The 113,103-nt window shown below is 63.9% G+C and carries 104 protein-coding genes and 4 pseudogenes (1 of these 108 only partly in view); 65 read left to right on the forward strand and 43 right to left on the reverse strand.

All coding sequences use genetic code 11. From position 1 onward, the window contains the following. From G6N73_RS06325 to G6N73_RS38515, 3 genes and pseudogenes are all read right to left on the reverse strand, one after another. Positions 1-224 (reverse strand): 3-isopropylmalate dehydratase small subunit (locus G6N73_RS06325; protein WP_206078696.1); only part of this gene is annotated, 224 nt, incomplete at its 3' end. An 11-nt stretch (positions 225-235) separates the two neighbouring features. Further along, on the reverse strand, positions 236-610 hold the full coding sequence (locus G6N73_RS06330) for an aconitase family protein (RefSeq protein ID WP_206078697.1): 375 nt from the start codon (positions 608-610) through the stop codon (positions 236-238). 34 nt (positions 611-644) lie between these two features. Next, positions 645-821, reverse strand: a pseudogene (locus G6N73_RS38515) (3-isopropylmalate dehydratase); the annotation flags it as partial. A gap of 42 nt (positions 822-863) precedes the next feature. On the opposite strand from G6N73_RS38515, the gene G6N73_RS37885 reads away from it, so the two are divergent. After that, positions 864-995: a hypothetical protein gene (locus G6N73_RS37885; protein ID WP_281352843.1), complete on the forward strand. Its 132-nt coding sequence runs from the start codon at positions 864-866 to the stop codon at positions 993-995. A gap of 292 nt (positions 996-1,287) precedes the next feature. Here G6N73_RS37885 and G6N73_RS36290 read toward each other — a convergent pair whose 3' ends face one another. From G6N73_RS36290 to G6N73_RS06370, 9 genes are all read right to left on the reverse strand, one after another. Next, positions 1,288-1,446 (reverse strand): hypothetical protein, encoded by a 159-nt coding sequence (locus G6N73_RS36290; RefSeq protein ID WP_206078698.1) that lies wholly within the window; start codon positions 1,444-1,446, stop codon positions 1,288-1,290. A 62-nt stretch (positions 1,447-1,508) separates the two neighbouring features. Continuing rightward, positions 1,509-2,813, reverse strand: coding sequence for a TRAP transporter large permease subunit (locus G6N73_RS06335; protein WP_165024901.1), 1,305 nt, complete (start codon positions 2,811-2,813; stop codon positions 1,509-1,511). Further along, a complete protein-coding gene (locus G6N73_RS06340) occupies positions 2,810-3,292 on the reverse strand; it encodes a TRAP transporter small permease (RefSeq protein WP_165024904.1) in 483 nt (160 codons plus the stop codon). The genes G6N73_RS06335 and G6N73_RS06340 overlap by 4 nt, the downstream gene beginning before the upstream one ends. A gap of 94 nt (positions 3,293-3,386) precedes the next feature. After that, the gene (locus G6N73_RS06345; RefSeq protein WP_165024907.1) at positions 3,387-4,394 is read right to left on the reverse strand and encodes a TRAP transporter substrate-binding protein; all 1,008 of its coding nucleotides are present in this window, start codon (positions 4,392-4,394) and stop codon (positions 3,387-3,389) included. A gap of 368 nt (positions 4,395-4,762) precedes the next feature. After that, positions 4,763-5,722: an NAD(P)-dependent oxidoreductase gene (locus G6N73_RS06350; protein WP_281352844.1), complete on the reverse strand. Its 960-nt coding sequence runs from the start codon at positions 5,720-5,722 to the stop codon at positions 4,763-4,765. A gap of 399 nt (positions 5,723-6,121) precedes the next feature. Next, positions 6,122-7,552 carry an ABC transporter ATP-binding protein gene (locus G6N73_RS06355; protein WP_165024910.1) on the reverse strand — a complete coding sequence of 477 codons (1,431 nt, stop codon included), beginning with the start codon at positions 7,550-7,552 and terminating at the stop codon, positions 6,122-6,124. Then, positions 7,549-8,373: an ABC transporter permease gene (locus tag G6N73_RS06360; RefSeq protein ID WP_165024913.1), complete on the reverse strand. Its 825-nt coding sequence runs from the start codon at positions 8,371-8,373 to the stop codon at positions 7,549-7,551. The genes G6N73_RS06355 and G6N73_RS06360 overlap by 4 nt, the downstream gene beginning before the upstream one ends. Beyond that, a complete protein-coding gene (locus G6N73_RS06365) occupies positions 8,370-9,308 on the reverse strand; it encodes an ABC transporter permease (protein ID WP_165024916.1) in 939 nt (312 codons plus the stop codon). Before G6N73_RS06365 ends, G6N73_RS06360 begins: the two co-directional genes overlap by 4 nt. A 13-nt stretch (positions 9,309-9,321) precedes the next feature. Continuing rightward, the gene (locus tag G6N73_RS06370; RefSeq protein WP_165024919.1) at positions 9,322-10,839 is read right to left on the reverse strand and encodes an ABC transporter substrate-binding protein; all 1,518 of its coding nucleotides are present in this window, start codon (positions 10,837-10,839) and stop codon (positions 9,322-9,324) included. Between the two features lie 515 nt (positions 10,840-11,354). Between G6N73_RS06370 and G6N73_RS06375 the strand changes: the two genes are divergently transcribed. Further along, positions 11,355-12,827: an aldehyde dehydrogenase family protein gene (locus G6N73_RS06375; protein ID WP_165024922.1), complete on the forward strand. Its 1,473-nt coding sequence runs from the start codon at positions 11,355-11,357 to the stop codon at positions 12,825-12,827. 346 nt (positions 12,828-13,173) lie between these two features. Here G6N73_RS06375 and G6N73_RS06380 read toward each other — a convergent pair whose 3' ends face one another. Next, positions 13,174-14,496 (reverse strand): NAD(P)/FAD-dependent oxidoreductase, encoded by a 1,323-nt coding sequence (locus G6N73_RS06380; protein ID WP_165024925.1) that lies wholly within the window; start codon positions 14,494-14,496, stop codon positions 13,174-13,176. A gap of 243 nt (positions 14,497-14,739) precedes the next feature. On the opposite strand from G6N73_RS06380, the gene G6N73_RS06385 reads away from it, so the two are divergent. After that, a complete protein-coding gene (locus G6N73_RS06385) occupies positions 14,740-15,216 on the forward strand; it encodes an Lrp/AsnC family transcriptional regulator (protein ID WP_165024929.1) in 477 nt (158 codons plus the stop codon). Positions 15,217-15,236: 20 nt separating this feature from the next. Here G6N73_RS06385 and G6N73_RS06390 read toward each other — a convergent pair whose 3' ends face one another. From G6N73_RS06390 to G6N73_RS06400, 3 genes are read right to left on the reverse strand one after another with little or no spacing between them, the layout of a single operon-like run. Further along, a complete protein-coding gene (locus G6N73_RS06390; RefSeq protein WP_165024932.1) occupies positions 15,237-15,953 on the reverse strand; it encodes an HAD-IA family hydrolase in 717 nt (238 codons plus the stop codon). Between the two features lie 53 nt (positions 15,954-16,006). Continuing rightward, the gene (locus G6N73_RS06395) at positions 16,007-17,380 is read right to left on the reverse strand and encodes an aspartate aminotransferase family protein (RefSeq protein WP_165024935.1); all 1,374 of its coding nucleotides are present in this window, start codon (positions 17,378-17,380) and stop codon (positions 16,007-16,009) included. A gap of 14 nt (positions 17,381-17,394) precedes the next feature. Next, the gene (locus G6N73_RS06400) at positions 17,395-18,234 is read right to left on the reverse strand and encodes a GNAT family N-acetyltransferase (RefSeq protein ID WP_165024938.1); all 840 of its coding nucleotides are present in this window, start codon (positions 18,232-18,234) and stop codon (positions 17,395-17,397) included. A gap of 324 nt (positions 18,235-18,558) precedes the next feature. Here G6N73_RS06400 and G6N73_RS06405 point away from each other — a divergent pair, with 324 nt between their 5' ends. Further along, on the forward strand, positions 18,559-19,227 hold the full coding sequence (locus G6N73_RS06405; RefSeq protein WP_165024941.1) for a haloacid dehalogenase type II: 669 nt from the start codon (positions 18,559-18,561) through the stop codon (positions 19,225-19,227). A 13-nt stretch (positions 19,228-19,240) separates the two neighbouring features. After that, complete coding sequence (locus tag G6N73_RS06410) at positions 19,241-20,518, forward strand: NAD(P)/FAD-dependent oxidoreductase (protein ID WP_165024943.1); 1,278 nt, start codon at positions 19,241-19,243, stop codon at positions 20,516-20,518. Positions 20,519-20,569: 51 nt separating this feature from the next. Here the strand turns inward: G6N73_RS06410 and G6N73_RS06415 are convergent, their stop codons facing one another. The 5 genes from G6N73_RS06415 to argE all read right to left on the reverse strand — a co-directional run bounded on the left by G6N73_RS06415 (position 20,570) and on the right by argE (position 25,704). Next, entirely contained in the window at positions 20,570-22,027 is a 1,458-nt protein-coding gene (locus G6N73_RS06415) for an NAD-dependent succinate-semialdehyde dehydrogenase (protein WP_165024946.1), read from the reverse strand. Between the two features lie 11 nt (positions 22,028-22,038). Beyond that, positions 22,039-23,082, reverse strand: coding sequence for a tartrate dehydrogenase (locus G6N73_RS06420; RefSeq protein ID WP_165024948.1), 1,044 nt, complete (start codon positions 23,080-23,082; stop codon positions 22,039-22,041). 70 nt (positions 23,083-23,152) lie between these two features. Beyond that, on the reverse strand, positions 23,153-23,506 hold the full coding sequence (locus tag G6N73_RS06425; RefSeq protein ID WP_165024950.1) for a cupin domain-containing protein: 354 nt from the start codon (positions 23,504-23,506) through the stop codon (positions 23,153-23,155). A gap of 27 nt (positions 23,507-23,533) precedes the next feature. Continuing rightward, a complete protein-coding gene (locus G6N73_RS06430) occupies positions 23,534-24,457 on the reverse strand; it encodes a 2-hydroxyacid dehydrogenase (RefSeq protein ID WP_165024952.1) in 924 nt (307 codons plus the stop codon). A gap of 122 nt (positions 24,458-24,579) precedes the next feature. Further along, positions 24,580-25,704, reverse strand: a complete 1,125-nt coding sequence (argE, locus tag G6N73_RS06435) for an acetylornithine deacetylase (protein ID WP_165024954.1) — start codon at positions 25,702-25,704, stop codon at positions 24,580-24,582. A 304-nt stretch (positions 25,705-26,008) separates the two neighbouring features. Here argE and G6N73_RS06440 point away from each other — a divergent pair, with 304 nt between their 5' ends. Continuing rightward, positions 26,009-26,908: a GNAT family N-acetyltransferase gene (locus G6N73_RS06440; protein WP_165024956.1), complete on the forward strand. Its 900-nt coding sequence runs from the start codon at positions 26,009-26,011 to the stop codon at positions 26,906-26,908. A gap of 52 nt (positions 26,909-26,960) precedes the next feature. Here G6N73_RS06440 and G6N73_RS06445 read toward each other — a convergent pair whose 3' ends face one another. Beyond that, a complete protein-coding gene (locus G6N73_RS06445; protein WP_165024959.1) occupies positions 26,961-27,893 on the reverse strand; it encodes a LysR substrate-binding domain-containing protein in 933 nt (310 codons plus the stop codon). Between the two features lie 101 nt (positions 27,894-27,994). Between G6N73_RS06445 and G6N73_RS06450 the strand changes: the two genes are divergently transcribed. From G6N73_RS06450 to G6N73_RS06490, 9 genes are all read left to right on the forward strand, one after another. Further along, positions 27,995-28,315 carry a (2Fe-2S)-binding protein gene (locus G6N73_RS06450; protein WP_165024962.1) on the forward strand — a complete coding sequence of 107 codons (321 nt, stop codon included), beginning with the start codon at positions 27,995-27,997 and terminating at the stop codon, positions 28,313-28,315. Beyond that, positions 28,297-29,682 (forward strand): FAD/NAD(P)-dependent oxidoreductase, encoded by a 1,386-nt coding sequence (locus G6N73_RS06455; RefSeq protein ID WP_165024965.1) that lies wholly within the window; start codon positions 28,297-28,299, stop codon positions 29,680-29,682. The genes G6N73_RS06450 and G6N73_RS06455 overlap by 19 nt, the downstream gene beginning before the upstream one ends. Then, on the forward strand, positions 29,679-30,830 hold the full coding sequence (locus tag G6N73_RS06460) for an NAD(P)/FAD-dependent oxidoreductase (protein ID WP_165024967.1): 1,152 nt from the start codon (positions 29,679-29,681) through the stop codon (positions 30,828-30,830). The genes G6N73_RS06455 and G6N73_RS06460 overlap by 4 nt, the downstream gene beginning before the upstream one ends. Positions 30,831-30,848: 18 nt before the next feature. Beyond that, complete coding sequence (locus G6N73_RS06465) at positions 30,849-31,889, forward strand: membrane dipeptidase (protein ID WP_165024968.1); 1,041 nt, start codon at positions 30,849-30,851, stop codon at positions 31,887-31,889. Positions 31,890-32,432: 543 nt separating this feature from the next. Then, entirely contained in the window at positions 32,433-34,046 is a 1,614-nt protein-coding gene (locus G6N73_RS06470) for an ABC transporter substrate-binding protein (protein ID WP_165024970.1), read from the forward strand. A 66-nt stretch (positions 34,047-34,112) separates the two neighbouring features. Beyond that, entirely contained in the window at positions 34,113-35,069 is a 957-nt protein-coding gene (locus G6N73_RS06475) for an ABC transporter permease (protein ID WP_165024972.1), read from the forward strand. A 5-nt stretch (positions 35,070-35,074) separates the two neighbouring features. After that, a complete protein-coding gene (locus tag G6N73_RS06480; RefSeq protein WP_425484056.1) occupies positions 35,075-35,932 on the forward strand; it encodes an ABC transporter permease in 858 nt (285 codons plus the stop codon). After that, positions 35,929-37,809 carry an ABC transporter ATP-binding protein gene (locus G6N73_RS06485; RefSeq protein WP_165024974.1) on the forward strand — a complete coding sequence of 627 codons (1,881 nt, stop codon included), beginning with the start codon at positions 35,929-35,931 and terminating at the stop codon, positions 37,807-37,809. The genes G6N73_RS06480 and G6N73_RS06485 overlap by 4 nt, the downstream gene beginning before the upstream one ends. Continuing rightward, positions 37,806-39,869, forward strand: a complete 2,064-nt coding sequence (locus G6N73_RS06490) for an NADH:flavin oxidoreductase (RefSeq protein WP_165024976.1) — start codon at positions 37,806-37,808, stop codon at positions 39,867-39,869. The genes G6N73_RS06485 and G6N73_RS06490 overlap by 4 nt, the downstream gene beginning before the upstream one ends. A gap of 189 nt (positions 39,870-40,058) precedes the next feature. Here G6N73_RS06490 and G6N73_RS06495 read toward each other — a convergent pair whose 3' ends face one another. After that, entirely contained in the window at positions 40,059-40,847 is a 789-nt protein-coding gene (locus tag G6N73_RS06495) for a class I SAM-dependent methyltransferase (RefSeq protein WP_165024978.1), read from the reverse strand. A 162-nt stretch (positions 40,848-41,009) separates the two neighbouring features. Between G6N73_RS06495 and G6N73_RS06500 the strand changes: the two genes are divergently transcribed. From G6N73_RS06500 to G6N73_RS06510, 3 genes are read left to right on the forward strand one after another with little or no spacing between them, the layout of a single operon-like run. Then, entirely contained in the window at positions 41,010-42,092 is a 1,083-nt protein-coding gene (locus tag G6N73_RS06500; RefSeq protein ID WP_246251724.1) for an ABC transporter substrate-binding protein, read from the forward strand. Beyond that, positions 42,082-43,149 carry a FecCD family ABC transporter permease gene (locus G6N73_RS06505; protein ID WP_165024983.1) on the forward strand — a complete coding sequence of 356 codons (1,068 nt, stop codon included), beginning with the start codon at positions 42,082-42,084 and terminating at the stop codon, positions 43,147-43,149. Before G6N73_RS06500 ends, G6N73_RS06505 begins: the two co-directional genes overlap by 11 nt. Beyond that, a complete protein-coding gene (locus G6N73_RS06510) occupies positions 43,143-43,928 on the forward strand; it encodes an ABC transporter ATP-binding protein (RefSeq protein WP_165024986.1) in 786 nt (261 codons plus the stop codon). The genes G6N73_RS06505 and G6N73_RS06510 overlap by 7 nt, the downstream gene beginning before the upstream one ends. Positions 43,929-44,013: 85 nt before the next feature. On the opposite strand, the gene recQ is transcribed toward G6N73_RS06510, so the two are convergent. Beyond that, on the reverse strand, positions 44,014-46,077 hold the full coding sequence (recQ, locus tag G6N73_RS06515; protein WP_165024989.1) for a DNA helicase RecQ: 2,064 nt from the start codon (positions 46,075-46,077) through the stop codon (positions 44,014-44,016). A 297-nt stretch (positions 46,078-46,374) separates the two neighbouring features. On the opposite strand from recQ, the gene G6N73_RS06520 reads away from it, so the two are divergent. The 8 genes and pseudogenes from G6N73_RS06520 (at position 46,375) to G6N73_RS06555 (ending at position 54,493) form a co-directional block, all read left to right on the forward strand. Beyond that, positions 46,375-46,704, forward strand: coding sequence for an ArsR/SmtB family transcription factor (locus G6N73_RS06520; protein WP_165024992.1), 330 nt, complete (start codon positions 46,375-46,377; stop codon positions 46,702-46,704). After that, positions 46,701-47,165, forward strand: coding sequence for an SRPBCC family protein (locus G6N73_RS06525; RefSeq protein ID WP_165024995.1), 465 nt, complete (start codon positions 46,701-46,703; stop codon positions 47,163-47,165). Before G6N73_RS06520 ends, G6N73_RS06525 begins: the two co-directional genes overlap by 4 nt. Positions 47,166-47,210: 45 nt before the next feature. Next, positions 47,211-47,622, forward strand: a pseudogene (locus G6N73_RS06530) (GFA family protein). 172 nt (positions 47,623-47,794) lie between these two features. Beyond that, positions 47,795-48,952, forward strand: a complete 1,158-nt coding sequence (locus G6N73_RS06535; RefSeq protein ID WP_165024998.1) for a fumarylacetoacetate hydrolase family protein — start codon at positions 47,795-47,797, stop codon at positions 48,950-48,952. A 200-nt stretch (positions 48,953-49,152) separates the two neighbouring features. Beyond that, positions 49,153-50,163 carry an ATP-binding cassette domain-containing protein gene (locus G6N73_RS06540; RefSeq protein WP_165025001.1) on the forward strand — a complete coding sequence of 337 codons (1,011 nt, stop codon included), beginning with the start codon at positions 49,153-49,155 and terminating at the stop codon, positions 50,161-50,163. Continuing rightward, positions 50,160-50,966, forward strand: coding sequence for an ABC transporter permease (locus G6N73_RS06545; protein ID WP_165025004.1), 807 nt, complete (start codon positions 50,160-50,162; stop codon positions 50,964-50,966). The genes G6N73_RS06540 and G6N73_RS06545 overlap by 4 nt, the downstream gene beginning before the upstream one ends. A gap of 168 nt (positions 50,967-51,134) precedes the next feature. Further along, positions 51,135-53,144, forward strand: a complete 2,010-nt coding sequence (locus G6N73_RS06550; RefSeq protein ID WP_246251716.1) for an OmpA family protein — start codon at positions 51,135-51,137, stop codon at positions 53,142-53,144. Between the two features lie 740 nt (positions 53,145-53,884). After that, entirely contained in the window at positions 53,885-54,493 is a 609-nt protein-coding gene (locus G6N73_RS06555) for a 2'-5' RNA ligase family protein (protein WP_206078700.1), read from the forward strand. 189 nt (positions 54,494-54,682) lie between these two features. Here G6N73_RS06555 and G6N73_RS06560 read toward each other — a convergent pair whose 3' ends face one another. Next, positions 54,683-55,597: a LysR family transcriptional regulator gene (locus G6N73_RS06560; RefSeq protein WP_165025007.1), complete on the reverse strand. Its 915-nt coding sequence runs from the start codon at positions 55,595-55,597 to the stop codon at positions 54,683-54,685. A 99-nt stretch (positions 55,598-55,696) separates the two neighbouring features. Between G6N73_RS06560 and G6N73_RS06565 the strand changes: the two genes are divergently transcribed. Together G6N73_RS06565 and G6N73_RS06570 are read left to right on the forward strand one after the other, a co-directional pair. After that, on the forward strand, positions 55,697-56,872 hold the full coding sequence (locus tag G6N73_RS06565) for an MFS transporter (RefSeq protein ID WP_165025009.1): 1,176 nt from the start codon (positions 55,697-55,699) through the stop codon (positions 56,870-56,872). Positions 56,873-56,910: 38 nt separating this feature from the next. Further along, positions 56,911-57,945, forward strand: a complete 1,035-nt coding sequence (locus G6N73_RS06570) for an aldo/keto reductase (RefSeq protein WP_165025012.1) — start codon at positions 56,911-56,913, stop codon at positions 57,943-57,945. Here the strand turns inward: G6N73_RS06570 and G6N73_RS06575 are convergent. The 4 genes from G6N73_RS06575 to G6N73_RS06590 form a co-directional block, all read right to left on the reverse strand. Beyond that, a complete protein-coding gene (locus tag G6N73_RS06575) occupies positions 57,942-58,109 on the reverse strand; it encodes a hypothetical protein (RefSeq protein ID WP_165025015.1) in 168 nt (55 codons plus the stop codon). The genes G6N73_RS06570 and G6N73_RS06575 overlap by 4 nt on opposite strands. 31 nt (positions 58,110-58,140) lie before the next feature. Then, on the reverse strand, positions 58,141-59,559 hold the full coding sequence (locus G6N73_RS06580) for a TRAP transporter large permease subunit (protein WP_165025018.1): 1,419 nt from the start codon (positions 59,557-59,559) through the stop codon (positions 58,141-58,143). Then, a complete protein-coding gene (locus G6N73_RS06585) occupies positions 59,556-60,200 on the reverse strand; it encodes a TRAP transporter small permease subunit (protein WP_165025021.1) in 645 nt (214 codons plus the stop codon). The genes G6N73_RS06580 and G6N73_RS06585 overlap by 4 nt, the downstream gene beginning before the upstream one ends. Before the next feature lie 88 nt (positions 60,201-60,288). Then, positions 60,289-61,404, reverse strand: a complete 1,116-nt coding sequence (locus G6N73_RS06590) for a TRAP transporter substrate-binding protein (RefSeq protein ID WP_165025024.1) — start codon at positions 61,402-61,404, stop codon at positions 60,289-60,291. A 181-nt stretch (positions 61,405-61,585) separates the two neighbouring features. Here G6N73_RS06590 and G6N73_RS06595 point away from each other — a divergent pair, with 181 nt between their 5' ends. From G6N73_RS06595 to G6N73_RS06655, 13 genes are all read left to right on the forward strand, one after another. Then, positions 61,586-62,188: an ANTAR domain-containing response regulator gene (locus tag G6N73_RS06595; protein ID WP_165025027.1), complete on the forward strand. Its 603-nt coding sequence runs from the start codon at positions 61,586-61,588 to the stop codon at positions 62,186-62,188. Continuing rightward, positions 62,185-63,426 carry a CmpA/NrtA family ABC transporter substrate-binding protein gene (locus G6N73_RS06600; protein WP_165025030.1) on the forward strand — a complete coding sequence of 414 codons (1,242 nt, stop codon included), beginning with the start codon at positions 62,185-62,187 and terminating at the stop codon, positions 63,424-63,426. The genes G6N73_RS06595 and G6N73_RS06600 overlap by 4 nt, the downstream gene beginning before the upstream one ends. A gap of 354 nt (positions 63,427-63,780) precedes the next feature. Next, the gene (locus tag G6N73_RS06605; RefSeq protein ID WP_165025033.1) at positions 63,781-65,184 is read left to right on the forward strand and encodes a CmpA/NrtA family ABC transporter substrate-binding protein; all 1,404 of its coding nucleotides are present in this window, start codon (positions 63,781-63,783) and stop codon (positions 65,182-65,184) included. Positions 65,185-65,261: 77 nt separating this feature from the next. Beyond that, positions 65,262-66,350, forward strand: coding sequence for an ABC transporter permease (locus G6N73_RS06610; protein WP_165025036.1), 1,089 nt, complete (start codon positions 65,262-65,264; stop codon positions 66,348-66,350). A gap of 10 nt (positions 66,351-66,360) precedes the next feature. Next, positions 66,361-68,112 (forward strand): nitrate ABC transporter ATP-binding protein, encoded by a 1,752-nt coding sequence (locus G6N73_RS06615; protein ID WP_165025039.1) that lies wholly within the window; start codon positions 66,361-66,363, stop codon positions 68,110-68,112. 5 nt (positions 68,113-68,117) lie between these two features. After that, positions 68,118-70,568, forward strand: coding sequence for a nitrite reductase large subunit NirB (gene nirB / locus G6N73_RS06620; RefSeq protein ID WP_165025042.1), 2,451 nt, complete (start codon positions 68,118-68,120; stop codon positions 70,566-70,568). Positions 70,569-70,573: 5 nt separating this feature from the next. After that, complete coding sequence (nirD, locus tag G6N73_RS06625) at positions 70,574-70,903, forward strand: nitrite reductase small subunit NirD (RefSeq protein WP_165025045.1); 330 nt, start codon at positions 70,574-70,576, stop codon at positions 70,901-70,903. A 220-nt stretch (positions 70,904-71,123) separates the two neighbouring features. Continuing rightward, positions 71,124-74,024 (forward strand): nitrate reductase, encoded by a 2,901-nt coding sequence (locus G6N73_RS06630; protein WP_165025048.1) that lies wholly within the window; start codon positions 71,124-71,126, stop codon positions 74,022-74,024. Between the two features lie 87 nt (positions 74,025-74,111). Then, the gene (locus tag G6N73_RS06635) at positions 74,112-75,122 is read left to right on the forward strand and encodes a GlxA family transcriptional regulator (RefSeq protein ID WP_206078701.1); all 1,011 of its coding nucleotides are present in this window, start codon (positions 74,112-74,114) and stop codon (positions 75,120-75,122) included. Positions 75,123-75,226: 104 nt separating this feature from the next. Next, positions 75,227-76,531, forward strand: a complete 1,305-nt coding sequence (locus G6N73_RS06640; RefSeq protein WP_165025051.1) for a M24 family metallopeptidase — start codon at positions 75,227-75,229, stop codon at positions 76,529-76,531. Next, positions 76,531-77,211, forward strand: coding sequence for an isochorismatase family protein (locus G6N73_RS06645; protein ID WP_165025054.1), 681 nt, complete (start codon positions 76,531-76,533; stop codon positions 77,209-77,211). Before G6N73_RS06640 ends, G6N73_RS06645 begins: the two co-directional genes overlap by 1 nt. 365 nt (positions 77,212-77,576) lie before the next feature. After that, positions 77,577-79,214: an ABC transporter substrate-binding protein gene (locus G6N73_RS06650; RefSeq protein WP_165025342.1), complete on the forward strand. Its 1,638-nt coding sequence runs from the start codon at positions 77,577-77,579 to the stop codon at positions 79,212-79,214. Positions 79,215-79,236: 22 nt separating this feature from the next. Next, positions 79,237-80,181, forward strand: coding sequence for an alpha/beta hydrolase (locus G6N73_RS06655; RefSeq protein ID WP_165025057.1), 945 nt, complete (start codon positions 79,237-79,239; stop codon positions 80,179-80,181). A 43-nt stretch (positions 80,182-80,224) separates the two neighbouring features. On the opposite strand, the pseudogene G6N73_RS06660 reads toward G6N73_RS06655, so the two are convergent. Next, positions 80,225-80,569: pseudogene (locus tag G6N73_RS06660) on the reverse strand (DUF1349 domain-containing protein); the annotation flags it as partial. Between the two features lie 50 nt (positions 80,570-80,619). Between G6N73_RS06660 and G6N73_RS06665 the strand changes: the two are divergent. The 4 genes from G6N73_RS06665 to G6N73_RS06680 are packed head-to-tail and all read left to right on the forward strand — an operon-like array spanning position 80,620 to position 85,510. Next, positions 80,620-81,948 carry an NAD(P)H-dependent oxidoreductase gene (locus G6N73_RS06665; RefSeq protein ID WP_165025060.1) on the forward strand — a complete coding sequence of 443 codons (1,329 nt, stop codon included), beginning with the start codon at positions 80,620-80,622 and terminating at the stop codon, positions 81,946-81,948. Between the two features lie 2 nt (positions 81,949-81,950). Continuing rightward, positions 81,951-82,985, forward strand: a complete 1,035-nt coding sequence (locus G6N73_RS06670; RefSeq protein WP_165025062.1) for a thiamine pyrophosphate-dependent dehydrogenase E1 component subunit alpha — start codon at positions 81,951-81,953, stop codon at positions 82,983-82,985. Continuing rightward, positions 82,986-83,984, forward strand: coding sequence for an alpha-ketoacid dehydrogenase subunit beta (locus G6N73_RS06675; RefSeq protein ID WP_165025064.1), 999 nt, complete (start codon positions 82,986-82,988; stop codon positions 83,982-83,984). Positions 83,985-83,986: 2 nt separating this feature from the next. Beyond that, complete coding sequence (locus G6N73_RS06680) at positions 83,987-85,510, forward strand: 2-oxo acid dehydrogenase subunit E2 (RefSeq protein WP_165025066.1); 1,524 nt, start codon at positions 83,987-83,989, stop codon at positions 85,508-85,510. A 214-nt stretch (positions 85,511-85,724) separates the two neighbouring features. On the opposite strand, the gene G6N73_RS06685 is transcribed toward G6N73_RS06680, so the two are convergent. After that, the gene (locus G6N73_RS06685; RefSeq protein ID WP_165025068.1) at positions 85,725-86,420 is read right to left on the reverse strand and encodes an HAD-IA family hydrolase; all 696 of its coding nucleotides are present in this window, start codon (positions 86,418-86,420) and stop codon (positions 85,725-85,727) included. A 96-nt stretch (positions 86,421-86,516) separates the two neighbouring features. Continuing rightward, positions 86,517-87,158: a hypothetical protein gene (locus G6N73_RS06690; RefSeq protein WP_165025070.1), complete on the reverse strand. Its 642-nt coding sequence runs from the start codon at positions 87,156-87,158 to the stop codon at positions 86,517-86,519. Positions 87,159-87,350: 192 nt separating this feature from the next. On the opposite strand from G6N73_RS06690, the gene G6N73_RS06695 reads away from it, so the two are divergent. The 5 genes from G6N73_RS06695 (at position 87,351) to ptsP (ending at position 92,163) form a co-directional block, all read left to right on the forward strand. Further along, positions 87,351-87,788, forward strand: coding sequence for a transcriptional regulator GutM (locus tag G6N73_RS06695; RefSeq protein ID WP_165025072.1), 438 nt, complete (start codon positions 87,351-87,353; stop codon positions 87,786-87,788). A 56-nt stretch (positions 87,789-87,844) separates the two neighbouring features. Then, on the forward strand, positions 87,845-88,603 hold the full coding sequence (gene srlA, locus G6N73_RS06700) for a PTS glucitol/sorbitol transporter subunit IIC (RefSeq protein WP_206078703.1): 759 nt from the start codon (positions 87,845-87,847) through the stop codon (positions 88,601-88,603). 26 nt (positions 88,604-88,629) lie between these two features. Next, positions 88,630-89,643, forward strand: a complete 1,014-nt coding sequence (srlE, locus tag G6N73_RS06705; RefSeq protein WP_165025073.1) for a PTS glucitol/sorbitol transporter subunit IIB — start codon at positions 88,630-88,632, stop codon at positions 89,641-89,643. Between the two features lie 76 nt (positions 89,644-89,719). Then, on the forward strand, positions 89,720-90,100 hold the full coding sequence (locus G6N73_RS06710) for a PTS glucitol/sorbitol transporter subunit IIA (RefSeq protein WP_165025075.1): 381 nt from the start codon (positions 89,720-89,722) through the stop codon (positions 90,098-90,100). Between the two features lie 56 nt (positions 90,101-90,156). Then, positions 90,157-92,163: a phosphoenolpyruvate--protein phosphotransferase gene (gene ptsP / locus G6N73_RS06715; RefSeq protein ID WP_165025077.1), complete on the forward strand. Its 2,007-nt coding sequence runs from the start codon at positions 90,157-90,159 to the stop codon at positions 92,161-92,163. On the opposite strand, the gene G6N73_RS06720 is transcribed toward ptsP, so the two are convergent. After that, on the reverse strand, positions 92,160-92,954 hold the full coding sequence (locus G6N73_RS06720; protein ID WP_165025079.1) for a hypothetical protein: 795 nt from the start codon (positions 92,952-92,954) through the stop codon (positions 92,160-92,162). The two genes, ptsP and G6N73_RS06720, sit on opposite strands and share 4 nt — an antisense overlap. 143 nt (positions 92,955-93,097) lie before the next feature. Between G6N73_RS06720 and G6N73_RS06725 the strand changes: the two genes are divergently transcribed. Further along, positions 93,098-94,129: a sugar-binding transcriptional regulator gene (locus G6N73_RS06725; protein ID WP_246251718.1), complete on the forward strand. Its 1,032-nt coding sequence runs from the start codon at positions 93,098-93,100 to the stop codon at positions 94,127-94,129. A gap of 6 nt (positions 94,130-94,135) precedes the next feature. Here G6N73_RS06725 and G6N73_RS06730 read toward each other — a convergent pair whose 3' ends face one another. Further along, the gene (locus tag G6N73_RS06730) at positions 94,136-95,047 is read right to left on the reverse strand and encodes a LysR substrate-binding domain-containing protein (protein WP_165025082.1); all 912 of its coding nucleotides are present in this window, start codon (positions 95,045-95,047) and stop codon (positions 94,136-94,138) included. 99 nt (positions 95,048-95,146) lie between these two features. Between G6N73_RS06730 and G6N73_RS06735 the strand changes: the two genes are divergently transcribed. From G6N73_RS06735 to sbmA, 3 genes and pseudogenes are all read left to right on the forward strand, one after another. Further along, positions 95,147-95,353 (forward strand): hypothetical protein, encoded by a 207-nt coding sequence (locus G6N73_RS06735; RefSeq protein ID WP_165025085.1) that lies wholly within the window; start codon positions 95,147-95,149, stop codon positions 95,351-95,353. Between the two features lie 120 nt (positions 95,354-95,473). Further along, positions 95,474-96,644: pseudogene (locus G6N73_RS06740) on the forward strand (YbfB/YjiJ family MFS transporter). A 118-nt stretch (positions 96,645-96,762) separates the two neighbouring features. Further along, complete coding sequence (gene sbmA, locus G6N73_RS06745) at positions 96,763-98,037, forward strand: peptide antibiotic transporter SbmA (protein ID WP_165025087.1); 1,275 nt, start codon at positions 96,763-96,765, stop codon at positions 98,035-98,037. A gap of 19 nt (positions 98,038-98,056) precedes the next feature. Here sbmA and G6N73_RS06750 read toward each other — a convergent pair whose 3' ends face one another. Next, positions 98,057-99,058, reverse strand: a complete 1,002-nt coding sequence (locus G6N73_RS06750; protein ID WP_165025090.1) for a polysaccharide deacetylase family protein — start codon at positions 99,056-99,058, stop codon at positions 98,057-98,059. A gap of 143 nt (positions 99,059-99,201) precedes the next feature. Here G6N73_RS06750 and G6N73_RS06755 point away from each other — a divergent pair, with 143 nt between their 5' ends. The 9 genes from G6N73_RS06755 to G6N73_RS06795 all read left to right on the forward strand — a co-directional run bounded on the left by G6N73_RS06755 (position 99,202) and on the right by G6N73_RS06795 (position 106,156). Next, the gene (locus G6N73_RS06755; RefSeq protein ID WP_165025093.1) at positions 99,202-99,771 is read left to right on the forward strand and encodes an NnrU family protein; all 570 of its coding nucleotides are present in this window, start codon (positions 99,202-99,204) and stop codon (positions 99,769-99,771) included. 117 nt (positions 99,772-99,888) lie between these two features. Then, positions 99,889-100,554 (forward strand): tetratricopeptide repeat protein, encoded by a 666-nt coding sequence (locus G6N73_RS06760; protein WP_165025095.1) that lies wholly within the window; start codon positions 99,889-99,891, stop codon positions 100,552-100,554. Positions 100,555-100,560: 6 nt separating this feature from the next. After that, a complete protein-coding gene (der, locus tag G6N73_RS06765; RefSeq protein ID WP_165025098.1) occupies positions 100,561-101,994 on the forward strand; it encodes a ribosome biogenesis GTPase Der in 1,434 nt (477 codons plus the stop codon). A 121-nt stretch (positions 101,995-102,115) separates the two neighbouring features. Beyond that, entirely contained in the window at positions 102,116-103,297 is a 1,182-nt protein-coding gene (locus G6N73_RS06770) for a cell wall hydrolase (protein WP_165025101.1), read from the forward strand. A gap of 231 nt (positions 103,298-103,528) precedes the next feature. Next, positions 103,529-103,942 (forward strand): AtpZ/AtpI family protein, encoded by a 414-nt coding sequence (locus tag G6N73_RS06775; protein WP_165025104.1) that lies wholly within the window; start codon positions 103,529-103,531, stop codon positions 103,940-103,942. Positions 103,943-103,976: 34 nt separating this feature from the next. Further along, positions 103,977-104,726: a F0F1 ATP synthase subunit A gene (locus G6N73_RS06780; RefSeq protein WP_165025107.1), complete on the forward strand. Its 750-nt coding sequence runs from the start codon at positions 103,977-103,979 to the stop codon at positions 104,724-104,726. A gap of 73 nt (positions 104,727-104,799) precedes the next feature. After that, positions 104,800-105,024, forward strand: coding sequence for a F0F1 ATP synthase subunit C (locus G6N73_RS06785; protein WP_165025109.1), 225 nt, complete (start codon positions 104,800-104,802; stop codon positions 105,022-105,024). A gap of 67 nt (positions 105,025-105,091) precedes the next feature. Continuing rightward, positions 105,092-105,667, forward strand: coding sequence for a F0F1 ATP synthase subunit B (locus tag G6N73_RS06790; protein ID WP_165025112.1), 576 nt, complete (start codon positions 105,092-105,094; stop codon positions 105,665-105,667). A gap of 9 nt (positions 105,668-105,676) precedes the next feature. Next, positions 105,677-106,156 (forward strand): F0F1 ATP synthase subunit B, encoded by a 480-nt coding sequence (locus G6N73_RS06795; RefSeq protein WP_165025115.1) that lies wholly within the window; start codon positions 105,677-105,679, stop codon positions 106,154-106,156. 52 nt (positions 106,157-106,208) lie between these two features. On the opposite strand, the gene G6N73_RS06800 is transcribed toward G6N73_RS06795, so the two are convergent. Together G6N73_RS06800 and G6N73_RS06805 are read right to left on the reverse strand one after the other, a co-directional pair. After that, positions 106,209-106,907: a ribonuclease HII gene (locus G6N73_RS06800; protein ID WP_165025118.1), complete on the reverse strand. Its 699-nt coding sequence runs from the start codon at positions 106,905-106,907 to the stop codon at positions 106,209-106,211. Positions 106,908-107,044: 137 nt separating this feature from the next. Further along, complete coding sequence (locus G6N73_RS06805) at positions 107,045-108,199, reverse strand: PA0069 family radical SAM protein (RefSeq protein ID WP_165025352.1); 1,155 nt, start codon at positions 108,197-108,199, stop codon at positions 107,045-107,047. Positions 108,200-108,346: 147 nt separating this feature from the next. Between G6N73_RS06805 and G6N73_RS06810 the strand changes: the two genes are divergently transcribed. Together G6N73_RS06810 and G6N73_RS06815 are read left to right on the forward strand one after the other, a co-directional pair. Further along, positions 108,347-108,784, forward strand: a complete 438-nt coding sequence (locus tag G6N73_RS06810; protein WP_165025121.1) for a VOC family protein — start codon at positions 108,347-108,349, stop codon at positions 108,782-108,784. A 54-nt stretch (positions 108,785-108,838) separates the two neighbouring features. Further along, positions 108,839-109,345, forward strand: coding sequence for a glycosyltransferase (locus G6N73_RS06815; RefSeq protein ID WP_165025124.1), 507 nt, complete (start codon positions 108,839-108,841; stop codon positions 109,343-109,345). Between the two features lie 6 nt (positions 109,346-109,351). On the opposite strand, the gene moaB is transcribed toward G6N73_RS06815, so the two are convergent. The 6 genes from moaB to G6N73_RS06850 all read right to left on the reverse strand — a co-directional run. Then, positions 109,352-109,900, reverse strand: a complete 549-nt coding sequence (gene moaB, locus G6N73_RS06820; protein ID WP_165025126.1) for a molybdenum cofactor biosynthesis protein B — start codon at positions 109,898-109,900, stop codon at positions 109,352-109,354. Further along, complete coding sequence (locus tag G6N73_RS36755) at positions 109,887-110,981, reverse strand: 4-(cytidine 5'-diphospho)-2-C-methyl-D-erythritol kinase (protein WP_343044562.1); 1,095 nt, start codon at positions 110,979-110,981, stop codon at positions 109,887-109,889. Before G6N73_RS36755 ends, moaB begins: the two co-directional genes overlap by 14 nt. Position 110,982: 1 nt before the next feature. After that, positions 110,983-111,168 carry an NfeD family protein gene (locus tag G6N73_RS06835; RefSeq protein WP_165025128.1) on the reverse strand — a complete coding sequence of 62 codons (186 nt, stop codon included), beginning with the start codon at positions 111,166-111,168 and terminating at the stop codon, positions 110,983-110,985. A 75-nt stretch (positions 111,169-111,243) separates the two neighbouring features. After that, positions 111,244-112,080 (reverse strand): S49 family peptidase, encoded by an 837-nt coding sequence (locus G6N73_RS06840; protein ID WP_246251730.1) that lies wholly within the window; start codon positions 112,078-112,080, stop codon positions 111,244-111,246. Between the two features lie 109 nt (positions 112,081-112,189). Continuing rightward, positions 112,190-112,957, reverse strand: coding sequence for a methyltransferase (locus G6N73_RS06845; RefSeq protein ID WP_165025134.1), 768 nt, complete (start codon positions 112,955-112,957; stop codon positions 112,190-112,192). A 5-nt stretch (positions 112,958-112,962) separates the two neighbouring features. After that, positions 112,963-113,103 carry the 3' portion of a putative signal transducing protein gene (locus tag G6N73_RS06850; RefSeq protein WP_165025136.1) on the reverse strand. 84 nt of this gene lie beyond the right edge of the window, so only the last 141 of its 225 coding nucleotides appear in the window; its start codon lies off the right edge, out of view — the gene reads right to left on this strand; it ends in the stop codon at positions 112,963-112,965.

The raw sequence follows: 113,103 nt of genomic DNA on the forward strand, positions 1-113,103 counted from the left end.
GGCATCATGAAGTCGTCGGTGATGCCAAGATGACGACGGCGCTGCTCGATCGGTACTGCCCTCGTCTCTCGGGCGATTCGGCGCGAACTTTCGAAGACATGCGCTTCCATGCCATGAAAGGTCGTCATCTTCAGATGGCGTGACTCGATGATCTGGTCGGTGTCGATATTGTCGTCGGGCAGTGAGAGACCACGCCCTGAAACTGTCTCGATAGGACCTGTCATATTGACCATCCTCATCTATTTTTTTGCGCCGGGCGGGCATCAGTGATTTCGCCTGCAAGCGCAGCGGCAGCTACCATAACGGGGGACATGAGATAGGTGCGGCCAAATGGCGAGCCCTGCCGGCCTCGGAAATTGCGATTGGAGGACGAAGCGCAGACCTGCGAACCCACAAGCTTGTCGGCATTCATGCCGCAACATAGCGAGCAGCCCGTGTCACGCAGTTCAAACCACCGCTCGCCAAAGAACTTGTCGAGACCCTGTGCAATCGCCGCCTCTCGCACTGCACGAGAGCCGGGCACGATCAATGCTTTTACAGTTGGCGCGACACGCCCGCCAGTCTTGCGCAGGAAAGCTGCAACGGCTTCGAGATTCGGACAGTCGGCCATTGGTGCAGGAGCCGACAAAAGCCACGTCGATCGGCGTTCCCAACACCGGCCGTCCCGGTTGGATGCCCATGAAGTCCATCGCGGTCTGCCAACTCTCGGCCTCCTCGCCTGCAGTTGCGGGATTGGGGACACACTCATCGACCGCAACCGACTGATCCGGCGAAGTCCCCCATGTAACCATGGGGCGAATTTCATCTGCGCATAGCACCACCTCGTCGTCCCACTCTGCGTTGATATCAGAAGACAGTATGAATTGGCGGCGCAGTGGCTGGAGAAGGCCGCACTCGCCTATGACGCCGCCGGCCGGTTCGAGGACTGGATCACAAGGATCGACGGACTGATTGAAAAGCACCGCCGCAAGCACAAGCTCCGGCCCCTTGCTTGAAGCGCTGCGGCCGGGCGTATAGGCGCTCCGATATAGCTGCGTTGTTCGCGACGACGGGCCAACTCCGGGCAGCTACAGGGTCAATCGGTCGCAACCGCCTCATTTCTGTTCCAGATGGTATCCAAGCGCCCAATAGCCGGCCCGCCGCTTAGCGGCCATGGGTGCCAGCACCGGCACGGCGGCATCGATGTAGTGACGTAGTCGTAAACGAGAACTTGCGCCTTGCCCCGGTGTTCACGATGGAGCCGTCCGACATGGTGGGCGAGTGTTCCCTTCCATGCGATCGGCGTCGTCAGGAACAGCGTATCGAGGCGCGGATCGTCGAAGCCCTCGCCGAGGTAGCGCCCTGTCGCCAGAATGAGGCGTTCCTGACCGTCTGGCGCCCGAAGGGGCCGCTTCCGCCGCCTTGCGCCCGGTCGCCGATGGCGGTGAGCGTTGCTTGGAGCATCATGCCTTCGCCGCGGAGAGGTGCCGGCCCGTCTTCGAGCCTGCATCTACGCAGACGCGACCTTATCAGTTCACGAATTGCGGCATCAGCAGGCGGGGTAGCCACAGCGAAATGGATGGAAAGAAGACGATCAGGGTGAGAATAGCGAGCATGGGCAGGAGAAGAATGGCAACGTCGCGCATGGCCTGCCGGATCGAGATCTGCCCGATGGCGCAGGCGATGAGGAGGCAGAGGCCGTAGGGCGGAGTGACGAGGCCGAAGGCGAGGCTGACGATGCCGATGATAGCGAAATGGATCGGATGCATTCCGACAGACTGCGCGACCGGGAAGAGCACAGTGCCAAGAATGACGATCGCGGGGATGGCGTCGATAAAACAGCCGATGACCAGGAACGAGATTGCGACTGCCAGACCCATCTCGATGACGCCGAGGTCCATCGCCTGGACAAGGGTGACGAGCGCGGCGGGCACCTTGAAATAGGCGAGGATAAATCCAAAGGCGCTGGCCGTCCCGATGCAGAACAGCGCAATGGCGGCGAAGCGGCCAGTATCGTAGAAGATTTGCCCTACCTTCTTCAGGTCCAGTGTGCGGTAGACCAGCAGACCGAGCGCCAGCGCATAGATTGCGGCAACGACCGACGCCTCAGTCGGCGTGAAAAAGCCACCAACAATGCCGCCGACGATGATGACGGGCGTGAGCAGCGCCAGGAAGGCGCTGGCGATGGCTGTGGCGAGTTCGCGAAGGGTGGCGCGGTCGTGCATGCCCATGCCGTGCCTCCGCGCATAGACATAAACCGTCGTCATCTGCGCAAGCCCGATCAGGATGCCGGGGATGACGCCGGCGAGGAAGAGCCCCCCGATCGAAACAGACATGAGGCCGCCCCAGACGATCATCAGAATCGACGGCGGAATGATCACGCCCATGACGGAGGAGCAGGCCGTCACCGCGACCGAAAAAGATGCGGTGAAGCCCTCCTTCTTCATCTGCGGAATGATCAGGGATCCAATGCCGGCGGCGTCGGCTGTAGAACTCCCCGAAATTCCAGCGAAGAGCATGGAAACCACTACGTTCACGTGCCCGAGCCCGCCCGGCAGGTGCCCGACGAGAGCACGCGACAGGCGGATCAGCCTGTCGGTGATCCCCGCCGCGTTCATCAGGTTGGCAGCGAGCAGAAAGAACGGCACCGCCAGCAGCACGAAGGCGTTGTAGGACTTAAACATCGCCTGGAGCAGCAGGATCGGCGTCAGCCGCGGCTCCAGGAAAAAGATCGGTAGGCACGCCAGCGCCAGTGCAAAGGCAACGGGGACGCGCAACACGATGAATAGAAGGAACAGTCCGAAAAGGATCGAGGAGACGACGAGCGGGGTCACTGTGCGGGGGCCATCAGGATTCTCAAGTCGCGAACGAGCTTTTCAAGAATGAACACTGTAAAGAGCACTCCTGCGAAGGGCCAGGCGCCATAGATCCAGTTCATCGGCAGCGCCGCTATCTCGGAAGTCTGAAACCAGCCGAACGCGATCAGCTCCCATCCGTACCAGACGAAGACCAGAGCGACGATCAACATGAGCAGCTCGACGAGGATGCGCTTTGCTGCCTCGTTTTTGGGGTTGTCGCTTCTCGGCATCAGGTCGAGGTCGAAATGCGTGCCGTCGCGGACGGCGACAATGGCGCCTACCATGATCATCCAGACAAAGCAGAAGCGCGCGATCTCTTCCGTCCAGATGTAGCGGGGGATAAGCCCGGTAAAGCGCGACAGAACCTGCATTGAAACGGGTACCAGCAACCCGCACACCAGCGCGCCGAGCACGATCTTGAGAGCGCCATGGATCGCATCGAGAACCCTTGTCATGGGCGCCGCAACCGTACTTTCCGGTGTATCGGATTTACAACGGGAAAGGGCAGGGCCGACCGCGGCCGGTCCTGCGGAGTTTGAACCTGTGACGCTACTGAATCGCCTGAATCGCCTTCAGCACGTCGCCGGCGCCCAGTTCCTCGGCATAGGCCTCCAGCACGGGCGTGGCCGCATCGAGCATCTTGTCGCGCTCGGTGAATTCGTGCGTCTGCAGCCATCCCTTCTCCTCCATCGCCTTTACCTTCGCGGAGTCCTCGCCGCTCTCGATCTCCCGGCCGTGCTTTCCAGCTTCGGCGCCGGCTTCGTCGATGCAGCTCTGCAGTTTCGCCGGCAGCTTCTGATAGGTTTTGTTAGAGATGAGGAGCGGGCGGATGGTGATGGCGTGCTTGGTCAAAGACAAATGCGGCCCGACTTCGTAGAACTTCATCTGTTCAACGCCCGCCGCCTCATTCTCGCCGGCGGCAATCACACCGGTCTGGATTGCGTTGTAGACCTCGTCATAGGCGATTACCGTCGGCGCTGCGCCGAGCGCATCGAAGACCCGCGTCCAGATCGGCGCTCCCTGCATGCGGATCGGGAGGTCAGCCAGTTCCGCCATGTTGGTGACCGGTTTGTTGGCGAAGACATTCCGTGTGCCGCCTCCGGCATAGCCGAGAAGGCGGATGTCGGCCTTCTCCAAAATGTCGTCGGCAACCGGCTTCAGGGCATCGGCTTCCAGCACCTTGCGCCAGTGATCCTCGTCGCGAAACAGGAATGGCATGTCCATGAGCGGAGCCATCTGGGAGAAGGTCGACATATGCGCAGGTGACGCCACGGCGTAGTCGACCGAGATCCCCTGGTTCATGAAGCCGACGTAATCCTTTTCCAAGCCGAGCTCGGAATTGAGGTGCATCTCGAACTCGACCGGCTCGTCGGTATAACACGCTTGAACGAGTTCCTCGAACTTGCGCATGGTTTTGGTGAAAGCGTGATCTTCGTTGAATTGACTGGCGCCGACCAGCTTGATCTGGGCGGCCGCTGGCGAGCCGAGGGCAAATGGAAGTATCCAGCCAAGGCTGCAGGCAAATACCGTCAAAAATGACTTCCGAATATTTGACATCGTTTCCTCCCGAAACGCCTTGTCGGCGCGATCTTGAATCTCCGCTTTTGCACATCCCTGCGCGCGGATGTTGTCAGCGGAACTATAACTGGGCAGGCCGCTGGGTCAATTACTCAACCTGGCGCCTCAAGTGCGAGTTCAAGCCGGCACACGTGCCGAGGAACGCAAGCTGCGCTCGCATCCGTGATCCTTCAAAGAAAGCGTGAAACAAAATCGCCCAGCGCATCTGAGGGGAGGTTGCATGTCGATCAAGGTCGCCGGCGGCCGGGACAAGCGCGGGCGGGTTTGTTCAGGCTTGCCGGTTCCCGATCTGTCGTGCGTGCTGGGCCCGCTCCAACTCCATGAGACCTTTACAGGGATGAGCCTGGTCAGTGTGGTTCCTGCGGTTTTCCGCCGAACAGATCCACGAAATAATCCACCAACTCGGGAACCATCCTTTGGCTGTAGCCGGCGGCTGCGGCAAGCGAAAGCGCCTGCTTGGCGGCGTGAGACATTAGGCTTGGCACGCCTAGACCGTCCGCCATTCTGCCGTAATACCCGACATCCTTGCGCGCGTTGGCTATGGAGAAGGCCAGCATATCCGGCTTGCCGTCCACGGCGTTGGCCTTGATGAAATCCATCATGCCCGACTTCAGCGGTCCGGAGGACATGACGTCGTAAAGCACTTGGCGATCGATGCTTGCCTTGTCGGCCATGGCGAAAGCTTCGGACATGGCGCACGCCGTTGTCATGGCGAAGAAGTTGTTGATCAACTTCAGCGTATGCCCGGCGCCAAGAGGTCCGACGTGAAAAACGTTCTCGCCAAGATCCCTGAAGATCGGTTCGGCGCGGCCGAAGGCTTCATAGCTGCCGGCTGCCATAATGTTGAGCTTGCCCTCCACCGCGTGCGAGGGAGTGCGGCCGAGCGGTGCATCCATATAGCTTGCGCCCACGGCCGCAACGGCCTCACCGATCCGCATGGTCGAATCGGGTAACGAGGTGCCGAAGTCGATAACCAGGCTGCCGGCCCGCAACCCGGCTATAATTCCGGTCTCGCCGAACATGCGCGCCTCGACGGAGGCGGATGTGTCCATGCAGAGCATCACGATATCGCTTTGTCTGGCGAGTTCGCGCGCAGTTTTCGCTTCGGCAGCGCCGCGCGCCACAGCCGCGTCGACGTTCGCCCGGTTACGGTTGGCCATCACAGTCATTGCATAGCCACGGTCCTGGAGGCGTCTTACCATGGCTGAACCCATGAGCCCCAAGCCGACAAATCCGATGGATGGCTTCTGTTGCAATCTGATACCCCTCTTTCGCGCTGGATGCGCGACTCCTTGGTTCGCATACAACGATCAGGCGAGCCGGCAATCTCGCCTGGAACACAAATTCCTACGCCCCTTTCCAGACCCTGCCGATGCGCTCATGCGACGAATTTCGTGCATGGCAGGACGGCTAGAGATACGACTTTGACCCTGAGAAGTCGCGAGACAATAGTATCCTTGGAAGATGAGAGCGCAAAAGAAAATTGCGCCAATTGGGCAAGAAAGCCGGGTCGATCGGTGAACAGCTCGTCACGGTCGTAGCTCATGGTCATGGCTGGGCAGCAACGTGTCGCGCTCGACCCGTAAGAAGTCGAATGGGAATCCCGCCCGCTCGCCCAGCAGATGGCCGATGGCACCGTTCGGTTCGCGGCAGCGACCGTGGCTACACGCGCTGGCTTGCGCTCCAGCATCGCCGTGATGCGTGGATCAACCGGGCCGGGCTTCGTCCGCGCCCGCCAGATCGATCGTTCTTGTCGAGATTCTTTTGGCCAACGCGCGGTCGTGCGTGACGAGAAGAACCCCAAGCCCGGTTTCGCGCACCGTCTGGATCAGAAAATCGATCACCTCCTTCTGGCTGACCGGGTCGAGGCGGGAAGTAGCCTCGTCCGCAAACAGGAAGACCGGATCGAGAAGCAAGGCGCGCACGATCGCGAAGCGCTGCAACTCGCCTCCCGAAATCTGGCTCGGCAAGCGGTCGAGCAGATCGTTCTGGAGACGAAGGCGAGTGAGCAGTTTCTCCACGCCGCTCCACGGGCGCCGGTGCAGTTTCGCAAGATCCCGCAAGCCCGTTCGGATCGTCTGGTGCGGCGGGAAGGCTGCCGGCGGGTCTTGATAGAGCTTTTGAAATCGCAGCGGCGACACTTTCATGCGCCGTTCAATACTTCCGGCGTCCGGTTCAACGAGCCCGAGGAGGATGTTTCCGACCGTCGTCTTGCCGCAGCCGCTGGGACCTACGACGGAGACGATCTCGCCCGCCCGCACCTCGATGTCGATATCCTTGAACAGGACATGAGCGCCGAACGCTTTGGTGAGGCCGCGCCCCGCAAGCACGACGTCTTCCGACGGCGTCGGCGCGCGCCGAGCCCAGCTCTCCGGATCGGCATCAAGCAGCGCCCGGCTGTAGGGATGGCTCGGCGCGGTGAGCACCTGTTCCGCCGGTCCATAGTCCACGAGGCGGCCCTCGAGCATGATCCCGACTGTGCCACCAAGCGTTCGGGCCGCGCCGATGTCATGTGTGATCGTGAGCAGCAGCCGGCCGGCTTCGACTTCCTGTTTCAGCCGGGTAACGACGCTGTCGCGCAGATCCGCGTCGAGCCCCTTGGTCGGCTCGTCCGCAATCAGAAGCCCGCTGCCGCCGGCATGGGCAATGGCGATCGCCGCGCGCTGGCACATGCCGCCTGACATCTGAAAGGAGTAGAGCGCGCCGGCATGGCCAAGGCCGACATCAGCGAGGTTTGCCTGAGCCAGAGCGTTGCTCTGCGATACTGCATTGCCTCTAACGAAGCGATGTACCTCTGCGACCTGCGGCCCGACACGCATTGTAGGGTCGAGCGCGAGCCATGGTTCCTGGGGTAGAAGCGAGATTGCGCGACCCCAGCGGTTGCGCCGCTCTTCGGGAGGGCTGGCGATGAGGTCGGCGCCGTCGAGACGGATCGTCCTCGATGCAGCCAGTTCAGGTGGTAAGGTTCCCATCACCGCCTGGGCAACGAGTGACTTTCCCGAGCCGCTTTCTCCAAGCAGCGTGAGCGGCTGGCCTGGTCGAAGCGAGAGGGAAATATTCCGGACAATGGGCGTTGCGCCGGAATGAATACTCAGCTCCGAAATGAGTAACTCGCGGATATTTGCCGGGGCGTTCATGGGTTGTCTTTCCGCGCAACGAGCTGCAGGCCGAGGACGAGCAGGAAAATCAGAACTGCGGGAAGCAGCACGTGCACCGGCGCTTCAGCGTAGTAGGGGAGAAGCTCGACGATCATGCTGCCGAGTTCGGGCGTCGGCGGCTGTAGCCCGACGCTGATGGCGCTCAGCGTGGAGATCGCGATGATCGCCGTGGCCATGGCGAAGGCCGCGAGCGTCGCAATCAAAGGTGCGATGCTCGGCAAGACATAGTTGCGCAGGATGTAGCCGGACCCGAAGCCGAGGAGTTTTGCTGCCTCGATATGTGGCTGCTTTAGGATCGTCGCGGTTGTGGCGCGCGTGATCCGGTAGAATTCCACCCACAGCGTCAGCGCCAGCCCGAAATAGAGGGGCCCGAAATTTCCAGGTGCAAAGGCGAGGAGCAGAAGAACGAGCATCAGCCCAGGGAGTGCCAGTACGATGTTCGCGAGAAGCTCGAGCATCCGCTCGAGCCAGCCGCCGCGCCAGGCTGCGGCGAGGCCGAGAAGAACGCCCGGGATGGCGGCCGTCAACATGGTGAGGAACGCCATGCCGAACGACAGCCTGGCGCCGTGGGCGAGCCGCGCCAAGAGGCTGCGGCCGTAATGGTCCGCGCCGAGTAGGTATTCGCCGCCGATCGGGGCAAGGCTGGCGCTGAAATCCTGCTGAGCAGGGTCTGCCTGCACCAGCCAGGGGCCGAGAACCGCAAAGGCGGCAAGCGCTAGGAGCAGTGCCGCGCCGATCACGCGGGTGACGGAAAGATGGCGCGGCCGCGATACGGAAAGGGAAACGATTTCGGTGCTCATTGCACTCTCCCCAGTCGCGGGTCGAGCCAAGCCGAAGCGGCATCCACGGCGGCGGTGATGGCGACGAACATCAGGCCCATCGCAAGCGCCGTGCCTTGCACCATGGGAATGTCCCGCTCGACGATCGCATGGACGAGGGCGTGCCCGATTCCGGGATAGGCGAAGATCGATTCCACCACGACCACGCCTTCGACGAGATAGATCGCCTGCAGGCCGAGATAGGAAACGACCGGGATCGCTGCATTGCGAAGTCCGTGCCGCCGCACGACCGCTGCCTCGGGCAATCCCTTGTGCCTGGCGAACACAAAATACGGGGCCTTGGCGACAGCGGCGATCGCGTCACGCGTAACCCGGCTCGACACGGCAGCGAGACCGAGCGCCAACGTCAGGGCGGGCAGGACGAGGTCCCGCCATGTTCCAAAGCCTGCCGGCGGAAGCCAGCCGAGCCATATGGCAAAAACGAGCATCAGGATGAGACCGAGCACGAAAGGCGGCAGGGAGCGCAATATCACCGAGCCCGCGAGCCCAAGCCTGTCGGTCCATCCGTTCGGCCTGAGGCCCGAGAAGACGCCGGTGGTCGGGCCGATCATGAGGGACAGCAGGAGGGCGGCGGCGGCGAGCCAGACCGAAGCCCCGAGCTGGACCTTCAGTTCATCCACGACAGGAGCACCGGTCACGAGGGAATGGCCGAGATCGAACCGGACAAGGCTGCCGAGCCAGTCCAGGAACTGGACGAGCCATGGCCGGTCGAGGCCGAGTTCCAGCCGTACCTTGTCGGCGGCCTCTGCGATCCTGGCATCCGGCCCATAGCGACCCGCGGCGATCCGCATCGCGGCGTCGCCCGGAAGAACGCGCATGAGGGCAAAGCACAATGCGCCGACGACAAAGGCAACGATGCCGGCCTGGGCGAGGCGCGCGAGAAGGAACTGTCTCATTCAAACGCGACCTTCATTCGGCCCAGCGGACCGAAGCGAGGCCGTAGTTCACCTCGAACGGGTCGACTTGAACGCCGGTGATGCGTTTATTGGCGACGATCGCCAGCTCCGACCAGGTGACCGGAATGCTGGGCAGTTCCTCTTGCAGTATCTCGACGGCCCGCCTCTGAAGCGGCGCTCGCTCCTGCGGATCGCTGGTGGCGACGAGCTTCTCGACCAGTGCCTGGAACTCGTCATTGGACCAGCCCATGGCGCCCCAATCGCTGCCGCCTGGACCGTAATCCTGCAGCAATGTCCCGATCGGATCGGGAACGATCAAGTAGAGGCGGGAGATCAGGCCCATTTCCAGCGTGCCGTCCTGATGCCGGCTGGGGATCTCGGAGCTGTTGCCGACCGAGACCTTGACGTCGATGCCGACTTCCCTCAGTTGGGCCTGAAGCGCCGTGGCGATGGGCGGCAGTTCCGGCCAGCTCGCATAGGTGAGGAGCGTGACGCTGAAGCGTTTGCCGTCCTGCTCCAGAATGCCGTCCGGTCCCGGCTTCCAGCCTGCCTCCGCAAGCAGCCGCTTTGCGGCGTCGAGATCGCGCGTCAGGGGCTTGAGGTCAGCGACATGCCAGCCGGCGAGCGCCGGCGGAAAGAGCTGCGTGGCGGCAAGATCGGGATTGCGCAGGATCACCTTGGTGATGCCTGCCCGATCAATGGCGTAGCTGATCGCTTGCCGTTCCTTCACGTCATCGAAGAATGGAGCACCCGCATTCACCTTGATGATGCGCGTCCTCGGGATGGTGGCGATGTGCACATCGAGCTTCGGATTGCGCTTCAGCCGCTCGACGGAAACCGGCAGCATGGAAAACACGAGATCGGCCTCGCCGCTTTCGGCCATGAGTGCCCGGGTCTCGCCCTGGCCTACGGCGAGATAGCTGACCTCACCGATGCCTGGGTCGCCGCCCCACCAGTTATCCGAATCCTCGAGTTCGAGCTTCAGCGGCGGTGTCAGGCTCTTCACCTTATAGGGGCCGGAGCCGATAATTTGCGTGACCTTTCCGGAAGCGTCGTAGGACGCTGGGGCAAGAATGATTGTGCTGAAATTGACGAGATAGGCTGGCACCGCCGCAAACGGCTTTTCCAGGCGGATGACGACGTCCTGGCCATCGCTCGCGATTTCCGAGATGGGCAATTGGGTCAGAACGCCCACGCCCGCATGCGCACGCTTGAGGCTCGCCGCCGCGGCCTCGGCCGTCACGGGCGTTGCGTCGTGGAAGATCGCATCCGAGCGGATTGTGAAACGCCAGGTCAAGCCGTCGTCGCTGACGGACCATTTCTCCGCCAATCCAGGCATCAACTTGCCGGTCGCATCCGCGCTCACCAATGTCTCGGCCACCTGCAGCCGGCTGAAGACATAGCCCGATTGCGCCGGATCGATCCCGGCTATCTCCCACGGGCCGGCAACCTTGAGCATCCGCTCCTGTGCCATGCCGGACAGGGTCGACAAGGCCATTGCCACGCCGGCAACAAAAAGTGCAACACGCATCCCAACCTCTTCCAATATGTTATACCGTTACAACGTCCATTGCCCATTGCGCTAAAAAGGTCAACCTCCCTGCCGCAGTCATCGGGCCGATGGACCGGATATCCACAGCGCTCGCAAATTCACCGACGGGAAGAATGTTCAGCGCGGCTCGATATGGCGACGCAAAGCTCTTGGTCTTTCACATCGCCAAGGCCCCTCGGATTCAGGGGCATGGCCGAAACTAGGCCGAATTTCCGGCTGTCTCTGCGGAAATGACAATCGATAAATCAGCTCACGGCCGCTTCATCCATCGTGAGCACGCTTCCGTCAGCACGACGGACACTATGAACCTCCAGGAAGAACGCAGGCCCGTTCTGCGACGGCCTCGTGCCGCGGCCTCATAACGCCTGAACGACGACGGTTTGCCGCTTAACCGTCATCTTCGGCAGAGTCTGCCGTTTCCATAAGGAAAACGCGAGCAATGGCGCGCGATAGCGGAGTTAGGCTTCTCCAAAACTGCTCGGTGAGGCGCAACAATGCTCGACTTCAACCCGGATGACGTCGCATTTCCGAACGGCCATTATATCGATGGTGTGGTTATTAGCGACGGCTTGGAACATCTGGCGGTCCGGCGTCCTTCCGACAACAAGGTCTACGCGGACTTATCTATCGGCTGCCCTGAAATAGTGGATCGCGCGGTGGCTAGCGCGGAACGTGCGTTTCGCAAGACAAGCTGGGCTACAGGAGCCCCGCGCGAGCGTGCTCGGATCCTGCGGCGCTGGGCAGACCTCATCGAAGGCCACGCAATTGAACTCGGCCGCGTCGAGGCCCTAGGTTCCACGCGGCCGATTACAGATATTATCGCTGTCGATCTCCCTTACGCCGCCGACTGCATTCGTTTTTTCGCGGAATACGCCGACAAACTTGGCGGCGATATCGCTGCAACCCGCACCGACAACCTCGGCATGGTTATATCCGAACCTTACGGCGTGGTGGCGGCGATCTCCCCGTGGAACTTCCCTGTCAACCAGGCGGTCACGAAAATCGGCCCGGCCCTGGCCGCCGGCAATGCCGTCGTTCTCAAGCCGTCCGAAATGACCCCGTTCTCGGCGGTACGGCTTGCCCAGTTGGGCACTGAGGCAGGCATGCCGGCCGGTATTTTCAACGTCGTGCAAGGAACCGGCATGGCCACCGGCGACTCCCTGTGCCGCCATCCTGGCGTTGGGAAAATATCCTTCACCGGCTCTACCCGGACGGGTGCGGCGATTATGGTAGCGAGTGCCGAAAGTGGATTGAAGCCGGTGACGCTGGAACTCGGCGGCAAGAGCCCGCAACTGGTTTTCGCTGATGCGGACCTCGACAAGGTCGCCCGCAATATCGCCAAATCCATTTTCGGCAACGCCGGCCAGGTTTGCGTCGCGGGATCCCGCTTGATTGTCGAGCGTCGTGTAGAAGACGAATTGGTGGATCGTGTCGTGCGCTTATCGCAGGCGATGCAGCCCGGTCCCACCTGGTCCTCGCAGACCAGCTTTTCGCCGATTGTCTCGACAGCCCAGCTCGACCGGATCGATGGCATGGTGCGCCGAACCCTCGACGCAGGCGCGGAAGCGCTGATCGGCGGCCGGCGCCTCGCTGAAATCCAGGACGGCGCCTTTTATGAGCCTACCATTCTGACCCACGTGACCTCCGAAATGGAGGCGGTCCGCGAAGAAGTGTTCGGCCCGGTTCTGACGAGCCAGTCTTTTGACGACGAGGAAGAAGGCCTGAACCTCGCGTCGCATCCCACCTACGGTCTTGCCGCAGGAGTGCACACGGCTGACATCGGCAAGGCCATGCGCGCCGTGCGCAGCATCAAAGCGGGAACTGTCTGGGTGAACCGCTATGGCCGTACCGCAGACTACATTATCCCGACCGGTGGCTACAACGGCTCGGGTATCGGCAAGGATCTCGGTCGCCAAGCGGTGGAAGCCAACATGCGCCTTAAGAGCGCGCTCATCGACTTCGCTTGAACGTTTGTCGACAAAGTCGCGGCAAAGAACCCTCAATGTCCCCCCAGATTGCTTCGTACTGCCAATGACGAACACCTACCCACCAGGGCAGACGTCGCAATCATCGGCGGCGGCATCGTTGGCTCGTCCGCCGGCACCGCGAATCTGCTGTTTGTTATGTGAAAGAGCGGAGCAGCCGAGGGCTAGCGCGTTAGCCTGGATTGCTGTTTTGCCAGCAGGCTTGCGGCCTTCTCGGATGGCCTACGCGCTTTCCCATCGTACTGTAAAGAGCCGGAGGGCTGCCAGTGACGTGCGAAATCGGCGGCAGGCGGCACAACAAGGGTTCAGCAGAGCGGATAAATGTCCTTCAAAACTCCGCTACCTGGCCCCAGGCGGATGTATTGAACCGTTCGGGCCTGTAGGGCAGGGGATCGACTAGCGGAGCGGAATCGGTGATCAGGTCCGCGATCAGATGGCCTGCCCCTGGGCCGATGCCAAATCCATGGCCGCTGAAGCCCGCTGCGAGGATGAAGCCCGGCAGGCTCTGGATCTCGCCGATGGCGGGAACGCCGTCCGGCGTGCTGTCGACATAACCCGCCCAGGCGGCCGAGATTTGCGCCTGCTGCAAGGCCGGCAGCAATCGACAGGCCCGCTGGTGTGTTTTCCGGATCAGCCTCCGATCGGGCCGCGGATCGAGAATGCGGGTCCGCTCCATTGGCGTGGGGGCATCGAGCCGCCAGCGCGCCAGCGTCTCATGCTCCGCCTGCCACGCCTGCAAGCCGCCGGGGACAAGGGAGCGCCAGCGCCTGGCAAACATGGGCAGGAAGTCGCGGGCAAAGCGGAACAGTTGTGGCGTCGGATCAACGCTGGCGCGGCCGCTGATCGCTAGCGTGTGACCGCCGTCGCGGCGGGTGACCGAGATTTCCGAAGTATGCAGCGCATCCGGCAGCCCCTTGGATCCGGGAGCAACCGAAAGGATCGAGGAGCGGACCGACGCTTGCGGGAAGCGGATGCCCAACTGGTGGCAGAACGAGGAGGCCCAGGCCCCGCCGGCCATCACCACAGTTTTCGTGCGGATCGTCCCGGCCTCGGTGATAACAGCGCTGAGGCGGCCGGCTTTGGTCTCGATCCCCCGCGCGGCGCACATCTGATGGACGCTTCCGCCGGCCTTCAGGATACCGCGCGCCACCACCGGCGCGGCGCGCGATGGGTCAGCCGTGCCGTCCGAAGGCGAGAAGACGCCGCCTTTCCAATTCCGGCCGGTCGCGTGCCCGTATGCCGTGGCCTCGCCGGAACTGAGCATATGCGTGGTCACGCCGACGCTGCGGGCGAAATCGCGCCATCGAGCCCAGCCGCCGATCTCGGCCTCGTTGTTGCTGAGATAAAGCAGCCCGCAGCGCCGGAAGCCCGGATCCTCGCCGATTTCGCCGGCGAGAGCCTCCCAAAGCGCCAGACTTGCCGTTGCCATTGGCAGTTCGCGGGCATCGCGGTTCTGTTGCCGACACCAGCCCCAGTTGCGGCTGGACTGTTCGGCGCCGATCCGGCCTTTTTCCAGGAGCGCCACCCGCACGCCGCGCCGGGCGAGGTAATATGCGGCGAACGCGCCAACAATGCCGCCGCCGATCACGACGACATCGGCAGTTTCCGGCAAGGCGGGTGTTGTCTCGATGTGGAGCAGCGGTGCGGCCATTTGAGTCTCCGGTCGTCCGACCATATTATCGCCGTGGGTCGAAGGGCATTCGCCGCAAATCGGTGGCAGGCAGCATTTCCTTCGGTTGCGCGGAACGTTGGCGGGGAATTCTGCTATGTGCGGATTTGCCGCCCTAATGCGTGATGCAGCTCGGCGATTTGTCCTTGCTCCTTAGTCGGTTCAGCATAATCTGCTTTGATGAGCTTGCAGGCACCGACCCGCGCAATTCGCCATGGACCGCGCATGAAACTCGACCGGATCGACATCAAGATACTTTCTGAATTGCAGAAGGACGGCCGGATCACCAATGTGGAACTGGCGGGATTGGTGAATCTCTCGGCCAGCCCCTGCCTGATGCGGGTGAAAAAGCTCCAGGCCGAAGGCTATATTGTCGGCTATTCGGCGCAGATAGACATCGCAAAACTGGGGCAGACGCTTACCGTCTTTACCGAGGTGACGCTGAAAAACCACCGCCAGATCGACTTCGCGCGGTTCCTGGCAGCCATCGAGAAGGTCGATTCGGTTGTCGAATGTCATCTCGTTTCAGGCGGTTACGACTATCTGCTCAAATTCGTCACCGCGGGGATCGCCGAATATCAGGCGATCATGGAGCGCCTGACGGACATGGACATCGGCATCGACAAATATTTCAGCTTCGTCGTGCTGAAATCGCCCATCGTCAAGTCCCACATGCCGCTGAAGAGCCTCTTCCCGGTCTAGCAGCCCTCGCCCGAATTCGCCTAGACGGCTTGGCTCCGCTCCACGGCATCGGCCAGGCCCGCCATGGAAGTGAAGTGGTAGTCCGGCTCGGTGAAGCTTTCCGGCTCGATGGTTCCGCCATAGCCTTTCTGGGCATGGCGCCGCTGGATCCAGCAATTGGTCAGCCCGAGTTTCCGCGAAATGCCGATGTCGTGGTACTGGCTCTGCGCGACGTGCAGGATGTCGTCGCGCGAGTTGCCCTCGGATTCGACGAAGGCGAAAACCTTCTCGAAGAAGGCGGGATCGGGTTTCTCCGTGCTGGTGTCATCGACCGTGAAGCCCTTGTAAAAAGGATCGCCCAGCTCGCGCGAGAAATATTCGAAGGCCCAGCGCTGCGCGTTGGTCATCGCAATCAGTCGGTAGCGCTTCGCCAGCCGGGCCAGCGCTTCGGCGCTGTCGGGAAAGCCTTTCCAGCTTCTCGCGGAATCGCGTAACCGCTCGCCATGCCGACGTTCGGCGGGCAGGCCGAGTTCCGGTGCTATCACCTCATATACCCTGACGAGATCATCCGGGAAGCGGCCGGCATCGGGCGAATATCTGGCCGCGCGATAGAGCCTCAGGGCAGTCTCGCCATCGACGATGGCGCCTGCCTCGGCAGCGATCTCCGCGAGGCAGTTGGTGATGCCGCCTTCGAAGTCGATCAGGGTGCCGACGACGTCGAACGTCAGGTATTTGAAATCACTGAGCTTCTTCGTCAACGTGTTGCTCCTTGCTACGATGGCCGTATCCACGGCCACGATGGTATTTGGGATCAGCTCATGGCGGCGCGCACGTCCGGATCTTCAAGCGTCTGATCGAGCGTCATCCGGGTTCGCTCGACGATGGCGTCGATCTCGTCATGCGTGCAGCAGAGTGGCGGAGCATAGCCGAGCACGCCATTGCCGAAGGCGCGGATAACCAGCCCGTTATCCCAGGCGCGGTCGAAAATCCGCCGGGACGGATCGGCGCTTGCCGGTAGGGGGATCTTGCGCTCCTTGTCCACCACCAGTTCGATCGCGGCCAGCATCCCGCGGCCGCGCACATCGCCCACGAGCGGGTGCTCCGATAGGCTCCGCAGTCCTTCCATCAGCCGCGCTCCGGCCTTCCTCCCGTTCTCCAGCAGGCCGGCTTCGTAAAGTCTCAAGACCTCCAGGCCGATCGCGGCGCTGACCGGATGGGCGGAATAGGTATAGCCGTGGCCGACCGCCGAAGCGCCCGCGCCGTCCGCGATAGTGTCGTAGACATCGTCGGACATGAGAACCGCCCCCATCGGCGCGTACCCGGAGGTCAGGCCCTTGGCGACGGTCATCAGGTCCGGGATGACCCCGTCCTCGGAACACGCAAAGAGCGGACCCGTCCGGCCGAATCCGGTGATGACTTCGTCGGCGACGAAAAGGATATCGAGTTCGCTGCAGAGATGGCGCATCGCCTTCATCCAGCCGGGCGGCGGAACCAGCACGCCCCCCGAGCCTTGTATCGGTTCCGCGTAGAATGCCGCGACGCGGTCGGCTCCAAGTTCGTCCACCTTGCCGCGCAGAGCCGTCAATGAGGCGGCGATGATCGCCTGCGGGTCGCTGCCTGCCGGATTGCGGTAGGCATAATGCGACGGTATTTTGTGCTGCCAGTCCAGCGGCACGCCGAAGCCGGCGTGGAAGGCGGGCAGGGCGGTGAGCCCAGCTCCCACGGTAGAGGAGCCGTGGTAGCCTTGCTCGATCGAGATGAACTGATCCTTCTGCGGCAGGCCTTTGGCATTGTAGTAATAGCGGATGAAGCGGACCGTACTGTCCACGGCGTCGGAGCCGCCGAGCGTGAAATAGACATGGTTCAAATCGCCGGGCGCGCGCTCGGCGAGTTCCGCCGCAAGCCTGATAGCAGGCTCCGAGCCGAGACCGAAATAGCCGGTGGCGTAGGGCAGTTCGCGCAGTTGGCGCGTGGCGGCTTCGACGATGCTGTTCTGGCCATAGCCCGCGTTCACGCACCACAATCCCGCGAAACCGTCGATCAGCCTGCGGCCGCTCGCGTCGGTAATCGTTGCTCCCGAGCCGCTCTTCAGAACCCGTACCCCACGCCTTTCGTGGCCGCGATAGGAGGCGACGGGATGCACCAGATGGGCGCGGTCGAGTTCGACCAGGGAATTGCTCAGCATTTGTCTCTCCGAATTCATCCAAGGGCCTGGCTGGCCAGTGCAAAGGTCTGGACGCCGGCTGCCTGGGCTGGCCGATGACCGTCCCTGCGCATGGCGATCCCGCCGCCGACATGGGCCAATCCTTGCGCCGCCAGCCAGGGCGCGAGGCCGGATGCATAGGGCGTATCCAGGCGCAAGAAGGCGCCTGAACGAGCGGCAAAGAGGAAAGAAATAAGAATGCGGGCTTCGTCGGCCGTCGCCGCCACCACCGGCCCCACGACCTCGCCGCGACCGAAGGCTCGGACGGCGGCAAAACCGCTTGGCCGCCCCTGATGCTGCAGAACGGCGAGACGCCCATGCTCGGACAAAAGTGCGATCAGCGCGCCACGATCCGCGCCGATGGCCGCCTGGTCCAGCTTTGCTATGGCGGCGATGTCTTCGACCGTCGCCCAATCCACATCCGCTGGGGCCACGGCAGCCTGACGGAGGGTTCCCTGATGTTGCAGGATTTCACCGCTCGAGCGAAAGCCGAGTTTCTCGTAGAGCGGCAAACCGTCCTGCGTCGCCGTGAGCCGGCAATCGCGGCCTTCGCTGGCCTGAAGAGCACAATCCATCAGCCTGCGGCCGATACCATGCCCGCGCATTGCGGCGTCGACGATGACCATGTTGATCGTGGCTACTTCCCGGCCGTAGCGCGTGACCAGCGTCGTGCCCACCACCCGGTCGCCTTCGAGTGCGACAATGCCAGCGCTGAGCGCCAGCACCATGGCCCAATCGTCGCGCCTGTGGGGCCACCCTGCCTGGCGCGAAAGGAGCATGGCGCCTTCGAGATGCTCAGGTGCGAAGTCCACAAGCTCGATTGATGTCGTAAGCATGACTTGTTCCAAATCGTTGCGTCTTCTGTGATAGACCCGGTCGCGAAGAAGATCGTCCCGAGGACGCGAAGCGCGCGGTATCTTTCTCCGTCCTGGGCGGCGGCAGCCGCATCTTATGCCGGGTTGTGCGGTACTGGAGTGAAACTACTTCTGATGGTTCGGGCCGGCAAACGGACGGCGGCGCAACTCTCTGCCAAAGGCCGACGGCGATACGGAACAATCTGCTTCCAACGGCTGCAATTGCGGTCATCCGGCCGCTGGGTCCCTGCCTATGATGGCTTAGATCGCAAAGCCCTGTTGGCACCCTGGAAGGATGCTCATGACATGACCCAGTTCCGGCCCAAATACATCACCTTCGACTGCTACGGCACGCTCACCAGATTTCAGATGGCCGAGGCGGCCCAGAAGATCTATGGCGAGCAACTCGACGCGCGGCGTATGGCGCAGTTCATCAAGAGCTTCGCGGCCTACCGGCTGGACGAGATTCTGGGTGATTGGAAGCCCTATAACGAAGTCATTCACAACGCCGTGGAGCGCACGTGCCGCAAGAACGGCCTGACGTTTCGCCAGGAGGACGCCCGCGCCATCTATGATGCCGTGCCGAGCTGGGGACCTCACCCGGATGTGCCGGCGGGGCTTGCCAAAGTCGCCAAGGAGATCCCGCTGGTGATCCTTTCCAACGCGATGAACGAGCAGATCATGTCGAATGTGGAAAAGCTTGGTGCGCCGTTCCACGCCGTCTATACCGCGCAGCAGGCGAATGCCTATAAACCGCGCTTCCAGGCGTTCGAATACATGTTCGATATGCTCGGCTGCGGTCCGGAGGACGTGCTGCATTGCTCGTCGTCCTTCCGCTATGATCTGATGTCCGCTTACGACCTGGGCATCAAGAACAAGGTCTGGGTCAATCGCGGCCACGAGCCCGCCAACCCGTACTATGAATATACCGAGATCAAGGACATCTCAGGCCTGCCCGGCGTCGTCGGGCTCTGACGGAGTTTCGGCCATGCAGTTCAAGTCCTACTGGCACGATACCGCTCCCTCCTTCGCAGGGGCGGCCACCGGGCCGGTCGAGGGCCGCTACGACGTGGCCGTGATCGGCGGCGGCTTCACCGGGCTCGCGGCCGCGCGGCATCTGGCCAAGGCGGGAGCCAAGGTGGTGGTGCTGGAAGCGAATTCCGTGGGCTCCGGCGCTTCGGGCCGCAATGGCGGGCACCTCAACAACGGCCTCGCCCATAGTTTCCTGGCAGCGAAGGCGCAGCTTGGGGCGGAACGCGCTGTCGCGCTCTACCGCGCCTTCGATGATTCCGTCGACACGATCGAGCGCATCGTGGCGGAGGAGGGGATCGATTGCGATTTCCGCCGTTCCGGCAAGCTGAAGCTCGCGTCGAAACCGGCGCACTTCGATCAGATCGCGCGGAACTACGAGGCGGTGCATCGCGAGGTAGATTCGGACACGGAACTCTTGGATGCCACGGACCTGAAGCGCGAGATCGGCTCCGCCGCCTTCCATGGTGCGATGCTGTCGAAGAAGAGCGCGATGATGCATATGGGACGCTTCGTTTCCGGCATTGCGGGCGCGGCTGCAAAGCACGGCGCGACGATTTTCGAAAACGCACCGGTGACGGGGCTGACGTCGTTGGCCGGCGAGCACCAGCTTAAGACGCCACGCGGCAGCGTCACCGCCGGTAATGTGTTGCTGGCAACGGGCGCCTACACGTCCAGTCCGTTCGGCTATTTCCGCCGGCGCATCGTGCCGGTCGGCAGCTTCATCATCGCTACCCGGCCGCTGTCCGAGGCCGAGATCGCCGCGACTGTGCCGGGCAACCGGACCTACGTCACCTCGATGAACATCGGCAATTACTTCCGTCTGTCGCCAGATAAGCGGCTGATCTTTGGCGGACGGGCCAGGTTTTCGGCGACGTCCGATCAGCGCTCCGACGCAAAGAGTGGAGCGATCCTGCGCGCAAGCCTCGCACGGATATTTCCGCACTTGGCAAAAATCGAAATCGACTATTGCTGGGGTGGACTGGTCGACATGACCAAGGACCGCTTCCCGCGCGCGGGCTACGCCGACGGCCTGTGGTACGCCATGGGCTATTCGGGCCATGGCGCGCAGATGTCCACCCATTTGGGGATCGTCATGGCGGACGCGATTCTGGGCAAAGCCGACCGCAACCCGGTCAAGGGCCTTGCCTGGCCTGCGGTTCCGGGGCATTTCGGCAAGCCGTGGTTCCTGCCGATCGTCGGGCTCTACTACAAGGCCCTCGACCGCTTTCAGTAAGGCGACGGCACGGGTGTTGCCCGTGCCGTCTTGCTATCCCGTCGGGGTCGTTCAGGTCAGACCGCCGATATGGAAGCTCTTCATTTCCAGATATTCCTCGATACCGCATTGGGCGCCTTCGCGCCCGAGGCCCGATTGCTTGACGCCGCCGAAGGGAGCGACTTCCGTGGAGATCGCGCCGGTGTTCAATCCCACCATGCCGAACTCGAGCGCCTCCGCCACCCGCCACGACCGCTTCAGGCTCTCGGTGTAGAAATAGGCGGCCAGGCCGAATGGCGTGCCGTTGGCGATAGCGATTGCCTCGGCCTCGGTTTCGAACCGGAAGAGCGGCGCGACGGGACCGAAGGTTTCCTCGCTGGCGAGCAGCATCCCGGTCGTGGCGCCGCCGAGCACGACGGGGGCCGCGTATTGTCCGCCGCCCGGCATGGCGGGGCGCGCCGAAAGCACGCGAGCGCCCTTGGCGAGCGCATCGGACACGTGGCGTTCGATCTTTTCGATCGCCGCGGCATTGATCATCGGGCCGATCTCGACGCCCGGCTCGGTGCCCGGGCCAATCTTCATGGCCGACACCCGGGCAGCAAGCTTCTCGGCGAATGTCTCATAGACGCCCGCCTGCACGAGAATGCGGTTGGCGCAGACGCAGGTCTGGCCGCCGTTCCGGAATTTCGAGGCGATGGCGCCCTCGACTGCAAGATCGATATCTGCGTCGTCAAAGACGATGAACGGCGCATTGCCGCCGAGCTCCAGGCTGAGGCGCTTGATGCTATCGGCTGCGCCTCGCATCAGCAGCGCGCCGACGCGGGTCGAACCGGTGAAGGAGATCTTGCGCACCGTCTCGTTCGCCATGAGTTCCGCGCCGATTTCGGCCGGCATGCCAGTGACGATGTTGATGACGCCGGCCGGGATTCCGGCCCGTTCGGCCAGAACGCCGAGCGCCAGCGCCGAGAACGGCGTGAATTCCGATGGCTTGACGACAACGGTGCAGCCTGCCGCCAGCGCCGGCGCGACCTTGCGGGTGATCATCGCATTGGGGAAGTTCCACGGCGTGATGATCGCCGAGACGCCGACGGGCTCTTTCAGCACCACGATCCTTCGGTCGCGGGTAGGCGAGGGGATGGTCGTGCCGCCGATGCGCCGTGCTTCCTCCGCGAACCATTTGACGAAGGACGCGCCGTAGCGGATCTCGGCGCGGGACTCGGCAAGCGGCTTGCCTCGTTCCAGCGTCAGCATCCGTGCCAGATCCTCAACATGTTCGAGCATCAGGTCGTGCCAGGTCTCGAGCAGCGCGGCGCGCTCGGCATGGGTTCTTTCACGCCATGAAGCAAAAGCCGTCGAGGCGGCTTCGATGGCGCCACGGGTTTCTGCCCCGCTTACATCCGGCACGGAGCCGATCACCGCCTGTGTCGCCGGATCAGTCACCGCGACGCGGGCGCCCGAGGCCGAATCCCACCACTCCCCCGCGATCAGGCATTGTTGCCGGAACAGCCTTTTGTCTTTCAACGCGTCCATTCGTGCGTCCTTCATTCAAGCGCCGCCAATATGGCGGCTGTAATAGTTTCCGTGCGGTCCTTCCCGGGCGCCGCGCCGATGCCTCGCGCTGTCGTGGCCTCGATTGCAGCCATGACTTTCGCCGCCGCGGCGCCTTCACCCAGATGGTCGAGCATCATGGCCGCGGACCAGATGGCGGCGATGGGGTTGGCGATTCCCAGATGGGCGATGTCGGGCGCCGAGCCGTGGACCGGCTCGAACATGGAGGGCGCACTGCGGTCGGGGGTGATGTTGGCCGAGGCGGCGAAGCCCAGGCCGCCCTGGATCGCTGCGCCGAGATCTGTGAGGATGTCGCCGAAGAGGTTCGAGGCGACGACGACGTCCAGGCTTTCAGGCGCCATCACCATTCGCGCGGCCATCGCGTCGATATGGTAGCTGACCACCTCCACATCCTGGTATTCGGCGGCAAGCTGCGCCGTGATCTCGTCCCAGAACACCATCGAGTATTTCTGCGCGTTGGACTTCGTTACGGAGGCGAGCTTTCGCCGCCGCGACCGCGCCTGCTCGAACCCGAAGCGCAGGATCCGCTCGACGCCTTTGCGGGTGAAGATCGAGGTCTCCACAGCGACCTCGTCGCCGGTGCCCTGATGCACGCGGCCGCCGGCACCGGAATATTCGCCCTCGGTGTTCTCGCGGATGCACAGGATGTCGAAGGATTTGGCTTTTAGCGGCCCCTCCACCCCCGGCAGCAGCCGGTGCGGACGGATATTGGCGTATTGCACGAAGGCCTTTCGGATCGGCAGAAGCAGCCCGTGCAGCGAAACCGAATCCGGCACCTCCGCCGGCCAGCCAACCGCGCCAAGCAGGATGGCGTCGAAGCCGCGCAGCGTCTCGATCCCATCGGCTGGCATCATTGCCCCGGTCTGTTTGTAGTAGGCGCAGGACCAGGGAAAACGCTTGCCCTCGAGCGCGAAATCCGAGCCCTTGGCGGCAGCCTCCAGCACCTGCCAGGCCGCGTCGGTGACGGCGTGGCCGATGCCATCGCCGGGGATCAGGGCGATCGAATAGCTCTTCATATCGAGTGTTCCCATCAACTGGCGATCAAAATTTCCCGTTTGCCAAGGGCTTGCAGCGAACAATGCCAGGTCAAGTGACGGTGAGATAAATCTTGCGGACGGTTTCGATCGTCCGCCAGGTTCCGGTGAAGCCGGGCTTCATCACGAAGCTGTCGCCCGCGCGGTAAGTGACGGGCTCGCCGCCGTCCTCAGTCAATTCGATCACGCCGCCGAGGATGTGGCAGAATTCGAACGTTTCGCCCTTGATCGATCGCGTTTCGCCAGGCGTCGCTTCCCACACGCCGGTGTTGATCATTCCGTCGCGCGCCGCGTCCTGCGGCCAGGTCTTGAATGAGGGGTCGCCGGAGATCAGGCGGTCGGGTCCCGGTTTCGACTCGCGTGGCGCATCGAGGGGTTTCGGATAGATCGTCTTGAGCAGAGACATCTGGTTTTCCTTCGAGTGAGGTAGAGGCTAATAGCCCCGGGCGCGGTCGACGAGGCCGATGGGATCGAGCCCCGCTTTGTGGCGGCGAATATTGTCGATCACCGCCTTCGCTGCGGTCTCGGGTTGCGTCACGCTGGCGATATGCGGGGTCAGGATGATCTTGGGATGCCGCCAGATCCGGTGATCGGCGGGCAGGGGTTCGGGATCGGTCACGTCGAGCATCGCGCCGGCGAGCTGTCCGCTGTCTAGCGCGGCGAGCAATGCGTCCTGGTCGAGCTGCGGCCCGCGCCCCACATGCACTATGCCCGCCCCCTTGGGCAGGGCGGCAAACAGATCGGCATTCAGGAAGCCGCGCGTTTCTTCGGTCAGCGGCAGGAGGCAGACCAGGATGTCGCATTCGGCAAGGAATTTTTGCAGCCCAGCCTCGCCACTGTGGCAGGCCACGCCGGCTATGTCGCGCGGCGACCGGCTCCAGCCCGAAAGGGCAAAGCCGAACGACTTTAGACGGTCGAGCACGGCCGAACCCAGCATGCCCAGGCCGAGCACGCCGACCCGCCGCTCCTGCGCCTGCCGGACCGGCCGCGGCCGCCATTCGCCTTGCGCCTGCTGGCCGAGATATCCGGGCAGATCGCGGTGCAGCGCCAGGACGGCCAGCGTGACGTATTCCTGCATCATGCGGATGATGCCTACCTCGACCATCCGCACCAGCTTGACCTTTTCGGGCAAGATGTCCGTCTGGAACTGATCCACCCCGGCGCCGATCGAGAACAGGATCTCCAGGTTCGAGTAGCGGTCGAGATTGTCGGGTGCGGTCCAGGTCAGAAGGTAACGCACCTGCGCCGGGTCGATTCCGTTGGGATCGGCAGTGAAGCAAAGTTCCGGCAATTCACGTGCGAACTCGGCCGCGAAAACCTTGGCCCGTTCGGCATCGGAGTTGAACAGGAAGGCCATTCGAGGCTCCTAGAATGGATGACGGCCTGATGTTGGACGGCCGGCTGCGGCAGGATGCTTCGAAGCTGCCAATCGCAACGGCAGATCGCGCCGAATTTAACCGCCGGCTCAGTCGCGGCAGCTCAATGACGAAGCCGCGCGCCCAGATCCTCGATCATCCGCCGGCAAGCGGCGAGCTCCCCGATCTCGATATATTCGTCCGCCCGATGGGCGCGCGCGATGTCGCCAGGCCCGCAGATGATCGCTTCGACCCCGGCCGCCTGATACAGCCCCGCTTCGGTGCCGTAGCTTACGGCAGCGAGTGGCTCCTCTCCGGTGAGTTCTTCAAGCAGGCGGGCAAGCGGCGCTTCGGCGGCGAGCGAGAGCGCGGGATATTCGCTAAGGAGTTCCGAACTCACCTTGAACCCGCGGTCGGCCAGTTTGGTCGCTGCCATCACCACAGGCTCCAGCAATGCCGCCGGAGAAACGCCGGCGATGGCGCGGGCCTCGATCTCGGCGGAACAATAGTCCGGGATCACATTCAGCGCCTGTCCGCCGGCGACCGTCCCAATCTGGAGCGACGAATAGGGCGGCGCGAAATTCGCGTTGAAGGGGCCAGCCTTCAACTGCTCGATGCTTCGCACGGCCTTGGCGAGAACCTCGGCCATGGCATGGATCGCGTTCAATCCCTGATCGGGGCGTGATGAGTGGCCCGACCGGCCGCGAATTTCGATCCGCGCCGCAGCCTTGCCCTTGTGGGCACGGATCGCGCGCATCCCGCTCGGCTCGCCGACGATGCAGCCTTCCGGTTTGGCGCAGAGCCGGGGGAGGAGATCGATCAAATGGCGCACGCCACGACAGCCCGCCTCCTCGTCGTAGGAGAAGGCCAGGTGGATAGGCCGGGCAAGCGGAGCAACCGCCAGCGCGGGCAGGGCGGCCAGCGCGCAGGCCAGGAAGCCCTTCATGTCACTGGCGCCGCGTCCGTAGAGCCGCTGCCCTTCAGCGCGCAGCGCGAATGGATTGCTTGTCCAGTCCGGCTCGCCGGCCGGCACCACATCCATGTGCCCGGACAGGATGAAGCCCGGCACATGCGCCGGGCCGATCGTTGCGAAAAGGTTCGCCCGGTCGCCTTCCGGTCCCGGCGCCACCGTGACCTTTGCGCCGAAGCTTTCGGCATAGGTGCGGATAAACTCAACAATCTCGCCGTTCGGGCGGCCTACCACCGACGGAAAGGCTACCAGTCGAGCAAGGATTTCTTCCGCGTTCATCAATTTCCTCGCTTTAGGCTCGCGGAGTTCGATGCCGTCGATCATCCGCTGGTTGCGGTAACTGGCCGACGCAGAACCGCTTAATGCCGATGCCGGTAAAGCATAGGCTCAGCTTCCGGTCCGGAATGCGGAAAGCCGGTCAGCTTCGGTGGAAAGTTTTGAATGCGGGCGCATCTCGAGCGGATTCTGTGGCGTGGATTGGTGATACTGGATAGGCATGATCCATGGAGGATGCCGTCCGCGTGGGAAGAGCAAATCGGAATTCCAGTCTGTGCCCGCCATTCAGATGCTCCCTAGGGAAGAGATGTCATTGAAGGCCGAAGAATCCATCGTACTCAGCTCTTTCAAGCTGAAAATTGCCGACATCTCGGACGTCGAGCTTGCGAAGCTGCATGCGCTCTCGATCACCGTCGGCTGGCCGCACCGGGCTGAGGACTGGGAGATGCTGCGCGACCTGGGTCACGGAATAGTTGCCCTGGACGAGATCGGGCGCGCGCTCGGCACAGCGATGTGGTTTCCGTATGGGCCCGATTTCGCGACGATCGGCATGGTTATCACATCCCCGCGTTTGCAGGCCTACGGCGCGGGGCGGTGGATGATGGAGCATGTGCTGGCGCAGGCCGGCCCCCGCGACTTTGGGTTGAACGCCACGCGGGCGGCGCGCCGGCTTTACTTGTCCATGGGATTCACCGCCACGAAAACCGTGTACCAGTGCCAGGGAGAGGCAGTGGCGCCCGAACCCGCGCCGCCTGCCGGAGCGTCGCTGCGCGACGTCGGCCCAGCCGATTTGGCCGAACTTGCCGCCCTGGACCGCAACGCCTACGGCGTGGACCGTTTGGAGCTATTGGCAAGGCTGCTGGAGGTATCGAAAGGGGTGGCGCTTATGCGCCGCGGGCAAATTCGTGCGTTCGCGCTTTGTCGCCGCTTCGGTCGCGGCCATGTGATCGGGCCGGTCGTCGCTGAGACGGACGAGGATGCCATTGCTGTTATTCGACCGCATGTTGCGGGCCACGCCGGACGCTTTCTTCGCCTGGATACGCGGCAGCAGACTGGCGCGTTCCCCGAGTTCTTGGCACGTTCCGGACTGCAGATATTCGATACTGTGACCAGCATGTGGCTCGACCGGCCTTTGACTGTCGGCGAAGGCAAGCCCGGCGGGAAGCATCTGCTCACCTACGCATTGGCCAGCCAGACCCTAGGGTAAGCCTGCCACGTGCGCTCGACAGGCCGTGACCCCTCGTCTTGCAGGGCGTCGCTTATGACCCTGCTATGACAGCCGGAACGCCGGGTTCCGCGGGCTTGTCGCTTCCAAGGTCATGGATTGCAGCCTGGATGTCGCGGGAGAATTCCCGGCCAAACCGTGATTGCGGCAGCGTCGTGCTGGACACGAGCACGATCTCGAGCGCCGAACGCGGCCGGAACGGGCGGACAACCAACTCCCCGAAGCTCGCCCAAGGAATCAGCCCGTCCACAAGCGCCACACCCAGCCCTTGGGCGACCAAGGGAGCGGATGCGATCGAAAGACTGATCTCGATCTGCGGATCGTAGACTTGGCCCTGCTCCTGAAACGCGCGCATTACCATCCGCCCGGCTGTCGTCTGGATTCCGTAGGAGATAAGCGTTTCGCCGACAAGGTCGGCAGGGGTTACGAAGTCCTTGCCGGCCAGTGGAGACGTGCGCGGCATCAAGGCGACGATCTCGGCGCTGCCCACAACATCGTTGCGGATCTGCGGCTCAGGAAGTGTGGTCATCGTCAGTCCGAGATCGACGTCGCCAATAAGGATTCGCTCGGCGATCTCCTCCGCAGGGAGCGTTTGCAGAACTAGCCGTGCGCCGGGATTGCGTCGCCGGAACCGCAGCGCCGCTATCGGCAGCAGGGCAAAGGTGGGCGGCGCGCTGGCGGCTACGCGCAACAGGCTCAACTGCTTGTCGCGAATGCGGTTGGAGAAGACCTTCAGCGCCTCGATCTCGCGAAAAATTCGGTCAGCATCCTGAAACAGCAGATGCGCCTCCGCCGTGGCGATCAGGCGTCCGCTGATGCGCTCGAACAGCCGATAGCCGATCACGCTTTCGAAGTGGCGCAGAACCTTGCTGATAGCCGGCTGCGAGACATGCAGCGCCTCCGCCGCTGCGGTGAGCGAGCCGTGGCGCATGACGGCGCGGAAGACCTCAAGATGCCTGGCGTTCATCCCTTCATCATAACCAAAGGTTTGAGAAGGCAAAACACTTTGTATTGGCCAAGGATATGCCCGCGTGGAATTCTCCTCCTCCACAAGCGGAGATCAGTTCCATGTTGTCTTTTGGCGGCGCCCGCTTCCAGCGCCTTGGCGAGGAAGCACGGGCGAAGCTCCTCATTACCGTCGATGGCTGCACGGCGGCGGCTCACGAAGGCGACACGCTGCTTGTCGCTATCCTGACCAATGGGGGCAGCTTGCGGCAATCGGAATTCGGTGACGGCAATCGCGCAGGCTTCTGCCTCATGGGCGCGTGCCAGGACTGCTGGGTCTGGACAGAAACCGGCGAGCGCCTGCGCGCCTGCACGACCGTCGTCACTGAAGGTTTGCGTGTCCTCACCAAAGCTCCGGAGGCACGATGGCCAGCCCTCGCATAGTCATCGTCGGAGCCGGTCCGGCGGGCGTTCGCGCTGCCGAGACACTCCTGGCTGCCGGGCTGCGGCCGATCCTCGTCGACGAGGGCAGACGCGACGGCGGGCAGATCTATCGCCGCCAGCCGGACAATTTTCGTCGGTCGTACGCCGCGCTTTACGGAACAGAGGCGAGCAGTGCGGAGAACCTGCACCGCGCTTTCGACGCCCTACGTAATGCGGTCGATTATCGGCCCGAAACGCTCGCTTGGGCGATTTCCGACAAGCGGTTGCATGTGGTTACCGGCGCGTGGTCCGACGTGCTTGATTTCGACGCGCTCATCATAGCCTCAGGTGCGACGGACCGGCTGATGCCGGTCAGGGGCTGGAACATGGCGGGCGTCTACAGTCTTGGCGGCGCGCAGATCGCGCTGAAGTCGCAGGCCTGCGCTATCGGCCGCCGCGTGGTTTTCATGGGCACGGGGCCGCTGCTCTATCTGGTCGCCGCGCAATACAAGAAGGCCGGCGCGGGCGTCGCCGCCGTGCTCGACACATCGCCTTTCCGCCTGCGTCTCAAGGCTCTGCCCAGGCTGATGGCGAGGCCGGAGGTGCTGGCCAAGGGGCTCGCCCTGACATGGGCGCTAAAACGATCGGGTATCGATATTCAAACCGGAATTGAGCCGCTGGAAATTGAAGGCCAACGTGAAAACGGCGTCGAGGGCATACGGTACCGCACTCGCCGCGGAAAGACGCGCGTGATCCCCTGCGATGCCGTTGCGCTTGGTTATCACCTGAGGCCGGAGACGCAGCTTGCCGACCTTGCTCGCTGCGAATTCCGTTTCGATTCCGGGACAAGGCAGTTCTTCCCCGTTAAAGACGAGGATGGACGCAGCAGCATTCCCGGCATCTATCTTTCGGGGGATGGCGCGATCCCCTTAGGGGCTGATGGCGCCGAACTCGCCGGCCGGCTTGCGGCTCTCGCCGTGCTTGCCGATCTGGGCCACGCCGTTCCTGAAAGCGCGAGGTCGGGGCTGCGCCGGTCCCTGCGTGCAATGGAGAGGTTTCGGCGCGGACTGGCTGCCGCCTTTCCCTGGCCGGCGCATTTTGCGGCCGCGCTCGGCGGCGACACGGTCGTCTGCCGTTGCGAGAACATCACGACCGGCGAGTTGCGCGCGGCGGTCACCGAGAAAGGCGGCGTCGAGCTTAACCGCGCCAAGGCCTTCAGCCGGGTCGGCATGGGCCGCTGCCAGGGCCGCTACTGTGGTCATGCCGCGGCGGAGATAATTGCGGCTGCGGCGAAGATTCCTGTCGAGGAGGTCGGCCGGCTGCGCGCCCAGGCGCCGGTCAAGCCGTTGCCGATCGCCACTGGCGATCACGGGGTCGGGGCGGCATGAAGCGCTTTCAGGCGGATGTCGTCATTGTCGGCGGCGGATTCATGGGAGCAGCCGCGGCCTTCTTCCTGCGCAGGCGCGGGCGCTCCGTGATCCTCCTGGAGCAAGGCCTGATCGGGCAGCAGGCGAGCGGCGTGAATTTTGGCAATGTCCGCCGCCAGGGCCGCTTTCTTCCGCAGCTTCCGCTTGCCAACCGCTCGCGCGAAATCTGGGGCAGGCTGAAGGAGCTTGTCGGCGAGGACGCCGAATTCCTGCCGACCGGCCACATCCGGGTCTGCTATGACCCGAACCAGATCGGCGTGATCGAAAGCTATGCCGAGAAGGCGAAGGACTATGGACTCGACCTCGAAATCCTGAGCGCGAAGGCAGTCCGGTTACGCTTTCCCTTTATAGGCCCCGAGGCGATCGCAGGCTCCTATTCGCCCCATGACGGGCATGCGAACCCGCGGCTGGCTGCGCCAGCCTTCGGGCGCGCGGCCCGGCGCGCCGGGGCCCAGCTCTTTGAAAACACCGAGATCGTGTCGATCGGGAAAACCGGCGAAGACTTCGAGGCAGTATCGAGCGACGGCAGAAAGTTTTTCGCTCCCGCCGCCCTGATCACCGCGGGTGCGTGGGGAGGGTTGTTGTCCCAGCAGTTCGAAGAGCCGGTCCCGATCGCCGCGCACGGCCCCCAGATGGCTGTCACCGAGCCCTTGCCTTATCGCATCACTCCGGTCGTTGGCGTCGCGACGAAAATCCCCGAGGAAGTCGTCTATCTCCGGCAGGTCGAACGCGGCAATGTGGTCTTCGGCGGCGGCATAAGGGGCCCTGCCTTTCCCGACATCCGGCGCGCTTATGCTCTTCCCGAACGCCTGCTCGCCCAGGTGCCCCAGATACGGCGTCTTGTTCCCGCACTCGCCAACGCGCGCATCATCCGTTCGTGGAGCGGCATAGAAAGCTACCTGCCGGACGACATTCCGATCATGGGGCCGAGCGCCCGCGTGTCCGGTCTCTATTACGCTTTTGGCTTCTGCGGCCACGGCTTCCAGCTCGGTCCGGGAGTCGGCGACGTGATGGCGGAACTGATCGATCGCGGCACGACAGCGACGCCGATCGCCCCATTCCATATCGGCCGGTTTGCAACGCAGACGGCAATCCCCGCGCTGACCTGATTTCACGAGGAGAGTTCCATGACAGTCATATCCGCCGTCCACGCCAGCCATGTGACGGCCAGCGAGGAAACGAGAAAGTTCCATGACCGGACATTCGTCTTCGATGCGTTGTCCATCGCCTATGTGCTGGAGGACAAATATGCTGAGCGCACGCTTGCCGGCGGCGTCAATGCGACAAACGTCACCTTCGCGCTGGAAGAGAGCTGGGACGTGGTCATGCGCAACATGGAGGGCAACCTATCGGCAATCGAGAAGAGCCCTTATCTCAAGCTCTGCCTGACGGCCGACGACATGCTGAAGGCGAAGGACGAGGGCAAACTCGGCGTCGTCATCGGCACGCAGGGCGCCAGCATGTTGGACGATCAGCTCTGGCGGCTCGAACTGCTGACCCGCATGGGGCTGCGCATTTTCGGCCTCGCCTATACGACTGCCAATGCTTTCGGCGACGGCTGCGGGGAAAAGCGCGATGCAGGCCTGACTTATCTCGGCGAGGAACTGATCGCGCTGGCCGATGCGCTGCCCCTAATGATCGATCTCTCCCATTGCGGTCACCGCACCCGCGCCGAAGCGACGGCCCTGGCGCGCGCGCCGGTCTGCACCCACTCCAACTCTGACGGCCTTCGCAGCAACGGACGCAACACCGAGGACGCTACCGTCAGGGCGATGGCCGCGAAGGGCGGCATGATCGGCGTCTGCGGCCTGCCGCAGTCACTTGCCGATGGGACGCCCACGCTCGACGATTTCCTGGACCACGTCGATCACTTCGTCCGGCTGGTCGGGGCAGAACATGTCGGCATCGGGGTCGACTATGTCGAAAAATATCAGGAGCAGGCATCGGTCGTGGCGCCGCCCAGCGTCGTAACCTGGCGCACGCGCCGCCCGGACATCTTCGGTCCGCTCTCGAGCTTCGGGCGGCAATCCTATCCGGTCGGCGTCGAGACTGTCGCCAAACTGCCAAATCTTACGCAGGGCTTGCTCGATCGCGGTTATGACCGGGAAACGACTGCAGCGATCATGGGCGGCAATTGGCTGCGCACTTTCCGCCGCTTCTGCGGCTGACTTGTCCGTCGCCGGGCTGATCCACCCGACGCAAGATATTTCGTGTTCCCACTCATATCAGCATCCGTTGCCGTCGATGGGGGTCTGTTCAGTCAATTAAACCACCGGGGGCTCGTAGACTTGAGGGAACATCAGATCCCAGAAGGGACGGGGAACAGGACATGCAAGTGACGCAACATGGCCCAGAATTCAGGCAAGCCAGCCCGGTCCGACTGACCAAGCCCCGGCAAACGCCGACTTTAATTTCGCAGATCCTTGCCTTCACGCGCGGTCACGTCAGCGCTTGAGCGGGCTGACTGATTTCGACGGTGGCGGCACCGCAGGTCCGCCGCCGTGTGGAAGAAAGCGAGCAAATCAGACTCGCAAGAACAACAACGGGAACTGAATAACAAAGCCAACCAGAGGGAATAGATGCAATGTCAATGGGAACGAGATTGACCTGAAATCATCGCCTGCCGCGCCTGAGGGCGCTTCGAATGAACCGTAACGTTCTCCGGCACATGCCCTGATGGTAATCGTCCGGATGGTTGAAAGGCTGATACGATGAAATCCGACTACAACCCGATGCTAAGCCCGAACGACGCCTCGATGGTCGAGAACGCCATTCGCCGCGGCGCCACGCGGCGCGAACTCCTCGGCATGCTGATGGCCGGCGGCATGACTGCCGCTTTCGGCGGCTCCGTCATCGCCGGCGCCACGCGCGCCTATGCCGATACGCCAAAGAAGGGAGGACGCATCCGGGCCGCAGGCTATTCCAGCGGCACCACCGATACGCTGGACCCGGCAAAGTCCTCTCTTTCGACAGATTATGTCCGGTGCACCAGCTTCTACAACGGCCTCACCCGGCTGGACGAAACCCTGGCGCCCCAGATGGAACTGGCGGAATCCTTCGATACCGACGACGCCGTGACCTGGACGGTCAAGCTGCGCAAGGGCGTCACCTTCCACGACGGCAAGACCCTGACGGCTGACGATGTGATCTACTCGCTTAATCGCCACAAGGATCCGGCGGTCGGGTCGAAGGCCAAGGCGCTCGCCGATCAGATCGCCGAAGTGAAGAAGGTCTCGGACAACGAAATCACCATCGTCCTCAGCGGCCCGAACGCCGACCTTCCGGTGATTCTTGGCACGTTCCACTTCCTTATCATCAAGGACGGAACCACCGATTTCACGACGGCTGTCGGCACAGGCGCCTTCACCTGCAAGGAGTTCGAACCCGGCGTGCGTTCCATCGCCGCGCGAAACGAAAATTACTGGAAGGGCGAGGGTCCGTATCTCGACGAGGTCGAATTCTTCGCCATCGCCGACGAGAATGCCCGCGTCAATGCGCTGCTTTCCGGCGACGTCGATCTGATCGGCAGCATCAATCCGCGCTCCACGCAGCTCGTCGAGGGAGTGGGCGGCTTCGAGCTGATGACCACGACAGCCGGCAACTACACCAATCTGGTGATGCGCGTCGACATGGAGCCCGGCAAAAACCCGGATTTCATGATGGCCATGAAATACCTCTTCGACCGCGAGCAGATAAAATCGGCGGTCTTCCGGGGATATGCCGAGGTTGCAAACGACCAGCCCATACCACCCAGCAACCGCTTCTATGCGTCCGATATTCCGCAGCGGCCCTACGATCCCGACAAGGCGAAGTTCCTGCTGGAAAAAGCGGGCATGATAGGCGCCAACATTCCGGTGATCGCCTCGCCCGCTGCCGCGCAGTCGGTGGAAATGGCGGTAATGCTGCAGCAGGCGGCGCAGCAGGTCGGCCTCAATCTGGACATCCAGAAAGTGCCGGCGGACGGCTACTGGTCCAATTACTGGCTCAAGGCACCGGTCCATTTCGGCAATATCAATCCGCGCCCGACCGCCGACGTGCTCTTCTCGCTGCTCTACAAATCCGATGCCGCGTGGAACGAAGCGCACTGGAACAACCCGCGCTTCGACAAGATCCTGCTTGAAGCACGGGGCCTAACGGATGACGCCAAGCGCAAGGAACTCTATCGTGAGCTCCAGCTGATCGCGCACGAGGAGTCCGGCATCGGCATTCCGGTATTCATCAGCAACATCGACGCGCTGAGCTCGCGCCTGAAGGGGCTGCGGCCGATGCCAACTGGCGGCATGATGGGGTTCTCGTTCTCCGAGTATGTGTGGCTCGACGCCTAGCCGCACCTCCCGGACGGCGCGGGCGAATACGCCCGCGCCGTTTCTCCAGCACGGAGCCGCGTAAAGATGAACAATACCATGAGCAGATTGATCGCGGCCCGGCTCGGCGTCATGCTTCTCACTTTGTTGATCGTCTCGCTGGCCGTGTTCGTGGCGACCGAGATGCTGCCCGGCGACGTCGCCGAGATCGTGCTTGGCCAGAGCGCGACGCCGGAAGCGGTCGCCGGCCTTCGCGAGGCGATGAACCTCGATCGTCCCGCGCCGGTCCGATATCTCTTGTGGCTCGGCGGACTGCTCACGGGCGACCCGGGCGTCTCCCTGGTCAACAACATCCCGGTCGCGACGCTGATCGGCGGACGCCTTGGCAATTCGCTGCTGCTGGCGGGCGTGACCGCCGCCTTTTCGGTGCCGATCGCTCTGACCCTGGGCATCACGGCCGCGATGTGGCGCGGCAGGCTCTACGACCGTATCGTCAGCTTCGTCACCATCTGCGTGGTTTCGGTCCCCGAGTTCATGGTGGCCACGTTGGCGGTGATGATATTCGCGGTGCAATTGCGATGGCTTCCCGCCCTGTCGTTCGCCAATGACGTGCAGTCGCTCGGCGAATTGCTGCGTGTGTTCGCGATGCCGGTGATCAGCCTGAGCTTCGTGATCTCCGCGCAGATGATCCGCATGACCCGAGCGGCGGTGATCGACACGCTGCAGTCGCCTTACGTCGAAATGGCGGTCCTCAAAGGGGCCGGCCAAACCCGCGCCGTGCTTGCCCACGCGCTCCCGAATGCGATAGGGCCGATCGCCAACGCAGTGGCGCTCAGCCTTTCCTACCTTCTCGGCGGGGTCATCATCGTCGAGACGATCTTCAACTATCCCGGCATAGCCAAGCTTATGGTCGACGGCGTCGCGACACGCGACATGCCCTTGATCCAGACCTGCGCGATGATCTTCTGCTTCAGCTATCTGGTTCTCGTGACCACCGCGGATATCTGCGCAATCGTTTCCAATCCGAGGCTGCGACACAAATGACCAAGATTGTCGACACAGCATCCGAGACATTGCCTGCACGACGCGGAATGCGTGGCTGGACCATCACTCCTGTCGGGGGCGTTTGCTTCGCAATCGCCGCGTTCTGGCTGATCGTTGTCCTCATCGGGCCCTGGCTGGCGCCCCACCCGATCGGCGCCATCGTCAGCTTCGACATATTCAGTTCACCCAGCGCGGAATTTCCGCTTGGAACCGACTATCTGGGCCGCGACATGCTGAGCCGCGTCATCATAGGCGCGCGCTACACTGTCGGCGTGTCGCTGGCCGCGGCATTGATCGCCTGTTCGTGCGGCGTTGCCCTAGGGATGATCACCGCGGTGATCGGCGGATGGTTCGACGCCATCGTCAGCCGCGGCCTGGACGCTTTGAACGCCATCCCGCACCTGATGTTTGGCCTGGTCATCATCGCGGCGGTCGGAACCTCGCTGCCGGTGCTGATCGGCACGCTGGCGCTGCTTTACACACCGGGTTCCTTTCGTTTTGCGCGGGCGCTTGCCGCCAATGTCAACGAACTCGATTTCGTGCATGTCGCAAGGGCTCGCGGGGAGGGCTCCTTCTACATGATCCGGGAAGAAATACTTCCCAACATCATAGGCCCGGTGCTGGCTGATTTCGGCCTGCGCTTCGTCTTCATCGTGCTTTTGCTGAGCGGCCTGAGCTTCCTCGGGCTAGGCGTCCAGCCGCCCAACGCGGATTGGGGAGCACTGGTGCGCGAGAACGTGTCCGGGCTGGCATATGGCGCGCCTGCCGTCATCATTCCTTCGCTGGCCATCGCCTCGCTGACCATCAGCGTCAATCTCGCGATCGACAATCTCCCCCGCCGCCTTCGGGACCGCCTGTCATGACCGAACTCGTCAAAGTCGAAAACCTGCGCGTCATCGCCCGCAGCGACAGCGGACGGGAGACGCCGATCGTCCGCGATATCAGCTTCGCGGTTCCCCGCGGCAAAGTTGTCGCCCTCATCGGCGAATCGGGTTCGGGCAAAACCACGATCGCGCTTTCCCTGATGGGTTATGCCCGAAGCGGCTGCCGCATCGCCGGCGGGTCGATCCGGATCGGCGGGCGCGACATTCTTTCTCTGTCGGCGTCGGAAAAGGCGAAAGTTCGCGGCCGCAACGTCAGCTATATCGCGCAAAGCGCCGCGGCCGCCTTCAATCCGGCCAAGACTATCATGTCTCAGGTCATCGAAAGCGCGATGATCCACAGACTGACTTCGCGGGCCGAAGCGGAAGCGAAGGCAGTGGAGCTGTTCCGCGCATTGGCGCTGCCCGACCCCGAAGGCGTCGGAGCGCGCTATCCGCATCAGGTGTCGGGCGGCCAGCTGCAACGGCTGGCGGCGGCTATGGCTCTGATTTCGGAACCGGAGCTGGTGATCTTTGACGAGCCGACGACGGCGCTCGACGTGACGACCCAGATTGAGGTGCTGCGCTCGTTCAAATCGGTCATCCGCGACCGCAACACTACCGGCGTCTATGTCTCCCACGATCTGGCGGTGGTCGCCCAGATCGCGGACCACATCATCGTGCTGCGGGACGGCGCCATTCAGGAAAGCGCCGCGACCGAGCAGATCCTGACTGACGCGCGCAATCCTTACACCCGCAGCCTGCTCGCGGCCGCAAATCCGACTGCGCCCGCGCAGGCAGCCCCACTCGCGGCAGACGCCGGGGAGCCGCCCTTGCTCGAAGTGGAAGCGCTGGTTGCCGGATATGGCGCGGCGGGTTCGGACGGATTGCCCGCGGTGACCGTGCTCAACGATGTCGGTTTCACCCTGCGGCCGGGAACCAATCTCGGCGTGATCGGCGAGTCCGGGTGCGGCAAGAGCACTCTGGCCCGCGTCATTGCCGGACTGCTGCCGCCGGCGGGCGGCACGGTGAAGTTCCGCGGGGAGACGCTGGCCGGATCGGCGGCGGAGCGCACGAAAGAACAGTTGCGCAGCATCCAGATCGTCTTCCAGATGGCCGACACGGCCCTGAACCCGACCCGCCCGGTCGATCAGATCCTGGGAAGGCCGCTGACCTTCTACCACGGCGTGAAAGGCGCGGAACGAACGCGCAGGGTGCGCCGGCTGCTCGACCTGGTGCAACTGCCTGCCCACATCGCAGACCGATATCCGGGGGAGCTCTCGGGTGGCCAGAAGCAGCGCGTCAATCTTGCCCGCGCATTGGCGGCGGAGCCCGCGCTGATCCTTTGCGACGAGGTGACGTCTGCGCTCGATACAGTGGTTGCCGCGGCGATCCTCGATTTGCTGGCCGAGCTGCGCAGGGAACTGAAGCTTTCCTACGTCTTCATCAGCCATGATCTTTCGACCGTCCGCACAATCTGCGACGATGTCATGGTGCTCTATGCCGGGCGCAAGGTCGAAGCAGGCAGCCGCGCGGCGATGCGCTCCGCTCCGCTCCACCCCTATTCGGACCTGCTCGTTTCCTCAATCCCGGAACTGCGCACGGGCTGGCTCGACGGACTCGGGAAAACGGGCGGCGAAATGGGCCTGGGTTCGGCTGCCGTTCTGGCGCGCGCCGATCGCTGTCCGTTCTTTTCGCGCTGCCCGTCCCGCATAGAGAGCCTCTGCGACACCCAAATGCCGCCGGTGCGCCGCCTGGCTAAGGGAACGGACATATTGTGCCACCAAAGCGAAGCGGAACTCATCCGCCTCCAGGCGGATCTACGCGCAACCGCAGCCGCGCCCCTTGACCGTTCCCTCCCGGGCGAAAGCCGGCAATGACGGATTTGACAAGGCTGCGCACGGCCACGCCCCGCGCGGCCGATCCGCTGCTTGCTCCGCTGCGCATCAAGAAAGTGACATTCCGCAACCGGATCATCAGCACAAGCCATGCATCGACCCTCGACGAGGGCGGCATGCCCGGCGAACGCTACCAAGCCTATCACGAGGCCAAGGCGCTTGGCGGCCTTGCTCTGACGATGTTCGGCGGTTCGTCGATGGTCACCTCGGATTCGAGCTGGGGCGGCGGTCAGATCGACGTCTCGCGCGACGCAGTCATCCCTTACCTTCAGGCATTTTCCGCGCGCATTCACGCGCGCGGCGCGGCGCTCATGTGCCAGATCTCGCATCTCGGCCGGCGCGCCGACGCGATGTCGACGAACTGGCTGCCGGCCATAGCTCCATCCCGTATCCGCGAGACGCGTCACCGTGCCTTCCCACGCGAAATGGATCGGGACGACATCAAGCGTGTCGTCAGGGCCTATGGCGAGGCGGCGCTGCGTTGCCTTGAGGGCGGGCTGGATGGGATCGAGACGATGACGGGCGGCCACCTCATCGGTCAGTTCCTGTCGCCATTGACAAATCAGCGCACCGACGGCTTCGGCGGTTCGCTGGCCAATCGGGCTCGTTTCGGGCTGATGGTGCACGAGGAGATCCGCCGGCGGGTCGGCGACGACTTCCTGGTCGGCATCCGCTTCGTCGTCGACGAGGACAGCGAGGATGGGATTGGCTTCGAGGACGGCTTGCGGCTGGCCCGGCTATTCGAAGCGGAAGGTTCGATCGACTTCTTCAACTGCATCTTCGGGCGCATGGACACCGAATTGGCGCTGGCTGAGCAGAACATGCCCGGAATGTCGGAGCCGATCGCGCCCTTCCTGAAACCGGTCGCCGAGTTCAAACGCGAGACCCGGCTGCCGGTCTTCCATGCCGGGCGCATTCCCGATATCGCGACGGCGCGTTATGCGATCGCCGAGAACATGCTCGACATGGTCGGAATGACGCGCGCCCATATCGCGGACCCGCAGATCGTCAATAAGCTGGCTCGCGGCGAGGAGGAGCGCATCCGCCCTTGCGTCGGCGCAAACTACTGCCTCTACAAGAAGGTCAACTGCCTCCATAATCCCGCAAGCGGGCGCGAACTCCACCTGCCGCAGGTGATTGCGCCGGCGGACGTGCCCGGCCGGCGCGTGGTGGTGGTCGGCGGCGGCCCCGCCGGGCTGGAAGCGGCACGCGTTGCAGCTGAGCGCGGCCACAGGGTCACGCTGTTCGAGGTCGGCAGCCGTCCCGGCGGCCAACTCCTGATCGCCTCGCGCACGAGCCTCAGGCGCGATCTCATCGGGATCGTCGACTGGCGGTGGTCGGAGTTGCAGCGCCTTGGCGTCGATCTCAGGCTCGACACCTATGCCGACGCCGCTTCTGTGCTGGCAGAGGCGCCGGACGCGGTCGTCGTCGCGACAGGCGGCCTTCCGGACGTGGAATGGCTGGACGGCGGCGAACACTGCACCACCGTATGGGACGCGCTCTCGCGCACCGGCCCTGCGGTCGGCGACGACGTCATCATCTATGACGGGACGGGACGGCACGAGGCCGCTTCCTGCGCGCTTCACCTTGCCGAGGCCGGAAGGGCGGTCAGCTTCGCGACGATCGACGACACGGTGGCGGTGGAGATGTCTTATGCCGACCGCGTGATCTACCGCAAACGGTTCGCGCAAAACGGCATCGCCGTTCTTTGCGACCGCTCGCTGGCCCGGGTGCGCCGCGAGGCAAACCGTCTGATTGCCACTTTCCGCCACGAACTGACCGGCCTTGAGAGCGAGCTCAGCGCGTCGGAGATTGTCGTTGAGCGCGGCACCGCTCCATTCATGGAGGTTTTTGACGAACTGCGCGACCGCGCCGCCAATCGCGGCGTGACGGATATCGATCTGCTTCTCGCCGGCCGCCCGCAAATGGCCGAGCGCCCTATGGACGGCGCCTTCGAGCTGCACCGCATCGGCGACGCTGCCGCCAGCCGCAACGTGCACGCCGCGATCTATGACGCGCTTCGCCTGTGCGTGACTTTGTAGCGAGCGCAGGTCGGACGGCGAAGATCTGCCGGAGCGGTATTTCGCAAACGGGGCAACGTCCCCTGCCATCTCGAGGAATAGAAATTGCTGGAAATGGGCGTGGAGCTGCGATGCTGCCTCTACTTCGGCAGGAGAAGGGACGGCAACGGATGGTGCCGTTTCCCGATGGCATGGAACGATTACTGCCTTTTACCCCTGCTTTTTCGCGCAGATCGCGAAACGGTGTTGGGTGGCGCGTTCGAGCGCCTTGGGCCAACTCATCTGTCGAGCCTGGGCGCGATGGATCGCGCCCAGTTTCCAGTCGACGACGGGCTGTTCGAACCCGGTTTCGGCCAGCAAACGCCCTATCTCTTCCGCCCGTGCGCCGCCCGAGAAATAGACGCGGGCAAGTATGCTTCGGTGACGCCCCATCATGTAGGCACCGGCATCGTCGACTTGCCCGCTCCTGCCGGCCACGAGCTTTTCCCAAACCTCACGCAAACGCCTGACCCAATTGCGGCTGACAAAATCGCCGTCGATGACCAGCAGTTTGCCGCCGGGCTTCAGCAGCGAGAACCATTCGGCAAACGCGGCCTTCGGATCCACCAGCGTCCAGACCAGGTGACGGGTGACGATGACATCGTAGCTCGCCTTGTCCTCGAGCGTCCGTTCTGCATCCCTGACGATGAACCGGATAGCGGCGCCGCGTTTTTGTGCCTTGGCGCGCGCCTTGGCGAGCATGGCTTCCGACCAGTCGAGGCCCGTCACCTCAAACCCCAGATCGTGCATCAGATGCGAAATCACGCCCGTCCCGCAGGCAAGGTCCAGGGATGCCCGCCCGGCGCCGGGCCCGAGGTGCCTGCTTAGGAGGGCATGCCAGGCGACACGCTCCTGCTCGGAAAAAATCTCGTGGCCGATCTGCAGGTCGAACGTCTCGGCGCGGTCGGACCAATAGTCCCGGATTTCGTCGCGCAGCGAATAGTTTGCGTGAGCCGTCATCGCCCGAAGCGCTCTCCCCAAAAGCGGTACATTGGAATTGCTCTAAAAGATAATTCTTGATTACACAATTCATGTTTTCTAAGCCGGGCCGGCAAACTGAATTGCGAGAGCACAATGATTTTGAAGTCGATATTTGCAGCCGCAGTCGCCCTCGCGGCTTTCATGCCGCTAACACACGGCGCACGCGCTGAGACCGTCACCGACATTGCCGGCCGCAAGGTCGAGGTGAAGACACCGGTCGAGAAAGTCATCCTCGGCGAAGGCCGGCAGATCTACCTGATCGCCGCGCTCGATACCGACAACCCATTCAAGCGGATTGTCGGCTGGCGCCAGGATTTCTCCCAGGCCGACCCCGACAATTACGCCGTCTACCTGGAAAAATTCCCCAAAATGGCAGAAATCCCGACCTTTGGCGGTTTCAAAGACGGCACCTTCGATATCGAGCAGGCCATCGCGCTTCAGCCGGACGTGATGATCATGAACATCGAGTCCAAGCAGGCGACCGAGGACGCGCAATACATCGAGAAGCTCGCCGCCGTCGGCATTCCGGTGGTCTATGTCGATTTCCGCGAGCATCCCTTCACCAACACCGAGCCGAGCATGCGCCTCATCGGCAAGCTCTTTGGCCAGGAGGAGCGGGCCGAGGCGTTCATCGCCTATCGCGCCGCCCAGATCGCGCGCGTCACCGAGGTGATCGCAGAGAATGACCCAAAGCGCCCAACCGTCTTCATTGAGCGGGCCGGGGGCTATTCCGACGATTGCTGCATGAGCTTCGGCAACGACAACTTCGGCAAGTTCGTCGAGATGGCCGGCGGCCGGAATATCGCGGCGGAGCTGATCCCGGGCACTTTTGGCGCGCTCAATCCCGAACAGATCATCGCAAGCAATCCCGACCAGGTGATTGTGACGGGCGGTAATTGGGAAGCCTATGTGCCGGGCGGCAAATGGGTCGGCGTCGGCCCAGGCGCCGACGACGCGGAAGCGCTGAGAAAGCTCAAGGGCCTGACGGAACGGCCCGCCCTGACCGGCATCAAGGCGGTGGAAAACGGGCAGGTCCACGCCATCTGGCACCAGTTCTACAACAGCCCCTACCAGTTCGTCGCCATCCAGCAGATGGCCAAGTGGCTGCACCCCGACCTATTCGCCGATCTGGACGCCGAGGCCACCTTCAAGGAACTGCACGAGAAGTTCCTGCCGGTCGACTACAGGCCCGGCCATTGGGTCTCGCTCTCCAATGAGCAGTGAACCTGCGGCACTGTCAGCCAAAGAAGGGCGCGGCCTCTACCGCGCTCTCGTCCTGCGCAAGCAACTCATCCTGGCGGGGCTCGCCCTGGCGCTGCTCCTGAGCCTTTGCATCGACCTTGCGCTCGGACCCGCGAGCTACAGCCTCGACCAGGTGGTGCTCGCGCTCGTTTCTCCCGGCGGCGTGCCGCTTCAGGTGCGCGTCGTGCTGTGGGAGATCCGGCTTCCCATCGCGCTGATGGCGGTCGTCGTCGGCGCAGCGCTGTCAGTCGCCGGCGCGCAGATGCAGACCATCCTCAACAATCCGCTCGCCAGTCCCTTCACGCTCGGCATCTCGGCGGCAGCCAGCTTCGGCGCTGCGCTGGCGCTCGCCTTCGGCGTCGCGCTCGTTCCCGCGGCAATCGAGTATGTCGTGCCGCTCAACGCTTTCGTGGTCGCGATGCTGACAGCGCTCGTTATCTACCTGCTGAGCCTCAAGCGCGGCGTGACGGTCGAAACCATAGTGCTTCTCGGCATTGCACTCGTCTTCACCTTCAACGCGCTACTGTCGCTCGTCCAGTATCTTTCCTCAGAGCAGGCGCTCGCGGCGGTCGTATTCTGGACGATGGGAAGCCTTACCAAGGCGACCTGGCCCAAGCTCATCATCACCAGCCTCATCCTTCTCGCAACGCTTCCGATATTCGCGCGCCGCGCATGGGCGCTGACGGCTCTGCGGCTGGGCGAAGACAAGGCTGCGAGCTTCGGGGTCAAGGTCTCGCGCCTCAGGCTCGAAACCATGATGATGGTGAGCCTGCTCGCCGCCATTCCCGTCGCCTTCGTCGGCACAATCGGCTTCATCGGCCTGGTCGGCCCGCACATCGCCCGCATGCTGATCGGCGAGGATCAGCGCTTCTTTCTGCCTGCCTCGGCTCTCTCGGGAGCGCTTATCCTTTCGGCGAGCTCGTTCGCCAGCAAGTCGCTCATTCCGGGCACGATCTTCCCGATTGGCATCGTCACCTCGCTCGTCGGCATTCCCTTCTTCATCTCGCTCATCCTCTCGAATGTGAGGCGCTCATGGTAACGATCAGGCTCGATGGTCTCGGAGCCTTCCACGGGGCGCGGCTCGTCCTTTCGGACGTTTCAACCCCCACTTTTCGGGGCGGCGAGGTAGTCGCCGTCATCGGGCCCAACGCAGCGGGCAAGTCGACGCTTTTCAAGCGCATCGCAGGACTTTTGAAGGGCCCGGGGCGCGTCTGCCTCGAGGGAGCGGCGAAGGGACCGGACGGCATCTGCTACATGCCGCAGGATACGGCTGCTAACGCGGTGCTGACCGTCTATGAATCGATCCTGCTTGCCCGCAAGCAAGGTTCGGCCTGGTCGGTCGGCGATGGCGAACTCGCACTCATAGACGGCATCCTGGCCGCGCTCAGCATCTCGGATATTGCCTTTCGCAATGTCGGAGAGCTGAGCGGGGGGCAAAGGCAGGTGGTAAGTATCGCCCAGACCCTCGCCCGCGAGCCTGAAATCCTGCTGATGGACGAGCCGACGTCCGCGCTTGACTTGCACCGACAGGTCGAGGTGCTGAGCTTCATGCGCGCGCTTGCGCGCGAGCGCGGGATTGCAGTGCTGATCGCGGTTCACGACCTCAATCAGGCCCTGCGCTTCGCAGACAAATGCATCGTGATCGCCGGGGGCCGGATGATCGCCTGCGGCATGCCGGAAGAGGTTGTCACGCCGGCGCTCTTGCGCGATGTCTATCGTGTCGAGGCGCGGATCGAGCGCTGCTCGCGGGGCATCGGTCATGTAATGGTGGATGGCGTCGCGGATGAAACGGCAGCGACTGCGTCGATAGCAGCTTAGCCGTCAAAGGCCTTCCACGAATGGGATGCCGCGCTGACGGTACTTTTCTGAGGTCAGCGTGACCGCCGCAGCTTGCCGATGCCGGCTACGAAGATTCCAGATCCGAGTCCGGCGACAGCTTCGCAAGGCGCGAGCGAATGGCGGAAGGTTGGCGCTGGAAATGTGTGGCCAGCCGGGAAAGCGGCGTTCCCGCGGCGTGCAGAGACAATAAATCGGTGTCTTCCTCTTGCGTCCATTTTTCATAGGCGCGGGGATGACGCTGCCTGATCGTCGCCAAGGGTTCTTCGTAGGCAAAAGACGGGACAGCTGAGGGGGGCAGCGCTTCGTCCGGGCGAATGTCTTCCGCGGCTCTCGTATCGTGTCCGTTGATGACCTCCAGGAACGCCTCCCCATAGCGCGCGAGCTTGGCCTCGCCGGCGCCGGGGATGGCAGCAAGCTGCGCAATGGAGCGCGGACGGCGCGCAGCCATTTCCGCAAGCGTTCTGTCGTGGAAGATGACATAGGGTGGTACGTTCTGCGCCTTGGCCAGTTCCAGGCGTTTGGCGCGCAGCTTCTCGAAAAGGGCGCGGTCGGTGGCGGGAATCGCTGCCCGTGCCTCCCGACGAGCGGATTTCCGTTCCGGCCTGCCTTTCCTCAAGACGCGCAGGCTCAAGGATGGCCTCTCACGCAGGAACTGGCGGCCGTCGGGAGAAATGGACAAGCCTCCGTGGCCCGCCACATCCACTGCAATCAGCCCATGGGCGACGAGTTGGCGGACGATCGAGCGCCAGGCGTTGCGGTCGTGCTCCCTGCCGATGCCGAAAGTGGAGAGCTTGTCATGACCCAGGTGCCCAATGCGCTCGGCGAGCTCGCCCAGCAGAACCGAGATGACATGCGCCTGCCCGAATCGCTCGCCGGTGCGGTAGATGCAGGAAAGAAGCTTTTGGGCGGCTACGGAGCCGTCGAAGGTCTCGGGTGGGTCGAGACAGACATCGCAATTGCCGCAGGCTTCGCAGTCGTCGCCGAAATAGCGCAAAAGAACTTGCCGACGGCATTGGCAGGATTCGGCGAAACCCAGCAACGCATCGAGCTTGCGCCGCTCCGTATGCTTGCGTGCGTCGGGAGCATCCGACTCGACGATAAAGCGGCGGCGGAGCGCGATGTCCTCCGCGCCATAGAGCATCAGGGCTTCGGCGGGCAAGCCGTCGCGACCCGCGCGGCCCGTCTCCTGGTAATAGGCTTCGATGCTGGCAGGCAGGTCCGCATGCAACACGAAGCGCACATCGGGCTTGTCGATGCCCATGCCGAAGGCGATGGTGGCCACCATGATCACGCCTTGCTCAAGCTGGAAGCGGCGCTGGTTTTCCTCCCGCGTCTTCATCTCCATGCCGGCGTGGTAGGGCAGTGCGCTGAAGTTGTGAGCGTTGAGGGCGGCGGCGACTTTCTCCGTTTTGCGCTTCGACAGACAATAGACGATGCCGCTTTCACCTCTGCGGGGCTCGAGGAACCGCAGCATCTGCTGCATCGTGCTCGTCTTCTCGGCAGCGCAATAGCGGATATTGGGGCGGTCAAAGCCGGAGATGAAGCTGTTTTGAGCGCCGATATCCAGATGTTCGACGATCTCCGCCCTCGTCGGCGTATCCGCCGTGGCGGTGAGCGCGATGCGCGGCACGTCGGGGAAGAGGTCCGCGAGACAGTCGAGGGCGCGGTATTCGGTCCGGAAATCATGGCCCCATTGCGAAAGGCAGTGGGCCTCATCGATGGCAATGAGAGAGAGGTGCGCGGCCTTCAGCCGGTCGAGGGTCTCGGGCTTCAAAAGCGTTTCCGGGGCTATGTAGAGGAGGTCCAGCGCGCCCTGCTCGATATCGCGCCAGAGGAGATCCTTCTCCGCGCCCGTGAGCCGGGAATTAAGCGCCGCCGCCTTCACACCGGCCTGTCTGAGTGCCGCCACCTGGTCTTCCATCAGAGCAATGAGGGGCGAAATGACGAGGCCGATGCCCGGATGGATCATCGCCGGGATCTGGTAGCAGAGCGACTTGCCTCCGCCTGTCGGCATCAAGACAAAGGCGTGGTGTCCCGCGAGCACATGCTCGATGATCTCCCGCTGCCGCCCGCGGAAGGTGTCATAGCCATAAACAGTTTTCAGGATGGAGAGTGGGTCGGCCGGCATGGAAGAATCAATCTTGGAAAATGACTTCTTTTGAATAGCGAATTTCTTTCGGGGACGCAGCGTCGGGCCAGCCTTCTTGCAAACCATGCGCTACGCCCACTCTGGCCTGGTCGCTTCTGCTGAAGCGCTTTGAAAGCTATTGCTCCGATAACAGCTATCGGCGTTTCCTCGCACGCATCAGACTTGGTGCGCTTGCATGCCCACCTTTCCTATGAAAGCGAGCGGCACGCGCCGGACTCGGCCGCGGAAAACAAATAGTATTGACTAATCAATCAGTGTCTGCTAATGATTTTTGCTATGAACGAAGCCGCCCCCATCAACGCTGTCATGCGCGCGCTTGCCGACCCCACCCGGCGCGCCGTGTTCGAGCGGGTCGTCAGCTCCGACGAGATAACAGTGGTCGAGCTGACGCGGGGGAGCGGCGTGACGCAGGGCGCTATCTCCCAGCACCTCAAGTCATTGAAGCAGGCCGGCCTTGTCACCGAACGCCCCGAGGGCCGGAACGTCTATTATCGCGCCCAGCCCGAGGGCCTCGAGCCGCTGGTCGACTGGATGAGCCACTACGGCGTCTTCTGGCGCGAACGCTTTGCAAATCTCAGAACATTGCTGAAGGAGATCGATCCATGAACGACGCCGCTTTGAAACCCCGTACGCAGGACATCGTGGTCGAAGAGGTCTTTCCGCATGCGCCGGAGACGATCTGGAAGGTGCTGACGACCGGCGAACTGATCGGCCGCTGGCTGATGGCGCCGACCGGCTTCGAGCCCAGGGAAGGCAAGCACTTCACCTTCCAGACCACGCCGGCGGGCGAATGGGACGGCGCCATCCACTGCCAGGTGCTGGAGGTGAGGCCCAACGAGCGCCTCGCCTTTGCCTGGAAAGGCGGGCACGAGGTAAACACCGGGTACGGCTCGCGGCTGGACACGGTCGTCTCGTGGACCCTGTCCAGGGTTGAGGGCGGCACGCGCCTTCGCCTTGTCCATTCCGGCTTCGTCCTGCCGAAGAACGATTCCGCGTTCAAAACCATGAGCGAAGGCTGGAAGAAGGTTGTCCAGAACATCGGCGCCATCGTTGGCGAGAAGGGCTGACACGATAGAGATCGCCGTCGCCAGCAACCCTTACAGGAGAAAGACATGAGCGAGGCCTATACCGGCGGATGCGCCTGCGGAGCGATCCGCTATGAAATCTCTGGCGAACCGTTGGCGATGGTCGACTGCCAGTGTCGCCAATGCCAGCGTCAAACCGGCGCCGGCCACGGATCGTACCTGACCTTTTCTGGCGCTGTGCAGAAGATCGAGGGCGGCGAAGACCTGGGAAGTGGTTGGTGATGGCGGAACCGTCAAAAGTTGCGCCTTCTGCGCCACATGCGGGTCACCGGTGTATATTACATTTCCGGCCGCGCCCGGTGTCATCGCTGTGCGTGCTGGCAGTCTCGATGATCCGAGCCGATACGAGCCGCAATTCGTTACCTGGCACGCTGCCGCTCACGTCTGGGACAACCTCGATCCAGCCCTGCCGAAATTCGACAAGATGCCGCCGACGTGAAATGCGGCCTGATTTGGTCTGGCATGTGTGACCGACCGGGCAAGGCTTTGCCTTGGTCCATCGCAAGGGTGTTGTCGGAAGGCAGGCGAACGCTTTACAAAGCCGTCGGCGACTTCGGCTCGAAAGGGTTGGAGCGCCTTCGCAGAGCATTGCCGGCAGCACAGGAATCACCATGACCGATTTTCGAAGCCCACCCCCCGGCGGGGCCTATCTCGGACGCGCAATGGCCGACGGCTGGCCGCATCCGGCGGTGGTTACGGTGCGGGACGGAGAGGTGCTGGACATCACCTCGGCCATTGCGCCGACGGCGCGCGACATCTGCGAAATGGACGATCCGGCGGGCTTCGTAAGGGCTGCTCCCGGCAGAAGCGTCGGCAATCTCGGCGATATCCTCCGCAACGGCTTTCCGGAAAACCGCGATCCGGCTCTGCCCTGGCTGCTGTCGCCGGTCGACCTGCAGGCGATCAAGGCTTCCGGCGTCACCTTCGTCGTCAGCCTGCTGGAACGCGTGATCGAGGAACAGGCGCGCGGCAATCCGGAAAAGGCCGATGCGATCCGCCGCGATATCGCCAGCCTGATCGGAGACGACCTCTCCCGGTTGAAGCCCGGATCGGCGGAAGCGCTGGAGTGCAAGAAAAAGCTGGTCGAGCGTGGCGTCTGGTCGCAATATCTGGAGGTCGGCATCGGTCCCGACGCCGAAATCTTCACCAAGTGCCAACCCATGGCGTCGGTCGGATTTGGCGCCGATATCGGACTGCATCCAATCTCGACCTGGAACAATCCGGAGCCGGAGATCGCCGTCATTGCCTCCAGCACGGGCAGGATCGTCGGGGCGACGCTCGGCAATGATGTCAATCTGCGCGATGTCGAGGGCCGCTCGGCACTGCTGCTCGGCAAGGCCAAGGACAACAACGCCTCCGCCGCGCTCGGGCCGTTCATCCGCCTCTTCGACGGCACATTCTCGATCGAGGATGTGAAGCAGGCGCGTGTCGCGCTCAGCGTCGAGGGTGAGGACGGCTTCTCGCTCGAAGGGGCGAGTTCGATGGCCGAGATCAGCCGCTCCCCCGAGGAACTGGTTGCCGCCGCGATGGGGCCGCACCACCAATATCCCGACGGGATCGCGCTTTATCTTGGCACGATGTTCGTGCCTTCGAAGGATCGCGGCGAAGCGGGCAAGGGCTTTACGCACAAAGTGGGCGACATCGTCACCATCAGCTCCGAAAAGCTGGGAGCGCTGATCAATCGCGTGAAGCTTTCGCCCGACTGCCCGCCATGGGTTTACGGCGCGAGCCATCTCATGCGCGATCTCGCCAGGGCAAATCTCCTCTGAAGGCACGCGCTGCGTCGGGGCAGGCAGGTAGTCTGACCGGCCCCGGCGGCTGTCTCGCCGCGCGAATCGCGGATGGGCTGAAATGTCAGGAGAGGCATTTCGGAAGCTGACCAGCCATTGCAAAGCTGTTATATGCCTCGGCTCGCCGCCGCAGCCCCAGCGTGTGTGAACAGCCTTTTGCAATTGCCGGATCGATCGCCATGAACGATTTTTCTCCTGCAAGAAACCCGATCGCCCTCGCCGAGATCGCGCCCGCCATTTCCGCGCGCGGGCTGGTGAAGACTTTCGGCGAGGTGCGCGCTGTCGATGGCATAGATCTCGATGTGCCGCGCGGCATGATCTTCGCGATCCTGGGCCCGAACGGCGCCGGCAAGACCACCCTGATGCGGATGCTTGCGACCCTTTCCCGCCCGGACGCCGGCTCGGCCACCGTCATGGGCCACGATATCGTGCAGGCCCCGCATGAGGTCCGCGCCGCTATCGCCATGACCGGGCAGTTCGCATCGCTCGATGAGGATCTGACCGGCCGCGAAAACCTTGTCCTGCTCGCTCGGCTATGGGGCTTTCGCGGCCGCGCCGCGAAGAGCCGCGCCAATGATCTGCTCGCTGCCTTCGGCCTGTCCGAAGCGGCGACGAGGCAGGTGAAGGATTATTCTGGCGGCATGCGGCGCAGGCTCGACATCGCTGCGTCGCTGATCATTACGCCGGGCGTCCTGTTCCTGGACGAACCCACCACCGGCCTCGATCCGAACGCCCGCAAGGACGTTTGGGGCATGATCCGCGGGCTCGCGGACTCCGGCGTCACAATCCTGCTTACGACACAATATCTCGAAGAGGCCGACCAGCTGGCGGCGCGTATCGCCGTCATCGATCATGGTCGGAAGATCGCCGAAGGCACCAGCCGCGAGTTGAAGGCGGCCACCGGTTCCGGCTTCCTCCATGTCGCCATCGCCGATCCGGCGCGGCTCGACGAGGCGGCGGGCATACTGGAGCGGCGGCTGCAACATCCTGTCCAGCGCAGCACCGAGGGCGCGCAACTCTCGGTCATGGCCGGCGCCGCGAAAGCGGCCAATGAAGCGCTTGCCGAACTGGTCGCCAGCGGCATCGATCTGTCCGATTTCTCCATGGGCCAGCCGAGCCTCGACGAGGTCTTCTTCGCCCTGACCGGCCAGCCAGGTTCGGCCGACAGCCACGAGGACGCCAGGATATGAGCGACGCTACTTCTCTGGGACGGCTGCCCAAGGTTGCCCGTCCTGCCAGCCCATCGGCCCTTTCCAACGCGCTGGTCTTCGGCTGGCGCGCGGTGCTGAAATTCAAGCACGTACCCGAGCAGCTCTTCGATCTGGTGATGACGCCGATCATGTTCACGCTGCTCTTCACCTTTGTCTTCGGCGGCGCGCTTGCGGGCTCGCCCGCCGAGTATTTGCAGTTCTTCCTGCCGGGTATCCTGGTCCAGACCGTTGTGTTCAACGCCGTCTATTCGGGCATGGGATTGTCGACCGACCTGGGCAAAGGCTTGTTCGACCGCTTCCGCTCGCTGCCGATCTGGTCGCTTTCTCCGTTCGCAGGCCTGATGGTGGGCGACATCCTGCGCCATCTGATCGCCGCCTCGATCATTCTCACCATCGGCCTCATTCTGGGCTACAGGCCCGAGGCAGGCTTTTTCGGCGTTCTCGCCGCCTTCGCACTTCTCATCGCCATCGGCTTCGGCGTCGGCTGGATATTCATCGTGCTCGGCCTCCTGATCCGCACGCCGATGACGGTGATGACCATCGGCTTCACCTTCATCTTTCCACTGGTCTTCGCCTCCAACATCATGGTCGATCCGGCAACCATGCCCGACTGGCTGCGCGCCTTTGTCGACGTCAATCCGGTGTCGCTGATGACCACGGCGCTTCGCGGCTTGATGGGCGGCGGGGCGACATTGGGCCAGGTTGCGCTGGCGCTGATCGCGCCGGTGGCGCTGACCGCTATTCTCGCGCCAACGACGCTGTGGCTGTACCTCAGAAGGTGAGAAGTTGGGCGGCTGTCCTGACCAGGTGAGGTTGAGCCCTGCCGGCGGCCTATCGCATTCGACTGTCCACCGATCACAGAGCTGCCGTCTCGTCGCCCAACTCGGAACCAATTTCCGTGCGGTTGATTGGACATAGGACGGGACTGCGGCAACGGAGAAATTTCGACGATGAAACGCCAACCAAGGATTCTGGCGGGAACGGCGCTCGGGCTGTTGATGGCCTGCGGATCGGCCGCCGCCATGCCTCTGCATGCCGGCAGCCCGCAAAACGGGCCGATTGCCGGTCACAACACCGCTCCGTTGATTCTCGCGCAAGGCGAAGGAAGCCGGGGCGCCGAGGTTCTCAAGAAAAGACGGGCCGAGCGCGCCGAGAAAAAAGCCCGGGAGGGCTCGGAGGAAGCCGGGCGCGAGGCTGAGAAAAAGGGCGAGCAGGCCGAGAGGCGCCGCGAGAAGGTCGAATCCGACGCTGCGAGGAAGCGTGAGGCTGAGGCCGGCGCCGCCAAGAAACGTCAGGCCGAGGCAGCCGCCGACAGGAAGCGTCGAGCGTCCGAGGAAGCGGCTCGCCAGGCCGGGAAAAAACAGGAGCAGGCCGAGAGGCGCCGCGAGAAGGCCGAGTCGGACGCCGCGAGAAAGCGTGAGGCCGAGGCCGGCGCCGCCAAGAAGCGCCAGGCCGAAGCTGCTGCCGAGCGAAAGCGTCAAGCGTCCGAGGAAGCGGCTCGCCAGGCCGGGAAAAAGCAGGAGCAGGCCGAGAAGCGTCGCGAGAAAGCCGAATCCGACGCCGCGAGGAAGCGTGAGGCCGAGGCCGGCGCCGCCAAGAAACGCCAGGCCGAGGCAGCCGCCGACAGGAAGCGTCGGGCCGAGAGCGATGCGGCCGAGGAAGCAGCTCGCCGCAGGCAGGCTGAATCCAAAGAGGCTCCGCAGCGTGAGCGCCGTGCGCGCCGCGACCGCGAAATCATCGTCGAGGAGCCTCAGGGCGAAGAGGAGCCGCAGCGCGTCAGGCGCGCCCGCGAGGCGGAAGAGAGGCGTATTCGCGAACGCCAGGCGCGGGAGCAGGATGACGATCGCGACGAGATCACGGAATCTGACGGCGAAATTCAGGAACGCCGCGCCCAAAGGCGGCTTTTCGACAGCGCCAAAGAGCGGCGGAAAGCACGCCGCGACCGCGATGTGGAAGTCGACGAGGCCGAGATCCGGCCATTGCCGAGAGACGACCGCGATGCCCAGCGGGAAACGATCGCCCGCGAGGTGAGGCCCTTCATCGATGAGGACGGAGTCCGCGTCGAACGCCGCGAGCGCCGCCGCGAACGGCGGCCCGAAGGCGCCGAGATCCTGCGCGAGATGGGCGACCGCCTCATCCTGCAGTTCGGCGACCAGATTCTCGTCGAAAGCGACGACCGCCGGCGGCTGTCTCGCGGCGCGAGCGAGGTCTACACCGAGGAGCTGCGCAACGGCCGCACCCGCGAGACGATCATCCGCCCCAACGGCACGCGCATCGTCACCATCCGCAACGTCTATGGCGACGTTATCCGCCGCTCCCGCTTCACGCCGGACGGCTACGAGCAAGTGCTGTCCTATGTCGACGAGTCCGACTATGACCGCCTGCGCGATTGGCGCGATCCGGGGCTCGATCTGCCTCCGATCAGGATCGACATCCCCGAAGAAGAGTACATTCTCGACGCCTCCGACGGCTACGGCGCCGACGACTATTACGCATTCCTCGACCAGCCGCCGGTCGAGCAGGTCCAGCGGCTCTATTCGGTGGACGAGGTGAAGCGCTCGGCGCGGGTGCGTGATATCACCCGCCGGGTCGATCTCGACACGATCACCTTCGAGTTCGGCTCGGCTTCCATCGCGGAGTCCGAGATCGAGCGGCTCGAGAGCCTCGCCAATGCGATGGACCGCATGCTCAAGGAAAACCCGGCCGAGATGTTCCTGATCGAGGGCCATACCGACGCGGTCGGCTCGAACATCGCCAATCTGGCGTTGTCGGACCGCCGCGCCGAGGCGGTCGCGCTGGCGTTGACGGATGTTTTCGGCCTGCCGCCGGAAAACCTGACAACGCAAGGTTATGGCGAGGAGTATCTGAAGATCGATACGGACGAGCCCGAGCGGGAGAACCGCCGCGTCGCCGTCCGCCGGATCACGCCGCTGGTCGCCCCGGTGGCGAGCGCGGATTGACGCAGCCGCCGCGGCTGCGCCTTCGTTACTCCTTGAGGCGAGGGGTCGCCGCGTAGTGCGGATCGAGCATCTGTCTGGTTTGGCGCAAGCTTCTCCTTTGCCACGCTGCGTTTCCGCCCTGGCTATTGTGAGAGCCCTTCGACCCTTCGACAAGCTCAGGGTGAGGGTAGTCGGGAAGCGGGGCGCTTGGCCGAGCCTTCCGAAACTAAAATACGTGGCACGACTTTCGCGCCCCGCCGGCGATTTCTGTCCCCGCCCGTTCCGCTGCGCAGGGCCGGCTATGACGCCGCTTCAGCCCTTGCGGGCTTGGCGCCATCGCGGCGATGGCTTTTCACCACCGCCTTCGCCGGTCCCGCCTGTGTGCTCCTCCAGCACGCCGGGACCGTAGTGTCCCGAGGGGAACCATTGGACGGAGCCTCTCCGGCCCCATGGCTTCGTCGGCCATAGAGCGGAAGCGCCGATCCTTCCCCGCTTTCGAACGACTCCGGAGCGTTCCCGGCAGGAAGGACGGCTGCAATTATGCGGGAGAGGCCAACGGTGAGGCACAAATTTTCTGCATTTTTCTTGCCTGACATTGAAAAGAAAGCGTTATTTTCGCTGCGGCTGGGTGGTTTATCCCCGGAGAGGGGGCGGTTGCCTCCCTTCCACGATGAATCTGCGCGAGCATCGTAGCTTGAGTATGTTCATGTTTTGTTCTAAAATGCGACATGCAGACGCAGAACTAAATCGGGAGCATCCCTGTGCGGAAAGCCGCATTCAGTCGCGCCGCAAGTGCATGGCAGCCGGCCTTTCCGGGCATGGAGCTCAGGCGGCTCGACAATATCTTCTTCGCGACCTGTCCCGACGAGGCCGCCGCCGCCCAGATCCACGACATCGCCAAATCGACAGTTGCCGAATTTGGACTGCGCGGCCGTCTGCTCGACAGATTGTGTCTGCACATCACGCTGCACGGTGTCGGTGAATACGAAGGATTGCCGCGATCCAGGATTGCGCAGGCGAACGAAGCCGCACGCTCCATTTCGATGCCGGGCTTCGATGTCGGTTTCGACCGCGCCATGAGCTTCGGCGGCAATGGGCAAAACCGCCCTCTGGTCCTGAGCGGAAGCGTTGGTCACGCCGAGCTTCGCCGGCTGCATCGGCTGCTGGGCGAGGCGATGCGGAGGGTGGGGCTCTGGAGGACGGTTCGAAGCTCGTTCACCCCGCATGTGACGATGCTCTACGATTCCCGCACCGTAGCCGAAAGGCCGGTGCCGCTCGTGCGCTGGACGGTGCGCGAATTCGTCCTCGTCCACAGTCCGCAAGGCCACTCACGCCACAATCATCTCGGCCGGTGGGAGTTGGCTGGGTGAACGGGCAGGCGGTCGGGATCCGCTGTAAGGCTAGTGCATTTCCGTCTCAAACTGCCCCTCATCCGCCTGCCGGCACCTTCTCCCCGTGAATTACGGGGAGAAGGAGGAAGCTCCAGCGCTCGCGAATCCCTCTCCCCGTTCTTCACGGGGAGAGGGTAAGGGTGAGGGGCTGCTTCCACTAACCCGCGCTTACCCCCGAAACGCGGGCGCTGCTCGCTCGGCCAAAAAGTCGAGCAGCGCGCGGACCCGTGCGGGAAGCGGGCCGCCCTGGCCGAGATAGACGGCGTGGACTTCTTCGAGATCGCCGGGATTGCAGTCTTCGAGCACCGGCTGCAGGCGGCCGGCGCGGATGTCCTCGCGCACCGCGAAGGCGGCGAGCCGCGCGAGACCGACGCCCGCCACCGCCATGACGCGCAACGCTTCGCCGTCGCTCGTCTGGATGTTTCCGATCGTCGGGAGTGTGATCATTTGCCCGCCGCTTGTCAGCGGCCAGCCCTCGATAGAGCGTAAATAGCAGAAGCCGAGCCGGTTGTGTTTTTCCAGATCGGCGACGGTTTTCGGCTCTCCGGCGCGAGCGAGATATGAAGGTGCCCCGACGATCATCATCCGCGTCGCGCCGAGCTTGCGCGCGATCAGGCTGGAACTCTTGAGCGGACCGGCTCGAACCGCCACGTCCATGCGCTCTTCCATCAAATCGATCACCGCGTCGGTCTGCACGATGTCGAGCGAGACATCGGGATAACGGGCGAGGAATTCGGGCAGAAGCGGCGCAAGTATATGCGTGCTGAAGGAGGCGTTGGTGTTGAGGCGGATGCGGCCGACCGGCCGGTCGCCCGAGGCAGCGGCGCGCTCCGCCTCCTCCATGTCGGCGAGAATGCGCGTGGCGCGGTCATAAAAGGCCGAGCCCTCCGGCGTCAGTTGCAGCTTTCTGGTCGAACGGTTGACCAGCCGCGCGCCGAGACGCCCTTCAAGGCGGGCGATCAGCTTGCTCACCGCCGACGGCGTCATCCGGACGGCGCGCGCAGCCGCCGAGAACCCGCCCAGTTCGACGACGCGCACGAACACGTCCATCTCGCCTGAGCGGTTGATCTCCAATCGAGCCATGATGAGTTCAACTCACAAATGCTATTCCCGGCAATGGTCTAGCTCATCATCCGCGACGCGTCCATCTAGAGGCGAACCAACCGTCGGGGATGTTCCTCCATGCCTCTCGCTCTTTATGCCCTCACCGCCGGCGCCTTCGGCATCGGCGTCACCGAATTCGTCATCATGGGCCTGCTGCTCGAAGTCGGCGGCGATCTCGGCGTTTCCGTCGCGACCGCCGGCCTGCTGATTTCCGGCTATGCGCTCGGCGTCGTGGTCGGCGCGCCGCTGCTTACCGCCATGACCAGCCGCTGGCCGCGCAAGCAGGTTCTGATCGTGCTGATGGTGATCTTCACCCTCGGCAATGCCGCCTGCGCGCTGGCGCCGAGCTACGGTCTGCTGATGGCGGCGCGGGTGCTCACCGCTTTCGCGCACGGCACCTTCTTCGGCGTCGGATCGGTGGTCGCCACCGGCCTCGTCGCGCCGGACAAGCGCGCCTCGGCCATCGCCGTCATGTTCACCGGGCTGACCGTCGCCAACATTCTGGGCGTGCCGTTCGGCACATGGCTCGGCCAGCAATTCGGCTGGCGCGCCACATTCTGGGCGGTCGCGCTGATCGGGCTCGTCGCGCTCGCCGTCATCGCGCTGCTGGTGCCGAGGGACAAGAGCGCGCCGCAGGCCGAGGACTGGCGCGCCGATCTGAAGGCGATGGCGCGCCGGCCGGTGCTGCTCGGGCTGCTCACGACGGTGCTCGGCTATGCCGGCGTCTTCGCGGTGTTCACCTATATCGCTCCGGCGCTGACCGAGATCACCGGCTTCTCGTCGGCCGCCGTGTCGCCGATCCTGCTGGTCTTCGGCGGCGGGCTCGTCGCCGGCAATCTTCTCGGCGGCAAGCTCGCCGACGCCAATCTCGTGCGCACCGTGTTCGGCACGCTTGTCTTGCTCGCTGTGGTTCTTGGCCTGATGACTTTCGCGCTGCAGGACCGCATCGCCGCTGTCCTGTTCGTCGGGCTCTTGGGCGCGGCCGCCTTCGCCACCGTTGCGCCCCTGCAGATGTGGGTGCTGGAGAAGGCGGACGGCGCGGGCCAGAGCCTTGCATCGAGCTTCAACATCGCCGCCTTCAACCTCGGCAATGCGCTCGGCGCATGGGCGGGCGGCGTGGTGATCGCGCATGGAACCGGCCTGGCGACCATTCCGCTCGTTGCGGCGCTCTTTCCCGCCGCAGCCGTGCTGATCGTCGGTCTCAGCCTGCATCTCGACCGCAGGCAGGCGCTGGCCGCGCCGGCGACCTGCTGAGCCTGACTTCCCAAACCCAGCAAAATCGGAGACACATCATGGATTATCGACGTTTAGGCGCATCCGGCCTGAAGGTTCCCGCACTCAGCTTCGGCGCGGGCACGTTCGGCGGTTCAGGGCCGCTGTTCGGCGCCTGGGGCAGCACCGACGTGACCGAGGCGCGGCGGCTGATCGACATCTGCCTCGAGGCCGGCGTCACCCTGTTCGACACCGCCGATGTCTATTCCAACGGCGCGTCGGAGGAGGTGCTGGGCCAGGCCATCAAGGGCCGGCGGGCGGATGTGCTGATCTCGACAAAGACCTCGCTGCCGATGGGCGACGGGCCTAACGATTCCGGCTCCTCGCGCTCGCGGCTGATCCGGAGCGTGGACGACGCCCTGTGCCGGCTCGGCACCGACTATATCGACCTGTTGCAGCTGCACGCCTTCGACGCCGGCACGCCGATCGAGGAAGTGCTGTCGACGCTCGACGACCTCGTCCGCGCCGGCAAGCTGCGCTATGTCGGCGTCTCCAACTTTTCCGGCTGGCAGGTGATGAAGTCGCTCAGCCTCGCCGACAGGCACGGCTGGCCGCGCTACGTTGCGCACCAGGTCTATTATTCGCTGGTCGGCCGCGACTATGAGTGGGAACTGATGCCGCTGGGGCTCGACCAGGGTGTCGGCGCGCTGGTCTGGAGCCCGCTGGGCTGGGGCCGCCTGACCGGCAAGATCCGCCGCGGCCAGCCCCTGCCGGAGGGCAGCCGGCTGCACCAGACCGCCGAGTTCGGGCCTCCGGTCGACGATGAGCGCCTGTTCGATATCGTGGATGCGCTGGACGAAGTGGCGCTGGAAACCGGCAGGACGATCCCGCAGATCGCCATAAACTGGCTGCTGCAGCGTCCGACCGTTTCGTCCGTCATCATCGGCGCGCGCAACGAGGAGCAGCTTTGCCAGAATCTCGGCGCGGTCGGCTGGTCGCTGACCGCCGACCAGATCGCCAGGCTGGACAGAGCAAGCAGCGTCACCGCGCCCTATCCCTATTTTCCATACCGGCGGCAGGAAGGTTTCGCCCGGCTCAACCCGCCCGCGGTTTAGCGGCGGCGCGGCCGCAACTGGATCCAGAGGTCGTAGGCGGCGAGCGCGATGCCGAGCAGGATCGCGCCGCCCAGGTCGACGCGCGGCACGAACCGCAGAACGACGCCGAAGAAGGCTAGCAGGGACAGGAAAGCGAGCAGTGCGAAGAGCCGTTTTCTGGTCATGCCGAAATCTCCGGTGTCGTTTGCCTGCCTGTCAGCCGTAAATGAGGTTCGGCAGCCAGTAGACGATCTGCGGGAAGAGATACATCAGGATCATGCACAGGATCACGATCGACATATAGGGCATCATGCCGCGAAAAATGTCCGAGATCCGCACATGCGCGGGCGCGATGCCCTTGAGGTAATAGGCCGACATGGCCATGGGCGGCGACAGGAACGCCGTCTGCAGATTGACAGCCACCAATATGCCGAAGAACAGCGGATCGATGCCGAAATGCGGCAGCAGCGGCAGGAAGATCGGAATGAAGATGACGATGATCTCCGTCCATTCCAGCGGCCAGCCCAGGAGGAAGATGATCAGCTGCGCAACGATCAGGAACATCAGCGGCGACATGTCGAGGCCGGTAACGAACTCGCTGATGAACTGCTGGCCGCCGAGATAGGCGAAGATCGACGCGAAGGTCGCCGAGCCGACGAACAGCCAGCACACCATCGCCGTGGTGCGGGCGGTGAGATAGACGCTCTCCTTCAGCCGCTGCCAGGTCAGCGCCCGGTACGCCGCCGCAAGCAGCAGGCCGCCGAGCGCGCCGATCGCGGCTGCCTCCGAAGGGGTCGCGAAGCCGAACAGGATCGCGCCGAGTACGGCCAGGATGAGAAAGGCCAGCGGCACGAACGAGGTGAACATCATCCAGGTGATCTCGAGGAACGAATGGTCCCCGACCTGCTCCTTGGTCGGCTTCGGCGCGAGATGCGGCTGCAGCACGGCCTTGCCGACGACGTAGGCGAGATAGAGGCCCGCCAGGAAGATGCCGGGCAGAAGTGCGGCCGCATACATCCGCACCACCGAAACGCCGGACGTGGCGGCATAGACGATCAGCAGGATTGAGGGCGGGATGAGAATGCCGAGCGTGCCGCCGGCGCAGATAACGCCTGAGGCGTATTTGACATCGTATTTCGCCTTCAGCATCGCGGGGAAAGCCAGCAGTCCCATCAGCGTGACGACGGCGCCGACGATGCCGGTGGCGGTCGCAAACAGCGTGCAGGTGATGAGTGCGGCCACGGCCATCGAGCCGGGGAGGCGGCGGGTGGCGATGAACAGCGTGTTGAACAGCCGGTCGACGATGTTGGCGCGTTCGACGATGTAGCCCATGAACAGGAAGAGCGGGATCGCGGTCAGGACGTCGTTGGCCATGACCGAATAGGTCTGGTTCACGAACAGGTCGAAGATGCGGTTGTTGAAGAAGCCGCCGACCCAGGATTCGGTCAGCGTCCAGCTGTCCGCGCCGGATTCGACCGCGCGTTCATAGCTGCGCCACATGCGGCCGGCGTCGAAATAGGCGTAGTAGCCGAACGCCACCCCCAGCGCCATGAGCGTGAAGGCGACCGGAAAGCCGAGAAAGATCGCCAGGAGAAGGATGAGGAGCATGCCGACGGCAATTTGAGGATCGCTCACTGGTCGTCGTCCCTCTTATTGTCCGTCGGCTCGTAGCCTGACGGAATATCGGTAGCCTCCGAACCGTGCTTAAGCACGTCGAGCGTCTTGGCCTGCATCAGGATTTTTTCCGTTTCCTCGACATCGTCGGCGGCGCGAACCCACTCGCCGGTGCGCAGGCAGATGATGCAGCGGAATACCTGCGCGATGCCCTGCAGGAACAACAGGATGCCGGCGGCGATGATGACCGACTTGAACTGGAAGATCGGGATTCCGGCGGGGCTGTTGGAACTCACCTCCAGATAGCTCCAGGAGCGCGCCGCATATTTCCAGCCGGCGAAGACCAGCGCCAGCACGCCGGGAAAGAAGAACAGGAAGTAGAGCACGAGCTCGACCGCCGCCTGGGTGCGCGGCGGCCACAACCGGTAGATGAAGTCGCCGCGCACATGGCCGTCGCGCGAGAGCGAGTAGGCGCCCGCCATCATGAACAGGGTGCCGTAGAGCATGTAGCTCATGTCGAACGCCCAGGGCGTCGGCGCGTTGAAGGCGTAGCGCACGACGACCTCATAGCCGATGCCGAATGCCATCACGATGATGCACCAGGCGAAGACCTTGCCGAACCATGCCGACAGATCGTCGGCAAATCGAATGTAGCCGTGCATCGGCTCTCTCTCTCTCTCCCGCATGTATGCCAACACGACGGAACGGGGCGGCCAAGCCGCCCCGTCAGGAAATCACAAGCCCGCGGACCTAAATCTTGTCCGGGAAATAGTGCTGGTAGGCGAGTTTGTAATCCGGCGCGTTGAGCAGGCTGTAATAGACGACGCGCTCGCACCAGGCCTTCTGGCTGTCCACCACCTTCTTGAAATACGGATCTTCCATCAACGGCGGCAGAATCTTGTCCCATGCCTCGAGCTGCGCCTCCAGCACCGAGTCGGGCGTGCGCTTGACGTTGACGCCGGATTCGGTCTGCAGCTTCTGCAGGTCGGCCGAATATTGCTGCATCGCCAGCGCGTAATTGGCCAGGTGCGCCGATTCGACGCCGTATTTCAGGATCGCCTGAAGATCCGGATCGAGGCTCTCGAAGGTGTCCCTGTTGAAGATGTATTCGAAGGATTCGCTCGCCTGGTGGTAGGAGGCCAGCATGTAGTTCTTGGCGACGTCCTGTGCGCCGAAGCGCATGTCGGAAGTCGGGTTGTTGAACTCGAAGCCGTCGATGACGCCGCGTTCCATGGCAGGCACGATTTCGCCGCCGGGAAGCTGCGCGACCGACGCGCCCATCGACTGGAACAGGTCTGCGGCAAGACCGACGGTGCGGTATTTCAGGCCCTTGAGCTGGGCGGCGTCCGTGATCTCGTTCTTGAACCAGCCGAGCGGCTGGGCCGGCATGCCGAAGGACAGGAAGCCGACGATGTTGAGGCCGAGAATGTCTTGCGTCAGCTCGCGATAAAACTCGTTGCCGCCGCCATGATAGAGCCAGGCGATCATCTGGTTGGCGTCGCCGCCGAAGACAGGGCCGGTGCCGAACAGCGAAGCGGCCTTGTTCTTGCCGTACCAGTAGACCGGCACGGTGTGCGCCGCGTCGATCGTGCCGTCATGGCAGGCGTCCTGCACCTGGAAAGCGCCGACCACCGCGCCCGCGGGCAAAAGGTCGATCTTGAGGCGGTTGTTCGACATTTCCTGAACGCGCTGGACATATTGCGCGGCCATCTCCTGGAAAATGTCCGAGGCCGGCCAGGACGATTGCATTTTCAGCGTCACCGGCGCCTGGGCGAGCACGGCCGGTGCGGCAAGCGTGCCGGCGGCGGTGGCGCCCGCCGCCGTCGTTCCAAGGAAGCGTCTGCGCGAAATACCCTTGCCAGTCATGATTTCCTCCCAAGCTGGTCATGATTTTTGATCTTCAGCGGGAGACAGAATAGGGCAACATCGACGCGATGCAAGACCGGACGGGTTGCTTGCCTATATCCAGAGTTGCAACGGGAACGCACGCGTTTCAGCTTTTAGCATAGTGCATTGCACAATCCGTTAGCATGCGCAAAATGGCGGCATGGCCCCCAGCTCACTCGCCATCCTCGTGATCGACGAAAACCGCATTCGCGCTTCCATCATCGAAGCCGGATTGCGCGAGGCCGGGCATGACCGGGTGACGGTCATCCACGATGTCGCCGGCATCGCCCGCCGGATTGCCGACATCGCGCCGGACGTCATCGTCATAGACCTCGAAAATCCCAACCGCGACATGCTGGAGAACATGTTCCAGCTATCGCGCGCGGTGAAGCGGCCGATCGCCATGTTCGTCGACCGCTCCGACCAGGCCTCGATCGAGGCGGCGGTGGATGCCGGCGTCTCGGCCTATGTGGTCGACGGGCTGAGGCAGGAGCGGGTGAAGCCGATCCTCGACATGGCGATCAGCCGCTTCAACGCATTTTCCCGCATGGCGCGCGAACTCGAGGAGGCGCGCAGCGAACTGGAGAACCGCAAGGTCATCGACCGCGCCAAGGGCATTCTGATGAAATCGCGCGGCCTCTCCGAGGAGGCGGCCTACACGCTGCTGCGCAAGACCGCCATGAACCAGAACCGCAAGATCAGCGACATCGCCCAGAGCCTGGTGACGGCCGCCGGATTGCTGGGCTCGCCGGAGGAGCCATGACCGGAAACGCCGAGCACCAGATCACCGCCGGCTTCATGCCGCTGCTCGACAGCGCCTTGCTGGTCGCGGCAAGCGAAATCGGCTTCGCTGCCAAGGAAGGCGTCGCGCTGACGCTGGTGCGGGAGACCTCCTGGGCCAACATCCGCGACCGGCTCGCCGTCGGCCATTTCGATGTGGCGCACATGCTGGCGCCGATGCCGATCGCCTGCAATCTCGGCCTGACGCCGCTTGCCTCGCGCACCGTTGCGCCGATGGCGCTCGGCCTTGGCGGCAATGCGATCACCGTTTCGAATGCGGTCTGGGCAGCGATGGAAGCGCAGGGCGCGCGGCCGGATCTCGATCCGAAAGGCGCGGGCGCTGCTCTGAAGGCGGTGGTCGCCGAGCGCGCCGGAGGCGGCGGCGAACCGTTGCGTTTCGCAGTCGTGCATCCCCACTCCGGGCACAATTACGAGTTGCGCTACTGGCTCGCCGCCTGCGGCGTAGCCGAGGGCGACATCGAGATCGTCATTGTGCCGCCGCCGCTGATGGCGGACGCGCTGCGCGCCGGAAACATCGACGGCTACTGCGTGGGCGAGCCGTGGAACACGGCCGCCGCACTTTCCGGCAGCGGCAGGATCGCTACCGTGAAGGCCGCGATCTGGCGGTCCAGCCCGGAAAAGGTGCTGGGCGCGGGGGCCAAGTGGGCGGAAGCCAATCCCGAAGCACTGGCTGCGCTGCTGCGGGCGCTCTACCACGCCGCGATCTGGTGCGCAGACAAGGCCAATCATGCCGAACTCGCATCCTTGCTCTCCAGGCCGACCTATCTGGGCAAACCGGAAGAGTGGATGCTTCCCGCGCTGTCCGGACGGATCCGGACCGGCGGCGATGGAGAACGGCTCGTCGAGGATTTCTTCATTCCGCTGGCCAAGGCGGCGACCTTTCCGTGGAAGAGCCACGCCCTCTGGTTCTACACTCAGATGGTGCGCTGGGGGCAGATCCGGCACAGCCCGGCGCATGAAGCCATAGCGCGCGACTCCTATCGCCCCGACATCTACCGTTCGGCGCTGAAGCCGCTCGGCGTGCCGCTTCCCGGCGCCAACGCCAAGGTCGAAGGCGCGCTGACCGCCGCCACGCCGGTCGGCTCGGCCGGCGCGAGCCTGCTGCTCGGGCCGGATGGATTTTTCGACGGACAAGTCTTCGATCCCGATGAGATCGAGAGCTATATCGCCGCACAGAATTCCGGCCGCTCAGACCGCTGATCATTTCCGCGCCATCTTTGTGCGCTGCACAACATTTGTGCTTCTGCCTAGCCGAAATGATCATTGTTTGGACCAGAGAGGCTCGCCTCTGATCCAACGGCAATTTCTTTAGTTAACTGATTTAGTTGCGCATTTTCCATTTTTCTTAAACTGGCACGGTTCCTGCTTCCCTAATAACAGGCCCACAAGGTCACGGAATAGACGTCCAATGGCGGGCGTCACAGGCAAAGCTGCCGATCAGGAAATCGCACTCCCGGATGTACGGAGGCGACGGCCTGGCCGGCAGCTTTTTTGTTTAGACCCGAGCACGCAATCGAAACCGCAGTCTCCCACTGCCCCCGACCGGAGAACCCGATGACGAAACGGATCGCATCTCTCATTCCCAACCGCCGGACGCTGCTCTTGGCTGGCGCGGCCTTTCTCGCCTTGCATCCCGCCAGCATCGACGCTCGCGCGGAAATTCTGGCCGTCGAGAAGGACGAACTGAAGTTCGGCTTCATCAAGCTGACCGACATGGCGCCGCTCGCCGTCGCCAAGGAACTCGGCTATTTCGAGGACGAGGGCCTCTACGTGACGCTTGAGCCACAGGCCAACTGGAAGGTGCTGCTCGACCGCGTGATCACCGGCGAACTCGACGGCGCGCACATGCTGGCCGGTCAGCCGATCGCCGCGACGATCGGCTTCGGCACCAAGGCCGATTTGGTCACGCCCTTTTCCATGGATTTGAACGGTAACGGCATCACCGTCTCCAACGCAGTCTGGGAGATGATGAAGCCGAACATCCCGATGGAAGGCGGCAAACCTGTCCATCCGATCAAGGCCGACGCACTGAAGCCGGTGGTCGAGAAATTTAAGGCCGAGGGCAAACCCTTCAACATGGGCATGGTCTTTCCGGTCTCGACCCACAATTACGAGCTTCGCTACTGGCTGGCTTCGGGCGGCATCCATCCCGGCTATTATTCGCCTACCGACGTGTCCGGCCAAATCAAAGCCGATGCGCTGCTTTCGGTGACGCCACCGCCGCAGATGCCGGCGACCCTCGAGGCCGGCACCATTCTGGGCTATTCGGTCGGAGAGCCATGGAACCAGGCCGCCGTGTTCAAGGGCATCGGCGTCCCAGTCATCACCGACTATGAGATCTGGAAGAACAATCCGGAGAAGGTGTTCGGCCTGACCAAAGAATTCACGGAGACGTATCCGAACACTACGCTGGCGCTCACCAAGGCGCTGATCCGCGCCGCGATGTGGCTCGACGAGAACGACAACGCCAATCGGCTCGAGGCTGTGAAGATGCTGGCGAAGCCGGAATATGTCGGCGCGGACGAGGCGGTGATCGCCAACTCAATGACCGGCACCTTCGAATATGAGAAGGGCGACAAGCGTGAGGTTCCGGACTTCAACGTCTTCTTCCGCCACTTCGCGACCTACCCTTACCAGTCCGACGCTGTCTGGTACCTGACGCAGATGCGCCGCTGGGGCCAGATCCCGGAGGGCCGGGAGGACGCCTGGTACGCCGAGATGGCGGCCAAGGTCTACAAACCGGACATCTACCTGAAGGCTGCCGAGATGCTCGTTGACGAGGGCAAGGCGGCCAAGGCAGATTTCCCGTGGGACTCAGATGGCTACCGCGCGCCGACCGCCGATTTCATCGACGGCGTCACCTATGACGGCCGCAAGCCCAACGCCTATCTCGATAACCTCACGATCGGCTTGAAAGGCAAGCAGATCGTTGAAGGCAGCGAAGTCGTCGGCGGTTGACAGCGCCCGAGTCGGACGCGGCCTTTGCAAGGCCGCGCCCTCCCCAGCAATACCACCAAGCCAGGACAGGATCTCAGATGTCGAACGCCACCGAAACCATCGTCGGAAGCCAGTTCGGTGCACAGGCCGAGCGGAAGGCGCTGCTCTTCACGCGCATCAACAAAGCGGCCAGATGGCTCGACGCGCTCGGCTTCGCCTGGATCACGCCAATCCTCAAGATGGCAGCGGGGGACAGCCCGAGGGAACAGTTAGGCGAACTCAAGCGCGTGCTCGTCATCCCTCTGATCGGCATCGCCATGTTTCTCATCGCCTGGGGCGTGCTCGCACCTCGGGTCCAGACCTCGCTCGGCGCCATCCCCGGACCGGTCGAGGTCTGGGAGCAGGCGGTCAACCTTTGGGAGGACCACAAGGCGGAACGGCAAAAGGAGGCGGAGTTTTACGACCGTCTGGCGGCCCGCAATGCGCAACTGCTTGCCGAGGGGAAACCCGACATGGTCAAGCAGCGCAGCTACACGGGGAAACCGACCTATCTAGGCCAGATTCTCACGTCGCTTGAGACGGTGGGCCTTGGTTTCCTCATCGCAACAATCATTGCGGTTCCGCTCGGCATCGCCTCGGGCCTGTCGAAGACCTTCAACGGCGCGATCAATCCGCTGATCCAAATCTTCAAGCCGGTGTCGCCGCTGGCTTGGCTGCCGATCGTCACCATGGTCGTCTCGGCGCTCTACATCGATCCCAGCGAAGCGATGCCCAAATCGCTCGTCATCTCGGCAGCCACCGTGACACTCTGCTCCCTCTGGCCGACCTTGATCAACACCGCGCTTGGGGTCTCCTCGATCGACAAAGATCTGGTCAATGTCGGCCGCGTACTGCAACTCTCGACCGCGACCACTATCCGAAAGCTGGTACTTCCTTCCGCGCTGCCGCTAATTTTCACTGGATTACGCCTGTCGCTCGGAGTCGGCTGGATGGTGCTGATCGCGGCCGAAATGCTGGCGCAGAATCCGGGCCTCGGAAAATTCGTCTGGGACGAGTTCCAGAACGGCTCCTCCTCGTCGCTTGCCCGCATCATGGTGGCGGTGCTCACCATCGGCTTGATCGGCTTCATGCTTGATCGCGTGATGTACGCGCTGCAGTCGGCCTTCACCTTCTCGGCCAACCGGTAGGAGGGCGCGCGTGGCATTTCTCGAAATCACCGGATTGTCCAAGGGCTATGGCGAAGGCGCCGGGCGCAGCGAGGTTCTGTCCGACATTAACCTCCAGGTCGAAGAAGGCGAATTCATCGCCATTCTCGGCTTCTCGGGCTCCGGCAAAACGACACTGATCTCGGCGATCGCCGGACTGGTGCGGCCGGACAGCGGCGCTGTAACCGTGCGCGGCGAAGAGATCGTGGGTCCCGGACAGGACCGCGGCGTCGTCTTCCAATCCTATTCGCTGATGCCGTGGCTATCGGTTCGCGGCAATGTGGCGCTCGCGGTGGACAGCGTGCTGAAGGCCAAGCCAAAGGCCGAACGCGACGCGATCACACGCAAATATATTGACATGGTCGGCCTCTCGCACGCGATCGACCGCAAGCCGGCCGAGCTTTCGGGTGGCATGCGACAGCGGGTCTCGGTAGCCCGGGCGCTGGCGACGCAGCCGGAAATCCTGCTGCTGGACGAACCGCTTTCCGCACTCGATGCGCTGACGCGCGCCAAACTCCAGGACGAGTTGGCTGACATCTCCGAAAAGGAGAAGAAGACGATCATCCTGATCACCAACGATGTCGACGAAGCAATACTGCTCGCCAACCGTATCGTGCCGCTGAAGCCGGGACCGAACGCCACACTCGGCCCGTCGTTCAAGGTGGATATCGCCTACCCCCGCGACCGGGCGGCGATGAATTCGGACGCAACCTTCATCCGGCTGCGCGGCGAGATCACGCAGTATCTGATGGACGCCGGCGCCGAGCGCGGCGAGATAGAAAGCGGCATCGTGCTTCCTAACGTCGTGCCGATCACCCAAAAGAAGGCACTGCCCGAGGCCTATCTGAAAGCGGCGCAGTCGCCAATCGAACGGCGCTACGTCGAATTCAGCGAAGTGCGGAAGGTCTATCCGACCCCGACGGGGCCGCTGACCGTAGTCGACGGCTTTGACCTCAAGATAAAGAAGGGTGAATTCGTCACGCTGATCGGGCATTCGGGTTGCGGCAAGTCGACTGTGCTTTCGATGGCCGCCGGACTCAACAATATCTCTAGCGGCGGGATCATCCTCGACGGCAAGGAGGTGACGGGGGCGGGGCCGGACAGGGCCGTGGTCTTCCAGGCGCCTTCGCTCATGCCATGGCTCTCCGCGCGCGAGAATGTAGCGCTGGGTGTCGACAGGGTCTATCCGGATGCCAGCCCGGCCGAGCGCCGGGACGTCGTCGAATACTACCTTCACCGCGTCGGCCTTGGCGACGCGATGCACAAGCTGGCCGCCGAGCTTTCCAACGGCATGAAACAGCGCGTCGGCATCGCCCGCGCCTTCTCCCTGTCGCCGAAGCTTCTGCTTCTCGACGAGCCGTTCGGCATGCTCGATTCGCTGACGCGCTGGGAGTTGCAAGACGTTTTAATGGACGTCTGGACCCGCACCCAAGTGACGGCAATCTGCGTCACCCATGACGTGGATGAGGCGATCCTACTCGCCGACCGAGTCGTGATGATGTCAAACGGCCCGAATGCCAGAATCGGCAACATCATGGAGGTAGACCTGCCGCGGCCCCGCTCGCGCAAGGCGCTGCTTGCACACTCCGACTACTACGCCTACCGCGAGGAACTGCTCGACTTCCTCGAAGCTTATGAGGGCGGCGCCGACCCCGATCCTGAGTATCTCGACGAGATCAAGAAAAAACGCGCCGAGCGCGTCGCGGCGGCCCGCAACCAAGTTCTTGTCCAGGCAGCGGAATGACAGCAATGACAGAAAAACTCGTCATCATCGGCAACGGCATGGCTCCGGGCAGGATGCTGGAGCATCTTCTGGAGAAGGCGCCCGGCCGCTATTCCATCACCATCTTCAACGCGGAGCCGAGGGTCAATTACGACCGAATAATGCTGTCGCCGGTGCTCTCCGGCGAGAAGGATTATGAGGAAATCATCATCCATGGCGACGGCTGGTACATCAAGAACGGCATCACGCTCTACAAGGGCCACAAGATCGTCGCGCTCGACCGCACGGCGAAAACCGTGACCTCCGATCACGGCGTCGTCGAACCCTACGACAGGCTGGTGATCGCCACCGGCTCGGTGCCCTTCATCATCCCGGTTCCCGGCAACGATTTGCCCGGCGTGCTGACCTATCGCGACCTCGACGACGTGCAGGCCATGCTCCTTGCGGCGCAATCGCGGGCAAAGGCGGTGGTCATCGGCGGCGGCCTGCTCGGGCTGGAGGCGGCCGCCGGCCTCAGCGAGCGCGGCATGGACGTCACCGTGCTCCACGTGATGCCGACTCTGATGGAGCGGCAACTCGATCCGGCCGCCGGCTATCTCCTGCAGCGCGCCGTCGAGCAGCGCGGCATCAAGGTCATGACCAAGGCCAACACCAAGGCGATCGTCGGCAACGGCAGGGTGGAAGGCGTGAAACTGGCCGACGGCACGGTCGTGCCCGCCAGCCTGGTGGTCATGGCGGTCGGCATCCGGCCGAACGCGGTGCTGGCCAAGGACGCCGGGGTGACGGTCAATCGCGGCATCGTCGTCGATGCCGGCATGCGCACCTCCGATCCCGACATCTTCGCGCTCGGCGAATGCGCCGAAGTGGGCGGTCAGGTCTACGGCCTTGTCGCGCCGCTCTACGAAATGGCGCGGGTGGCGTCATCGCATCTTGCCGGAGACCAAAGCGCGGCTTTCGTGCACAACGACACGCCGACGAAGCTCAAGGTGACCGGCATCGAACTGTTTTCGCTCGGCGACTTCGCCGACGGCGACGACCGCCAGGAGATCGTGCTGCGCGACGCCTCCGCCGGCGTCTACAAGCGCCTCGTGCTCAAGGACGACCGCATCATCGGGACCGTTCTCTACGGCGAGACGGCCGACGGGGCATGGTTCAACGACCTGAAGAAGAAGCAGACCGACATATCGGAGATGCGCGACACGCTCATTTTCGGCCAGGCCTATCAGGGAGGAGCCCCCCTGGACCCTATGGCGGCCGTTGCAGCCTTGCCGGATGATGCGGAAATCTGCGGCTGCAACGGCGTTTGCAAGGGAACGATCACCGGTGCGATCACGTCCAAGGGACTGACCTCGCTCGACGATGTCCGGGCGCACACCAAGGCCTCGGCCTCCTGCGGTTCGTGCACAGGGCTGGTCGAGCAGTTGATGTCTCTGACGCTCGGCGACAACTACAACCCGGCTGCGGTCCAGCCGATGTGCGGCTGCACCACGCTCGGCCATGACGATGTCCGCCGGCTGATCAAGGCGAAGGGACTGAAGACCATTCCCGCCGTCATGCAGGAACTGGAATGGAAGACCTCCTGCGGCTGCGCCAAATGCCGGCCGGCGCTGAACTACTATCTCGTGGCCGACTGGCCGGATGAATATGCCGACGATTACCAGTCGCGCTTCATCAACGAGCGCGTCCACGCCAACATCCAGAAGGACGGCACCTATTCGGTGGTGCCGCGCATGTGGGGCGGGGTCACCTCCTCCAAGGAATTGCGCGCCATCGCCGACGTGGTCGACAGGTTCGAGATCCCGATGGTGAAGGTGACCGGCGGCCAGCGCATCGACATGCTGGGCATCCGCAAGGAGGATTTGCCGGCGGTGTGGGCCGATCTCGGCAAGGCCGGCTTCGTGTCCGGCCACGCCTACGCCAAGGGCCTGCGCACGGTGAAGACCTGCGTCGGTTCGGACTGGTGCCGCTTCGGCACGCAGGATTCGACGGGGCTCGGCATCCGCATCGAGAAATTCATGTGGGGCTCGTGGACGCCGGCCAAGGTCAAGATGGCGGTGTCCGGCTGCCCGCGAAACTGCGCCGAGGCGACCTGCAAGGATGTCGGCGTGATATGCGTGGATTCCGGCTTCGAGATCCATTTCGCGGGCGCTGCGGGGCTCGATATCAAGGGCACCGAGGTGCTGGGTCTGGTGAAGACCGAGGATGAGGCGCTGGAGGTCATCGTGGCGCTCGTCCAGATGTATCGCGAGCAGGGCCGCTATCTCGAACGCATCTACAAATGGGCCAAGCGTGTCGGCATCGCCGAGATCAAGCGCCAGATCATGGACGATGCGGAAAAGCGCAGCGGCTATTACGAGCGCTTCGTCTTTTCGCAGAAATTCGCGCAGGTCGACCCATGGACGGAGCGCGCTTCCGGCAAGGACAAGCACGAGTTCCGGCCGATGGCTTCGGTCGGATTTGCGGAGGCGGCGGAGTGAACGGAATGAACTGGATTGCGATCGGCTCGATCACCGACATTCCGCAGCGCGGGGCGCGTTGCGTGGCGACGCCGCAGGGAAAGATCGCCGTCTTCCGCACGGCTGAAGACCAGGTCTTCGCCACCGAGGACCATTGCCCGCACAAGGGCGGGCCGCTCAGCCAGGGCATCGTGCACGGCGCGGCGGTGACCTGCCCGCTGCACAATTGGGTGATCTCGCTTGAAACAGGCAAGGCGCTCGGCGCCGACGAGGGCGCGGTGAAGACGATCCCGGTAAGGGTCGAAGGCGAAAGGCTGTTCATCGCGCTCGAAGCGCTGGCGTCAAAGGCAGCATGACAGTCTTGGCGATGTCCGCACCCTACGTTGCCCCCCTCTGTCCTGCCGGACATCTCCCCCACAAGGGGGGAGATCGGCCGCCTGCTTTGCTGGCGCGTGTCTTGCGATGCTGGCGATTAGCGAAAGCCGAAATGACAGCCAATCTCCCCCCTCGTGGGGGAGATGTCCGGCAGGACAGAGGGGGGCGCGACAGAACGCCCTGCCTCGAAGGCAGGCGTCAATGACAAATATGCAGGCAGCCGAGGTGAGGACCACCTGCCCCTATTGCGGGGTGGGTTGCGGCGTGCTGGCGAAGGTCGCCGCGGACGGCGAGGTGAGCGTTCGCGGCGACCCCGACCATCCGGCGAATTTCGGCCGGCTCTGCTCCAAGGGCTCGGCGCTGGCCGAAACGCTGGGGCTGGAGGAGCGGCTGCTGCACCCGGAAATCCGCGGCCGCCGCGCCGGCTGGGACGAGGCGCTCGACCTCGTCGCCTCGACATTTTCCGGAACGATCGCCGAGCACGGCCCGGATTCGGCCGCGTTCTACGTCTCCGGCCAGTTGCTGACCGAGGATTACTACGTCGCCAACAAGCTGATGAAGGGGTTCATCGGCTCCGCCAATATCGACACCAACTCCCGCCTCTGCATGGCCTCGTCGGTCGCCGGCCACCGCCGCGCCTTCGGCTCGGACACCGTGCCCGGAACCTATGAGGATCTGGAACTCGCGGATCTGGTCGTGCTCGTCGGCTCCAATCTCGCCTGGTGCCATCCGGTGCTCTACCAGCGCATCGCGGCGGCGAAGGAGAAGCGGCCCGGCATGAAGGTTGTGCTGGTCGATCCGCGCCGGACGATGACCGCCGATATCGCCGACCTGCATCTCGCCATCGCGCCGGACGGCGATGTCGCGCTGTTTTTGGGGCTGCTTGCTTTCCTCGCCGAACGCGAAGCGCTCGACCGCGCCTATATCGCCGCGCACACCACCGGCTTCGAAGAGGCGCTGGCCGCCGCGTCGGAGCTGGGAATGGCGGAGATCGCACGCCGGAGCGGCCTCGACGAGGAGATGCTTCTCCGCTTCTTCGCGCTTTTCGCCGAGACACCGAAGACAGTCACCGTCTACAGCCAGGGCGTCAACCAGTCGGCGTCGGGCACCGACAAGGTCAACGCCATCATCAACTGCCATCTGGCGACCGGCCGCATCGGCAGGCCGGGGGCAGGGCCGTTTTCGGTCACCGGCCAACCCAACGCAATGGGCGGCCGCGAGGTCGGCGGGCTCGCCAACATGCTCGCCGCCCATATGGAGATCGAAAATCCCGTCCACCGCGACCGCGTGCGGCGCTTCTGGAACGCGCCGACAGTCGCGGAGAAGCCGGGGCTGAAAGCGGTCGATATGTTCCGCGCCGTGGCCGACGGGCGCATCAAGGCGCTGTGGATCATGGCCACCAATCCGGTGGATTCGATGCCTGACGCCGATGTGGTCGAGGCGGCGATCAAGGTCTGCCCCTTCGTTGTCGTCTCCGATGTCTCCGCCGAGGCCGATACCATCCGCCATGCCCACGTAAAGCTGCCGGCCGCCGCCTGGGGCGAGAAGGACGGCACGGTGACCAATTCCGAGCGCCGGATCTCGCGCCAGCGGCCTTTCCTGCCGATGCCCGGCGAGGCCCGGCCCGACTGGTGGATCATCGCCGAGGTGGGCAAGCGGATGGGGTTTGAAGAGGCGTTTTCCCACACGTCTCCAGCCGAGATATTTGCCGAACACGCCGCATTGTCGGGCTTCGAGAATGGCGGGGAGAGGGATTTCGACATCGGCGTTCATGCCGACGTGGGCGCCGGCGCATATGAGGAGTTGGAGCCGTTCCAATGGCCGGCGCCAGCGACTGGAAGCACCCCCCTCTGGCCTGCCGGCCATCTCCCCCTCAAGGGGGGAGATCAGCCCGCATCCGCGGTTTCGCCAATCGCAGGCGTTGCAGAAGGAGCGACGAGATTGAAGCTGCCAATCTCCCCCCTTGAGGGGGAGATGGCCGGCAGGCCAGAGGGGAGTGGAGGCGATTTTACTCAATCCTCCATCACCCCGACCCCGGCGCGGCGCGCCGACCCTCTCCTCAAGGGGGAGCGTAAGGCCGCGAGCCGCTTCTTCGCCGATGGCGGGTTCTACACGCTCGACCGCAAGGCACGCTTCGTCGCCGTCGGCCCGACCGCCGAAACCAGGCCCGGCGATGAATACCCGCTGATCCTCAACACCGGCCGGGTGCGCGACCACTGGCACACGATGACCAGGACCGGCCAGAGCCCGCGCCTCTCACAGCATCTGGCGGAGCCTTTCGTTGAAATTCATCCGGCCGACGCCGCCCGCCGCGGCATTGGCGACGCCGACATCGTGCGCGTGTCGTCCACCCGCGGCGACGTGCTGGTCCGCGCGCTGCTGACCGGCCGCCAGCGCCAGGGCAGCGTGTTCGCGCCGATGCACTGGACCGACAGATTTTCGTCCAGGGGCCGCATCGACGCCCTTGTCGCGCCGCTTACCGACGCGATTTCCGGCCAGCCGGCGCTGAAGCATGCGGCGGTTCGCACCGAAAAATTTCCGGCGCGGGCATTCGGCTTTGCAGTCACGAGCCAACGCCCGGTCTCGATCGACGCCGATTATTGGGCGCTGGCCAGATGCCGGCATGGGTGGCGTGTCGAACTGGCCTTCGCCGAGGAGAAGACCGACTGGGCTGCCTTCGCGCAAACGCTGTTCGGCGCGGATGAGGGAGCGGAACTTCTCGCCTATCACGACCGCGACGCCGGACAGCACCGCATAGCCGCATTCGATGGCGACAGGCTTGCCGGCGCGCTGTTCGCCGCACCGGGACCTGTGGCCGTCTCGCGCGGCTGGGCAGCCGACCAGCTCGGCGAAACCCATGCCGGCCAGCGAAGCCGCTTCCGCATCGTGGCGGGACGCGCCGGCGCCGATCGGCCCGACGCGGGCGCGATGGTCTGCTCCTGCTTCTCAGTCGGGGCAAACCAGATCGCCGCAGCCGTCGCCGCCGGCTGCGCCAGCGTCGAGGCTATCGGAGAAGTTCTCAAGGCGGGAACCAATTGCGGCTCATGCCGGTCCGAGATCAGGGCGATCGTCAACGCCGGCCGCGTCCAGGCCGCCGAATAACCCGCGTTCGACCAGCGCGTTGACGTTTGGCTCCGGCGGGAGGAAGTATCGCGCCCGAAAGGCAATCTCTGCCCTACGGGAAGAAGAATGGCGCAACGCCCGGCAATCCGGAAAACTGACGACGCACCCGCCGCGGTTTCCGAGGCGGGGGTCAGCTTCGCCGTACTCGTTTTTCCGGGTTTTCCGCTGATGGCGTTCAGCTCCGTCATCGAGCCGCTGCGGGCAGCCAACACGCTTGCCGGTAGGAGGTGCTATTCCTGGATCACGGTCGGCCTGAGCGGCGACAAGGTTTTTGCATCCAACGGCGTTGGCATCGACCCCGACCACTCGGTGCGCACCGCGCCGGTGGTCGACCGCATCGTCGTGTGCTCGGGCGGCGACGCCGACCATCTCGTGGCCGAAGAGGCGCTGGTCTGGATCAGACGCAGCCTGCGGGCCGGCGCGCAGATCGGCGCGGTCGCAGACGCCGCCTTTTTCCTCGCCCGGGCGGGTCTGCTCGACGGCCATTCCTGCACGCTGCACTGGACCAGCCAGCCCGCCTTCCGAGAGGCTTTTCCCGATCTGGACATGCGGCGCGACCTCTATGTCATTGACCGGCGGCGCTTTACGTCCGCCGGCGGCGTCGGCAGCCTCGACATGATGCTGGAGCTGATCGCCAAGGACTATGGCGCCGAACTTTCCGCGGGGGTCGCCGAATGGTACGTGCACAGCCCGCTACGCTCGAGCGTCGACAGGCGGATGATGCCCCTGCGCCTCAGGACCGGCATCCGCGACGAACTGGTGCTTTCGGCCGTCGCGATCATGGAAGATGCAGTGGAAGACCGACTGGGAATGTCGGACCTCGCCCGCCGTCTCGGCGTTTCGCCGGACAAGCTCGAACGCGCCTTCCAGCAGGAACTCGATACCGTTCCGAGCGCCTATTACCGCAGCCTTCGGCTCAGGCGCGCAGCGGATTTGCTCGCCCACTCGACACTGCGGATTGGCGAAGTCGCTCTTTCCTGCGGTTTCTCGAACGCGTCGAGCTTTTCGCGGGCCTTCAAGGGACAATATGGCTACGCGCCCAACTATGCCCGGCGTCGCCGAGCCCCTGCGAAATAGCCCGCGCTGGCCGGCATGGTCACGGAATCTGGCATGGATTCTGCGGTTTTGTGAACATCGCAAGAGACGACGATAGTCCATCTTCCGTTCAAACGGAGATGGCCATGAGCATTGTTGTTTTTGATCCCGACAGCGTCGACGACGTCGATTTCGCCGACCGCATGCGCCACCCGGCCGCCGCCGATCCGGCGGGCGGCATGTGGCTGTCCGACACCGAGCCGTCCTTCATCGACGCGGATGCGCTGCGCAAGGGCCGGCTGAAGAAACTGCGCGACTGGATGCGGGAGGCCGGATACGGCGCGGTCTTGCTGTTCGACCCCTACAACCAGCGCTACGCCACCGGCTCGCGCAACATGTTCGGCTATTTCCTGCGCAATTCGACGCGGTATTTCTTCATCCCGACCGAAGGGCCGATCGTGCTGTTCGAGTATCCGCAGAGCTACCATGTCTCCATGGTGCTCGACACGATCGACGAGGCGCGGCCATCGAAGCTGGTCTGGTCGTCGGTGTCCGGCCGCGACGACGAGACGGCCGGCCCGTTCGCCGACGAGATCACCGAGCTTTTGAAGGCGCATGGCGGCGGCTCGATGAAGCTCGGGCTCGACCGCTGCAGCCATCTGCAGGCGCTGGCGCTGGAAAAGCGCGGCTGCGAGGTGAAGGACTGCCAGGGCGAAATCCTGGCGGTGAGGGCGGTCAAAACGCCCGAGGAGATAAAATGCCTGCAGGTCTCGATGGCCGGGGCGGAGGCCGCGGTCGCGGCGGTGCGCGAGGCGATCAAGCCCGGCGTTTCGGAGAACGATCTCTTCGCCATCATGTACCACGAGGTGATCCGGCAAGGCGGCGAGTTCATCGAGACGCGCCTGTTGACCTCCGGCCAGCGCACCAATCCCTGGTTCAACGAGGCCAGCGGCCGCAAGATCAGGCCCGGCGAACTGGTCGCGCTCGATACCGACACGATCGGCTGCTACGGCTATTATTCGGATTTTTCTCGCACCTTCCGCTGCGGACCGGGAAGGCCGACCGACTACCAGAAGTTGCTTTACCGCTTGGCGCATGAGCAGGTGCAGCACAATATCGGCATCATCAAGCCGGGCATGGCTTTCCGCGAGATCGCGGAAAAGGCGTGGAAGATCCCCGAACGCTTCATCGAGCAGCGCTACACGTCGGTCATGCACGGGGTGGGCATGCATGGCGAGACGCCGTTCATCGCGCATGCGATGGACTACGACACCTATGGCCGCGACGGGCATCTCGTGCCCGGCATGGTGGTCAGCATCGAAAGCTATATCGGCGAGAAGGGTGGGCGCGAGGGCGTCAAGCTCGAGGACGAGGTGCTGATCACCGACACCGGCACGGAACTTCTGTCGCGCTTTCCCTATGAAGACGGCTTCCTGGACGGGCATGCATAATGAAGAAATCGCTTTCGGTGATGCCGGAGACGGCGGCTTTGCTATGCGTCGATCTGCAGGAAGAACACCGGCAGGACAGCCGCTATCTGGTCGAAGGCTTCGATCAAGTGCTCGCCAATATCGGGCGGCTCCAGACGGCGGCGCGGCAGACGGCAATCCCGATCTACCATTCCGCCTATGTGGTCGACACGGCGCATGCGCAAAGGCCATTTCACCCGACCATGCCCTGTGGCAAATCCGCATTCAGCGACGTCAGCGACCCGCTGTCGGCGATCTGCCCGGAGGTCGGGCCGGCCGGTGACGAGATCGTGCTGATCAAGACTGACGCCAGCACCTTTTCGCAGGGCGAGATCAACCTGCTGCTCAAGGCGCGCGGCGTTGAATGGCTGTATATCGCCGGCGTGTGGACCGAGGCGTGCATCGCGGCGACCGTCAAGGACGCAGTCGATCTCGGCTTCCGCGTCGCGCTGGTCAAGGATGCCTGCGGCAGCGGTTCGGCCGCCATCCATCAGACCGCAATCCTCAACCTGGCCAACCGGCTCTATGGCGGCGCGGTGGTGGATACGGACGGCGCCTGCCGGCTGATGGCGGGGGAAACGATCGACGCCTGGCAGATCCAGGGCTCGGTGCCGCTGCGCTTCACCTTCGAGAATGCGGCGGAGTTGTACGAGCGACTTTGAGCCATGCTTGTCAGGCTGGCGTTCCTTCGCGCCCCCCTCTGTCCTGCCGGACATCTCCCCCAACCCGGGGGGAGATCGGCCGTCCGCTTTGGTTTCGCCAATCTCCAGCGCCGGCGGTTTGCGAGATCATCGAAGAGAGTGCAATCTCCCCCCTTGTGGGGGAGATGTCCGGCAGGACAGAGGGGGGCAACGTAGGGCGCGGAGGTGGCCTGGCCGCCTGCCAAGCACCGACGCGTCCGAACGTAGCCATTATTCTCGGCTGCGGAACGCCGCACAACAACTGCGGAAACGCGAACATTTCGGCTTCCGACCTGGAAGTATTATTTCCCTTACGAGAGCACGACTTTTCAGCGGGAGATACCATGATCAAGCTGATGTTGACGAACAGATCCCTGCACCCGAAGGCACAGCCAGTCGCCGACGGCTTCAAAAAGGGCCGCATGAACCGGCGCGAATATCTCGCGACCATGGCCGCACTCGGCGTCAGCGCCGCCGGTGCGCTTTCGCTCGGCGGTCTGGCTCCAACGCCGGCCAGCGCCCAGGAACCCAAGAAGGGCGGCGTGCTGCGCGTGGCGATGAACGTAAAGGGCTGGCGCGACCCGCGCACTTTCGACGGCGTCGAGATGTCGAACGTCGCCCGCCAGTGCAACGAGTATCTCGTGCGCTGGAACCGCGATTTCACATTCGAGCCCTGGCTGCTGGAAAGCTGGGAAACGAGCGACGATGCAAAGGTTCTGACCCTCAACGTGCGGCAAGGCATCATCTGGTCGAACGGCGATGCGTTCAACGCCGACGACGTCATCCACAATCTCACGCGCTGGTGCGATGCGTCGGCGGAAGGAAATTCGGTTGCCGGGCGGATGGGCCCGCTGGTCGATCCGAACACGAAGAAAGCCGTCGAAGGCGCGATCGAGCGCGTCGATGATCACACTATCCGGCTCACGCTGCCGCAGGCGGATATTTCACTGATCGCCGGCATGGCCGACTATCCGGCCCTGATCATGCACCGCAGCTATGACGGCGGCGGCGATCCGATGCAGGCGTTGGCGATCACGACAGGCCCGTGCGAACTGGTGCGCTGGGAGCCGGAAACGATCGCCGAGGTCCGCCGCAAGGACAAATGGTGGAAGGGCGATTTCGCGCTCGATGGCATCCAGTGGATCGACTACGGTTCCGACCCCAACCCTATGTTCTCCGCCTTCGAATCCGCCGAGATCGACACCAATCATGAAACCTCCGCCGACACGCTGTCGCAGGCCGAAGCGCTGGGCCTGGCGAGTTCGGAGATCGCTACAGGCTCTACCATCGTCGCGCGCTTCAACGTCACCAATGCGCCCTATGACGACGTCAAGGTGAGGCGGGCAGCGCAACTGGCCGTCGACAATGGCGCGGTCCTGACGATCGCCCTCAGCGGGCGCGGCACGGTGGCCGAAAACCATCATGTCGGACCGATGCATGCCGAATACGCCGATATCGGGCCGCATGTCCGCAATATCGACGAGGCCAAGAAGCTGATCGGCGAGGCGGGCAAGGCAGACCATGAATACGATCTGATCTCGGTCGATGTCGAATGGCAGAAGTCGGCCGCCGATGTGGTCGCGGCGCAGATGCGCGAAGCCGGACTGAAGGTGAAGCGCACCGTGCTGCCGGCATCGACCTTCTGGAACGACTGGAACAAATACCCATTCTCCTGCACGGAATGGCTCGGCCGGCCGCTAGGGGTCCAGGTCCTATCGCTCGCCTACAAATCCGGCGGGGCGTGGAACGAGAGCGGGTTTTCCGACCAGGAGTTCGACGCGCTGCTCGACCAGGCGCTGGCCACGCCGGACACCGACGCCCGCCGCGAGATCATGGCCAAGATCGAGACGATCCTGCGGGATTCCGGCGTGATCATCCAGCCTTACTGGCGCTCGGTCTATCGCACCTACCGTGAAGGCGTGCATGGGGTGGAGCAGCACCAGGCGCTCGAGCAGCATTTTGAAAAGGCCTGGTTGGAGACGTAGACCGATCGCGCGCGAAAGCCCGATGGCGCCAGACTACAGAAAACTGCTCGACGCAGAGATGTGGGCGTTCATCGACCGCATCTACGGCTTCTATCCGCCCGAAGCCATCGACTGGCCGATCGGCAAGAACCGCGAGGTCTACGACCGGATGAGCCGCGCCTTCCATGCCGGCCGTCCGGCGGGTGTGGGTGCGGAAACGACGGCGATCATCGCGCCGACGCACCGCATTCCGATCCGCATCTACCGCAGCGCGGCGCCCGACGCGTCAGCCATTGTCCTCTACTTCCACGGCGGCGGCTTTATCCTCGGCGGGCTCGACAGCCATGACGACATCTGCGCCGAACTTTGCGCCGCAGCCGGATATGCGGTCGTATCGGTGGACTACCGCCTTGCGCCTGAGCACACCGGCACGGCGGCCTTCGACGATGCGGTGGCCGCCTTCGAATGGGCGGCCGCCAACTATCGCCAACCGATCGTGGTTGCGGGCGAGTCGGCCGGGGGCAATCTCGCCGCCTGTCTCGCGCATCATGTGCGCGGCCATGCCCGCGCGCCTATCGGTCACGTGCTGATCTATCCGAGCCTCGGCGGCGACATGACGAAAGGCTCCTACGTCACCCATGCCGAAGCGCCACTGCTGACCGCGAGCGACGTCGAGTTCTATCACGACGTCCGCACCGGCGGCGCGGACGTTTCCCAGGATCCACGCTATACGCCGCTCGCCGCTTCCGACTTTACCGGTCTGCCGCCGACGGTCATTTTCACCGCCGAGTGCGATCCCTTGTCATCTGACGGCGAGAGCAATCGCGACCGCATACTCGCGGCCGGGGGCAGGGCGCATTGGTCGGAGGAGCAGGGCCTCGTCCACGGTTACCTCCGCGCCCGCCATATGGCGGGCCGGGCGAGCGCGAGCTTTGCCCGCATCGTCGAGGCGGTTGGCGTGCTCGGCAGGGGCGAGTGGAGATACTGAGCAGGCGACCAGCGCCGCCCGCATATTCCATGCCGGCCTTGATCCCGTGCTTTTCGTCGGCGCGCAGGTAGAGCCCGGCCTGGTCGTAGAGCACCTGGTAGTCGCCTGAGACGATAGCCGAGGCCGTGAAATCGCCCGACACCTGGCGGATGTAGGCATGTCCGTTGTCGCGGATGAAGCCGTAGAAGGTCTTGCGCCAGAAATCCGTTTCGGCGCCGGTGCGCAGCTCAAGCGCCTCCGCATGGCCGCTCCAGACAGGGCGGCTCGTTGAGCCAGTGAAACGCTTCGTGCATGGCGGAGTTCCTGTCGCTAATGTCGACTGCATAGCGGCGCGTTCGCGCGCCGTCCGCATCGGGAGTTCTGGACATTGGTATTGACAGGAATACATATGTTCAGTAACCCTCGCATTATCAGCCGAATATCAGGAGGAGTATCGGGATGGCTTCCAATGTTGCGTTGACGGGGCTTGCCCGCGATCTCGAGGCGCGGGGCAAATCCGGCAAGCCGATCCGCATCGGGCTGATCGGCTCGGGCGAGATGGGCACCGACATCGTCACCCGCGTGGCGCACATGTCGGGCATCGAGATCGGCGCAATTTCCGAACTGAACATTCCGGCGGCCAGCAAGGCGGTCGACATCGCCTTCCGCGAGGCAGGGCATTCGCGCGAAGTCTCCAATGCATCGGGCATGACCGCCGCTATGGAGGCCGGCAAGATCGCGGTCACCAGCGACGCCGACCTGATCATCAACAATGATTTGATCGACGTGGTGATCGACGCGACCGGCGTTCCGGCCGTCGGCGCCGAGATCGGCCTGCGCGCCATGGAGCATGGCAAGCATCTGGTGATGATGAATGTCGAGGCCGACGTCACCATCGGCGCTTACCTGAAGAGCGAGGCCGACCGGCTCGGCGTCACCTATTCGCTGGGCGCTGGCGACGAGCCGTCGTCGTGCATGGAACTGATCGAATTCGTGTCGGCCATGGGCCATCCGATCGTCGCGGCCGGCAAGGGCAAGAACAATCCGCTCAACATCGACGCCACCCCGCCGGACTATGAGGAGGAGGCCGCGCGCCGGAATATGAATGTGCGAATGCTGGTCGAGTTCGTCGACGGCTCCAAGACCATGGTCGAGATGGCGGCGATCGCCAATGCGACCGGGCTCGTGCCCGACAAGGCCGGCATGCACGGCCCTTCCGCCACGCTCGGCGAACTCAACAAGGTGCTGGTGCCTCAGAAGGACGGCGGTGTGCTGTCCAGGGTCGGCGTCGTTGACTACACGATCGGCAAGGGCGTGGCGCCCGGCGTCTTCGTGGTGGCGGACATGTCGCATCCTCGCATTTCCGAGCGCATGGAAGACCTGAAGATGGGCAAGGGCCCGTACTTCACCTTCCATCGCCCCTATCACCTGACCTCGCTGGAAGTGCCGCTGACCTGTGCCCGCGTCGTGCTCTACGGCAAGGCCGACATGGTGCCGCTGGCAAAGCCGGTGGCCGAAGTCTGCGCCGTCGCCAAGAAGGACATGCAGCCCGGCGAGAAGCTCGATGCGATCGGCGAATATTGCTATCGCGCCTGGATCATGACCGCGCCCGAGGCGCATGCGGCGAGGGCCGTTCCCTGTGGCCTGCTGCAGGGCGGCTCGGTAAAAGCGCCGATCAGGAAGGGCGAGCTTCTCACCTACGCCAATGCAGCGCCGGCGCCGGGATCGAAGATCGCCGAGTTGCGGGCGCGCCAGGACAAGCTCGTCTACGGCGGCGTGGAGGCCTGACCATGGCCGCTCCGAAACGGGCGCAGCCGGAAGCGGCCGTGCGCGCCAATTTGCCTTTCATCTATCGTGAATACAGTCCCGAGCAGCTTCGCCAGGTGCTGCACAAGATGTATCTCATCCGCCGCTTCGAGGAAGGCGCGGAAGAGTGCTACATGCGCGGTCTGATCCACGGCACCATGCACCTGTCGATCGGGCAGGAAGCCAGCGCCATGGGCATCTGCATGCCGCTCGCCGAACATGATCAGATCACGTCGACGCACCGCGGCCATGGCCATTGCATCGCCAAGGGGGCCGAGGTGAAGAAGATGTTCGCCGAGTTCTTTGGCAAGACGACCGGCTACTGCAAGGGCCGCGGCGGCTCGATGCACATAGCCGACGTCGCCAAGGGCAATCTCGGCGCCAACGGCATCGTCGCCGGCGGCATTCCGATCGCGGTCGGGGCCGCGCTCTCGGCCAAGAGGATGAAGACCGGCAAGGTGGTGGTCTCGTTCTTCGGCGACGGCGCCAACAATGAGGGCGCGTTTCACGAGGCGCTGAACATGGCGTCGGTTTGGAAACTGCCGGTCATCTTCGTCTGCGAGAACAATGGCTACGGCATGTCGACCTCGACGGAGCGGTCGACGGCGGTGAAGAACATCGCCGAGCGGGCAGCCGCCTATTCGATGCCGGGCGTGATCGTCAACGGCAACATTTTTTCGGAAGTTGCGGAAGCCTCGCACCGCGCGGTGGAGCGGGCGCGGGCGGGTGAGGGGCCGACGCTGATCGAATCCAAGACCTACCGCCATCGCGGCCACTCCAAGAGCGACCGCAACCGCTATCGCACCAAGGAGGAGATCGAGGACTGGATGTCCAACCGCGATCCGATCACGCTGTTTGAGAACGAGCTGCAGGAATTCGGCATCATCGACCGGGAGGGCGTTGAAGCGATCCGCGAGGCGGTCGCCCGGGAAATCGCCGAGGGCATCCAATTCGCCAAGGATAGCCCATCGCCGGATGTCCGCGACGTTGAGAACTACGTCTATACGGAGCCGGCGTAAATGGACGCGATGGTCCGCGAACTGAGCTACGCCCAGGCGATCCAGGAGGCCATGGCGCTCGCCATGGAAGCCGACGAGCGCGTGTTCCTGATGGGCGAGGATATCGGCGTCTATGGCGGCGCGTTTCAGGTGACGGGCGATCTGGTCGAGCGCTTCGGCGCCGAGCGGGTGATGGACACGCCGATCTCCGAACTCGGCGGCGCAGGCGTCGCGGTCGGCGCGGCCATGACCGGCATGCGGCCGGTCTTCGAGTTCCAGTTCTCCGATTTCGCCACGCTCGCCATGGAGCAGATCGTCAACCAGGCGGCCAAGATGCGCTTCATGCTGGGCGGCGAGGTCTCCGTGCCGCTGGTGATGCGCTTTCCCGCCGGTTCCGGCACGGGCGCGGCGGCCCAGCACAGCCAGAGCCTGGAAGCGTGGCTCGGCCACGTGCCCGGCCTGAAGGTGATCCAGCCGGCGACGCCGCACGACGCGAAAGGGATGCTGCTGGCGGCGATCGAAGATCCCGATCCGGTGATGATCTTCGAGCACAAGCTGCTCTACAAGATGAAGGGCCCGGTGCCGGAAGGCCATTACACCGTGCCGATCGGCAAGGCGGAAATCCGACGCGAGGGCCGCGATCTGACCATCGTCGCGACCTCGATCATGGTGCACAAGGCGCTAGAAGCGGCAGAGACGCTGGAGGCGGAAGGCATCGACGTCGAGGTGGTCGATCTCAGGACCATCCGGCCGATGGACAAGGCGACCATCATCGAGAGCGTCAAGAAGACGTCGCGGCTGCTTTGCGTTTACGAGGCGGTCAAGACTTTGGGCATCGGCGCCGAGGTCAGCGCGATGATCGCGGAGAGCGAGGCGTTCGACTATCTCGACGCGCCGGTCGTGCGGCTGGGCGGCGCCGAAACGCCGATCCCCTACAATCCCGAACTCGAGAAGGCGACGGTGCCGCAGGTGCCCGACATAATCGCGGCCGCGCGCGGCCTGGTCCAGGGAACGCGCTGAAAATGCCGGTCGAGGTCATCCTGCCCAAGGTCGACATGGACATGGCGACCGGCCAGATCTCGCGCTGGTTCGTCGAGGAGGGTGCTGTGGTCAAGAAGGGCGACGTGCTCTTCGAGATCGAGACCGACAAGGCGGCGATGGAAATCGACGCACCCGCCAGCGGCACGATCCGCGACATCACCGGCAGGGAAGGGGTGGATATCCCGGTCGGCGAGGCAGTGGCCTGGATTTATGAGGCGGGGGAAAGCGTCGGCGCGGCCGGGAAGAACAAAGCTCCAATCCCCGCCCGTGTGGGGGAGATGTCGCCGAAGGCGACAGAGGGCGGCGCTGTCCCGCCGGCTCCTCAGGTCGAAACTGAGGGGCAAACCGGAAATGGGGGGCGCCTTGCGTTGCCCCCCTCTGCCCTCCCGAGTGCTGATGGAGGGGCGGGCATCTCCCCCACAAGGGGGGAGATGAACCAAGCGCCTAGCGTCCGCGCCACGCCGCTCGCCCGCCGCATTGCGCGCGAAGGTGGGATCGATATTGCGGCGGTGACCGGTTCAGGTCCGTATGGGCGCGTGGTGAAGGCTGATGTGGAGAAGGCGGCTGCGGCAGCGCCCTCCCTCCCCCTTGCGGGGAGGGTGTCGGCGGAGCCGACGGGTGGGGGTGGTTCCGCCTCGCCGTCTTCTCAAGCTTCGCCGCCCCCCTCTGCCCTGCCGGGCGAGATCGGCCAATCGTCCGAAACCGCATCTTCCTCGCCACCCCCACCCGGCCCCTCGGGCCACCCTCCCCGCAAGGGGGAGGGAGAAGAAGCGCTAAAACTCTTCGCGGAGGGCTCCTACGAACTCATCCCGCATGACAATATGCGCAAGACCATCGCCCGGCGGCTGGTCGAGGCGAAGTCGACCATCCCGCATTTCTATCTCACCCTCGACTGCGAACTCGATGCTTTGCTTGCGCTCAGGGCGCAGTTGAATGCCGCCGCGCCGGTGACGAAGACCGAAAAGGGCGAGGTCCCCGCCTACAAGCTGTCGGTCAACGATCTGATCATCAAGGCGATGGCGCTAGCGCTGCGCGACGTGCCGACGGCCAACGTCTCGTGGACCGAGACCGCCATGGTGCAGCACAGGCATGCCGATGTCGGCGTGGCGGTGTCGATCCCCGGCGGACTGATCACGCCGATCGTGCGCAAGGCCGACGAAAAGACGCTGTCGGTGATCTCCAACGAGATGAAGGACATGGCCGCGCGTGCGCGCAACAAGAAGCTGAAGCCGGAGGAATACCAGGGCGGCACCACGGCCGTGTCCAATCTCGGCATGTTCGGCATCAAGGATTTTTCCGCCGTCATCAACCCGCCGCACGCGACCATCCTGGCGGTCGGCGCGGGCGAAGAGCGGGCGGTGGTCAGGAACGGCGAGGTGAAGATCGCCACGATGATGTCGGTGACGCTGTCGACCGACCACCGCGCCGTCGACGGCGCGCTCGGGGCCGAGCTGCTGGTCGCCTTCAAGCGCCATGTCGAAAATCCGATGGGGATGCTGGTTTAACACGGGCGCCAAACCCTCCCCCTTGCGGGGTGGGTGTCGGCGGAGCCGACGGGTGGGGGTGGTGATGCCGGGCTCGATGGGTGGAGGAGAATAGAATGTCGGGGGCTGTTCGGTACTTGAATGACGGCCGCCGAGCTTGGCGGAACCACCCCCACCCCTAACCCCTCCCCGCAAGGGGGAGGGGAACAGCGTTGGCGCAGGGTCCCGAGAAATACTAGCCCGCCGCCCCGGCGCTTTCCTTGAGAAAACCAAGCCTGGCAAGCTGCAGCCCGACTTCATTCCAGTCGGCGCAGATGGCCGCCGCGCCGCGAGCAGTGAGGCGTGCGCCGTGTTCGAGATAGGTGTGGCCGCCGCCCGTGTAGCCGATGGCCGTCATGCCGGCCGCGACCGCGCCCTCGATGCCGAATGGGGAATCCTCGATCACCACGCAGTCGGCGGGGTTTGCGCCCATTTTTTCGGCGGCGTGGAGAAAAATGTCCGGAGCGGGCTTGCCTCGCCTGACCATCGCGGAACTGTAGATGGACGCGCCGAAGAACCGCGCCAGCCCGGTTACGCCGAGGCTGTGGTTTATGCGCTCGACCGACGATGACGACGCCACGCAGCGTTCGACGCCGAGCGAATCCAGGAACGGCACGATGCCGTGGGTCGACTTCAACTCTTCGGTGAACAGGATCTTGGTCTCGGCCCAGATGTCGTCGTCCGCGTGCTCCGGAAACTGGTGGCCGGTCAGGTCCCTGATCCTGACGATGATGTCGGACTGCTTCATGCCGACGCACTGTGCGATGATGTCCGCGCCGACGCCGCTCATGCCGTGCTTCTCGTAGACGCGCTCATAGGCGCGGGCGGCCAGCGGCTCGCTGTCGACCAGAACGCCGTCGCAGTCGAAAATGATCAGCTTCGATCGCGCCACGCGCTTCTCCCCCGAAAACCCAAAATCGCGCACATCGCTATCCATAAAAAACCAGATGTTCAATAGACGGGATTGCTGCCCTGCCGAATAGAGGGCTCAAAGCTGCGGGAGGGCGCTGCTGCGGCGCGATGCGCCCAGCGCCCGCTGCATGGCCTGCCGGGCCTGTGCGCGGTCGGGCGCGATCCAGTTCGGTTCAGCGCCGAGAAAGCGGTCCAGGAAGGCGACGGCATAGGCGGGCATCTCGGTGACGTTCTCGCGATACGACCACCAGGTGCGCAGATCGTCGGCGCATTTGTCGATCATGGGTACACGGCCGAATTCCTGCTCGTAGATCGCCGCGATCGCCGACACGCAATAGTTGGTATAGAGAAAGCCTTCCGGCCAGAACCGCACGATCTCCAGCGCTTCGGGGTTGGCGGCATTCTCGTTCAGGCTGTCGAGGTCGGAAACCAACCGAGCCGGTTCCTGGCGAATCAGTTCGCGCAGAACCAGGCCGGCGGCAAAGACGATGAAATCGGCCCGATCCACCTGTGCGAAGCGCTTTTGCGCTTCGATGATCTCGACCCAGTCGAGAAACGCCCGCGTCAGCTTCGTCTCGTCGATCTCGAAGCGCAGGCCATAGGTCGCCGAGACCTCCCGGGCGCTGGCGCGGAACGTCGCCCTGAACCAGCGCAACTGCCGCAGCCGATGCCGAAGGTCGGGCATCAGGGCCAATTCGTCCTTGAACCGCAAATCCATTGTTCAGGGCATCCTTTTCCAGCAGAATCTAGCACGCCTGCCTGATAAACCAAATCAGTCCACCGCTTTGTGGCGGGCTCGATACGTCACGATATCATACATATTGACATTGAAGGAAACAAATGTTCTCTAATTGAAGCCGTCCCGCGCCACGTCAGCGCGGCTCGGCAAATCCTCGGGAGGAGGAGAAATATGGCGATCTGGCAATGGGGATTGCTGCTGCTGGTGGTGGTCTGGGCGCTTCAGTCGCTCGGCGTCTGGGTCCAGATGCGGCACTACTCCGGGGTCTTCAAAGGCATCACCGAAAAATACAGCGACGGCTTCGTTGGCGCTGGCAACCATCGCGGCCGCTTCGGCAAGGGAACCATCGTGCTGGTCGTGGTGACGCCCGATCTGATTGTGCGCCGCTTCCTGGCGATGAGCGGGCGCTCCGTGTTCGCAAAATTCAAGAGACATGAAGAATTCGAGGGTGTCGCCCTCGACAAGCTCCGGTCCGATCCCGCGGTTTTGGGTGAGGGGGAACCCGGTGTGGCCGAGGCCGTGAAACGGGCGATCGAGCAAATCGACCGCGCGCGGTCGGAGCCGATCGAAGAGCCGGGCCTGTCCGGCTTGAACACTGCACGCGCATAGAGGACCGCCGCGAGCCGGGGGGATAAAGCCGGCAAGGGCTGAATAGAGGAGGAGAAATGTCCATAATTTCAATGTTGGCGCAGCATGCCGACATGGCCGTCCAGAACCTGCATGTCGCAGGCTCGATGGTTTCGGATGCTGCATTGCACGGCAAGCTCGCCGTCGGGCACGGCCCGAATGACCTTGTCGTTCTCGCCCAGGCCGACGGCGGCATAAGTGTCGAGGAGTTCAGGCAGAAGCTGGAAACCGTCCAGCAGGAGGAGCAGCTCGGCTGGCTGACCGCCATCGGCAAGTACTTCATCGGCATCTTCCAAAAAGGCGGCGAGGTTTTCGCCGGCTTCGTCACCGGTATCATCCCGACGCTCGTCGTGCTGATGACGGCGTTCTACGCCATCACCGAACTGGTCGGCGAGGAGCGCGTGCACGGGCTTGCCCGCGGCGCGGGCAGGATCGCGCTGACCCGCTACACGGTGCTGCCGCTCTTGGCGGTGTTCTTCCTGACCAATCCGATGGCCTACACCTTCGGGTCGTTCCTCGAGGAAAAGCACAAGCCGGCCTTCTACGACGCGGCGGTGTCCTACGTTCACCCGCCGCTCGGCCTGTTCCCGCACATCAATCCGGGCGAATATTTCGTCTGGGGCGGCGTGCTGGTGGCGCTTCTCGAACTGGAGCGCAGCGGCGCGGTGCCTTCCGGCTACCACATCAACGTCGCCATCTGGTACGCCATCGTCGGCCTCATCGTCATCCTGCTCAAGGGCATGCTGACCGAACGCATCACAGCCATCATGGCGCGCCGCCAGGGCGTCGAGCTGTAATCGGGGGAGGGCGAAAAATGGTTACCATGACCAAGACATATAAGGCGGTAAAGATCTCCCGCGGCTCGGGAGGCTGGGGCGGGCCCCTCGTCATCCAGCCGACGGAACAGCGCAACAAGGTGGTTTCGGTCACCGGCGGCGGAATCCACCCGGTGGCGAAGCTGATCGCTGACATGACCGGGGCGGAAGCCGTCGACGGCTTCAAGGCGCCGCCGATCGAAAGCGAAATGGCGGTTGTTGTCGTCGATTGCGGCGGAACAGCCCGCTGCGGCGTCTATCCGCGCAAGCGCATCCCGACCGTCAATCTGACGCCGGTCGGACAGGCGGGGCCGCTGGCCCAGTTCATTACCGAGGACATCTACGTCTCGGGCGTGAAGCCGGCCAACATCTCGATGGCGGACGGGTCCGAGCCGGTCACGACCGCGGGCGCAGCCACCGGTACCGGTCCGAGCCCGACGGATTCGCCGGCGGTCAGGGCCGCCGATGCGGCGCCCTCCAGCGAGGGCGGGCTCGTCGGGCTGATCAGCTCGATCGGCCGGGTCATGGGGCGTGTCGTCGGCATCTTCTTCAATGCCGGCCGCCGCACCATCGACCAGGTGATCCGCAACGTGCTGCCGTTCATGGCCTTCGTGACCATGCTCATCGGCTTGATCCTCTATACGGGCATCGGCGACGTGCTGGCCCAGCCGATGGGTCCGCTGGCCAACAACATCGTCGGCCTGCTGATCATCTCGGCGATCTGCGGCCTGCCGTTCCTTTCGCCCATTCTCGGGCCGGGAGCGGTCATCGCGCAGGTGATCGGCGTGGCCATCATCGGTCCGCAGATAGCCAATGGCACGATCTCGCCCGCAATGGCCCTGCCGGCGCTGTTTGCCTACAACACGCAGGTGGGCTGCGATTTCGTGCCGGTCGGCCTGGCGCTTGGCGAAGCCAAGCCCAAGACGATCGAGATCGGCGTCCCGGCGGTTCTGATCAGCCGCCAGATCATGGGACCGGTATCCGTGCTGATCGCATGGGTGTTCAGCCTGTTCGTGCTCTAGAACCTGCCCAAATTCTGCTCCGGCGGCCTGCAAAGGCTCGCCGGAGCAGGCATCGATAAGGAAGAAGAAGGCGATCATGACAGTTCTTTTGCGGACGCGGATTACCGAGATCGGGCCCGAGGTGGCGGACCTCGCCGAAGCCGGCGTGGTCATCTTGTTTGCGGACGGTTCGCCGGCGGAACTCGCGGAAGTCTCGGTACTCCACAAGACTGAGCAGGGGCCAAGCGACGGCGCGCCGGATGTCGGGGCATCGATCGCGATCGGACCGCTGTCGGCCACGATTACCGCGGTAGGCCCGACGGCTTGGAGCAAGGTGCGCGAGATCGGCCATGTGGTGATCTCATTCAACGGAGCGGCCGAAGCCGAGCGGCCGGGCGAAATCTGCGCCTCGAAGGTCGATCATGAATCGCTGGTGGCGGCCCTGAAAACCGACGCGATCATCACGATCGCCGCCTGACTTGATTTTGCGCTGCCGCTTGCGGCGGTGGCGCTCCCGAATACAGAGTATGCGCCATGGAACGCTCGACCATCGTCAGAGTGCATGAAGGATTGCACGCCCGCCCGGCCACGCGGTTCGTCAAGCTCGCCAAGAGCTTCGAATCCGATGTCGAGATCGTCAAGGACGGCAAGGCGGCGAGCGCCAAGAGCTCGGTGAAGCTGATGCTGCTCGGCGTCAAGGAGGACCAGGAGGTCACCGTCCGGGCAACGGGCGCGGACGCGATCGAAGCGGTAGAGGCGCTGATCGGCTACCTGGAAAACCCGCTATCCGGCCTCGACGGGGATGCGCTCGCGCCGAGCGATGCGGCCCCGGCCGCCGCGGAATCCGCCCCGGCTGCGCCGGTCGCCGCCACGGAACCGGTCGCCGCCACGGAACCGGTAGCAGCTGCGGATGGAACGCTGCGCGGCATCGCCGCGAGCGAGGGCGTCGCCATCGGGCCGGCCTTCGCGCATTTCCCGCCCGAAATCCGGGCGGAAGGCCGCGAGCTTTCAGCCGGCGAAATTCCCGCCGAGATCGAAAGGCTGAGGAACGCGATTGCCGCTGTGCAGCGGCGGATGGACAAGGCGCTGGCTGAGAACAGCCTGTCGGCGGGCGACCGCGGCATCATCGCCGCGCTGAAGGATATTGCGGCAGACGAGACGCTGACTGGCGAGGCCGAAACGCTGGTTGTCAGGGGCGTCGACGCGGTTTCGGCGGTGATCAGCGCGACATCGAAGATCGCGTCGGAATTCGGCGGCGTCGACGATCACTATCTCAATGCCCGCGCCGACGATGTGCACGCCGTCGGCCGGCAGATCTGCCTCGCTTTGCTCGGCCAGGACGATGTCAGCCTCGAAAACATCCAGCAGGGCGCGATCCTGATCGCCGACGACATCGGCGCCTGGGATCTGGCCCGCGCGCCGCTGAAGCGCATCGGCGGCGTCGTTTGCGGCCATGGCGGCGCGACCTCGCATATCGCCATCATTGCGCGGTCGCACGGCATACCCGCCGTGCTCGGCCTCGGCGAGCGGGTCAATGCGCTGCACGAGGCGAAGGAAATCGCCCTTGACGGCGATGCCGGCATCGTTGTCGCCGATCCTGATGAGACTGTGCGCGCCGATTTCGCCCGGCGCGTAGGGCAGGCCGCAGCCGAGCGCGATGCGTTGACGGCGTTCAGGGATTTCACCCCGAAACTCGCGGACGGCACGGTCATCGAGGTAGCCGCCAACATCGGCTCGCTGGAGGAGATCGACGCCGCTGTGGAAGCGGGCGCCCTGGGCGTCGGCCTATTCCGCACGGAACTCCTGTTCATGCGGCACATGCACCTTCCGTCGGAAGACATGCAGGCCGAGACCTACTCGGCGCTGGCGCGGGCGTTTGCACCGCACGCGGTTATCGTGCGCACGCTCGACATCGGCGGTGACAAGCCGATCGCGGGAATAGAATTCCCGGAGGAGGAGAATCCCTTCCTCGGCTGGCGCGGCATCAGGATGTGCCTTGACCGGCCCGACATCTTCAAGCGGCAATTGCGCGCGCTGCTGCGGGCGGCGGTCCACGGCAACGTCAAGGTCATGTTGCCCATGGTGTCCGATATCGAAGAGGTGCGGCGGACGAAAACGCTGATCGAGGAATGCGCGGCCGAACTGAATGCGGAGGGCGTCCCCCATGCGAGATTCCCGCTCGGCGTGATGATAGAGACGCCTGCGGCGGTGCTGATCGCGCCGGTGCTGGCGCGCGAGGTGGATTTCTTTTCGATCGGCACCAACGATCTGACACAATACATTATGGCCGCCGACCGCCTCAACCCGACCGTGGCGAAGCTCAACGATGTCGCCAACCCGGCAGTGATGTCGGCGATCGAGATGACCGCAAGGGCAGGCGTCGAAGCCGGCATCATGGTCGGCATGTGCGGCGAGGCAGCCGGCCGCCCCGATCTCATCCCGGCCTTCATCCGCATGGGCCTGACGGAGCTCAGCATGAGCCCCGCCTCGATCCCGCGCGCCAAGAAGCGGATCGCCGATCTGGCAGCCGCTGGAGGTTAGGGGAGATGGGCGAGCAGCACGGCGAACACGGTCGTCAAGTCGCCGAGCCGGTCAGCTTTGCCATAAGCCTGGACGATGCGGTCATGGCGCACATCCGCCGCCAGCATGGTGATCTCCAGCATGTCGGCCGCCGGCAGATCGTCCACGCCGATGGTCGCAAGCCCGCAGGCCAGCGCCAGCGGCGCCAGGAAACGGACTTCGAGATCGAGGTTCCGGCCCTGTGCGCTCTCGCCGAAGCGGATCGGGCGATGCTCAACGAGTTCGATCAGCAGCGCCGCAGAGAGCACCGCGGCTACCGCTACACGCTCGTCCGGCTCCGCAGCGATATCCAGTTCGGCGATAAGATCGGCATGCCGCTTGCGCATCGCCGCATGCGCGGCGGCGAGGCTCGCTTCATAGATGCGCGGCGCGCCGGTAGTCTTCCTGGTCGCGATCGCTTTGGCCAGATAATACATGTCGCGCCGGAATGCCCGCTCACCGTCCAGCGAGGGGCCGCGGCCATTGCTGCGGAAATAGTGCTCAAAGCTCCTGACCGTCGCGGCGTCGGCACTTGCCGGGCGCTCATGCGGCACCAGCGCTTCGGCAAGCGACATGGCGTCGTCTACGACGCTGGCGGCATGCCCCAGCAGATCCTCCAGACCCTTGGCCGGCGAGGATGGCGAATTACGCCCCTCCGCCTCCACGGCGGCGTTCCGGGCGTGGTCGTGGCGGCTCTGGCGGATGACGTGGCGCACGTCCCGCAGCCGGTCCTTGAGGTTGACGCGGACATCTTCGGAAATCTGTCTGAGCATTTCAGGTCGCCTCGGCACTTCTCCCGGCGGCGGGCGCTTCGCCCATCGCCATGCGCAAGAATTGTTTCTACAGATTGGTAGATCAATAGGCGATACTGCGCCAGCGCCCAGAATCGGTAGGGCCGAACGAGCGGGGGACGGAATTGGCGAAGCGACGGTCGAATGGCGGAACCGGAGGCTCTGCGGGCGAGGCCGGCATTGCCGAGCAACAGGTGAGCGAGAGCAGGACCGACCGCCTCCGGATTCGCGCGGCCTGGATGTATTTCATCGAGCAGATGACGCAGAACGAGATCGCCGAAGTGCTTGGGGTCGGCCGCGTCACCATCGTGCGCATGCTTGCAGACGCGCGCGCGCGCAACGAGGTGAAGATCGCCATCGAAAGCGAGTTGAGCGAACTCGTCAAGCTCGAGCGCGCGCTGGAAAAGACCTTCGGCATCCAGCAGGCTTTCGTGGCGCCGCTTTCCACGCCCGAGGCCGACCCGATCCCGGCGATTGCCGCTAAGACGGGCGCTTATCTTTCGGAGGCGATGAAGTCGGGCATGCGCGTCGGCGTCGGCTGGGGGCGCACCCTTTTCAGCACGCTGTCCTTCATCACTCCAAAGTCCCTGTCCGACTTCAAGGTGATCTCGCTTCTCGGTGGCGTCGGCGTGGCGCGACAGATCAATCCGGCCGAGTTCGCCTGGCGCTTTGCGCAGACCTTTCAGGGCGAGGGTTACCTGATTCCCGCGCCGGCGGTTGTCGACAGCGTGGAGACAAAGGTCGCCCTCATCGAGCGCTGCGGCCTGCAGGATATCTTCCGCATGACCGATGATCTCGACGCCGTTCTGCTGAGCATCGGCGGCATCAGGTCGGCGACCACGTTCTACCGCGGCGGGTACCTCAAGGAAGCCCAGAGGGAGGAACTGATCGCGCGCGGCACGGTCGGCGATCTGCTCTTCCACCCGTTCGACATAAACGGCCAAATCGTCGACCATCCGATCAACGGCGTGGTCATGTCGGTGGACGTCGAGCGGCTGCGCCGCGCGCCGCTCCGCATACTGACGTCCGGCGGCTCGGAAAAAATCGAGGCGCTGCTCGGCGCCATGAACCTGATCGCGCCGACCGTGCTGATCACCGACGAGGAAAGCGCGCGGCGCGTGCTGGAAATGCATGCCGCGCGGGAACGGCGGCCGTAGCGCGCATCAGCTTTCAGGTGTAGCGCTGCCGAAACCCGCCATCGTCGCCTTCACTTCGCGGGTGATCCAGCGCTTGAATTCGGCGGCCTTGGCGCTTTGCCGGCCGGATGCCCGCGTCACCAGATAGTAGCCGAGACCGCTGGCGACCGTGACGCCGAACGGTGCGACCAGCCGGCCGTCGGCCAGCGCGTCCGCGGCCAGCAATTGCCAGGCCAGCATGACGCCCTGGCCGGCGATCACCGCCTCAAGGCAAAGCACCGGGTCGGTGAAGGTTGCGCCCGGAAGCGGCGTCACCGGCTCGACCCCGGCCGCCGCGAACCAGCGGTCCCAGCTGAGCATGGTGTTTTCGTCCTGGATGACGGAGACTTGGGCGAGATCGGCTGGTGAGCGCAGCCGCCTCGCGAGTTCAGGCGAGCAGACCGGAAAAATCTCCAGCGGAAGCAGGAGTTCGGCCCGCACGCGCGGCCAGTTGCCTTCGCCCATGCGGATGGCGAGCTCGACATCGGAGTGCTCAAGGTCGACGAGCCGGGTCGAGGCGTCGATCCGCAGCAGGATGTCGGGATGCAGCGCGAAGAAGCGGCTGAGCCGCGGCACCATCCAGCGCGAGGCGAAAGCCGGGGGCACCGACACCACCAGAGTGTTCGTCGCCTGCTCGTCAGCCATCGCCACCGCCTGCGCGAGCTCGTGGAACCCGACCGAGAGGCGCGCCGTGAACAAGGCGCCGAACGCCGTCGGCGTCAGCCCGCCGCTTGTACGCTCGAACAGTTTCTTGCCGAGCTGCAATTCGATCCGGCCGATCTGCTGGCTGACGGCGCTGGATGAAACGCCAAGTTCCTCGGCGGCCTTGGCGAGCGATCCGCAGCGGGCCGCCGTTTCCGCGGCGCGCAGGCCGTTCAAATGCACGGAGTTGAGGTTCATGGCTTTAGATTTTCTAATGTCATGCTCGGCATTTCTGGATTGAAGATTGCTAGATTCGGCAGATCATACAGCCATTGAACCATATGAGGCGAGAAAAACATGAAGATTTTCTCAATCGGAACCAGAGCGTTTGGCCAAGTGCGGAGAGCGCTGCGCGATACGCCCGCCGGCGAAGAAAGCTGGATACTCGACCCGCTGTCACACCCGGATGTCGAGGCGATGACGGAGCGCGAACTGGCCGACCTGCCGTTCAACCGCGGCTATCGCGGCGCGCCGGAATGCTCCGGCGAACGGTGCTGCGGCTGAGTTGCGGCACGGACAAAAAACCGACCGAAGCGCCGTTAAAGGGCGCTTCGGCTTTGCTTGGTCCAACGGGAAATCGAGCGCCGCTATTGTATGCTCGTCGGGCGGCAATATTGTCGCGCCATGATTTCGAACCCCGCGCCTCCGCTCCGTTTCGCCATCGCCGGCATGATCGCAATGGCGGTCGCCATGGGCTTCGGGCGTTTCGTCTATACGCCGATCCTGCCCGGCATGATGGACGAACTCGGCCTGTCTTCGGCCGATGCCGGGCTGATCGCCTCGGCCAATTATCTCGGTTACCTCATCGGCGCCATCGTCGCGGCGGGCGGCTGGGCGCATGGCGGCCGAGCGGGCACTGATGCTCGGCGCGCTGGCGGCGAGCGCGCTGCTCTCGGCGCTGATGGGCCTGAGCGACAGCCTGCTTGTCTTCCTGCTGATCCGCTTCCTGGCCGGACTGGCCAGCGCCTTCGTCATGGTGTTTCTGACCAGCATCGTCTTCAGCCATCTGGCGGCGGCGAAGCGCGGCGGTTTGCAGGCAATGCATTTCGGCGGCGTCGGCGTCGGCATTGCGGTCTCGTCGGCGATGATGGCCGTGCTGCTTGCCGCCGGGGCGCACTGGCCCGCCGGCTGGCTGTGGTCGGGCGTGATTTCAGCCGCCGGCTTCGCAGTGGTCGCCCTGCTCATCGACCGCGGCCCGCTGACCGTGGGGTTAGCCCGTCGCGAGCCGCGCCTGCCCAAAAGTGCAGCACTCGCCAAAATCATCGTCGCCTACGGCATATTCGGCTTCGGCTATATAGTCACCGCCACCTTCCTGGTGGCGATCGTGCGCCAGGGTGACGCCGGCCGGCAGTTCGAGGCGCTGGTCTGGCTGGCGACGGGGCTGGCGGGCATCCCGTCGGTCTGGCTGTGGAACCGCATCGCCGCGCGCGCCGGCCTGACGGCGACCTTTGCCGCCGGCTGCATTGTCGAGGCGGTGGGCGTGACGGCGAGCGTGGCGTTCGGCGGCTTCGCCGGCCCTCTGCTTGGAGGCGTCCTGCTCGGCGGCACATTCATCGCCATCACCGCGCTCGGGCTGCAGATCGGACGGCTGCTTGCGCCGGCGGCGCCGCGCCGGGTGCTGGCGCTGATGACCGCCTCGTTCGGCGTCGGCCAGATCCTCGGGCCGATCGCGGCGGGCTGGGCTGCCGAGTGGACGGGGAACTTCGTCGCCGCCTCGATCGGCGCGGCGATCGCGCTGCTCTTGGCCGGCGGCATCGGCTACGACGCCGGAAGAAAGCAGAAACTGGGCCGATAAACCGTCTGCCTGATTCTGCCGCAATGCGCTGTCAGGGGGATATTTCATTCGCGGGTATTTTGTGACTTCATGCCCGCAAGCGCACCGCTGATTTGCCCCCGCCAGAGGAACAAGCCGAATGTTCGTATCCTTTTTTCCGAGGCCGAAGCTGTTTTTCATTTCGGCCGCCGTCTGGAGCCTCGCCGGGGTTCTTTTCTGGTTCTTCGGCGGTGAACAGCTTGGCGCCGCGTTCGGCTTGCCGCCGGCGGCGTCAGACGTGCCGCCGGTGCTCGGCATACCGGTCTTCTGGACCAGGCCGTTTATCTGGTTCTACATCTATTTCGGCTTCTTGGTCGGCGCTTTCTATGCCTTCTGGCGCTTCTATTCCCCGCATTCCTGGCTGAACTGGTCGATCCTGGGCTCTTCGCTGATCCTGTTTTCCACCTATCTTTCGGTGCAACTCTACGTCGCGATCAACAATTGGCGCGGCCCCTTCTTCGATCTCTTCCAGAAAGCGATTACGACGCCTGGCTCCGTGTCCCCAGGCGAACTCTATTCGATGTTCTGGATCTATGCCTGGATCGGCATGACCAGCATGGGGCTGTTCGTCATCACCCGGTTCTACGTCAGCCACTGGATCTTCCGCTGGCGCAGCGCCATGAACGACTACTACATGGCCTACTGGCAAAGGCTGCGGCACATCGAAGGCGCCTCGCAGCGCGTGCAGGAGGACACGATGCGGTTCTCCACGACCATGGAGGGCCTCGGCGTTTCCCTGATCGATTCGGCCATGACATTGATTGCATTTTTGCCGCTGCTCGCTGCGCTCTCAACGCATGTTAAGGTCCTTCCGCTCGTCGGCGAGATTCCCTATTCGCTGGTTGTCGCAGCGGTCACCTGGTCGATTTTCGGAACGGCGCTGCTCATGGTGGCCGGCATCAAGCTGCCGGGGCTGGAGTTCAAGAACCAGCGTGTCGAGGCAGCTTACCGCAAGGAACTCGTCTACGGCGAGGATGAAGCTGCGCGCGCTCAGCCGCCGACAGTCGCCGAACTCTTCTCCCATGTGCGCCGCAACTATTTCAGACTGTACTTCCATTATGCATATTTCAATGTAGTGCGGTCGGGCTATCTGCAGGCCGACGCCATCTTCTCCAGCTTGATTCTGATTCCGACCATTGCAGCCGGAGCGATCACGCTGGGCATATGGCAGCAGGTTGCGACCGCCTTCAGCCAGGTCAGCTCGTCGTTTCAGTATCTGGTGAACGCCTGGCCGACGATCGTCGAGCTGATATCGATCCACAAGCGCCTGCGCGCCTTCGAGGCGACACTGGAGGGTGCTCCGCTGCCCGAAATCGACCGGCAATATCTCGAAAAGGAGGCGCTTTTGGGCGAGAAGGCGGCGACGGTGGAATAAGCTTGGGCGCCGGGCGGTTTCAGCCGCCCGCCGTCTCGGATTCGGGTGCGACGCCCGACCGCCGCGAATCTTGCAGGTAGCCGCTGTAGCTAGTGCACTCGACATCCTGCTTCACGCAGACCTCTTCGGCGAAGCGCTCCAGCGCGCGCCAATAGGCGCCGCCATTCATCAGCGTGAAGTGGAAGCCGATCTGCAGCGGAATGCGCTCGCCGGAATATTGCGCGTCGAAGGCTGCCCGAAACGCTTCAAGTGAGCGCGCCTCGAACGCCGCTGCCTCGCCGGCGCGTTCCAGGCCGCCGGAATGGCGCACGAACAGATTGTAGTCCATGGCGATCACCCGCCGCGAAGCCGGCCCTTCGCTGATCTGCGGCAGGGCGAAGCGGGTCACCCCGCCGGCTGCTTCCGGTTCCGCCGGCCCGCGCGAGACGCCGCTCGCGTCATAGGCGAATTTCGCCTCGGACAGCGCCGCGTAGAGCGCTTTGCTCGTCGACAGATAGGGCGCGCGAAAGCCGGAGATTTCGGTCTCCGCGAATTTTCGCCAGTCACCCGGTTCGCCGGCAATGCCGTTGATCGCATAGGCGTCCCGCAGGATCGTCGAGAAGGATGCGAATTCGGCGAGCCAGTCGGCCTTGCTCCAGTTCTTGCCGTCGAAATGGCCGCAGCCATGGCTGGCGATCTCGTGTCCCTCCGACCGCGCCAGCCGGATCTGCGCAAGCCGCGCCGCCACCTCGTCCTTCGACTGGGCGAAACCGACATTGGATTTGCCTGCGCCCTTGCCGGGCGCGTTGTATTCACGGCGCGTTTCCTTCGAAAGCAGGAAAACGCAGGACAGGAAATAGGTGAAGCGCGCGCCGGTCCTCGCCGCGAGCGTGCGGCTGCGCTGCCACTGCGCCAGGTCATGCGCCCCGTCGAAGGAGATGATGACGTGCTGGATTGGCCGGGCGCCCGAATGAGCGATGCTTGAAACCGAAGTGGAAAGAAGGGCGCAAGCGGCGACACAAACGCGGAACGCAACAGACATTAGCATCAATTCTAAAAAGGCATGAAACGGATCGGCAAACGGCTAGGGCCGGAATGTGGCCGAGGTTGGGTGGCCCGAAGCCGCGCCATAGGCAAGTGCGGAGCGGCGCGTTAGGATGCGGCGTTTCGTCGGGGAGGGCCGCGATGGTTCCGCTCATTCTCGGGCTGATCGTCTTTCTGGGTATCCACTCGGTTCGCATCGTCGCGCCCGAATGGCGAAAGCGTCAGTTGGCGGCATTGGGCGAGAGGCGCTGGAAGGGCATCTATTCGCTCGTTTCGCTGGCCGGGTTGGTTCTCCTCATCTGGGGCTATGGCAGGGCCTGGGAGGTGGCGCCTATCCTCTATGAGCCGCCGGTCTGGATGAAGCACACCGCCTCGCTGCTGATGTTCTTCTCCTTCGTCTCGCTGATGGTGTTCATTTTTCCAGCCGGACGCCTGAAGCCAATCCTCAAACACCCGTTCCTGATTGCGGTGCAAATCTGGGCTGTCGCGCATCTGCTCGCCAATGGCGATCTGGCGTCGGTGATCCTGTTCGGCGCCTTCCTCGCCTGGGCCGTAATCGACCGCATCGCGGTGGAGCGGCGCGGGGAGGCGGCGGCGCTGCCCGGGCCGGTCAAGTGGGACATCCTCGCGGTGGCGTCTGGCGCGGTGCTCTATATCCTGTTCATCTGGAGGCTGCATCTGTGGCTGATCGGCGTGCCGCCGCTCGCCTGAACCCAATCCGGATGATGCCAGGCCGATTTTCGGCCTCGCCCCCTTCCATGCCGGCGAAATATCGCTAAAACGCAGGCTCAAACGCGCCCTTCCGGGCAGGGTATGGTATCAAAACGCATGTCGGACGACAGTTTTATCCGCGAAGTCAACGAGGAGATGCGCCGGGACCAGGCGAGGGCGCTGTGGGACCGTTTCGGCCCGGCGGCGATCGCGCTCGCGGTGGCCGTCGTCCTCGGCACGGCCGCCTATGTCGCCTATGATTACTGGGTGGAAACGCGGGCCAACCGCTCTGGCGACCAGTTCTCGCAGGCGTTGAGCCTCGCCAATTCCGGCAAGCCCGACGAAGCGCTGGCCGCGCTCAAAGCGCTGGAGGCGGAGGGCTACGGCGCCTATCCGTTGCTTGCGCGGATGCGCGCCGCGACCGTGCTTGCCGAAAAGGGCGATTTCGCCGGCGCGGTCAAGGAATTCGATGCGGTATCGGCCGATACGTCCATCCCGGAGGCCATTCGTGACATCGCACGCCTGCGGGCGGCGCTTCTGCTGGTCGACAACGGCTCCTACGCCGACGTTTCGGCGCGGGTGGAGACGTTGACCGCCGACACCAACACGCTGCGCCACGCCGCCCGCGAGGCGCTCGGCCTGTCGGCCTGGAAAGAGGGCAAATCGGCCGACGCGCTGAAGCTGTTCGAACAGGTCGCATCCGACGACGCCGCACCCCGCAACACGCGCGAGCGGGCGAACCTCATGTCCGAACTGATCCGCGGTTCGGGCAGCGCGTCGTGACGGAAGATGAGCTTCAAAGTCGCCATTCTCGGCCGGCCTAACGTCGGCAAATCAACGCTTTTCAACAGGCTGGTCGGGAAGAAGCTGGCGCTCGTGGACGACACGCCGGGCGTCACGCGTGATCGCCGCGTCCATCCGGCCAAGCTCTACGATCTCCATTTCGATGTGGTCGACACGGCCGGCTTCGAGACCGCCGCCGCCGCGACGCTGCAGGGCCGCATGCGCGCGCAGACCGAGATCGCCATTCGCGAAGCCGACCTGATCTTCTTCATGGTCGATTCCAAGTCCGGACTGATGCCCGACGACAAGGCTTTCGCCGATATCGTCCGCCGCTCCGGCAAGCCTGTGGTGCTGGTCGCCAACAAGGCAGAGGCGCGCGGCGCGCAGGGCGGCATGCTGGAAGCCTGGGAAGTCGGGTTGGGCGAGCCGATCCCGATTTCGGCCGAGCACGGGCAGGGCATGCCCGATCTGCGCGACGCGGTGATCGCAGCGCTCGGGCAAGAGCGCGCCTTCGGCGAAGAGGAGGCGGCTGCCGAAATCGCGGAAAGCGAAGCGCTGATCGGTGAAGACATTGCCGACCCGGACGCTGAAGATATTCCTGCCTACGACGAAACCAAGCCGATGCGGATCGCCGTCGTCGGCCGCCCGAACGCGGGCAAGTCGACGCTCATCAACGCGCTGGTCGAGGAGGAGCGGCTGCTCACCGGCCCGGAAGCCGGCATCACCCGCGATTCCATCTCGGTCGACTGGGAGTGGCGCGGCCGCCGGATAAAGCTGTTCGACACGGCCGGCATGCGCCGCAAGGCGAAAATTCAGGAAAAGCTGGAAAAAATGTCTGTGTCGGACGGCCTGCGCGCCATCCGCTTCGCCGAGATCGTCATCATCGTCTTCGATGCGACGATCCCGTTCGAGAAGCAGGACCTGCAGATCGTCGACCTGATCGCCCGGGAGGGGCGGGCTCCCGTCATCGCCTTCAACAAATGGGATCTGATCGACAATCCGCAGGAGATGCTGGCAGAGTTGCGCGAGAAGACGGCGCGCCTTTTGCCGCAGGTGCGCGGCATCAGGGCGGTTACGCTGTCGGCCGAAACCGGCCGTGGTCTCGACCGGCTGATGGAAGCGGTGCTCAGCACGCACAGGGTCTGGAACAGCCGTGTTTCGACCGGAAAGCTCAATCGCTGGCTGGAGGGAATACTGGCGCACCATCCGCCGCCCGCCGTCGCCGGCCGCCGACTCAAGATAAAATACATCACGCAGGCCAAGACCCGCCCGCCGGGATTCGTGCTGTCGACCTCGCGCCCGGACGCTATGCCGCAGTCCTACATACGCTATCTCGTCAACAGCCTGCGCGAAGCCTTCGACCTGCCCGGAGTGCCGATCCGCATGGTGTTGCGTGCCTCCGAAAACCCGTTTGCCGGCAAGGCCAAAAAGCGTGGGTGATAAGTCCACAACCTGGATCGCACGCCACACTCCCGCCGCAAGCGCACCGTTAACGCTCCATCAAGGTTAATGCAGCATCGTCTCCCTCCAGTGGGTCTTGTTGCGTTCTGGAGAGTAATCTGTGCATCGACGTCTCGTGACGCGGCGGCTGGCTGCGGCCATCCAAAGCAAGCGCTCATTCCTGCCTCCCTTCATCATCGGACTTGGCATCTGGATCGGTTTTCCGACGACGGCGGCGTTTCAGGACATGAGAAGCCTGGTTTCGGGCGCAGAGGCTTCCAATGCGCGCTGGGGCGCCTTCGTCGAGAAGTCCGTGGCGGGTTCGGTCCACGCCGCCGAAATGCCCTTCGCCGACGCCAACCTGCCAACGGGCTCGATTTCAGGCGGCGGCGTGGCCATTCCGGGCGTTGGCGACGTGTCGTTCCGCACGAAAAACGGCGCGGTCGGCGAGACGCCGGATGAAGATCGCGTCAGGCGCGGCGACAAGAAGGGCCGCATCGTCAATGTCGCCCCGGTCGCCCCGCCCAAGGCGTTCAACGCCGGCTCCGTTCTTGACCGCACTTCCTTCCTGTTGCGGCCGACCGCCGGCAAGGGCCTGGCAATGACGTTTGTAAAACCCGACATCAAGGGCAAGGAAATCCAGATCGCCACCGCCTTCTACGTCAAGGAAGACAAGAAGTTCGATCCCGGCGTTCCCGCCGTGCTCGCGGCACTGGTCAACAACGAGAAAGCCGACATCCTGGCGACGGCCTATGCGCCGCCTGAGCCGGACTACGCCAAGGCTTCGCCCTTCGCGAGCCTGCTGCAGGACGAAGACGCGGGCCGCTTCATCCCGCCGGTCAGCAAGGGCGACCACTATTGGATGAGCCAGCCGCTGCCGGCGGCAGTGTTTTCACAGGCGGAGCAGAAATGCCTGGCGGCCGGCATTTATTTCGAGGCGCGCGGCGAAACCCTGAAGGGACAGGCGGCGGTGGCGCAGGTTATCCTGAACCGTGTACGCAACCCCGCCTATCCGAACACAATCTGCGGCGTCGTCTACCAGAATGACCATTTGAGAAACCGTTGCCAGTTCTCCTTCGCCTGCGACGGCAAAAAGGACAGGATCACCAACCGTTCCGTTTATCGGATGGCCGAGGAGGTCGCGATGGCCGTGACGGCCGGCAAAATCTTCATTCCGGAAGTCGGCTCGTCGACGCATTATTATGCCGACTACGTCAATCCGCGGTGGGCCCGCACGATGGAGAAGATGAAGAAGATCGGCCTCCACATCTTCTACCGAACCTATGGCGGCGGCTGGAGCTGATCGGCTCCCGCTTGTTCCGCTGCGCCGTCGATTTTTCCGGGATTCGCCGATGCCGCCGCGCGCAAAGCGCGGGGCAGGATGTCGCACTTTGCTAAGTAGCTGATCTAACAAGATAAATCACATCTGCACCTTCCCCATTGCGTGGCTTGACGGGGGCGGGGGCGCTAACTATGTTGCCCGCGACTTTGAAGCGGATGGACGATTGCCTTCCATCCGGGCATGGGGGTTGCGGTGGCCGACAAAAACGGGCCAGACGAAACCGGAAAAACCGGGCCCGGAGAGCAAGGCAGACCCGACATTCGCGACGACGACCTCGAGCGTCGCCGGCAGAAACTTGAAGCAACGCTTGCGACAAGACGCCCGGATCGACGCGAAGGGGGAGAAGGCGCTAGATCGAGCAGCACGGCCGGATATGGCCAGGCCCTGAAGCTGTCCAGCGAGTTCATCGCCGGCATTGCGGTGGGTGCGGGGCTTGGCTGGGCGATCGACCGGATGGCGGGGACCTCGCCATGGGGGCTGATCGTGTTCCTGCTGCTTGGCTTCGGCGCTGGCATTCTCAATGTCCTGCGTTCCGCGGGCGTCGTTGCAGACCAGGGTTTGAAGGCGTCCGACAAGGCTGCCGACAAGCCTGAGAAAGAAAAATAGCGCCTGCGGGCGCGTCTTGCCGAGGGGGCCCGAATTGGCCAACGATCCGATCCATCAGTTTCAAATCGCGAAATGGATTCCGATCGAGATCGGCGGGCTCGATTTCTCGTTCACCAATTCGTCGGCCTTCATGGTCGCGACCGTCGGCGCCGCCGGCGCGTTTCTGTTCCTGACGACGTCGAGCCGCGGCCTCATTCCAAGCCGCCTGCAGTCGGTATCGGAAATGTCATACGAGTTTGTGGCCTCGATGCTGCGGGATGCGGCCGGCTCGCAGGGGATGAAGTTCTTCCCCTTCGTGTTCTCGCTGTTCATGTTCGTCCTGGTCGCCAACCTGCTCGGATTGTTCCCCTATTTCTTCACTGTAACCAGCCACATCATCGTCACCTTCGCGCTGGCGCTGCTGGTGATCGGCACGGTCGTGGTCTATGGCTTCATGAAGCACGGTCTGGCCTTCCTGAAACTGTTCGTGCCGCAGGGCGTGCCCGCGGTTCTGGCACCGCTGGTGGTGCTGATCGAGGTGATCTCGTTCCTGTCGCGGCCGATCAGCCTTTCGGTGCGTCTGTTCGCCAACATGCTGGCGGGCCACATCACGCTGAAAGTGTTCGCCGGCTTCGTGACCTCGCTGAGCGCGCTGGGCTTCGTCGGCGTCGCCGGCTCGATCCTGCCGCTCCTGATGACCGTCGCCATCACCGGCCTCGAAGTTCTGGTGGCCTTCCTGCAGGCCTATGTGTTTGCAGTCCTGACGTCGATGTACATCAACGACGCCATCCATCCGGGCCACTGACGACAATTTCGCCGGCGGATTTCCCGCCATCCTGAAGATTTCAACCGAACTTAGATCCACAAGGAGTTGGACAATGGAAGCAGAAGCAGCAAAGGCAATCGGCGCGGGCATCGCCTGCCTCGGCATGGGTGGCGCGGGCATCGGCCTGGGCACGATTTTCGGCAACTACCTGGCGGGCGCGCTGCGCAACCCGTCGGCTGCCGACGGCCAGTTCGGCCGCCTGATCTTCGGCTTCGCGGTGACGGAAGCTCTGGGCATCTTCTCGCTCCTCGTCGCCCTGCTGCTGCTCTTCACGTAAGAGCAGGCCGCCTGCCTAAAATGCTTCCGGCCGCGCTGTGCGGCCGGGTGACCGACAGGGGACTGAAATGTTTGTGACACCGGGATACGCGCAGGAAACAACTGCTCCCGCGTTGGACGAAGCCCATACCGTGGAAGACGAAGCCCATGGCGGCGGCGCGTTTCCGCCATTCGATTCGTCGACCTTTCCCTCGCAGCTCCTGTGGCTGGCGATCACTTTCGGCCTTTTCTACCTATTCCTGAAGAGGGTGGTGCTGCCGCGCGTCGGTGGCATCCTCGAGGTGCGGCGTGATCGCATCGCGCAGGATCTCGACCAGGCCGCCCGCATGAAAAGCGAGGCGGACGCCGCGGTCGCGGCCTACGAGCAGGAACTGGCCGAGGCGCGGGCCAAGTCCAACGCCATCGCCCAGCAAGCCCGCGACAAGGCCAAGGCCGACGCCGACGCCGAGCGCCGGACGGTCGAGGCGACGCTTGAAAACAAGCTCGCCGAAGCCGAGGCCCGTATCGCATCGATCAAGGCATCGGCGATGAAGGAAGTCGGTGCCATCGCCGAGCAGACCGCCGCGACGATCGTTCAGGAGCTGGTCGGCGCCAAGGTTGACAAAGCCGATGTCGCCGCCGCGGTGACCGCGGCGCGGAAATAGGAGCGGGCCATGGACGCAACATTCTGGGCCTTCGTCGCCCTAGTCATTTTCATCGGCATCGCCGTCTACATGAAGGTGCCGGGCATGCTCGGCAAGTCGCTCGACGATCGCGCCGAGCGTATCCGGGCCGAACTCGAGGAAGCTCGCCGCCTGCGCGAGGAGGCTCAGCAATTGCTGGCCGAATACCAGCGCAAGCGCAAGGAAGCCGAGAGGGAAGCCGCCGACATTCTCGACGCCGCCAAGCGCGAGGCCGGCCAGTTGGTCTCTGAAGCGCAGCAGAAGACGGAGGACTACGTCGCCCGCCGCACCGCGCTCGCCGAGCAGAAGATCGGCCAGGCCGAACGCGAGGCAGTCCAGGAAGTGCGCGCCAGCGCCGTCGATATCGCGGTCGAGGCCGCGCGCGCGCTGCTCGCCCGCAAGGTCGATTCGGCGGCTGCAACGAAGCTTTTCGAGACTTCGGTTCGCGACGTGAAGTCGAAACTGAACTGAGTTTTCAGCCTGTCATTCGATGAAAAAAGCCGCCGCATCCCCGCGGCTTTTTTCATGCCTCCTCGATCAGGCTTTCGTTGATTTCGATCAGGCCTTCTTCGACGAGACGGAACGGTGCGAAGCTGGCGCGGTGCAGCCGGGGCACCGCGCCGTGCGTACCGATTGCGGCGCGGTGGCGCTCCGTCGCGTAGCCCATATGGCTGTCGAAGCCGTAATGGATGTGGGTTTGGGCGCAGCCCGCCATCATGCGGTCGCGCATGACCTTGGCGACGATCGACGCCGCCGCGATCGACTGCGAGCGCTGGTCGCCCTTGATCAGCGCCCGGCAACTGCAGGGCAGGCCGGGCGGTATGTCGCGGCCGTCGGCCAGCGCATGGCGCGGTTCGATCGGCAGGCCGGTCAGCGCGCGGCGCATCGCCTCCAGGCTTGCCCGCAATATGTTGATGCGATCGATGCCGTCGGCGCTGACCGACGCCATCGAGACGCCGAGCGCGGTCGAGACGATTTCGGCGAACAGCTCTTCGCGCCGCGCCGCCGTCAGACGCTTGGAATCATCCAGGCCATCAGGAATTTTAGCAGGATTGAGGATCACCGCGGCCGCGACTACCGGCCCCGCGAGCGGCCCCCGTCCGGCCTCGTCGAGGCCGGCGACCGGCCACAGACCCTCCCTCTTCGCCTTCCTTTCGAAAGAGAAGTCGGGCCGCTCGATGATCTCGAAGAGGAGCGGAGAATCGGAACGCGATTGAGCCATTGTGCGGCAATGCTCGCATCGGTTCCGATTCTCCGCAAGGCCTTCCCGGCCATTGGGGCGGGGCGGGGAAGGCGCCGTCGGGCTGCGGGGAAAGCCGGACGGATTCTTTCAACGCGCAACCGGGCGCGAAGTTCTCTTCAGAGCAGCATGAGCTGCTCGTGGCGCTTTTCGGCTGCGACGAAAAGATCCGTGCGCAGCGGCGTCTTTTCGACGTTGAGGCCGAGCCGGCGCGCCGCGATCTCGAAGCGCCGTCCGATCTGCCAGGCGTAAGGGCCGCTGCCCTTCATGCGCTTGCCCCACTCCGAATCGTAGTCCTTGCCGTCGCGCATCGAGCGCACCAGCGACATGACGTGCCGGTAGCGGTCGGGATAATGGCGAAGCAGCCAATCCTTGAAGATCGGGCTGACCTCGAGCGGCAGCCTGAGGATGACATAGCCCGCCTCGCGCGCCCCGGCATTGCGCGCCGAGTCCAGAATGCGCTCGATCTCCGGATCGGTCAGGCCGGGGATGATGGGCGCGACCATCACGGATGCCGGGATGCCGGCATCGCTGAGCTGGCGGATGGCTTCGAGCCGCCTCGTCGGCGTCGCCGCGCGCGGCTCCATCGTGCGGGCCAGCATACGGTCCAGCGTCGTCACCGACAGCGCCACCTTGGCGAGGCCCTTCTCGGCCATACGCGACAATATGTCGATGTCGCGCATCACCAGCGCCGATTTGGTGACGATGCCAACCGGATGGTTGCGGGCCTCCAGCACCTCCAGCACTTCGCGCATGATGCGGTACTGCTTCTCGATCGGCTGGTAGGGGTCGGTGTTGGTGCCGATGGCGATGGTGCGGGCCTGATAGCCTTCCTTCGACAGCTCCTTGTCTAGCAGTTTGGCCGCGTCGGGCTTGGCGAACAGCTTCGATTCGAAGTCGAGCCCCGGCGACATGCCCATGAAGCTGTGGGTCGGCCGAGCGAAGCAATAGACGCAGCCATGCTCGCAGCCGCGATAAGGATTGATCGAGCGGTCGAAGGAGATGTCCGGCGACTGGTTGCGGGTGATGATGGTGCGCGGCTTTTCGATCTGCACCTCGGTCTTGAAGGGCGGCAGCTCGTCGATCGAGTTCCAGCCGTCGTCGAAGACGTGGCGGGTCACCGGCTCGAAACGGCCGCTCGGGTTGATGCCGGCGGCACGGCCGCGATTGCGGTCGGGCGGGACCCGAACGCCGCTCTGCTCGATCATCGCATTCGCCATCTCTGCCCTTCCAGCCCCGAAGGCGGCAATATCGGCGCGCACGATCTGTTCCATCTTCGCCCTTTCCCAAGGCATTTCCGCCGGTCTGCGAATCGCTGTTCTCATGAAACTATTCCTATGTTCCGAAAGAGAACAAATCAAGAACTTTTCGCCGATCTGCGTTGGGGTGGTAGGCTCACATGGCTGTCGAGGATCTGGACGATGCCTGGAAATGGGCCGGAAGAGCCGCGGGGCAGGCCGCCATTTGCCCTGGAGGGGATCGATCACATCCTGTTGCTGGTCGACGGGATGGAAGCCGCCTGTGCCTTTTATCAGGAGGTCATCGGCTGCACATTCGAGGAGGCCCTGCCGGAATTCGGAATGGCGCAGTTGCGTGTCGGGAACGCTCTGATCAATCTGGTCGACATCTCGGCGCCGGAGGGCTCATGGGCGGTGCCCGGCGTCGCAGGCGGGCGTAATATGGATCATTTCTGCATAGCTATCGGCCGGCACGACGAAGCGGCGCTGCGAAGCCATCTTGCCGCTCACGGGATCGAAATCATCGAGGAGTCGTTCCACGCGGGGGCGCGGGGCGACAGCCTTTCGCTCTATGTGCGCGATCCATCGGGCAATGTCATCGAGCTCAAGGGGCCGCCATAGCGGGATCGCGGCCGCAACTGGCGCGCTGGCCGGCTTTAGGCTATTCGGCTGGCGATGCTGACCGTCCTGATTGAAACGCACAACTCCGAAGAAGCGCTGGCGCGGACGCTGGCTTCGCTGATAGGTGCGGCCGTCGAGGGCGTGGTGCGCGAGGTGATCGTCTGCGACCGCGGCTCGACCGACAACACGAACAAGGTCGCCGACCAGGCCGGTTGCCATTATCTGGCCGAGGGCGGCATCGCAGCGGGCGTCAGGCAGGCCAAAGGCGACTGGCTGCTTCTCATCGAACCCGGCGCGCGGCTGGTCGAGGGCTGGACCGAGGAGGTGCTGGAATATGCCGGCCGCATGACCGGCCCGGCGCGGTTTTCACGCGCCCGCGCCGATCGGGCGCCGTTCCTGGCGCGGGTGTTTTCGGCGCGCCGCGCGCTGGCCGAGGGGCTGGTGGTCAGCAAGAAGCAGGCCGCGGCGTTGTGCAAATCAGCCGGCAGCGCTGAAGCGCTGGCGCGCGGGCTGGCGACAAAGCGGCTGGCGGCGGAGATCCGCATCGCGCCGCCTGTGTGAGGCTTCTCAGCCGCCACCCCGCTTCAGGTGCTCATCCAGCCTCGGCATGATTTCCACGAAGTTGCAGGGCATGTGGCGGTAGTCGAACTGCGGTTTCAGAATGCCGTCCCAGGCGTCCTTGCAGGCACCGGGCGAGCCCGGCAGCACGAAGACGAAGGTGGCGTTGACGACGCCGCCTGTCGCTCGGCTCTGGACGGTCGAGGTGCCGATCTTGTCGTAGGAGATGCGATGAAAAACTTCCGAAAAGCCGTCCATGCGCTTTTCGAAGATCGGCTCCAATGCGTCGGGCGTCACGTCGCGGCCGGTGAAGCCGGTGCCGCCGGTGGTGATCACCACGTCGATCTTTTCATCCCTTGACCAGGCGAGCACGGTGTCGCGGATCTTTTCCCGGTCGTCGGTGACGATGGCGCGATCGGCAAGAACATGGCCGGCTTCGGTGATACGGTCGGCGAGCGTCTGGCCGGATTTGTCGTCCGCCAGCGTGCGCGTGTCCGACACGGTGAGCACGGCGATGCGGACTGGAATGAAGGGGCGGGTCTCGTCAAGCCGCGTCATCGGCAGGATCCTTCGAGGCGATGCTTTCGGTGGCGACCACCCACCATCCGGGCTGGCGCGCCTGGATTTCGGCGGCCGCGCGGGCGGCCTCGCCGCTGGTTTCGAACAGTCCGAAGCAGGTGGCGCCCGAACCGGACATGCGGGCAAAGCCCGCGCCGGCGGATGTCAGCGCTTCGAGGGACTGGGCGATGGCGGGGGCGATGGAGACGGCCGGAGCTTGCAGGTCATTGCGGGTGGAGGCGAGCCAGCGGCAAATGTCGCCAAATGCAAGTTGCCCCTCATCCTTGACGAGCGGCAGCGGCGGCAATCCTGGATTTTCCCGTGATGTCAGCGCCGAGAACACCTCGGGCGTTGACACCGGGACGCCCGGATTGACCAGCACCATCGCCAGCGCCGGGAAGCCCGCGGCTGGCTCTATCTGCTCGCCGATTCCACGCGCGATGAGCGGCTTGGTGTAAAGGCACATCGGCACGTCGGCGCCGAGGTCGCGACCGATTTTGGCAAGCTGTTCCGAGGTGAGCCCGAACCTGCATAGCCTGTTCAGCGCAGTCAGCGTCGCCGCCGCGTCGCTCGACCCGCCGCCGATGCCGGAAGCGACGGGCAGGTGCTTCGTGAGATGTATCGATACCGGCTGTTGTTTGCGGCCGCTTGTCCGACCCCCCTCTGTCCTGCCGGACATCTCCCCCTCAAGGGGGGAGATTGGCAGTTTCGGCGCAACCGCTATTCCTGCGACGCTGGCGATTGGCGAAAGACATGCGGCCGGCTCAATCTCCCCCCTTGAGGGGGAGATGTCCGGCAGGACAGAGGGGGGTACCATGGCGAGTAGGTGCGCCCGTCGCAACATATCCCTCGCGCGCACCACTAGATTACCGCCGTCGAGCGGGATCTCGGCGCCGAACGGGCCGCTGGTCGAAAAGGAATCCTCGGACGCGGCGGCGACCGTCACCCGATCGCCGTGCCTGGTGAAGACCGCCAGGCTTTCGATCAGGTGAAAACCGTCCGGCCGGTGGCCGGTGACATGCAGAGCGAGATTGATCTTGGCCGGCGCGTGCTCGGCCAGTGATGATGCGCTGAGGTCCACGTCAGTCCTTGGCGAGGCGGTATTCGCCCGTTTCCGGGTCGCGGACCAGCGTGCCATGCGCGCCGCTGGCCGTCTCATTTTCCTGCCGGCGCACCTTGGCGGTGACCCGCTCCGCCTCGCGGATGAAGGAGCGATAGCCGAAATACGCAACCACGCCGATCAGGGCGAAAAAAATAAGCTGCGGCATGTTTTACTCCTCCCTCATGGCTCCGGCGCTGCCGGTTGGGTTGGCCGCCCGACAATAGCCGGCTTTGCGGCATTCTCAAAGGCCGAAGCGACCCCACAGCGCGCGCTCGTCGGCGGCTTCGATCAGGCCGGCCGCGGCGGCGCCCGCAATGTCGGGCGCGGAAAACCCGCCGCCCGACGATCCGAACAGGCCGAGCTTGCGCCCGAACAGCCCGCGCGGCGGCGTGATAAGCTTGAGCTGCGCCTTTGCCCCATAGCGGTCCTTGAGCACGGTGCGCATGTCGCCCAGCGCGTCGACCAGCCCAAGCGAGAGGCCCTTCTTGCCGGTCCAGAACAAGCCGGTGAAGAGGTCCGGGTCGTCCTTGAGCTTGCCGCCGCGGCGCTCCTTGACCATGTCGATGAAGGTTTCGTGCACTTCGAGCTGCAGCGCCTTCAGCCGCTCGACGTCTTCCTTCTTTTCCGGCTTGAACGGGTCGAGCAATGCCTTGTTCTGGCCGGCTGTATAGACGCGGCGCTCGACGCCGATCTTCTTCATCATTTCGGTGAAGCCGAAGGAGGCCGACACCACGCCGATCGAGCCGACGATGGAAGAGGGGTCGGCGATGATCTCGTCGCCCGCGACCGCGATCATGTAGCCGCCGGAGGCGGCGACATCCTCGACGAACACCAGAACATCCTTGTTCTTCTCGGCCGCGAGGTCGCGGATGCGCTTGTAGATAAGGCGCGACTGCACTGGCGAGCCGCCGGGCGAGTTGATGGAGAGGGCGACCACCGGGGCGTCGGGATAGGAAAACGCCTTTTCCAGAACGCCCGCCGTGGAGGCGAGCGACAGCGTCGGCCGGAACTGGCCGCCGCCGGCCATGATGGTGCCGTGCAGGCGCACGACCGGGATCGTCACCACGCCCGGCCGCATCGACTTCGGAAGCAGGCGCCTCAAAAATTGTTTCACAGGCAGGGATCTCCGATATGTCTTGCTTCGCATGTAGGAATTCGCCGGAAAACCGCAATCCCGTCTGCTTGTGTCAGTCTCCGAAAAGCGAAGCCTGGCCGGCATTGATTGCCTCGGCGCGCTCGGAAAAGCCGTTGCCGGCAATCTCGTGCAGGATAAGCGGCGGCATCAGCGACGGCCCGCCGCGCGCCCCGCGCACCGCGCGAAGCACGATACGGATCGCCGGCGCGTCCGGACGGGCGTGCACCGGAACGATCTGCGCGGTGCCGAAACGCCCGGCGAGCGCGGCGAGTATGGGCGCGAGCGACACCGGCCGGGCGACGATGGCGACCCCGCCGCGCGGCCTGACGATCGCCGCGGCGGTCCGGAGCCAGGTTTTGAACAGCCCGTCCTCCATGACATGCGCTTGCCGCTTGAGATCATCGGGCGTGGCGCGGTCGATCTCCGCGTTGAAAGGCGGGTTCATTATGGCGAAATCGAAGGAATTGTCGGCAAGCCCGGCAACAGTGCGAGCCTTGCCGGTGAGCGCGACATCGGCCTCCAGCACCGTGACGCGGCCGCGAAGCCGTGCATTTTCGGGAAGGTCGAGGCTTTGGCGGGCATAGCCGGCCATGACCGGGGAGTTTTCGACGAGAACAACGCTCGCCGCCGGGCAGCGCGAAGCGACGGCGAAGCCGGCGGCCCCTGCGCCAGCGCCGAGATCGGCGAGCCTGCCGGCAAAGCCGGATGGCACGGCGGCGGCGAGCGCCAGCGCGTCCATGCCGGCGCGGTGGCCGCCGCGCGCGGGCTGCACGAGGAAAAAACCGCCGCGATGGAAGGCGTCGATCGTCTGGGCGGACACGGAAGCTAGCTTTCGCGCATCTCGTTGCCGATGCCGGCGTCGGTGAGCAGGCGGCGCGCGGCCGCCAAATCGTCGTCGGTCACCATGACGCGGCGCGGCAGGATGCCGATCGAGCCGTCCAGCACGCTCATATTCTGGTCGGCGAC

The organism is Allomesorhizobium camelthorni, from assembly GCF_011045125.1.
GTDB lineage: Bacteria > Pseudomonadota > Alphaproteobacteria > Rhizobiales > Rhizobiaceae > Allomesorhizobium > Allomesorhizobium camelthorni.

What these genes read in the sequence shown, in the direction of transcription:
- G6N73_RS06520 (WP_165024992.1), top strand. Translation starts at nt 46,375, where the DNA reads ATGAACGAAGCCGCCCCCATCAACGCTGTCATGCGCGCGCTTGCCGAC.
- G6N73_RS36290 (WP_206078698.1), bottom strand. Translation starts at nt 1,446, where the DNA reads ATGATGCTCCAAGCAACGCTCACCGCCATCGGCGACCGGGCGCAAGGC.
- srlA (WP_206078703.1), top strand. Translation starts at nt 87,845, where the DNA reads ATGTCCATAATTTCAATGTTGGCGCAGCATGCCGACATGGCCGTCCAG.
- G6N73_RS06735 (WP_165025085.1), top strand. Translation starts at nt 95,147, where the DNA reads ATGAAGATTTTCTCAATCGGAACCAGAGCGTTTGGCCAAGTGCGGAGA.
- G6N73_RS06430 (WP_165024952.1), bottom strand. Translation starts at nt 24,457, where the DNA reads ATGGCCTTCCTGTTCAACTCCGATGCCGAACGGGCCAAGGTTTTCGCG.
- G6N73_RS06675 (WP_165025064.1), top strand. Translation starts at nt 82,986, where the DNA reads ATGGACGCGATGGTCCGCGAACTGAGCTACGCCCAGGCGATCCAGGAG.
- G6N73_RS06595 (WP_165025027.1), top strand. Translation starts at nt 61,586, where the DNA reads ATGGCCCCCAGCTCACTCGCCATCCTCGTGATCGACGAAAACCGCATT.
- G6N73_RS06655 (WP_165025057.1), top strand. Translation starts at nt 79,237, where the DNA reads ATGGCGCCAGACTACAGAAAACTGCTCGACGCAGAGATGTGGGCGTTC.
- G6N73_RS06835 (WP_165025128.1), bottom strand. Translation starts at nt 111,168, where the DNA reads ATGCCGCAGCTTATTTTTTTCGCCCTGATCGGCGTGGTTGCGTATTTC.
- moaB (WP_165025126.1), bottom strand. Translation starts at nt 109,900, where the DNA reads ATGACGCGGCTTGACGAGACCCGCCCCTTCATTCCAGTCCGCATCGCC.
- G6N73_RS06400 (WP_165024938.1), bottom strand. Translation starts at nt 18,234, where the DNA reads ATGCTTACGACATCAATCGAGCTTGTGGACTTCGCACCTGAGCATCTC.
- der (WP_165025098.1), top strand. Translation starts at nt 100,561, where the DNA reads ATGAGCTTCAAAGTCGCCATTCTCGGCCGGCCTAACGTCGGCAAATCA.
- G6N73_RS06455 (WP_165024965.1), top strand. Translation starts at nt 28,297, where the DNA reads ATGGCCAGCCCTCGCATAGTCATCGTCGGAGCCGGTCCGGCGGGCGTT.
- G6N73_RS06665 (WP_165025060.1), top strand. Translation starts at nt 80,620, where the DNA reads ATGGCTTCCAATGTTGCGTTGACGGGGCTTGCCCGCGATCTCGAGGCG.
- G6N73_RS06640 (WP_165025051.1), top strand. Translation starts at nt 75,227, where the DNA reads ATGAGCATTGTTGTTTTTGATCCCGACAGCGTCGACGACGTCGATTTC.
- G6N73_RS06570 (WP_165025012.1), top strand. Translation starts at nt 56,911, where the DNA reads ATGGATTATCGACGTTTAGGCGCATCCGGCCTGAAGGTTCCCGCACTC.
- G6N73_RS06395 (WP_165024935.1), bottom strand. Translation starts at nt 17,380, where the DNA reads ATGCTGAGCAATTCCCTGGTCGAACTCGACCGCGCCCATCTGGTGCAT.
- G6N73_RS06575 (WP_165025015.1), bottom strand. Translation starts at nt 58,109, where the DNA reads ATGACCAGAAAACGGCTCTTCGCACTGCTCGCTTTCCTGTCCCTGCTA.
- G6N73_RS06540 (WP_165025001.1), top strand. Translation starts at nt 49,153, where the DNA reads ATGAACGATTTTTCTCCTGCAAGAAACCCGATCGCCCTCGCCGAGATC.
- srlE (WP_165025073.1), top strand. Translation starts at nt 88,630, where the DNA reads ATGACCAAGACATATAAGGCGGTAAAGATCTCCCGCGGCTCGGGAGGC.
- G6N73_RS06840 (WP_246251730.1), bottom strand. Translation starts at nt 112,080, where the DNA reads ATGCGGCCGGGCGTGGTGACGATCCCGGTCGTGCGCCTGCACGGCACC.
- G6N73_RS06345 (WP_165024907.1), bottom strand. Translation starts at nt 4,394, where the DNA reads ATGTCAAATATTCGGAAGTCATTTTTGACGGTATTTGCCTGCAGCCTT.
- G6N73_RS06535 (WP_165024998.1), top strand. Translation starts at nt 47,795, where the DNA reads ATGACCGATTTTCGAAGCCCACCCCCCGGCGGGGCCTATCTCGGACGC.
- G6N73_RS06760 (WP_165025095.1), top strand. Translation starts at nt 99,889, where the DNA reads ATGTCGGACGACAGTTTTATCCGCGAAGTCAACGAGGAGATGCGCCGG.
- G6N73_RS06495 (WP_165024978.1), bottom strand. Translation starts at nt 40,847, where the DNA reads ATGACGGCTCACGCAAACTATTCGCTGCGCGACGAAATCCGGGACTAT.
- G6N73_RS06475 (WP_165024972.1), top strand. Translation starts at nt 34,113, where the DNA reads ATGAACAATACCATGAGCAGATTGATCGCGGCCCGGCTCGGCGTCATG.
- G6N73_RS06730 (WP_165025082.1), bottom strand. Translation starts at nt 95,047, where the DNA reads ATGAACCTCAACTCCGTGCATTTGAACGGCCTGCGCGCCGCGGAAACG.
- G6N73_RS06525 (WP_165024995.1), top strand. Translation starts at nt 46,701, where the DNA reads ATGAACGACGCCGCTTTGAAACCCCGTACGCAGGACATCGTGGTCGAA.
- G6N73_RS06605 (WP_165025033.1), top strand. Translation starts at nt 63,781, where the DNA reads ATGACGAAACGGATCGCATCTCTCATTCCCAACCGCCGGACGCTGCTC.
- G6N73_RS06370 (WP_165024919.1), bottom strand. Translation starts at nt 10,839, where the DNA reads ATGCGTGTTGCACTTTTTGTTGCCGGCGTGGCAATGGCCTTGTCGACC.
- G6N73_RS06720 (WP_165025079.1), bottom strand. Translation starts at nt 92,954, where the DNA reads ATGCTCAGACAGATTTCCGAAGATGTCCGCGTCAACCTCAAGGACCGG.
- G6N73_RS06645 (WP_165025054.1), top strand. Translation starts at nt 76,531, where the DNA reads ATGAAGAAATCGCTTTCGGTGATGCCGGAGACGGCGGCTTTGCTATGC.
- G6N73_RS06385 (WP_165024929.1), top strand. Translation starts at nt 14,740, where the DNA reads ATGAAACTCGACCGGATCGACATCAAGATACTTTCTGAATTGCAGAAG.
- G6N73_RS06805 (WP_165025352.1), bottom strand. Translation starts at nt 108,199, where the DNA reads ATGGAACAGATCGTGCGCGCCGATATTGCCGCCTTCGGGGCTGGAAGG.
- G6N73_RS06600 (WP_165025030.1), top strand. Translation starts at nt 62,185, where the DNA reads ATGACCGGAAACGCCGAGCACCAGATCACCGCCGGCTTCATGCCGCTG.
- G6N73_RS06360 (WP_165024913.1), bottom strand. Translation starts at nt 8,373, where the DNA reads ATGAGCACCGAAATCGTTTCCCTTTCCGTATCGCGGCCGCGCCATCTT.
- G6N73_RS06490 (WP_165024976.1), top strand. Translation starts at nt 37,806, where the DNA reads ATGACGGATTTGACAAGGCTGCGCACGGCCACGCCCCGCGCGGCCGAT.
- G6N73_RS06695 (WP_165025072.1), top strand. Translation starts at nt 87,351, where the DNA reads ATGGCGATCTGGCAATGGGGATTGCTGCTGCTGGTGGTGGTCTGGGCG.
- G6N73_RS06510 (WP_165024986.1), top strand. Translation starts at nt 43,143, where the DNA reads ATGGTAACGATCAGGCTCGATGGTCTCGGAGCCTTCCACGGGGCGCGG.
- G6N73_RS06680 (WP_165025066.1), top strand. Translation starts at nt 83,987, where the DNA reads ATGCCGGTCGAGGTCATCCTGCCCAAGGTCGACATGGACATGGCGACC.
- G6N73_RS06450 (WP_165024962.1), top strand. Translation starts at nt 27,995, where the DNA reads ATGTTGTCTTTTGGCGGCGCCCGCTTCCAGCGCCTTGGCGAGGAAGCA.
- G6N73_RS06790 (WP_165025112.1), top strand. Translation starts at nt 105,092, where the DNA reads ATGTTTGTGACACCGGGATACGCGCAGGAAACAACTGCTCCCGCGTTG.
- G6N73_RS06795 (WP_165025115.1), top strand. Translation starts at nt 105,677, where the DNA reads ATGGACGCAACATTCTGGGCCTTCGTCGCCCTAGTCATTTTCATCGGC.
- G6N73_RS06630 (WP_165025048.1), top strand. Translation starts at nt 71,124, where the DNA reads ATGACAAATATGCAGGCAGCCGAGGTGAGGACCACCTGCCCCTATTGC.
- G6N73_RS06690 (WP_165025070.1), bottom strand. Translation starts at nt 87,158, where the DNA reads ATGGATTTGCGGTTCAAGGACGAATTGGCCCTGATGCCCGACCTTCGG.
- G6N73_RS06415 (WP_165024946.1), bottom strand. Translation starts at nt 22,027, where the DNA reads ATGGACGCGTTGAAAGACAAAAGGCTGTTCCGGCAACAATGCCTGATC.
- G6N73_RS06635 (WP_206078701.1), top strand. Translation starts at nt 74,112, where the DNA reads ATGGCGCAACGCCCGGCAATCCGGAAAACTGACGACGCACCCGCCGCG.
- ptsP (WP_165025077.1), top strand. Translation starts at nt 90,157, where the DNA reads ATGGAACGCTCGACCATCGTCAGAGTGCATGAAGGATTGCACGCCCGC.
- G6N73_RS06410 (WP_165024943.1), top strand. Translation starts at nt 19,241, where the DNA reads ATGCAGTTCAAGTCCTACTGGCACGATACCGCTCCCTCCTTCGCAGGG.
- G6N73_RS06485 (WP_165024974.1), top strand. Translation starts at nt 35,929, where the DNA reads ATGACCGAACTCGTCAAAGTCGAAAACCTGCGCGTCATCGCCCGCAGC.
- G6N73_RS06340 (WP_165024904.1), bottom strand. Translation starts at nt 3,292, where the DNA reads ATGACAAGGGTTCTCGATGCGATCCATGGCGCTCTCAAGATCGTGCTC.
- G6N73_RS06380 (WP_165024925.1), bottom strand. Translation starts at nt 14,496, where the DNA reads ATGGCCGCACCGCTGCTCCACATCGAGACAACACCCGCCTTGCCGGAA.
- G6N73_RS06800 (WP_165025118.1), bottom strand. Translation starts at nt 106,907, where the DNA reads ATGGCTCAATCGCGTTCCGATTCTCCGCTCCTCTTCGAGATCATCGAG.
- G6N73_RS06565 (WP_165025009.1), top strand. Translation starts at nt 55,697, where the DNA reads ATGCCTCTCGCTCTTTATGCCCTCACCGCCGGCGCCTTCGGCATCGGC.
- G6N73_RS06470 (WP_165024970.1), top strand. Translation starts at nt 32,433, where the DNA reads ATGAAATCCGACTACAACCCGATGCTAAGCCCGAACGACGCCTCGATG.
- G6N73_RS06710 (WP_165025075.1), top strand. Translation starts at nt 89,720, where the DNA reads ATGACAGTTCTTTTGCGGACGCGGATTACCGAGATCGGGCCCGAGGTG.
- G6N73_RS06785 (WP_165025109.1), top strand. Translation starts at nt 104,800, where the DNA reads ATGGAAGCAGAAGCAGCAAAGGCAATCGGCGCGGGCATCGCCTGCCTC.
- G6N73_RS06750 (WP_165025090.1), bottom strand. Translation starts at nt 99,058, where the DNA reads ATGTCTGTTGCGTTCCGCGTTTGTGTCGCCGCTTGCGCCCTTCTTTCC.
- sbmA (WP_165025087.1), top strand. Translation starts at nt 96,763, where the DNA reads ATGTTCGTATCCTTTTTTCCGAGGCCGAAGCTGTTTTTCATTTCGGCC.
- G6N73_RS06755 (WP_165025093.1), top strand. Translation starts at nt 99,202, where the DNA reads ATGGTTCCGCTCATTCTCGGGCTGATCGTCTTTCTGGGTATCCACTCG.
- G6N73_RS06560 (WP_165025007.1), bottom strand. Translation starts at nt 55,597, where the DNA reads ATGGCTCGATTGGAGATCAACCGCTCAGGCGAGATGGACGTGTTCGTG.
- argE (WP_165024954.1), bottom strand. Translation starts at nt 25,704, where the DNA reads ATGAACGCGGAAGAAATCCTTGCTCGACTGGTAGCCTTTCCGTCGGTG.
- nirD (WP_165025045.1), top strand. Translation starts at nt 70,574, where the DNA reads ATGAACTGGATTGCGATCGGCTCGATCACCGACATTCCGCAGCGCGGG.
- G6N73_RS06460 (WP_165024967.1), top strand. Translation starts at nt 29,679, where the DNA reads ATGAAGCGCTTTCAGGCGGATGTCGTCATTGTCGGCGGCGGATTCATG.
- G6N73_RS06425 (WP_165024950.1), bottom strand. Translation starts at nt 23,506, where the DNA reads ATGTCTCTGCTCAAGACGATCTATCCGAAACCCCTCGATGCGCCACGC.
- recQ (WP_165024989.1), bottom strand. Translation starts at nt 46,077, where the DNA reads ATGCCGGCCGACCCACTCTCCATCCTGAAAACTGTTTATGGCTATGAC.
- G6N73_RS06610 (WP_165025036.1), top strand. Translation starts at nt 65,262, where the DNA reads ATGTCGAACGCCACCGAAACCATCGTCGGAAGCCAGTTCGGTGCACAG.
- G6N73_RS06810 (WP_165025121.1), top strand. Translation starts at nt 108,347, where the DNA reads ATGCCTGGAAATGGGCCGGAAGAGCCGCGGGGCAGGCCGCCATTTGCC.
- G6N73_RS06815 (WP_165025124.1), top strand. Translation starts at nt 108,839, where the DNA reads ATGCTGACCGTCCTGATTGAAACGCACAACTCCGAAGAAGCGCTGGCG.
- G6N73_RS06440 (WP_165024956.1), top strand. Translation starts at nt 26,009, where the DNA reads ATGTCATTGAAGGCCGAAGAATCCATCGTACTCAGCTCTTTCAAGCTG.
- G6N73_RS06500 (WP_246251724.1), top strand. Translation starts at nt 41,010, where the DNA reads ATGCCGCTAACACACGGCGCACGCGCTGAGACCGTCACCGACATTGCC.
- G6N73_RS06585 (WP_165025021.1), bottom strand. Translation starts at nt 60,200, where the DNA reads ATGCACGGCTACATTCGATTTGCCGACGATCTGTCGGCATGGTTCGGC.
- G6N73_RS06405 (WP_165024941.1), top strand. Translation starts at nt 18,559, where the DNA reads ATGACCCAGTTCCGGCCCAAATACATCACCTTCGACTGCTACGGCACG.
- G6N73_RS06365 (WP_165024916.1), bottom strand. Translation starts at nt 9,308, where the DNA reads ATGAGACAGTTCCTTCTCGCGCGCCTCGCCCAGGCCGGCATCGTTGCC.
- G6N73_RS06505 (WP_165024983.1), top strand. Translation starts at nt 42,082, where the DNA reads ATGAGCAGTGAACCTGCGGCACTGTCAGCCAAAGAAGGGCGCGGCCTC.
- G6N73_RS06545 (WP_165025004.1), top strand. Translation starts at nt 50,160, where the DNA reads ATGAGCGACGCTACTTCTCTGGGACGGCTGCCCAAGGTTGCCCGTCCT.
- nirB (WP_165025042.1), top strand. Translation starts at nt 68,118, where the DNA reads ATGACAGAAAAACTCGTCATCATCGGCAACGGCATGGCTCCGGGCAGG.
- G6N73_RS06420 (WP_165024948.1), bottom strand. Translation starts at nt 23,082, where the DNA reads ATGAAGAGCTATTCGATCGCCCTGATCCCCGGCGATGGCATCGGCCAC.
- G6N73_RS06355 (WP_165024910.1), bottom strand. Translation starts at nt 7,552, where the DNA reads ATGAACGCCCCGGCAAATATCCGCGAGTTACTCATTTCGGAGCTGAGT.
- G6N73_RS06330 (WP_206078697.1), bottom strand. Translation starts at nt 610, where the DNA reads ATGGCCGACTGTCCGAATCTCGAAGCCGTTGCAGCTTTCCTGCGCAAG.
- G6N73_RS06465 (WP_165024968.1), top strand. Translation starts at nt 30,849, where the DNA reads ATGACAGTCATATCCGCCGTCCACGCCAGCCATGTGACGGCCAGCGAG.
- G6N73_RS06590 (WP_165025024.1), bottom strand. Translation starts at nt 61,404, where the DNA reads ATGACTGGCAAGGGTATTTCGCGCAGACGCTTCCTTGGAACGACGGCG.
- G6N73_RS06550 (WP_246251716.1), top strand. Translation starts at nt 51,135, where the DNA reads ATGAAACGCCAACCAAGGATTCTGGCGGGAACGGCGCTCGGGCTGTTG.
- G6N73_RS06670 (WP_165025062.1), top strand. Translation starts at nt 81,951, where the DNA reads ATGGCCGCTCCGAAACGGGCGCAGCCGGAAGCGGCCGTGCGCGCCAAT.
- G6N73_RS06375 (WP_165024922.1), top strand. Translation starts at nt 11,355, where the DNA reads ATGCTCGACTTCAACCCGGATGACGTCGCATTTCCGAACGGCCATTAT.
- G6N73_RS06445 (WP_165024959.1), bottom strand. Translation starts at nt 27,893, where the DNA reads ATGAACGCCAGGCATCTTGAGGTCTTCCGCGCCGTCATGCGCCACGGC.